Source organism: Halopseudomonas sp. T1L2 (assembly GCF_055397385.1).
Window position 1 is genome coordinate 1529220 of the sequence record NZ_AP040865.1, and the last position, 115343, is coordinate 1644562.

General features: G+C 61.0%; 91 protein-coding genes and 1 tRNA gene (2 of these 92 cut by a window edge). 52 read left to right on the forward strand and 40 right to left on the reverse strand.

Going from position 1 to position 115343, the window contains the following annotated elements:
• Together ACZ5WQ_RS07190 and ACZ5WQ_RS07195 are read left to right on the forward strand one after the other, a co-directional pair.
• Positions 1–586, forward strand: partial view of an ion transporter gene (locus tag ACZ5WQ_RS07190; RefSeq protein WP_464383462.1) — the 3' portion only. The gene continues 242 nt to the left of window position 1, outside the view; the window shows 586 of its 828 coding nt (coding positions 243–828); the start codon falls outside the window, past its left edge; the stop codon is at positions 584–586.
• 124 nt (positions 587–710) lie between these two features.
• On the forward strand, positions 711–1349 hold the full coding sequence (locus ACZ5WQ_RS07195) for a response regulator (protein ID WP_464383463.1): 639 nt from the start codon (positions 711–713) through the stop codon (positions 1347–1349).
• Here ACZ5WQ_RS07195 and ACZ5WQ_RS07200 read toward each other — a convergent pair.
• A complete protein-coding gene (locus ACZ5WQ_RS07200; protein WP_464383464.1) occupies positions 1312–3162 on the reverse strand; it encodes an ATP-binding response regulator in 1851 nt (616 codons plus the stop codon). The genes ACZ5WQ_RS07195 and ACZ5WQ_RS07200 overlap by 38 nt on opposite strands.
• Before the next feature lie 155 nt (positions 3163–3317).
• Between ACZ5WQ_RS07200 and ACZ5WQ_RS07205 the strand changes: the two genes are divergently transcribed.
• Together ACZ5WQ_RS07205 and ACZ5WQ_RS07210 are read left to right on the forward strand one after the other, a co-directional pair.
• The gene (locus ACZ5WQ_RS07205) at positions 3318–3869 is read left to right on the forward strand and encodes a hypothetical protein (protein WP_464383465.1); all 552 of its coding nucleotides are present in this window, start codon (positions 3318–3320) and stop codon (positions 3867–3869) included.
• A 126-nt stretch (positions 3870–3995) separates the two neighbouring features.
• On the forward strand, positions 3996–5030 hold the full coding sequence (locus ACZ5WQ_RS07210; protein WP_088273805.1) for an NADP-dependent oxidoreductase: 1035 nt from the start codon (positions 3996–3998) through the stop codon (positions 5028–5030).
• Positions 5031–5048: 18 nt separating this feature from the next.
• On the opposite strand, the gene glpD is transcribed toward ACZ5WQ_RS07210, so the two are convergent.
• The gene (gene glpD / locus ACZ5WQ_RS07215; RefSeq protein WP_464383466.1) at positions 5049–6599 is read right to left on the reverse strand and encodes a glycerol-3-phosphate dehydrogenase; all 1551 of its coding nucleotides are present in this window, start codon (positions 6597–6599) and stop codon (positions 5049–5051) included.
• Between the two features lie 175 nt (positions 6600–6774).
• Here glpD and ybaK point away from each other — a divergent pair, with 175 nt between their 5' ends.
• A complete protein-coding gene (gene ybaK, locus ACZ5WQ_RS07220) occupies positions 6775–7245 on the forward strand; it encodes a Cys-tRNA(Pro) deacylase (RefSeq protein WP_464383467.1) in 471 nt (156 codons plus the stop codon).
• A 35-nt stretch (positions 7246–7280) separates the two neighbouring features.
• Positions 7281–8762, forward strand: a complete 1482-nt coding sequence (glpK, locus tag ACZ5WQ_RS07225) for a glycerol kinase GlpK (RefSeq protein WP_464383468.1) — start codon at positions 7281–7283, stop codon at positions 8760–8762.
• Positions 8763–8891: 129 nt separating this feature from the next.
• On the opposite strand, the gene efeO is transcribed toward glpK, so the two are convergent.
• The 4 genes from efeO to efeU are packed head-to-tail and all read right to left on the reverse strand — an operon-like array spanning position 8892 to position 13104.
• The gene (gene efeO, locus ACZ5WQ_RS07230; protein ID WP_464383469.1) at positions 8892–9725 is read right to left on the reverse strand and encodes an iron uptake system protein EfeO; all 834 of its coding nucleotides are present in this window, start codon (positions 9723–9725) and stop codon (positions 8892–8894) included.
• A gap of 33 nt (positions 9726–9758) precedes the next feature.
• The gene (efeB, locus tag ACZ5WQ_RS07235) at positions 9759–11075 is read right to left on the reverse strand and encodes an iron uptake transporter deferrochelatase/peroxidase subunit (RefSeq protein ID WP_464383470.1); all 1317 of its coding nucleotides are present in this window, start codon (positions 11073–11075) and stop codon (positions 9759–9761) included.
• A 21-nt stretch (positions 11076–11096) separates the two neighbouring features.
• On the reverse strand, positions 11097–12224 hold the full coding sequence (locus ACZ5WQ_RS07240) for a cupredoxin domain-containing protein (protein WP_464383471.1): 1128 nt from the start codon (positions 12222–12224) through the stop codon (positions 11097–11099).
• Between the two features lie 37 nt (positions 12225–12261).
• Complete coding sequence (gene efeU / locus ACZ5WQ_RS07245; RefSeq protein WP_464383472.1) at positions 12262–13104, reverse strand: iron uptake transporter permease EfeU; 843 nt, start codon at positions 13102–13104, stop codon at positions 12262–12264.
• Between the two features lie 361 nt (positions 13105–13465).
• Here efeU and ACZ5WQ_RS07250 point away from each other — a divergent pair, with 361 nt between their 5' ends.
• Positions 13466–14488, forward strand: a complete 1023-nt coding sequence (locus ACZ5WQ_RS07250) for an IS110 family RNA-guided transposase (protein WP_285676243.1) — start codon at positions 13466–13468, stop codon at positions 14486–14488.
• 307 nt (positions 14489–14795) lie between these two features.
• On the opposite strand, the gene ACZ5WQ_RS07255 is transcribed toward ACZ5WQ_RS07250, so the two are convergent.
• Complete coding sequence (locus tag ACZ5WQ_RS07255) at positions 14796–16004, reverse strand: molybdopterin molybdotransferase MoeA (protein WP_464383473.1); 1209 nt, start codon at positions 16002–16004, stop codon at positions 14796–14798.
• Complete coding sequence (gene moaB, locus ACZ5WQ_RS07260; protein ID WP_228247363.1) at positions 16001–16540, reverse strand: molybdenum cofactor biosynthesis protein B; 540 nt, start codon at positions 16538–16540, stop codon at positions 16001–16003. The genes ACZ5WQ_RS07255 and moaB overlap by 4 nt, the downstream gene beginning before the upstream one ends.
• Before the next feature lie 112 nt (positions 16541–16652).
• Between moaB and mobA the strand changes: the two genes are divergently transcribed.
• Positions 16653–17228 (forward strand): molybdenum cofactor guanylyltransferase MobA, encoded by a 576-nt coding sequence (mobA, locus tag ACZ5WQ_RS07265; RefSeq protein ID WP_285676245.1) that lies wholly within the window; start codon positions 16653–16655, stop codon positions 17226–17228.
• A 76-nt stretch (positions 17229–17304) separates the two neighbouring features.
• A tRNA-Pro gene (locus ACZ5WQ_RS07270) sits at positions 17305–17381 on the forward strand.
• A gap of 127 nt (positions 17382–17508) precedes the next feature.
• Here ACZ5WQ_RS07270 and acnA read toward each other — a convergent pair.
• The gene (gene acnA / locus ACZ5WQ_RS07275) at positions 17509–20238 is read right to left on the reverse strand and encodes an aconitate hydratase AcnA (RefSeq protein WP_464383474.1); all 2730 of its coding nucleotides are present in this window, start codon (positions 20236–20238) and stop codon (positions 17509–17511) included.
• Positions 20239–20480: 242 nt separating this feature from the next.
• Here acnA and ACZ5WQ_RS07280 point away from each other — a divergent pair, with 242 nt between their 5' ends.
• From ACZ5WQ_RS07280 to ACZ5WQ_RS07295, 4 genes are all read left to right on the forward strand, one after another.
• Positions 20481–22040, forward strand: a complete 1560-nt coding sequence (locus tag ACZ5WQ_RS07280) for a methyl-accepting chemotaxis protein (protein WP_285676247.1) — start codon at positions 20481–20483, stop codon at positions 22038–22040.
• 169 nt (positions 22041–22209) lie between these two features.
• On the forward strand, positions 22210–24036 hold the full coding sequence (gene glmS, locus ACZ5WQ_RS07285; RefSeq protein WP_464383475.1) for a glutamine--fructose-6-phosphate transaminase (isomerizing): 1827 nt from the start codon (positions 22210–22212) through the stop codon (positions 24034–24036).
• A 56-nt stretch (positions 24037–24092) separates the two neighbouring features.
• On the forward strand, positions 24093–25118 hold the full coding sequence (gene galE, locus ACZ5WQ_RS07290) for a UDP-glucose 4-epimerase GalE (RefSeq protein WP_228246060.1): 1026 nt from the start codon (positions 24093–24095) through the stop codon (positions 25116–25118).
• A gap of 296 nt (positions 25119–25414) precedes the next feature.
• Positions 25415–27442, forward strand: a complete 2028-nt coding sequence (locus tag ACZ5WQ_RS07295) for a polysaccharide biosynthesis protein (protein ID WP_464383476.1) — start codon at positions 25415–25417, stop codon at positions 27440–27442.
• Between the two features lie 130 nt (positions 27443–27572).
• Here the strand turns inward: ACZ5WQ_RS07295 and grxD are convergent, their stop codons facing one another.
• Positions 27573–27893, reverse strand: a complete 321-nt coding sequence (gene grxD / locus ACZ5WQ_RS07300) for a Grx4 family monothiol glutaredoxin (RefSeq protein WP_088273791.1) — start codon at positions 27891–27893, stop codon at positions 27573–27575.
• A gap of 69 nt (positions 27894–27962) precedes the next feature.
• A complete protein-coding gene (locus ACZ5WQ_RS07305) occupies positions 27963–30056 on the reverse strand; it encodes a molybdopterin oxidoreductase family protein (RefSeq protein ID WP_285676249.1) in 2094 nt (697 codons plus the stop codon).
• A gap of 264 nt (positions 30057–30320) precedes the next feature.
• On the opposite strand from ACZ5WQ_RS07305, the gene argF reads away from it, so the two are divergent.
• Together argF and ACZ5WQ_RS07315 are read left to right on the forward strand one after the other, a co-directional pair.
• Positions 30321–31226, forward strand: coding sequence for an ornithine carbamoyltransferase (gene argF, locus ACZ5WQ_RS07310; protein ID WP_285676250.1), 906 nt, complete (start codon positions 30321–30323; stop codon positions 31224–31226).
• A 6-nt stretch (positions 31227–31232) separates the two neighbouring features.
• Complete coding sequence (locus ACZ5WQ_RS07315; RefSeq protein WP_228246064.1) at positions 31233–32339, forward strand: ABC transporter ATP-binding protein; 1107 nt, start codon at positions 31233–31235, stop codon at positions 32337–32339.
• 96 nt (positions 32340–32435) lie between these two features.
• Here ACZ5WQ_RS07315 and ACZ5WQ_RS07320 read toward each other — a convergent pair whose 3' ends face one another.
• Positions 32436–33683, reverse strand: coding sequence for a serine hydrolase domain-containing protein (locus tag ACZ5WQ_RS07320; RefSeq protein ID WP_464383477.1), 1248 nt, complete (start codon positions 33681–33683; stop codon positions 32436–32438).
• Positions 33684–33846: 163 nt separating this feature from the next.
• On the opposite strand from ACZ5WQ_RS07320, the gene msrB reads away from it, so the two are divergent.
• From msrB to ACZ5WQ_RS07335, 3 genes are all read left to right on the forward strand, one after another.
• A complete protein-coding gene (msrB, locus tag ACZ5WQ_RS07325; RefSeq protein WP_233048156.1) occupies positions 33847–34368 on the forward strand; it encodes a peptide-methionine (R)-S-oxide reductase MsrB in 522 nt (173 codons plus the stop codon).
• On the forward strand, positions 34365–34967 hold the full coding sequence (gene msrA / locus ACZ5WQ_RS07330; RefSeq protein ID WP_464383478.1) for a peptide-methionine (S)-S-oxide reductase MsrA: 603 nt from the start codon (positions 34365–34367) through the stop codon (positions 34965–34967). The genes msrB and msrA overlap by 4 nt, the downstream gene beginning before the upstream one ends.
• A gap of 74 nt (positions 34968–35041) precedes the next feature.
• Positions 35042–35521: an FKBP-type peptidyl-prolyl cis-trans isomerase gene (locus ACZ5WQ_RS07335; protein ID WP_088273785.1), complete on the forward strand. Its 480-nt coding sequence runs from the start codon at positions 35042–35044 to the stop codon at positions 35519–35521.
• Positions 35522–35679: 158 nt separating this feature from the next.
• Here ACZ5WQ_RS07335 and ACZ5WQ_RS07340 read toward each other — a convergent pair whose 3' ends face one another.
• A complete protein-coding gene (locus tag ACZ5WQ_RS07340; protein ID WP_464383479.1) occupies positions 35680–37557 on the reverse strand; it encodes an MFS transporter in 1878 nt (625 codons plus the stop codon).
• A 138-nt stretch (positions 37558–37695) separates the two neighbouring features.
• The gene (locus ACZ5WQ_RS07345; protein ID WP_228246070.1) at positions 37696–39147 is read right to left on the reverse strand and encodes an MFS transporter; all 1452 of its coding nucleotides are present in this window, start codon (positions 39145–39147) and stop codon (positions 37696–37698) included.
• A 362-nt stretch (positions 39148–39509) separates the two neighbouring features.
• On the opposite strand from ACZ5WQ_RS07345, the gene ACZ5WQ_RS07350 reads away from it, so the two are divergent.
• From ACZ5WQ_RS07350 to ACZ5WQ_RS07370, 5 genes are all read left to right on the forward strand, one after another.
• Complete coding sequence (locus tag ACZ5WQ_RS07350; protein WP_228246071.1) at positions 39510–40688, forward strand: YbfB/YjiJ family MFS transporter; 1179 nt, start codon at positions 39510–39512, stop codon at positions 40686–40688.
• A gap of 63 nt (positions 40689–40751) precedes the next feature.
• Positions 40752–41249 carry an anti-virulence regulator CigR family protein gene (locus tag ACZ5WQ_RS07355; protein WP_269687088.1) on the forward strand — a complete coding sequence of 166 codons (498 nt, stop codon included), beginning with the start codon at positions 40752–40754 and terminating at the stop codon, positions 41247–41249.
• 174 nt (positions 41250–41423) lie between these two features.
• Positions 41424–41633 carry a bacterioferritin-associated ferredoxin gene (locus ACZ5WQ_RS07360; RefSeq protein WP_228246073.1) on the forward strand — a complete coding sequence of 70 codons (210 nt, stop codon included), beginning with the start codon at positions 41424–41426 and terminating at the stop codon, positions 41631–41633.
• Positions 41634–41753: 120 nt separating this feature from the next.
• Positions 41754–42221, forward strand: a complete 468-nt coding sequence (bfr, locus tag ACZ5WQ_RS07365) for a bacterioferritin (protein WP_233048160.1) — start codon at positions 41754–41756, stop codon at positions 42219–42221.
• 126 nt (positions 42222–42347) lie between these two features.
• Positions 42348–43403, forward strand: a complete 1056-nt coding sequence (locus ACZ5WQ_RS07370; protein ID WP_233048161.1) for an NAD(P)-dependent alcohol dehydrogenase — start codon at positions 42348–42350, stop codon at positions 43401–43403.
• A gap of 48 nt (positions 43404–43451) precedes the next feature.
• Here ACZ5WQ_RS07370 and pyrF read toward each other — a convergent pair whose 3' ends face one another.
• From pyrF to ACZ5WQ_RS07430, 12 genes are all read right to left on the reverse strand, one after another.
• Positions 43452–44147 carry an orotidine-5'-phosphate decarboxylase gene (gene pyrF / locus ACZ5WQ_RS07375; RefSeq protein WP_228246076.1) on the reverse strand — a complete coding sequence of 232 codons (696 nt, stop codon included), beginning with the start codon at positions 44145–44147 and terminating at the stop codon, positions 43452–43454.
• Between the two features lie 39 nt (positions 44148–44186).
• Complete coding sequence (gene lapB / locus ACZ5WQ_RS07380; protein ID WP_233048162.1) at positions 44187–45356, reverse strand: lipopolysaccharide assembly protein LapB; 1170 nt, start codon at positions 45354–45356, stop codon at positions 44187–44189.
• A 4-nt stretch (positions 45357–45360) separates the two neighbouring features.
• Positions 45361–45642, reverse strand: coding sequence for a LapA family protein (locus ACZ5WQ_RS07385; RefSeq protein WP_269687085.1), 282 nt, complete (start codon positions 45640–45642; stop codon positions 45361–45363).
• Positions 45643–45729: 87 nt separating this feature from the next.
• Positions 45730–46023 carry an integration host factor subunit beta gene (gene ihfB, locus ACZ5WQ_RS07390; RefSeq protein WP_088273773.1) on the reverse strand — a complete coding sequence of 98 codons (294 nt, stop codon included), beginning with the start codon at positions 46021–46023 and terminating at the stop codon, positions 45730–45732.
• A gap of 380 nt (positions 46024–46403) precedes the next feature.
• On the reverse strand, positions 46404–48086 hold the full coding sequence (rpsA, locus tag ACZ5WQ_RS07395; RefSeq protein WP_464383480.1) for a 30S ribosomal protein S1: 1683 nt from the start codon (positions 48084–48086) through the stop codon (positions 46404–46406).
• A 154-nt stretch (positions 48087–48240) separates the two neighbouring features.
• On the reverse strand, positions 48241–48930 hold the full coding sequence (gene cmk, locus ACZ5WQ_RS07400) for a (d)CMP kinase (RefSeq protein WP_088273939.1): 690 nt from the start codon (positions 48928–48930) through the stop codon (positions 48241–48243).
• On the reverse strand, positions 48930–51173 hold the full coding sequence (locus tag ACZ5WQ_RS07405) for a bifunctional prephenate dehydrogenase/3-phosphoshikimate 1-carboxyvinyltransferase (RefSeq protein ID WP_228246078.1): 2244 nt from the start codon (positions 51171–51173) through the stop codon (positions 48930–48932). The genes cmk and ACZ5WQ_RS07405 overlap by 1 nt, the downstream gene beginning before the upstream one ends.
• Positions 51166–52278: a histidinol-phosphate transaminase gene (gene hisC, locus ACZ5WQ_RS07410; RefSeq protein WP_464383481.1), complete on the reverse strand. Its 1113-nt coding sequence runs from the start codon at positions 52276–52278 to the stop codon at positions 51166–51168. Before hisC ends, ACZ5WQ_RS07405 begins: the two co-directional genes overlap by 8 nt.
• Positions 52279–52371: 93 nt before the next feature.
• On the reverse strand, positions 52372–53469 hold the full coding sequence (pheA, locus tag ACZ5WQ_RS07415; protein WP_228246080.1) for a prephenate dehydratase: 1098 nt from the start codon (positions 53467–53469) through the stop codon (positions 52372–52374).
• A 5-nt stretch (positions 53470–53474) separates the two neighbouring features.
• Positions 53475–54560 carry a 3-phosphoserine/phosphohydroxythreonine transaminase gene (gene serC, locus ACZ5WQ_RS07420; RefSeq protein ID WP_228246081.1) on the reverse strand — a complete coding sequence of 362 codons (1086 nt, stop codon included), beginning with the start codon at positions 54558–54560 and terminating at the stop codon, positions 53475–53477.
• A 2-nt stretch (positions 54561–54562) separates the two neighbouring features.
• On the reverse strand, positions 54563–57331 hold the full coding sequence (gene gyrA / locus ACZ5WQ_RS07425) for a DNA gyrase subunit A (protein WP_228246082.1): 2769 nt from the start codon (positions 57329–57331) through the stop codon (positions 54563–54565).
• Between the two features lie 197 nt (positions 57332–57528).
• Positions 57529–58584 (reverse strand): S-methyl-5-thioribose-1-phosphate isomerase, encoded by a 1056-nt coding sequence (locus tag ACZ5WQ_RS07430; RefSeq protein WP_464383482.1) that lies wholly within the window; start codon positions 58582–58584, stop codon positions 57529–57531.
• 115 nt (positions 58585–58699) lie between these two features.
• Between ACZ5WQ_RS07430 and ACZ5WQ_RS07435 the strand changes: the two genes are divergently transcribed.
• From ACZ5WQ_RS07435 to ACZ5WQ_RS07455, 5 genes are all read left to right on the forward strand, one after another.
• A complete protein-coding gene (locus tag ACZ5WQ_RS07435) occupies positions 58700–60040 on the forward strand; it encodes a TRZ/ATZ family hydrolase (protein ID WP_233048166.1) in 1341 nt (446 codons plus the stop codon).
• Positions 60030–60737 carry a bifunctional 2-polyprenyl-6-hydroxyphenol methylase/3-demethylubiquinol 3-O-methyltransferase UbiG gene (gene ubiG / locus ACZ5WQ_RS07440; protein ID WP_464383483.1) on the forward strand — a complete coding sequence of 236 codons (708 nt, stop codon included), beginning with the start codon at positions 60030–60032 and terminating at the stop codon, positions 60735–60737. Before ACZ5WQ_RS07435 ends, ubiG begins: the two co-directional genes overlap by 11 nt.
• Entirely contained in the window at positions 60737–61417 is a 681-nt protein-coding gene (locus ACZ5WQ_RS07445; protein ID WP_228246086.1) for an HAD family hydrolase, read from the forward strand. The genes ubiG and ACZ5WQ_RS07445 overlap by 1 nt, the downstream gene beginning before the upstream one ends.
• A complete protein-coding gene (locus ACZ5WQ_RS07450) occupies positions 61410–62150 on the forward strand; it encodes a YciK family oxidoreductase (protein ID WP_228246087.1) in 741 nt (246 codons plus the stop codon). The genes ACZ5WQ_RS07445 and ACZ5WQ_RS07450 overlap by 8 nt, the downstream gene beginning before the upstream one ends.
• A gap of 185 nt (positions 62151–62335) precedes the next feature.
• The gene (locus tag ACZ5WQ_RS07455) at positions 62336–63259 is read left to right on the forward strand and encodes a GGDEF domain-containing protein (protein ID WP_464383484.1); all 924 of its coding nucleotides are present in this window, start codon (positions 62336–62338) and stop codon (positions 63257–63259) included.
• Positions 63260–63295: 36 nt separating this feature from the next.
• Here the strand turns inward: ACZ5WQ_RS07455 and ACZ5WQ_RS07460 are convergent, their stop codons facing one another.
• From ACZ5WQ_RS07460 to ACZ5WQ_RS07505, 10 genes are all read right to left on the reverse strand, one after another.
• The gene (locus tag ACZ5WQ_RS07460) at positions 63296–64030 is read right to left on the reverse strand and encodes a SapC family protein (protein WP_088273761.1); all 735 of its coding nucleotides are present in this window, start codon (positions 64028–64030) and stop codon (positions 63296–63298) included.
• Positions 64031–64087: 57 nt separating this feature from the next.
• On the reverse strand, positions 64088–65749 hold the full coding sequence (locus tag ACZ5WQ_RS07465; protein WP_269687082.1) for a ShlB/FhaC/HecB family hemolysin secretion/activation protein: 1662 nt from the start codon (positions 65747–65749) through the stop codon (positions 64088–64090).
• Entirely contained in the window at positions 65749–78855 is a 13107-nt protein-coding gene (locus ACZ5WQ_RS07470; RefSeq protein WP_464383485.1) for a hypothetical protein, read from the reverse strand. Before ACZ5WQ_RS07470 ends, ACZ5WQ_RS07465 begins: the two co-directional genes overlap by 1 nt.
• Positions 78856–78937: 82 nt before the next feature.
• Entirely contained in the window at positions 78938–81145 is a 2208-nt protein-coding gene (locus ACZ5WQ_RS07475; RefSeq protein ID WP_464383486.1) for a leukotoxin LktA family filamentous adhesin, read from the reverse strand.
• Between the two features lie 248 nt (positions 81146–81393).
• A complete protein-coding gene (rluB, locus tag ACZ5WQ_RS07480) occupies positions 81394–82296 on the reverse strand; it encodes a 23S rRNA pseudouridine(2605) synthase RluB (protein WP_233048169.1) in 903 nt (300 codons plus the stop codon).
• A gap of 64 nt (positions 82297–82360) precedes the next feature.
• Positions 82361–83191 (reverse strand): SMC-Scp complex subunit ScpB, encoded by an 831-nt coding sequence (scpB, locus tag ACZ5WQ_RS07485; protein ID WP_464383487.1) that lies wholly within the window; start codon positions 83189–83191, stop codon positions 82361–82363.
• Positions 83172–84047 carry a segregation and condensation protein A gene (locus ACZ5WQ_RS07490; protein ID WP_228246093.1) on the reverse strand — a complete coding sequence of 292 codons (876 nt, stop codon included), beginning with the start codon at positions 84045–84047 and terminating at the stop codon, positions 83172–83174. Before ACZ5WQ_RS07490 ends, scpB begins: the two co-directional genes overlap by 20 nt.
• A gap of 3 nt (positions 84048–84050) precedes the next feature.
• Complete coding sequence (locus tag ACZ5WQ_RS07495) at positions 84051–85229, reverse strand: tryptophan--tRNA ligase (protein ID WP_235005723.1); 1179 nt, start codon at positions 85227–85229, stop codon at positions 84051–84053.
• 124 nt (positions 85230–85353) lie between these two features.
• Positions 85354–85998, reverse strand: coding sequence for an L-threonylcarbamoyladenylate synthase (locus ACZ5WQ_RS07500; RefSeq protein ID WP_464383488.1), 645 nt, complete (start codon positions 85996–85998; stop codon positions 85354–85356).
• Between the two features lie 30 nt (positions 85999–86028).
• On the reverse strand, positions 86029–86883 hold the full coding sequence (locus tag ACZ5WQ_RS07505; protein WP_269687078.1) for a PHP domain-containing protein: 855 nt from the start codon (positions 86881–86883) through the stop codon (positions 86029–86031).
• Between the two features lie 168 nt (positions 86884–87051).
• Here ACZ5WQ_RS07505 and ACZ5WQ_RS07510 point away from each other — a divergent pair, with 168 nt between their 5' ends.
• The 5 genes from ACZ5WQ_RS07510 to ACZ5WQ_RS07530 all read left to right on the forward strand — a co-directional run bounded on the left by ACZ5WQ_RS07510 (position 87052) and on the right by ACZ5WQ_RS07530 (position 90267).
• A complete protein-coding gene (locus ACZ5WQ_RS07510; RefSeq protein ID WP_228246095.1) occupies positions 87052–87354 on the forward strand; it encodes a YciI family protein in 303 nt (100 codons plus the stop codon).
• A gap of 15 nt (positions 87355–87369) precedes the next feature.
• Positions 87370–87789 carry an SH3 domain-containing protein gene (locus ACZ5WQ_RS07515; protein ID WP_464383489.1) on the forward strand — a complete coding sequence of 140 codons (420 nt, stop codon included), beginning with the start codon at positions 87370–87372 and terminating at the stop codon, positions 87787–87789.
• Positions 87786–88466, forward strand: coding sequence for a response regulator (locus ACZ5WQ_RS07520; protein WP_464383634.1), 681 nt, complete (start codon positions 87786–87788; stop codon positions 88464–88466). Before ACZ5WQ_RS07515 ends, ACZ5WQ_RS07520 begins: the two co-directional genes overlap by 4 nt.
• 103 nt (positions 88467–88569) lie before the next feature.
• Positions 88570–88917 carry a Spy/CpxP family protein refolding chaperone gene (locus tag ACZ5WQ_RS07525; RefSeq protein ID WP_233048173.1) on the forward strand — a complete coding sequence of 116 codons (348 nt, stop codon included), beginning with the start codon at positions 88570–88572 and terminating at the stop codon, positions 88915–88917.
• A gap of 21 nt (positions 88918–88938) precedes the next feature.
• Positions 88939–90267, forward strand: coding sequence for a HAMP domain-containing sensor histidine kinase (locus tag ACZ5WQ_RS07530; RefSeq protein ID WP_269687077.1), 1329 nt, complete (start codon positions 88939–88941; stop codon positions 90265–90267).
• A gap of 1 nt (position 90268) precedes the next feature.
• Here the strand turns inward: ACZ5WQ_RS07530 and ACZ5WQ_RS07535 are convergent, their stop codons facing one another.
• Both ACZ5WQ_RS07535 and ACZ5WQ_RS07540 read right to left on the reverse strand, forming a co-directional pair.
• On the reverse strand, positions 90269–90835 hold the full coding sequence (locus ACZ5WQ_RS07535) for a nitroreductase family protein (RefSeq protein WP_285676268.1): 567 nt from the start codon (positions 90833–90835) through the stop codon (positions 90269–90271).
• 5 nt (positions 90836–90840) lie between these two features.
• On the reverse strand, positions 90841–91872 hold the full coding sequence (locus ACZ5WQ_RS07540; RefSeq protein WP_233048176.1) for an AraC family transcriptional regulator: 1032 nt from the start codon (positions 91870–91872) through the stop codon (positions 90841–90843).
• Between the two features lie 206 nt (positions 91873–92078).
• Between ACZ5WQ_RS07540 and ACZ5WQ_RS07545 the strand changes: the two genes are divergently transcribed.
• The 3 genes from ACZ5WQ_RS07545 to ACZ5WQ_RS07555 all read left to right on the forward strand — a co-directional run bounded on the left by ACZ5WQ_RS07545 (position 92079) and on the right by ACZ5WQ_RS07555 (position 94646).
• Positions 92079–92405, forward strand: coding sequence for an Mpo1-like protein (locus ACZ5WQ_RS07545; RefSeq protein WP_464383490.1), 327 nt, complete (start codon positions 92079–92081; stop codon positions 92403–92405).
• 103 nt (positions 92406–92508) lie between these two features.
• Complete coding sequence (locus ACZ5WQ_RS07550; RefSeq protein ID WP_088273745.1) at positions 92509–93078, forward strand: HD domain-containing protein; 570 nt, start codon at positions 92509–92511, stop codon at positions 93076–93078.
• Positions 93079–93266: 188 nt separating this feature from the next.
• Complete coding sequence (locus tag ACZ5WQ_RS07555; protein WP_269688697.1) at positions 93267–94646, forward strand: adenylate/guanylate cyclase domain-containing protein; 1380 nt, start codon at positions 93267–93269, stop codon at positions 94644–94646.
• A 6-nt stretch (positions 94647–94652) separates the two neighbouring features.
• Here ACZ5WQ_RS07555 and ACZ5WQ_RS07560 read toward each other — a convergent pair whose 3' ends face one another.
• The gene (locus ACZ5WQ_RS07560; protein WP_269687075.1) at positions 94653–95471 is read right to left on the reverse strand and encodes a UDP-2,3-diacylglucosamine diphosphatase; all 819 of its coding nucleotides are present in this window, start codon (positions 95469–95471) and stop codon (positions 94653–94655) included.
• 160 nt (positions 95472–95631) lie between these two features.
• Between ACZ5WQ_RS07560 and ACZ5WQ_RS07565 the strand changes: the two genes are divergently transcribed.
• Positions 95632–97809 carry a patatin-like phospholipase family protein gene (locus tag ACZ5WQ_RS07565; RefSeq protein ID WP_464383491.1) on the forward strand — a complete coding sequence of 726 codons (2178 nt, stop codon included), beginning with the start codon at positions 95632–95634 and terminating at the stop codon, positions 97807–97809.
• A gap of 12 nt (positions 97810–97821) precedes the next feature.
• On the opposite strand, the gene recQ is transcribed toward ACZ5WQ_RS07565, so the two are convergent.
• The gene (recQ, locus tag ACZ5WQ_RS07570) at positions 97822–99951 is read right to left on the reverse strand and encodes a DNA helicase RecQ (RefSeq protein WP_335598707.1); all 2130 of its coding nucleotides are present in this window, start codon (positions 99949–99951) and stop codon (positions 97822–97824) included.
• 120 nt (positions 99952–100071) lie between these two features.
• Between recQ and ACZ5WQ_RS07575 the strand changes: the two genes are divergently transcribed.
• The 15 genes from ACZ5WQ_RS07575 to ACZ5WQ_RS07645 all read left to right on the forward strand — a co-directional run.
• Positions 100072–100659 (forward strand): UPF0149 family protein, encoded by a 588-nt coding sequence (locus ACZ5WQ_RS07575; RefSeq protein ID WP_228246104.1) that lies wholly within the window; start codon positions 100072–100074, stop codon positions 100657–100659.
• Between the two features lie 107 nt (positions 100660–100766).
• The gene (locus ACZ5WQ_RS07580) at positions 100767–101423 is read left to right on the forward strand and encodes a transglutaminase-like cysteine peptidase (protein WP_418887096.1); all 657 of its coding nucleotides are present in this window, start codon (positions 100767–100769) and stop codon (positions 101421–101423) included.
• Between the two features lie 17 nt (positions 101424–101440).
• Positions 101441–103384 carry a bifunctional diguanylate cyclase/phosphodiesterase gene (locus ACZ5WQ_RS07585; protein ID WP_464383492.1) on the forward strand — a complete coding sequence of 648 codons (1944 nt, stop codon included), beginning with the start codon at positions 101441–101443 and terminating at the stop codon, positions 103382–103384.
• A 288-nt stretch (positions 103385–103672) separates the two neighbouring features.
• Complete coding sequence (locus ACZ5WQ_RS07590; protein ID WP_088273935.1) at positions 103673–104107, forward strand: low molecular weight protein-tyrosine-phosphatase; 435 nt, start codon at positions 103673–103675, stop codon at positions 104105–104107.
• A gap of 46 nt (positions 104108–104153) precedes the next feature.
• Complete coding sequence (locus ACZ5WQ_RS07595; RefSeq protein ID WP_335598709.1) at positions 104154–106379, forward strand: polysaccharide biosynthesis tyrosine autokinase; 2226 nt, start codon at positions 104154–104156, stop codon at positions 106377–106379.
• 71 nt (positions 106380–106450) lie between these two features.
• Positions 106451–106768 (forward strand): hypothetical protein, encoded by a 318-nt coding sequence (locus tag ACZ5WQ_RS07600; RefSeq protein ID WP_335598710.1) that lies wholly within the window; start codon positions 106451–106453, stop codon positions 106766–106768.
• Between the two features lie 116 nt (positions 106769–106884).
• Entirely contained in the window at positions 106885–107157 is a 273-nt protein-coding gene (locus tag ACZ5WQ_RS07605) for a hypothetical protein (protein ID WP_269687070.1), read from the forward strand.
• 93 nt (positions 107158–107250) lie between these two features.
• Positions 107251–108369 carry a polysaccharide biosynthesis/export family protein gene (locus tag ACZ5WQ_RS07610; RefSeq protein ID WP_228246110.1) on the forward strand — a complete coding sequence of 373 codons (1119 nt, stop codon included), beginning with the start codon at positions 107251–107253 and terminating at the stop codon, positions 108367–108369.
• Positions 108370–108380: 11 nt separating this feature from the next.
• Positions 108381–109028 carry a YjbF family lipoprotein gene (locus ACZ5WQ_RS07615; protein ID WP_464383493.1) on the forward strand — a complete coding sequence of 216 codons (648 nt, stop codon included), beginning with the start codon at positions 108381–108383 and terminating at the stop codon, positions 109026–109028.
• Positions 109025–109804 carry a capsule biosynthesis GfcC family protein gene (locus ACZ5WQ_RS07620; protein WP_335598711.1) on the forward strand — a complete coding sequence of 260 codons (780 nt, stop codon included), beginning with the start codon at positions 109025–109027 and terminating at the stop codon, positions 109802–109804. Before ACZ5WQ_RS07615 ends, ACZ5WQ_RS07620 begins: the two co-directional genes overlap by 4 nt.
• Entirely contained in the window at positions 109797–111920 is a 2124-nt protein-coding gene (locus ACZ5WQ_RS07625; RefSeq protein ID WP_335598712.1) for a YjbH domain-containing protein, read from the forward strand. The genes ACZ5WQ_RS07620 and ACZ5WQ_RS07625 overlap by 8 nt, the downstream gene beginning before the upstream one ends.
• 2 nt (positions 111921–111922) lie before the next feature.
• Positions 111923–112303, forward strand: a complete 381-nt coding sequence (locus tag ACZ5WQ_RS07630; protein WP_464383494.1) for a VanZ family protein — start codon at positions 111923–111925, stop codon at positions 112301–112303.
• A gap of 127 nt (positions 112304–112430) precedes the next feature.
• A complete protein-coding gene (locus ACZ5WQ_RS07635; protein ID WP_464383495.1) occupies positions 112431–113060 on the forward strand; it encodes a transposase in 630 nt (209 codons plus the stop codon).
• Positions 113061–113124: 64 nt separating this feature from the next.
• Positions 113125–113904, forward strand: coding sequence for a 3'(2'),5'-bisphosphate nucleotidase CysQ (cysQ, locus tag ACZ5WQ_RS07640; RefSeq protein ID WP_269687065.1), 780 nt, complete (start codon positions 113125–113127; stop codon positions 113902–113904).
• A gap of 118 nt (positions 113905–114022) precedes the next feature.
• On the forward strand, positions 114023–115343 hold the 5' portion of the coding sequence (locus tag ACZ5WQ_RS07645) for an ABC transporter ATP-binding protein (RefSeq protein WP_464383496.1). The gene runs 533 nt beyond the window's last position; only the first 1321 of its 1854 coding nucleotides appear in the window; its start codon is at positions 114023–114025; its stop codon lies off the right edge, out of view.

Sequence of the window (115343 nt, forward strand, 5' to 3'; positions counted from 1 at the left end):
GTTGCGTGACCCGTGGGGTCTGTTCGACACGCTGGTGATTGCCATTGCACTGGTACCGGCAAGCGGCCCGCTGGCCGTTCTGCGCGCCCTTCGGGTACTGCGGGTGCTGCGCCTGATTTCCATCGTCCCCAGCATGAAGATCGTAGTGCAGTCGCTGCTGTCTTCCCTGCCGGGCATGGGCAGCATCGTTGCGCTGCTGGGCCTGATCTTCTATGTCGCGGCCGTGATCGCGACTCAGCTGTTCGGCAGCCACTTTCCAGAGTGGTTCGGCACGCTGGGCGCCAGCCTGTATACCCTGTTCCAGGTGATGACACTGGAGAGCTGGTCGATGGGCATAGTTCGACCGGTGATGGAGGAGTTTCCCTACGCCTGGCTGTATTTTGTGCCATTCATTCTGATCGCTACCTTCATGATGCTGAACCTGTTTATTGCGGTCATTGTGGATGCCATCCAGCATCAGCGGGAAGCCAACAGCAGCGCCGAGCCAGAGGTCGAACACCCCTCGACACAGGCGCTGATGAGCGAACTGCAAGCCCTGCGCAGCGAGCTTCAGGAACTGCGCAAACAGCTGCCACCGCGCGACTGAGATCCCACCCCGATATGATCGGGGTGGTGCTCACTGCGGGCTTTGCATATCATCAGGCGGCAAACAATAACAAACGCCGCGACGCCTGCTTGGTGATCTGCGGCACCTGAGTCGAGGACGTGCCATGAGCAGCCTGCCACCGGACACCCGGTTATTGCTGATTGATGACCATCAGATCTACCTGGATGGCCTGAGCCTAACGCTCGGCTCGCTGTGTGAGGGAGTCAGGCTTGATCACGCCCGCAATGCTGCCGAAGCCCTGCAACTGGTCAGGGAATACCCCTATGACCTGATCCTGCTCGATCTGCAACTGCCGGACAGCAGCGGCCTGTCGCTGATGCAGAAGTTGCGGGCCGCGGACGCCATGGTGCCTATCGCCATCCTCAGCGCCAGCAACAGCCCCAGCGATCTGGAGACTGCCCTGCAGCTGGGCGCGGCCGGCTTCATCAGCAAGACAACCGACGGCAAGACCCTGCTGGACGCTGTAACCCAACTGTTGTACGGCGCCCAGGTGGTGATCGGCGACACCGCACTGAAGATTGACCGCCAGACCAGTGCCCGAGAAGTCGGCATTACGCCACGCCAGCTTGAGATACTGGACCTGCTCGCCGAGGGGCTGCCGAACAAGGTGATATGCCAGCGCCTTTCACTGTCGGAAGATACCGTCAAAACCCACCTCAAGGCGCTGTTCTCCTCACTGGACTGCCACAACCGAACCGAGTGTGTCACTCAGGCTCGCAAGCTCGGCCTGGTGAGTTTCTAGCACCGGAACGGGCATCCGCAGCGGACCGGCCAGCATGCTCCAGCATCTCGTGAACCAGCCGGCGCAGGCGCGCCGGCAGCACCGGCTTGTTGAGCAAATGCAGGTCGGCCAGGCGCGCTGACTCCACCAGATCATCCGACGTATCGGCCGTTACCAGCGCTGCCGGACCGCCAAAGATGCCCCGTTCACGCAGCTGCCGGATCAACTCAAGACCATTCAGCTCGCCTTCGAGTCGATAGTCACTGAGCACCACGTCCACACCTGCTGTACCGAGTTCGGCCAGCGCCTCATCGGCGCTGGAAAACGCCCAGACCACACAGCCCCAGCTCGACAGCAGCGACTGCATCGCCTCCCGGCTGACCCGGTCATTCTCAATCAGTGCCACCTGCCCATGCAGATTGGGCACAACAGCCTGCATGGGCTCCTCGGGCTGAGCCTGCCACTCGCCGACGGGCACCTCGACCCAGAAGCAGGCACCCTCCCCTGGGCGCGAATTCACCCCGGAGGGGTACTGCAGCAGGTGCAATATCTGACGACAGATACTGAGCCCAAGGCCAACGCCCTTGTCGAGCGTTCGAGCCGGGTTGCGCAACTGGGTGAACTCCTCGAAGATCCGCTCCTGGTCGGCCTCCTCCAGGCCGCAGCCGTTATCGATTACCGCGATCCGCAGATGATCCTCATTGCGGCTCACCTCAACGCGTACCACTGTGGCATCGGCATGCAGCAGCGCATTGTTCAGATAGTTGCGCAGCAGCCGCTCAAGCAGCAACGTGTCACTGCGCACCGCGAGATAAGGTGCACAGTGCAACTCGAGTTGAATTCCCCGCCGCAGGGCAACACTGTCAAGACTGGCAATCAGCCGCTGCAGCCAGGGCGCCAGATTGAAGGAGCGTATCTGAGGGCGAACCATACCGACACTCAGCCGCGAGATGTCCAGCAGCGAGTTGAGCATGGCCTGCAGCAACTGGGTCGAGTCGCTCAGGCGCCCGACAGTGCGCTGTGCCTCGCCATTAAGCGGCTGCTCCTGCAAATGCTGAATGAACAGAAGCATGGCATGCAGCGGCTGACGCAGGTCATGGCTGGCGGTCGCCAGAAAGTGCGTTTTGCTCTGACTCTCGCGTTCGGCGCGGCGTCGGGCGGCTTCCAGCAACTGCTCGTTGAGATAGGCGCGACGCTGCATATACTCGTAAAGATAGGTGCCGAGCGAGCCCATGACCGCGAAATTGGACAGGAAAATGCCATCGGAAATCAGCATCCTTGCCGGCGCACTCATCATCATCTCGGCAAACAGATAACTCAGCACGATAGTCCAGGAACCCAGCACGGCATGCCGCATCGGCAGGGCCAGCAGAAACATCCCGGACAGCAGAACCAGATACAGGCCGTCGTGGGTGACCCGAATGGAAACCTCAGCGGCACGGGCCATGGTAATCACCATGGCCACCATGATACCGACACAGATGTACCCCACCGTCGCCATCGCAAAGGCATAGCGAGGAGGCACCCTTCCGGGTCGGTTGGAATACCAGATGGCAAAACAGATCACGCCCAGGCCAACAGCGCGAATACTCAGCGTGTACGTTGCAAGCTCCGGGGGCAGATAGACGTAATCCAGCCACATGAAAAGCAACATGAACACGATGGACGAGGTCGCCACGACCACGACCCGACTCGCCATCTTGGCATGCAGATAATGCTGAAATGCGTCTTCAATCGTCTTGCTGAAGCGCAGCCGCCTCAAGCCCCGCTGCTCGGCCAGAAAGGCCGGCTCATCAATCGGAGCAGAACTGCTCCGGGAGGTCGATTCCTGCATGGTTCAAAGCCCATTGTTGTTATGAATACAGCCGTTATGACGACCCGTTATATGCGACGAGCCGCAGCATTCAAAATAATTTAAAAACAACGTATTACCGGAAAAAACTGCCGCTATGCTTTAAAACATGACGGTAACCTACAGGACGTAAACCGATGTCCGCCATTGCAGCACCGCATACACATGAGCAGCCCGCACAGGGTGCAGCCTTCAACCTCTTTCAACTCGGTGATACGGCCACTCTGCAGCAAAACATCCTGCGGCCAACCCTCGACTACCTCGGCATCAGCTGCCAGCACACCGGCCAGCTGCTGCTGGGCACCCTGCTCTGCACTGCTCGCCTGCCCGAGGCCAAGCGCGTCGAGCTGGCTATCGGCCCCTATGGTATCAGCCCCCGACTGCACACCCGCCTGTGGGACGAGTATCTGGCCCGGCAACCCGATCTGGCCAGCCGCATCAGAGGCCTCGCCAGCCAGCACTGCTTTCTGCGCGACCCGCATGCGGAGCTCGGCTACAACCTGGCTTACGCCACCGCGATAGCATGGCTGGTGTACCAGCATCAGCAGCTGCGACTGCCCGAGCGCTGCGACCCCGCTAGCCTAGCGCGAATCTGGGAGACCTCCTACCCCCATCGGGGTGGGCAGGCGAGCGACTTCCTGCAGGCCTGGCGGCAGGCATTTCGACAGCGTTGCAAAGCGCGAAATTGAGCCATCTATAGCGCACTATCAACCAGGCCGGGGTCAGCTTGACCGCGGCCTGTACACAGGGGCATCGTGCCGGACACGGTCGTCTGCGGACGACACCGGCATCCACCTGGTCAAAGGAAAACAACAATGCCCCAGACAGCAAACGTCAATCGCCAGATCCTTCTTGCCTCCCGCCCAGTCGGCGCACCAACGGCGGCCAACTTCCAGATGGTTGAATCCCCAGTGCCCACGCCTGGCCCGGGGCAGATGCTACTGCGCAACCGCTGGATGTCGCTTGACCCCTACATGCGCGGGCGCATGAGCGACGCCAAGTCCTACGCCGACCCGGTGCCGGTTGGCGGCGTGATGACCTGCGGCACGGTCAGCGAGGTCATCGCCTCGGAACTCGACGGTTATAAGGTCGGCGATCTGGTGATGTGCTTTGCCTCCGGCTGGCAGGACTACACCCTGTCCGACGGCAGCATGGTGTTCCGCCTTGATCCGAACATGGCTGAACCGTCGCTGGCACTCGGCGTGCTGGGCATGCCCGGTTTTACCGGCTATATGGGCCTGACCGACATCGGCCAGCCCAAGCCGGGTGAAACCGTCGTAGTTGGCGCGGCCACCGGCCCGGTCGGCACCGTGGTCGGCCAGGTTGCCAAGCTGATGGGCTGCCGTGCAGTGGGCGTAGCCGGTGGCGCGGAGAAGTGTGACTACGCAGTGAAGGAACTGGGCTTTGACGCCTGCATCGACCACAAGGACCCGGCGCTGGCCGAGAAGCTGGCGGCCGCCTGCCCGGATGGTATCGATGTGTACTTCGAGAACGTTGGAGGCAAGGTGTTTGACGCCGTCATGCCGCTGCTCAACGCCCACGCGCGCATCCCGCTGTGCGGTCTGATTGCCCAGTACAACATGACCTCGCTGCCGGACGGCCCGGACCGCATGCCGCAACTGATGCGCCTGATGCTGAGCCAGCGTATCCGCATGCAGGGTTTCATCATTTTCGACAACTACGGCCATTGCTACCCGGACTTCCTCAAGGCGATGACGCCCTGGGTGGCCGAAGGCAAGGTGCGGGTCAAGGAAGATCGCGTAGACGGTCTGGAGAACGCGCCGGAGGCCTTCATGGGCCTGCTCGAAGGCAAGAATTTCGGCAAGCTGGTGGTCAAGATCGCCGACTGATCAGCCCCTCTGCCCGTCTCAGGACGGGCAGACTTCCCGTTCGGCCGTGTTGAGTTCCTCTAGATAAGCGGCCAGTCGTGCCTGCTGGTCCGCACTGAGGTGCAAGCCCAGTTTGCTGCGCCGCCAGAGCAGCGTTTCGGCATCCCGCGCCCACTCGTGTTCACGCAGGTATTTCACCTCGCGCTCGGTCAACCCGGCCCCAAAGTCCTCGCCCATGTCCGGCGTACAGCGCATGCCACGCAGGAACACCCGGCACAGGGTGCCGTAACTGCGCACGTAACGCGCAATCTGCTCCTCCGCCAGCCAGCGAAACTCGGCACGCAACTGCGCATGCAGGCTGGCCTGCGACTCGAAGTCACCACCAATCAGCGCATGCTCGGCTGTCCAGGCCTGGCCTGCCTCCGGAAACCAGCGGGCCAGCTGATCCATTGCATTCTCGGCCAACCGCCGATAGGTCGTCAGCTTGCCACCAAAAACAGCGAGCAGCGGCGCCTGGCCGATCTCGCCGTCCAATGTCAGGCTGTAGTCGCGACTGACTTCCGAGGGTTTCGCGGTGTCGGTGCTGATCAGCGGCCGGACCCCGGCAAAGCTATGCACCACATCCCCGGCACGCAACTGACGCTTGAAGTGGGCATTGACCACGCTGATCAGGTAGTCGACCTCAGACGCATCCGGCTCGACCACCGATGGATCACCCTGAAAGTCGACGTCGGTGGTGCCGATTAGCGAAAACTGCCCTTCGTAGGGCAGCACAAACACGATGCGCTTGTCTTCGTTCTGCAGGATGTAGGCTTCCTTGCCGCGGTGAATCTGCGGCACTACGATATGGCTGCCCTTGACCAGCCGCACGCCGTGCGGCGAACGCTGGTCAACCACCCGCTCCATGACCCGCGCCGCCCAGGGCCCGGAGGCATTGACCAGCGCCCGTGCGGTCACCCGTTCAAGCTTTCCGTCAGGGCCCAGCAGGTCGATTTCCCAGAGATCGTTACGACGCCTCGCCGACTCGCAGCGGGTATGCAGGCGAATGTCAGCGCCCAGGCTGGCCGCCTGCACCGCATTCAACGCAACCAGGCGCGAATCATCTGCCCAGCAGTCGGAATATTCGAACGCGTGACTGATCACCGGATTGAGAATGCCCTGCCCGTTCAGCTCCAGCGCTTTGGAGCGCGGCAGAGTGATCCCCCGGTGCAGATGGTCGTAGAGAAACAACCCCGCACGCAGCATCCAGCGCGGACGCAAATGGGGTCGGTGCGGCAGCACAAAGCGCAGCGGCCAGATCAGGTGCGGCGCCTTGGCCATCAGCACCTCGCGCTCGCCCAGCGCCTCGCGCACCAAACGAAAATCGAACTGTTCGAGGTAGCGCAGCCCCCCGTGCACCAGCTTGCTGCTGGCCGACGAAGTATGGGCGGCAAGGTCGTGCTGCTCGCACAACAGCACCGAAAGCCCCCTGCCTGCCGCATCCACCGCGATGCCACTGCCATTGATACCACCACCAATGACGACCAGATCCACTAGTTTGGAGGATCTTGTTTGCGCAGCTTGGCGCTCATCCGGATGAGGTGGCAGCATGGGGGCTCCTTTGTTATTCGTTTTTAACCGCACGCAGCAGTGTGCAACGAGGACTGTGTCAGCGACAAGACACCCGCTGTGACGGTGCACTCAGTATGCACCCGCCCCTTGGCCGTTTCCCGCGCGCGGTTTACCCTTGGGAAGCACTGTTTTCTCAAAGTACCGCGGACGCGACATGACTCCTGCCACCAAACTGCTCGACCAGGCCAAGGTTGCCTATCAGTTACATCGCTACACCCACGATCCTCAGGCAGAGTCTTACGGCACCGAAGCCGCCGACAAGCTAGGGCTGGAGCACGGGCGCGTATTCAAGACCCTGCTGGCCGCCACCGAAACCGGCGAACTGCTGGTCGCCGTAGTGCCGGTCTCCGACAAACTGAACCTCAAGGCGCTCGCCACTGCCGCCGGGGCCAAGAAAACCGCGATGGCGGATCCCGCCGCCGCCCAGCGCAGCACCGGCTATCTGGTCGGCGGCATCAGTCCGCTCGGGCAGAAAAAACGCCTGCGCACCTTTATCGACGCCAGCGCTGCCAACTGGCCCAGCATGTACATCAGTGGCGGCCGCCGTGGGCTCGAAATCGAACTTGCGGCAGCCGATTTGCAACAACAGACCAGCGCCCTGCTCTGCGAGCTGTGCCGCGACTGACCACTTCCAGACAAAACCAATAACAGGACACCTCCATGGCCAAGCCGATCCTCGCCATCGACCAGGGCACCACCAGCAGCCGCGCCATTTTGTTCAGCGCAAGCGGCCGCCCAGAGCACGTTGCCCAGCAGGAATTCGCCCAGCACTTTCCGAACGACGGCTGGGTGGAACACGATGGCGAAGAGATCTGGAGTTCAACGCTCGCGGTCTGCCGCGAGGTGCTGGAAAAAGCCGGCATCAGCGCCAGCGAGGTAGCCGGGATCGGCATCACCAACCAGCGCGAAACCACCCTGGTGTGGGACGCCACCAGCGGCGAGCTGCTCTATCGCGCCATTGTCTGGCAGGATCGCCGCACCGCCAGCTACTGTGCCGAACTCAAGGCCGCCGGCCATGAGGCGATGATCAGCGAGCGCACCGGATTGCTGATCGACCCCTACTTCTCCGCAACCAAGCTGCGCTGGATTCTGGACAATGTGCCGGGCGCACGCGCGCGCGCCGAGCGCAATGAGCTGCGTTTCGGCACCGTAGACTGCTTCCTGCTCTGGCGTCTGACCGGCGGCAAGGTCCACCGCACCGACGCCACCAACGCCTCGCGCACCATGCTGTTCAATATCCATACCCAGCAATGGGATGACGACCTGCTGCAATTGCTCGATATTCCGGCCAGCCTGCTGCCCGAGGTGATGGACAGCGCCGCCGACTTTGGCCAGACCGCGCCCGAGGTGCTCGGTGCCAGCATCCCGGTCTGCGGTATCGCCGGCGATCAGCAGGCTGCGCTGATCGGTCAGGCCTGCTTCGAGCCGGGCATGGTCAAGAGCACCTACGGCACCGGCTGCTTTATGGTGATGAACACCGGCAGCACGCCGATCCGCTCGCAGAATCGCCTGCTGACGACAGTCGGTTATCGTCTGAACGGTCAGACCAGTTACGCGCTGGAGGGCAGTATTTTCGTCGCCGGCGCCGCCATCCAGTGGCTACGCGACGGTCTCAAGCTGATCCAGCACGCGGGCGAAACCGAAGCCCTCGCCCGCCAGGCTGGTGAGCACACCGGTGTCTATCTGGTGCCCGCCTTTACCGGCCTGGGCGCGCCCTACTGGGACCCGACCGCACGCGGCGCGATCTTCGGCCTGACTCGCGATACCGGCATCGCCCAGATCGTCGCGGCTGGCCTGCAATCGGTCTGTTTCCAGACCCGCGACCTGCTCGAAGCCATGCAGGCCGATGGCGCACAGAGCACAGCCGCCCTGCGTGTGGACGGCGGCATGGTGATCAACAACTGGGTGGTACAGGAGCTGGCCAATATCCTGGGCGTCACCGTCGACCGCCCGCAGTTCACCGAAACCACGGCGCTCGGTGCGGCCTATCTGGCCGGCCTGCAGCTCGGCATATTCAAAGACCTCGACGATATCGCCAGCCACTGGGCCTGCGAGCGCACCTTCGCGCCCGAGATGGCGGAAACCCAGCGCGATCCCTTGTATGAAGGCTGGCTGGATGCGATTCGGCGGGTGCGGGAGTAATAACGCCGCATACCACGCCCCCCGCAACGATCGGCGCAAGGTACATCCGCTCGGGCACAGCATGCTGTGCCCCTGCGCAAGGATCTGCGTGGCACACACCGTTGGGGCGCGGCACGCCGTGCCCGGGGGTTAGTTCAGCCCCAATAACCCGCGCAGGGTCGACAGCTCTTCCGCCAGTACCGTGACCGGCCCAACCAGCGTACGGCGGTCACGCTCGCTGACCTTGTCGTAGGACTCGAAGCCGCTGCTGGCATCGCCTTCAGTCAGGTAGTAATGCGCCAGGGTGTGTTCGATGGCGGTGAAGTTTTCTTCGATACGCGCAACGAACGCCGGATCTTCCTGCGCTGCCAGCGGCTTGACCAGCTCGAAGATTTTCTTCGAGCCATCCAGGTTGCCATGGAAGTCCCACAGGTCGGTGTGACTGTAGCGATCCTCTTCACCGGAGACCTTGGTCGCGGCGACCTCTTCCATCAACGCGGCAGCGCCACCCACCACTTTCTCCGGCGGGAAGGTCAGGTCCTGCACACTCTGCTCCAGAGTCTCGACATCACTCATCAGGCGCTCGGCATAGTCGCCCAGGCCAGTGGTACTGTGCTCGTGAAACAGGCCATACTCCAGGCGGTGAAAACCGGTGAAGGTCGGGTCCTGCACGCCATGCTCGTAGTCGTCTTCACGGGCGTCGATGCTGGCATCCAGATCGGCAAACAGTTCGGCAATGGGTTCGATGCGCTCGTAGTAAACGTGGGTCGGTGCGTACAGCTGCTGGGCACGCTGCAGGTCGCCGGCCTTGATGGCATCGGTGAACTCACGGGTGTGGCTGCTGAACTGCTCCAGGTTGTCGAGCACATAAAGCTTGTAGTCGGTAATCGGATTGACCAGATCCTGCGGTGCCACAGCGGCCTGTGCCTGCATGGCAACCAGCCCGAAGGCAGCGGCGGTAATGACGGTGCGAAGGTTAGACATTGTCCTGCTCCTGAATAGACGTATTAAGGCCAATCACGAATGGCGCCGGCTGGCAGCCAGCATGCTGCTGCCGAGGTAGTCCCCGGCTTGTGCGCCCGGCAGCGTGAAGAAGTAGCCGCCGCCTACGGGCTTGATGTATTCCTCCAGCGGTTCACCGTCCAGGCGCTTCTGAACGGTAATAAAACCGGCCTCCAGGTCCGCCTGATAGGCGATGAACAGCAAGCCCATATCCAGTTGACCGTTGGCTTCGACGCCGTTGGAGTAGTTGAACGGACGGCGCAGAATCAGGTTGTGCTCGCTGCCATGGGTGCGCGGGTTGGCCAGCCGGATATGCGAGTCCAGCGGCGTCACCTTGCCGTCGGGGTCGTTGTCGTAGCCCGGCAGATCATGCTCGATGCCGCCGTGCATGGGCGCGCCGCTGTCGCGACGACGGCCAAAGATGGCTTCCTGCTCCTGCAGCGGTGTGCGGTCCCAGCGTTCGACAAAGTTGCGGATGATGCGCACGGCCTGATAGCTGCCGTTGCGTGCCCATTCGGGCTCCTGGTTACTGGCATCGACCCACACCACGTTCTGCATCAGGCCGCTGTTGTCTGCCGGCGGGTTGGCGGTGCCATCGCGGAAACCAAGGTAGTTGCGCGCACTCTCGGTCGAGCCATCGGAGCGCGGCGCCATGACCGGCACCGTGCCTTCCTGTTTCCAGCGCAGCATCAGCATGCCGGGGGTGTTCTTGATGATGTCACGCAGGGCGTGAATGGTGGTGCCCTCGGTGTTGGCACAGAACTGCAGGGAAATATCACCGTGGCAGCGATCGGCATCCAGCGCATCGTTGGAGAACGCGACCATGCGCTGCAGGTGACGGGGTTTGACCGCGCCCAGCCCGAAGCGGTCATCAAACAGCGAGGCACCGACCGACAGCGTAATGGTCAGCCCGTCAGGGTCGATGTTGGGGCCGAGGATGCCGGAATCCGCCGGTGGGTAGCGTGGGTCACGCTGCTCATAGGTGCCGCCCTGAGTCAGAAAAGCCATGCGCTCGGTCAGCGTGCGCAGCAAGCGCTCCAGACCTTGGCGATCAGCCACCAGCACATCAAAGCTGGCCAACATGCCAACCGCCGGGCGCGGGGTAACAATGCCCTGCTGCTGGACGCCATAAAACGGGTGGGATTGATGGGTAGCCGAGCTGGATGGCGCATCGGTCACCTCTGCGGCGCGCACCTGCTGGTCGGCCAGCGCGCCGCTGCTCAGTGCAGTAGCAGCGGCACCGATACCCGCTGCGCCCAGGCCCTGCAGAAAGCGCCGGCGGTTCATGCCGGAAAACGGACACCCTGAAGAAAGCTCGTCGTGGTCACTCATGGGTACTGTCAATCCTCACACTCAGTAAGCGGCGGCCAGCAGCGCGTTGACGCTGGCCAGTTGATCAGCCAGCTGCTGGCTGGCCAGCAATAGGGTTTGGGTGTCAGCGGCAGGCACCTGCTCCGCCAGCGACGCATTGGCCGCCTGCAGGGCCTCAGACTCCTGCGGGTGCGACTGCCGGAGAACCGGAAGCAGCAGCGATACGACCTTGTCGATACCTGCCTGCAAGCCCTGCAGATCACTGCGCGCCCTGCTGCTGAGCTGATCGTTGTTCTGCTGCTGGTCATGCCAGGCCTGCAATACCCGGCCGGCGCCATTGACCAGTTGGGAGGCCGGTACACCCTGGGCACTCAAACGTGAGCGCAGCGCGCCAACGTCGGCACTCAGCTGCTTGACGACCGGCAGCAATCCGTCGGTGGTCTGCTGTTCAAACAAGCCATAAGCCAGGCGTTCAAAGCCGCGAAAATCGGCATCCAGCTCGCGCTCGGCGAAGTACTCGGCGCGCGTATTCAGCCGTTGATCCAGATCGCTGAACAGACCTACGGCGAGCGCCATGTGCTGATCGATTGCGCGTGCATCCAGCCAGGCTTGCTGCGCCGCGTCCAGGTTGTTATGAGCAATCTGCTGATGCAGGTTGCCGACCGCGCGCGCCAGCGCCCGCCCTTCCAGCGTCAGGTAGACGCGGTACTCAGCCAACGGACCGATCAGTGCGCGTGCGGACAGATCGGCGGCAACGGTCTGCCCGGCCACCGCCGTCACGGTCAGCGTCCCGCGCGGATTACTGAGCAGGCCACAGGTCATCTGGTATTCACCGGGCAGCAACGTGGCTGTCAGTTGCTGATGCAGGCCGGGAGCGATGTTCTCACGCTCCTCCAGTACCATCACGCCATCGAGAATTTCCCACTCGATCGCACGCTCACTCTCGTTGAATACGGTAAAGCGTTGAGCACCGGCAGGCACGGTAAGCGTGTTCGGTGAACAACCACTGGCGTCAATGGTGATCTGGTGAGTATCAGTCGTGTCGGTTGACGACTTCGAACCCAGCGACAAATAGAAAATACCCAGCGCGCCGAGCATCAGCACGGCAGCACCAGCCATGCCAGCCCGCAACGCAAGCGGCGACGGAGCAGAAGCAAAAGGATCAGACATCAGGACACTCGCAGGCAGTGTTGGACAGGTGTAAAACTCAACCACCAACCCGCGCTGCGGCAGGTCTAGCGAGCTGCGCAGTACCGGGTCGGAAGAAGAAAAACAGGGTGATCAGCAGGAAGCCCAGATAAGCGACGACTTCACTGACACTGGGCGCAGGCTGATAGCCGAAAATACCGGCAAACAGGCTGCCCAGCGGAGTGTCCAGCGGCAGCCATTCGCTCAGATCGAAGACATTGCGCTGGCCATAATTCCACAGGCCCGCCTCGTGCAATGCGCGCACCGCACCCGAGAACAACCCAGCAGCCACCAGCAGAATGAACAGGCCGGTTCCGCGGAAAAAGTGCTTCAGATTCAAGCGCAGGCTGCCACGATAGAACGCCCAGCCGGCCAGTACCGAGCACAGGACGCCAAGCAGCGCGCCCAGCGGTGCTCCGGTGCCCCGCCCCTGCTGGAACACCGCCAGCAGAAAGAACACCGACTCCAGCCCCTCGCGAGCGACCGCCAGAAAGACCATGCCGATCAACGCCCAGGTTTGCCCCTGGCCGGCCTGAAACGCCTGGTCCAGCGCGCCGGTCAGCTCAGTACGCAACCCCTGCGACGCGCGCCGCATCCAGAACACCATCCAGGTCAGCACACCAACGGCAATCAAACCGACAGCCGCTTCAAACATCTCCTGCTGACGCTGGGGAAACTCGGCGCTGACCAACTGCAGGGCCGCGCCACCGAGCAACGCCAATGTGACGGCGAGGAAAATACCGGTCCAGATGACCGGCATCCACGCGGCACGGCCGGTCTGACGGAGGTAGCTGGCAATGATGCCGACAATCAGCGCGGCCTCGAGGCCTTCGCGCAGCATGATCAGGAATGGAACAAGCATGACAATCAGTCGCAATTGAGAATGAATTTGAATACGACCAGATCATACATGTAACAAAATATGTAAAAAACCACTTCAGCGTATCCATATCGGAAACGCTGATTTTCATCTGAAGCATCAAGAAATAGCCCGCTATCAGCCGCAGAGGGCCGCCGAACGGGCAACGGCACGGGCCACGCTGGAGTGTGGTCTTTCAGCGCCGGGAAGTTCGGCTCCCGCTCGATAGGCAGACCTGTGCGCCAACCCATGGCCGAGTGGGAACTCGATGAGATGGTCTCCTCCCTCTCCCTTCTACGGCGTCGATGCGCCAGGGGATAGATGCTATGCATCTACTGGAACCGAACGGAGACAGGAGGAGACCATGAACCAATCTATGACAATTGGCATCGACCTGGCAAAGCACATTTTCTTCGTTGCCGCCCTTGATGGCTCGGGCAAACCAGCCCGGCGCAAGAAGCTTCGTCGCCATGAGGTGCTGCCATTTCTGGCCAATCATCCGGGGGCTGTCGTTGGCATGGAGGCTTGCTCCGGCGCGCACCACTGGGCCAGGGAGATACGCGCGTTAGGTCATAGTGTGCAGCTGTTGCCTGCACAGCATGTCAAAGCCTACCTGCGTGGCCAGAAGAACGATTACAACGACGCGCTTGCCATTGCTGAGGCGGTTCAGCATGGCCGTATTCGTTGCGTTGAGATCAAGACGGTCGATCAGCAGTTGGACCAGAGCCTGCATCGTCTGCGCCAAGCGCTGGTGACTGAACAGACGGGGTTGATCAACCGGACTCGATCCCTACTCGCAGAGCACGGCGTGGATCTGCCTGAAGGTAAGCACCGCTTCAGGCAGGCGGTCCTCGCACAGTTGGAAGATGCGCAGAACGGCTTGCCATGGCGCCTGCGGGAACTGCTGGGCCGGCAGTATCAGCTGTTCATCGCGCTGGAGCAGGAACTCGCTTGGTACGAACGCGAAATCAAAACCAAGGCCGCAGAAAACGAAGCCTGCCAGCGCTTGATGAGCGTGCCGGGCTACGGCCCTATCGTCAGCAGCGCCTTCTATGGCTGGCTAGGGAGTGGCCAGCAGTTCCGTTGCGGTCGTGATGTGGCTGCGGCTCTCGGGCTGGTACCCAAGCAGTACAGCACTGGCGGAAAGACTGTGCTCGGCAGTATCAGCAAGCGCGGGGATAGACACCTCAGGGCGCTACTAGTGCATGGGGCCAGAGCCGTTGCCCGTTACGCCAAAGAGCGTGACGACAGACTAAGTCGCTGGGTCTGCAGCCTGATCGAGCGACGAGGTTACAACAAGGCAGTCGTGGCACTGGCCAACAAACTGGCACGCATCGGCTGGGCAGTAGTGGCTCGAGGGCAACCATACCAAGCCGTTCCGGCCTGAAGCGCAGCAGCCACACACTTGATTTAACCAAGAGGTAAGGCACTCCCCCCAGGTTGCGAAGGCAATCAGCAGATGGTGGTAATACAGGTCAAACCGATGTATCGAAAACCTGAGGAGGGTCATGGCCACACAGGCCGCGAGCTCGATAAGGACGATACGTGGCGACTGCTCATCGAGGCCCGCAGCACTGTGCTGCACATTGAGGCCGGATATACGACAGACAACCTGCTCTTGCCATCAAAGCTGATGCCTTGCAATGAGGGGGGAGACCATATACGGCCTTTCCAGGCAGCATCCTGTCTTTCGATCAGCCGAGCAGGCCCGAGAATGGCAGAAACGCGACCAGATCACCGGGGCTGAAGGTGTGCCCGGCTGGCACCCGTAACAGGCCACTGGCGCGACTGGCGCTGCTGAGCACACCGGAGCTTTGATTGCCCGACAGCATTACGCGGCCGTCTTCGACATGCGCACGCAGGTACTCCTCACGACTGCCAGCGCGACTCCAGGCGAACCCGGCAGGCAAGGTATAGGCAGGTGCGGCCACCTCCGCTGCGCCAAGGCGGGTCAACAGATAGGGACGCACCAGCAGCAAAAACGTGACCAGCGTCGCCGCCGGATTCCCGGGCAGACCGAGCACGGGCACACCTGCGTAGTGACCCAGCGTGAACGGCTTGCCCGGCTTGATCGCCAGCTTCCACAGATCGACCTCACCGGCCTCGCGCAACGCCTGACCGAGACAGTCCGCCTCGCCGACCGACACCCCGCCGGAAGTAATAATCACATCAACCTGCCTGGCCAACTGCTGCAGGCGATCACGGGTCGAGGCAAGGTCATCCGGCAGAATACCGGCGTCGACCACAGTCTGCCCCATGCCCTGCAACAAACCGATCAAGGTAAAGCGGTTGCTGTTGTAGATATGTCCGGGGCTCAGCGGCTGCCCCGGCTCGACCAGCTCGTCACCGGTCGATACCACCGCTACCCGCAGCGGCGTGCGGACCCCGACCTGATCAATCCCTACCGAGGCAATTACCCCCAGATCCTGCGGTCTCAGCCGGATTCCGGCAGCCAGCAACGGCTGACCGGCAACGACGTCCTGCGCTTGGCGTCGGACGTTGTCGCCGGCAGCCACCGGCTCCAGCAGGCGCACTCGGCCATCCGTCAGCAGCTCGGTATTCTCCTGCATCTGCACGGCATTGGCGCCAGCAGGCAAGGGTGCACCGGTAAAGATGCGTGCACAGGTGCCAGGTTGCAGCGCCGCCGGAGCAACCCCGGCGGTGATGCGCTGACTGACCGGCAGGCCATCAGCCATCGCCTGCGCCAGATCAGCCTCGGCCAGCGCGTAACCGTCCATCGCACTGTTGTCCCAGGGCGGTACGTCGATGGCAGAACAGACCGGCTCGGCCAGAACCTGGCCGAGCGCATCGGTCAGCGACAACACCCGCACGGGCTGCTGCTGATGGGCGGCCGCGCTGGCGAGCAGCCGCTGCAGGGCCTCGGCAACCGGCATCAGGCTCATGCGCGGCGACCGTCCTGATCCGGATTGCCCAGATGCTGCACGAAGTTGCACGGGCGGGTACGACTGTCCAGCTGGGTTTCGAGAATCCGCGTCCAGGCCGTGCGGCAGGCATTGGACGAGCCCGGCATGCAGACCACCAGCGTGCGGTTGGCCAGCCCGGCCAGCGCGCGGGACTGCAGCGTGGACGTGCCGATGTCTTCATAGGAGACCTGACGGAACAGCTCACCAAAACCATCGACCTGCTTGTCCAGCAGCGGCGCGATCGCCTCCGGGGTGCTGTCGCGGCCGGTAAAGCCGGTGCCACCGGTGATCAGCACGACCTCGACTGCCGGGTCGGCGATCCAGGCCGACACCAGTGCGCGCATCTGGTAACGGTCGTCGGGCAACAGTTGGCGATCGGCCAGACGATGACCAGCGGCGGTCAGACTGTCCGCCAGCAGCTGGCCAGAGGTATCGGTTTCCAGGGTACGGGTGTCGCTGACGGTCAGCACGGCGATGCCTAGGGCGGCGAAGGGAGTATCGGGTGAGCAGCTCATGGATGGATTCCTTGCGTTCGGGTAATGCCGGACGGCAATCAGCAGGGGCGCTGCTTTCGTCCGCTACAGGCCCGGTGTTATAACACAGACCACACCAGCCAGAGCATTGAACATGTCAGCATCACCCCGTATCAGCGCCCTGCTGCTGGCCGGCGGCCAGGGCCGCCGCGTCGGCGGTGCAGACAAGGGCCTGCTCGCCTACCGCGGCGGCCCTGTCAGCGCCCATCTGAGCGCGCTGTTGCGCAGCGTGGCCGATGAGCTGCTGATCAGTTGCAATCGCAACGCCGACCAATACCGGCAATGGGCCGACCAACTGGTGACCGACAGCAGCACGGACTATCCTGGCCCGCTGGCCGGCATTCTGAGCGGCTTGCGCCAGGCGCGCGGCGAGCAGCTTTTGGTGCTGCCCTGTGATATGCCGTTGATCGACCAACCCTTGCTTGAACGCCTGATTAGCCAAGCCGATCCTGACCGTCCGGTGTTTTTTCGCACTGGTGAGCAGCCCCAGCCGCTGCCCTGCCTGATCCCGCGCGGGCTGCTGCCGGCGCTGGAATACGCCTGGCTGCAAGGGGAGCGCAGCCCGTTGCGCTGGTTGCGAACAATGGACGCGATCTGCCTCGATCTGGCCGCTGACGAACCACGCCTGACCAGCGCCAACACCCCTACCCTGTGGCAGGCGTTGCAGTAACCCTGTGAAAAACAGTCGATTTTTTTTCGTTTGCCTCTTGTGCGATGACAAACTTTAGGTAAAATGCCGCCCACAACGGAGCGTAGCGCAGCCTGGTAGCGCGTCTCGTTCGGGACGAGAAGGTCGCTGGTTCGATTCCAGTCGCTCCGACCAACAGCAAAACCCCTGACTCATTGAGTCAGGGGTTTTTCTTTTTCTGCCATCTGAGGTCTGTTGCCGCTTCGCCTTGCCTGGCCGAAGAAGGGTCTCCGGCAGGCAGATGAACGCAACGGCGACAGCTCTAATCAAGCATCTCACGCAACACATGGTGCAGAATGCCGCCCGCCTTGAAGTAGGCGATCTCATTGACGGTATCGATTCGGCAGAGCATCTCGAAGCTCACACTCTTACCATCATCACCGGTCGCCTCCACCGTCAGCCGCTGCCCCGGCTTGAGCTCATCGCTGATGCCGTTGATCTCGATCTGCTCGTGCCCGGTCAAACCCAGCTCGGCCACGCTCTGACCATCCACAAACTGCAGCGGCAACACCCCCATACCGACCAGGTTGGAACGGTGGATGCGCTCGAAGCTCTCGGCCAGCACGGCCTTCACACCGAGCAGATTGGTGCCCTTGGCCGCCCAATCCCGGCTTGAACCGGTGCCGTACTCCTTGCCGGCCAGCACCACCAGCGGCGTGCCATCCTGCTGATAGCGCATGGCTGCATCATATATCGACATCCGCTCACCGGAAGGCACATGAATGGTCTCACCGCCCTCCTCGCCACCGAGCATCCGATTGCGGATACGGATGTTGGCGAAGGTGCCGCGCATCATCACTTCGTGGTTACCACGCCGCGAGCCGTAGGAGTTGAAGTCGGCCGGTTCGACGCCCAGCGACTGCAGATATTCACCTGCCGGCGAGCTTGCCTTGATATTGCCGGCGGGCGAAATGTGGTCCGTGGTAATCGAATCGCCGAATACCGCCAGCACCCGCGCGCCGGTAACCGGCTGCAGGGGTTCCAGTGGCTCGTCGATGGCATCAAAGTACGGCGGATTTTTCACGTAGGTCGAGGCATCATCCCAGGCATAGGTCTTGCCCTCGCTGACGCTGATCGAGCGCCAGTGATCATCTCCGGTAAACACGTCGGCATAGCGGGTGCGGAACATCTCGTCCTCGACCAGCGCCACGGCCTCGGCGATCTCGGCGTTGGTCGGCCAGATGTCCTTGAGAAATACCGGGCGGTTGTCCTGATCCAGACCAAGCGGCTCTTCGCGCAGGTTGATTCGGGTGTTGCCGGCCAGCGCGTAGGCCACCACCAGCGGCGGCGACGCCAGCCAGTTGGCCTTGACCTGCGGGTGCACTCGCCCTTCGAAGTTACGGTTGCCGGACAGTACCGCCGACACGGCCAGATCGTGTTCGCTGACAACCCGGGCCACCTCGTCGGGCAGCGGCCCGGAGTTGCCGATACAGGTGGTGCAGCCGTAGCCCACCAGATTGAATCCGAGCGTATCAAGACTCTCGGTCAGACCGGCCTTGTTCAGATAGTCGGTCACCACCTTGGAGCCTGGCGCAAGCGATGACTTGACCCAGGGCTTGCGCTGCAGGCCCCGCTCTACAGCCTTTTTGGCCAGCAAACCGGCGGCCATCATCACACTCGGATTGGAAGTATTGGTGCAGGAGGTAATCGCGGCGATCACCACGGCGCCGTGGTCCAGCGGGTATTCCTTGCCATCCAGCTGCACCGTGGCATGGGCATTCGGGCCGCCGACGGCGGTACCGGCACCGCCTTCACTTTCCAGCCGCGCCTGCTCGGTATCCGCCGGTGCGAGCTGCAGCGCCAGCAGTGCATCGAAGGCTTGGGGTACATCCGGCAGGGCCACCCGATCCTGCGGTCGACGCGGACCGGCCAGGCTGGCCTCCACGGTACTCATGTCCAGGTGCAGGCTGTCGGTAAACGCCGGCTCGTCGCCCGCCTCGCGCCACAGTCCCTGCGCCTTGCAATACGCCTCGACCCGCTGCACCACCGCATCAGAACGGCCGCTGAGGCGCAGATACCGCAGAGTTTCCTCATCCACCGGGAAGAAACCGCAGGTCGCACCGTACTCCGGCGCCATGTTGGCAATGGTCGCGCGATCCGCCAGCGGCAGGTCGGCCAGACCATCGCCGTAGAATTCAACAAACTTGCCGACTACGCCCTTGCTGCGCAGCATCTGGGTAACGGTCAGCACCAGATCGGTGGCGGTGATGCCCTCGCGCAGACGGCCGGTCAGTTTGAAACCGATCACTTCCGGGATCAGCATCGAAACCGGCTGCCCGAGCATGGCCGCCTCGGCCTCGATACCGCCGACGCCCCAGCCCAGTACGCCCAGCCCGTTGATCATGGTGGTGTGCGAGTCAGTGCCGACCAGGGTATCAGGCCAGGCCCACTGCTCACCGTCCACCTCGGCGGCCCAAACGGTCTGGGCCAGGTACTCCAGATTGACCTGGTGACAAATGCCGGTGCCCGGCGGCACCACGCGAAAGTTCTGAAAGGCCTTTTGCCCCCAGCGCAGGAATGCGTAACGCTCACCGTTACGCTGCATCTCGATTTCGACGTTGTCATGAAAGGCCGAGTCGCTGGCAAAGCGATCAACCATCACCGAGTGGTCGATGACCAGATCGACCGGCGACAGCGGATTGATCTGCTCCGGATCGCCACCAGCCCGCGCAACCGCATCACGCATGGCGGCCAAATCCACGACCGCCGGCACCCCGGTAAAGTCCTGCATCAACACCCGCGCCGGACGGTACTGAATTTCACGGTCGGATCGACGCTGCTCCAGCCACTGACTTACGGCGCGAATATCATCCAGCGTGACCGTCTCGCCATCCTCATTACGCAGCAGATTCTCCAGCAGCACCTTGAGCGACTTGGGCAGTTGCTCTATGCCGCTCAAGCTGGCGGCCGCGCGCTTCAGCGAGTGGTACTGGTAGTGCTCGCCGGATACATCCAGCGTATCGAGCGTACTCAGGCTATTGGCTTGGGTCATGCGATAAACCTCCTTGCACCGGCACGCTGCCGGCATGGATTGCTATACTCTGCGGCACGGTTCGGCGAGGCCTCTGGCAGAGGCCCGCGACGATGGCACGTGATCTTCCAAAGCTAGCAGACAAAACGCCGCATAACATTTGAAATGCCGCCCTACAGCCATCGCACTCACTGCCGATATACCAGCTTAGACAACAGTCAGTCCGATACTGCTCCCGGACAGACACTCAAGGACATTCGCCGATGCGTAACAATCAACCCGTAACCCAGCGTGAACGAAGCTTTGCGGCGGACCAGCGTCTGATCTCGACCACCAATCTCAAGGGCGTCATCACCTATTGCAACGATGTTTTCGTCGAGATCAGTGGTTTTACCCGCGAGGAGCTGGTCGGCACGTCTCACAACCTCGTGCGCCATCCTGACGTTCCGCCAGCGGTCTTCGCTCATATGTGGGCCGACCTGAAAGCCGGCAAGGCGTGGATGGGGATCGTCAAGAATCGCTGCAAGAACGGCGACCATTACTGGGTCAATGCCTTCGTCACGCCGATCTGGGAAAACGGCCAGATTACCGGCTATGAATCAGTGAGGGTCAAACCCACTGCCGGTCAGATCGAACGAGCCACCGCGCTTTACCAGCGCCTGGCTCGGGGCGGCAATGCAGTTCAGGGCGACTTTGCGGGTATGGCCCTTCAGGTCCTGCCATCGGTCCTGGCCATGGCAGCCAGCGGTGCCGCAGGCACCCTGTTCGGCTGGCCGGGCGTGGCCGTCGCAGCCCTTGCCGGCCTGCCGGCAGGCTATGCGATGAAATCGGCACTGGAACACCGCCTGCAGCGCATCGTCAAAATGGCCGGCAACAGCATCAGCGATCCCCTGCTGGCGCAAATGTATACCCCGTTTCGCGGCGCAATGGGCCAGTTGGAGATGGCGATTCACAGCCAGCAGGCTCGCCTGCAGACCTGTCTAACCCGGGTTGGTGACAGCGCGGCACGCCTCAAGGAACAGGCGCAGGAAGCCAGCGAGATTGCCCGTCGCAGCAGCGAAGGTCTGGCCCAGCAGCGCGCCGAAACCGACCAGGTAGCAACCGCTATCAACCAGATGGCAGCCGCGACTCTACAGGTCTCCGGCAACGTACAAAGTACAGCTGAAGCGACCCGCGATGCGGCCGATCTGGCCGTGCAGGGCAAGCGGCTCGCCAGCAATGCACGAATCGCCATCGAGAACCTCTCTGGCGCAGTTGACTCGGCCAGCACGGTTACCAATAAATTGGCATCCGATGCTCGCGAGATCGGCACCGTGGTGGACGTCATCAAGGGCATCGCCGAGCAAACCAATCTGCTGGCACTGAACGCCGCCATCGAAGCGGCCCGCGCTGGTGAGCAGGGTCGCGGTTTCGCCGTGGTCGCCGACGAGGTTCGAGCCCTGGCCAGCCGTACCGCCGAATCGACCGAGCAGATCCACAGCCTGATTGCCAACCTGCAGCAGGCCGCCCAGAGCACCGTCGACACCATGCAGGCCGGCAACGAGCAGGCCGAGCGGGGTGTCGCTCAGGTCGCTGAAGCCGATGAGGCGCTGGAGGGGATTCGCCAGGCTATCGAGCGCATCAATGAGATGGCCGGTCAAATCGCCAGCGCTGCCGAGGAACAGAGCAGCGTTGCCGAAGAGATCAACCGTAACGTCACCAATATCGCTACCCTGGCAGACAGCACCGAGAAGCAGGCCAGCCGCAGCGCCGAGCTCAGTGGCGAACTGGCCAATACCGCGCAGCGCCAGGTTAATCTGGTCGAACGTTTCAACCGACGCTGACCTGCTATCTTGCCCAGCGCCGGCCGAGTCAAGCTCGGCCGGCCGACCTCACTGCCCCCCCATACCCCTGCTTTCCAACAACCTTATGCTGCCGACACTCCGACGTTACCCACCCGTCTGGCGACGGTGCTAAACTGCCTGCCTTTGCCTGTGAAACAAGGATATATCCATGTGCGGAATCGTCGGTGCCACCGCCCAGCGTGACATCACTCCCATCCTGCTTGAGGGTCTGCGGCGTCTTGAGTACCGCGGCTACGACTCGGCTGGCGTCGCAGTCGTAGACAGTGCCAGCACCATTCAGCGCATACGTGCCGTTGGCAAGGTTGTCGAGCTGGAAAACGCACTGCAGGCCAAGCCGGTAAGCGGCCACCTCGGTATCGCCCACACCCGTTGGGCTACTCACGGCAAACCGGCAGAACACAACGCACACCCTCACCTGTCCAACGGACTGGCCATCGTCCACAACGGCATCATCGAGAACCACGCTCCGCTGCGCAAACGGCTGCAGGATCTGGGCTACAGCTTTACGTCCGAAACCGATACCGAGGTCGTCGCTCACCTGCTGGCGCACCATTTTGCCGAAACCGGTGACATGCTCAGCGCGTTCCGCGGCACCCTGAGCGAGATTCACGGCGCCTACGCACTCGCCGTGATTCACGACTCCGAACCCGGGACTCTTTACTGCTCGCGCATGGGCAGCCCGCTGGTGATCGGAGAAGGCAGCGGCGAACATTATCTTGCCTCCGACCCGTTGGCGCTGCTGCAGGTCACCGATCGCTTCCGCTACCTGGAGGAAGGCGACTACGCTCGCATCACGCTGACCAACTGCGAGATATGGGACCGCGCCGGCAACTCAGCCGATCGGCAGGTAGTTCGCTATGAACACGCAGCCCATAGTCTGGACAAGGGCGAATACCGCCACTTCATGCTCAAGGAAATCTTCGAGCAGCCGCAGGCCATCAGCGACACCCTGGCCGGCACACTGGGCGACGATCACGTACTGACCGCGATCCTCGGCCCGGAGGCGGAAACCCGTCTGGCAGACATCGCCAACATCCATATCGTTGCCTGCGGCACCAGCTACCACGCCGGTCTGGTCGCCCGCTACTGGATCGAAGAACAGGCCGGTATTCCCTGCCAGGTCGAAGTCGCCAGCGAATACCGCTACCGCAGTGTCGTGGTTCCGGCCAATACCCTGCTGATCACGATTTCCCAGTCAGGCGAGACCGCAGACACCCTGGCCGCGCTGCGTTACGCCAAGGATCAGGGCTACCTGGCCACCCTCGCCATCTGCAACGTCGCCGGCAGCTCGCTGGTGCGCGAAGCCGACTGGCGCTTGCTGACCCATGCCGGCCCGGAAATTGGCGTAGCCTCAACCAAGGCCTTTACTACCCAGCTGGTGTCGCTGCTGTGGTTGACCACCGCTCTGGCACAGGTGCGCGGCCAAAACCAGTTCGTCGCCCGTAACGTCGATGCCCTGCGTAAGCTGCCGGCACTGACAGAACAGGTGCTGGCGCTGGAGCCGGCCATCGTTGCGCTGGCCGAACAGTTTGCCAACAAGCACCACGCTCTGTTTCTGGGCCGTGGCCCGCACTACCCCATTGCGATGGAAGGTGCGCTCAAGCTCAAGGAAATTTCCTATATTCACGCCGAGGCCTACGCCGCCGGCGAGCTGAAGCACGGCCCGCTGGCACTGGTGGATGAAGATATGCCGGTAGTCTCCGTTGCGCCGAGCGACAGCCTGCTGGAAAAGCTCAAGTCAAACCTGGAAGAAGTACGTGCCCGCGGTGGCCAACTGATCAACTTTGCCTGCGAAACCATTGAGCAGAGCGCTGACCCGGAAGTCAGCAATATCCGGCTGCCCTGGGTGGAAGACTGCATCTCGCCGATCATCTACACCCTGCCACTGCAGTTGCTGAGTTACCACGTCGCGCTGGTCAAAGGGACCGACGTCGACAAGCCGCGCAATCTGGCCAAATCCGTTACCGTCGAGTAATTGCGGTTGAGACTGCGGCGCATGTCTGAGCACATGTGCCGCTACCGGAGACAAGCATGAAAACCGACACAGACACCATTCTGGTCACCGGCGGCGCCGGCTATATCGGCTCGCATACCTGCCTGCGCCTGCTCGAAAGCGACTACCAGGTCATCGTGCTGGACAACTTCAGCAACAGCTCGCCCGAGGCCCTGAAACGCGTGCAGGCTCTCACCGGCAAGACGCTCGACATCGTCACCGGCGATGTCAACGACAGCGATCTGCTGGACCGCCTGTTCGCAACATCGCAGATTGACGCCGTTATTCACTTTGCGGGCCTCAAGGCGGTGGGCGAATCGGTTGCAGAGCCGCTAACGTACTACCACAACAACGTAAGCGGTGCGGTCACCCTGTTGCAGGCCATGCAGAAAGCCGGGGTGCATGACCTGGTGTTCAGCTCATCGGCCACCGTCTATGGCGACCCGGCCAGCCTGCCAATCACCGAAGATTTCCCGACCAGCGCCACCAATCCCTACGGTCGTTCCAAACTGATGATCGAGGAGATGCTGCGTGATCTCTACCGCAGTGACGCCAGCTGGAATCTGGCACTGCTGCGCTATTTCAACCCCGTCGGGGCACACCCAAGCGGGCAGATCGGCGAAGACCCGGCAGGGATTCCCAATAACCTGCTGCCTTACATCGCCCAGGTTGCCGTCGGCCGCCGCGACCATCTGAGCGTCTTTGGCGGCGACTACGACACCCCCGACGGGACCGGCGTGCGCGACTATATCCACGTCATGGACCTGGCAGAGGGGCACGTCAAGGCACTGCAATGGCTTGCACGCAGGCAGGGTCTGGCCGCCTTCAATCTGGGCACCGGCAACGGATACTCCGTACTCGACATGCTGCATGCCTTCGAGCGAGCCTGCGGCAAGACGCTGGCCTACCAGATTGTCGACCGGCGTCCCGGCGACGTAGGCAGTTGCTATGCCGACCCTGCCCTCGCTGCTCGTGAACTCGGCTGGCACGCCGAGCGCGATGTCAACGCCATGTGTATTGACGCCTGGCGCTGGCAGCAGCAGAACCCCAACGGTTACCGGTGAACTGCCTGGGGCATATCGGGTCACAACAGACTCACGTCGACCAATAGTGTGATGAGTTCAAAGGCATGATGGTGCGCGCCCGGCTATCCTCACCAGGAAGCACTGCATGCAGAGCGCTTGCCGACTCGATTCTTTATCGCACCAATAATATCGGGCTATTTCCGGGTCTGGATAACCGACAGATTGATGTGCCGACAGGCAATGGGCAATGCAGAAAATTGACCTCAAACTGTATCGGATAATAGCTATTTAGCATCACGTATACTCGCACCTGTTTTGTTACGTTGGAGAGCAAGATGCTCAAGGAAAGACTGATTGGATTGAGTTACGCCCAGAAGCGCTCCATCCAGATTGTTGCAGACCTGCTTCTGATCTGGGCTGCCCTGTGGCTGGCACTGTTCCTGCGCCTGGGTGCAGAAACCAACTGGGTATTCCCCACGAGTGAACAACGTCTGCTGTTTGTCCTCGCGCCGGCACTCGCACTGCCTATCTACATTCGCATGGGCATGTACCGCGCAGTTATGCGCTACTTCGGCAGTCAGGCGCTGCTGTGTATCTTCAAGGCGGTAACGCTGTCATTCCTGGCCCTGGTCATGGTGGTACTGGCCGCGCGCGACAGCGGCTGGGATATCCTGTTTCCGCGCTCGGCCATGGTTTCATACTGGTGGCTATCGCTGCTGTTGATCGGCGGCTTGCGCCTTGCTGCCCGTGAGTACTTCATGGGTGACTGGCTTATGGGCGCGGGTCCTCGACCGCAGCAGACCGCTGTCGATCAGGAAGCCGGAGTGCCGGTAGCGATTTTCGGTGCTGGAGCGGCAGGCAATCAGTTGCTGGCGTCGCTGCGTCTGGGGCGAATGTATAAACCCAAGGCCTTCATCGACGACGATCCCAGTCTGGTCGGGCGGGTGATCGGCGGGTTACCGGTGTACTCCTCCGAGCACATCGCAAAATTGATCGCCGAGGCGGATATCAAGGAAGTCCTGCTGGCCATTCCGTCTGCAACACGAGCAACCCGGCAGCAGATCCTGTATCGCCTGGCCGGATTTCAGGTTCACGTGCGCAGTATCCCGGGGATCATGGATATTGCCAGCGGCAAGGTGAAGGTTGACGACCTGCAGGAAGTGGACATTGCCGATCTGCTGGGGCGTGACCCTGTCGAGCCGGTCGAACAACTGATGGACTTCTGCATTCGGGACAAGGTCGTACTGGTAACGGGCGCCGGTGGCTCCATCGGCAGTGAGCTGTGCCGCCAGATCGTCAATGCCGGTCCGACCAAGCTTGTCCTGTTTGAGCACAACGAGTTCGGTCTGTATGCCATTCATACCGAGCTGCAGGGCTGGATCAACGCCCAGCAGCTACAAATAGAGCTGATCCCGATTCTGGGCTCGGTGCGCAACAGTGGCCGCCTGGTCGACGCCATGGCTGCCTGGAAGGTGAACACTGTCTACCATGCCGCCGCCTACAAGCATGTTCCCATGGTCGAGCACAATGTGGCCGAAGGGATCATGAACAACGTGTTCGGCACTCTGAAAGTCGCTCAGGCGGCGATTCGCTGCGGCGTGCAGAACTGCGTACTGATCTCTACCGACAAGGCCGTTCGTCCAACCAATGTGATGGGTGCGACCAAGCGCCTGGCGGAAATGGTATTGCAGGCGCTCAGCGCCGAGTCTGCACCGAATCTGTGGGGCGACGATAGTGGCGTGCCGGTGCTCAATCGCACCCGCTTTACCATGGTGCGTTTTGGTAATGTGCTGGGCTCGTCTGGGTCGGTGATCCCGCTGTTTCGCTCACAGATCAAGCGCGGCGGACCGATTACCGTCACCCATCCCGATATTACCCGCTATTTCATGACCATTCCCGAGGCTGCGCAGCTTGTTGTTCAGGCAGGCTCCATGGGAGAAGGCGGCGACGTGTTTGTGCTGGACATGGGCGAGCCGGTGCGCATTATCGAACTGGCACACAAGATGATCATGCTGTCGGGTCTGACCGTACGGGACGAGGTAGACCCCAACGGCGATATCGCCATTACCTTCACTGGCCTGCGACCCGGGGAAAAGCTCTACGAAGAGCTGCTGATCGGCGACAACCCAGAACCGACCGCGCACCCCAAGATCCATCGGGCAAACGAGGAGTTCATCGACTGGCCAACCCTGCGTGACGTACTGAACCGTATGAGTCAGGCAGTGAAAGCAGATGCCTACGATGATGTCCGGGCCTTGCTGCTGGATACCGTCAACGGTTACCAGCCCAGCAATGGCATTGTCGATCTGATCCACGAACAGCGGCAACATTCACTCGGAGCTCTGAGCCAGCCCCAGCGGTAATCCCTGCGGAGCAGGCGTGCCGGTTTCACGCCCCTCCCCACCCCACTGCCACTGACTTGATCAGGCAGGAAAAACAAAAACGCCCGAGGCTTGAAGCGCTCGGGCGTTTTACTGCAGTAGTGGAAGAGCTTCAGGCTGCCGGTTGGGCAGCCTTGATCATTTCCTGCAGCTCACCGGATTCGTGCAGTTCCAGAATAATGTCACTGCCACCAACCAGTTCACCGTTGATCCACAACTGCGGGAACGTAGGCCAGTTAGCGTAAGCCGGCAGGTTGGCGCGAATTTCCGGGTTCTGCAGGATATCCACATAGGCAAACTTCTCGCCACAGGCCATCAGCGCTTGCACGGCACGGGCAGAGAAGCCGCACTGCGGAGCATTCGGCGCGCCTTTCATGTAGATCAGCACCGGGTTATTGGCGATCTGTTCTTTGATGGTATCGATGATATCCATGGTATTCCTCGTGACGTAAAGGGCGTTCGAACGCGTTGCTGACCGGGCATTCTACAGCAAAGCGCCCGCTTATGCTGCCACCACCTCAACCCGCAGACCGTTCAGCGCGGCGTTGCCGGTGACCGGGTCAAGGAAGCGCTCATCGGTCAGGTCGTTGACGCTGACACCGGCATGCTGCTCGGCAACATCCATCTGAATGCCGGGCCGGTTGTGCCCCCAACCGTGGGGCAGACTGACTACGCCCGGTGCCATTTCATCGCTGGCGCATACCGCCACCTGCACCTCACCCACCCGCGAGCGCACGGTTACCTGCTGCCCATCCTGCAGATTGCGCGCGGTCAGGTCGTCCGGATGCATCAGCAACTGATCACGCGGCTTGCCCTTCACCAGACGCTGATAGTTATGCATCCAGGAGTTATTGCTGCGCACATGGCGACGACCGATCAGGCGCAGCTCACCAGCGGCGGGTGCCAGTTCTGCAAGCTCGGCGGCAACCCGCTGCAGATCCTGCAGCATGGCAGGCTGAGCCAGTTCAATGCGCCGGCTCTCGGTCTGAATTCGACGCAACAGGTTGGGCTGCAGCGGGCCAAGATCGATACCGTGCGGGTTTTCCTTGAGTACATCCAGCGACAGGCGGTCGCCATAGGGGCCGGCCCGCACCGCCATATCGACCAGTTCATGGGGTGGCTGCGTCGGCCGCGCCGGCTGCCCGGTGGCAGCGGCAAAGGCCTTGCCTAGTCCGACAAATATCTCCCAATCGTGCAACGCGCCCTCGGGCTTACTCAACACAGGCTGGTTATAGCGGGTGACGTTGCGCACAGCGAAGTTGTTGAACGTGATGTCGTAGTGATCGTGTTCCAGCGATGCGGTGGGCGGCAGAATCACGTCGGCGTGACGGGTGGTCTCGTTGATATAGAGGTCCACACTGACCATGAACTCCAGACTCTCCAGCGCTGCATCAAGCTGACGACCGTTGGGCGTGGACAGCACAGGGTTACCCGCCGAGGTGACCAACGCGCGTATCTGCCCCTCGCCCGGGGTGAGAATTTCCTCAGCCAGCGCAGCAACCGGCAGCTCGCCGTTAAACTCCGGAAGCCCGGAGACCCGCGAGCGCCACTTGTCAAAATGGCCGGGGCGCCGGGCCGATGCCACCTCGAACGCAGGCTCTGGAAACAGCGAACCGCCGGGCACATCCACGTTGCCGGTGACCAGATTGATGACCTGAATCAGCCACTGGCAGAGGGTGCCGTAACGCTGTACCGACACGCCCATGCGGCCATAGCAGACCGCGCGCTCGGCGCCAGCAAAGTCTCGTGCCAACTGGCGGATCTGTTCGGCTGGAATGCCGCACGCCGGAGCCATCCGCTCAGCGGTGAACTCGGTAACCGCAGCGCGCACCTCTGCCAGCCCGGCAGTGCTGTCCAGCACCGGGCTCTGGCGGGTCAACTGCTCGCTGAACAGGGTGTTGAGCAAGCCAAGCAGCAATGCAACGTCGGTACCCGGCTGAATGAACAGGTGCTCACTGGCAATGGCAGCGGTTTCGCTACGCCGCGGATCGACCACTACCAGCTTGCCGCCCCGCCCCTGCAGCGCCTTGATGCGCTTGGTCACGTCCGGCACGGTCATGATGCTGCCATTGGAGGCCAGCGGATTCGCGCCGAGCATCAGGAAGTAATCGGTGTGGTCAATATCAGGGATCGGGATCATCAGCATGTGGCCATAGAGCCAGAGCGACACCAGATGGTGCGGCAGTTGATCAACCGAGGTGGCCGAGTAGCGCTGACGGGTGTGCAGTTGCCCCAGGAAGTAGTTGCCATGGGTCATGGAGCCGTAGTTATGCACATTCGGGTTGCCCATGTAGACGCCCACGGCGTTATTGCCATGCTTTTGCTGGATCTCCGCCAGACGCTCTGTCACCAGTGCAAACGCCTCGTCCCAGCTGATCTCTTCCCAGCGCTCGTCAACCCGCTTCACCGGCCGGCGCAGGCGCTGCGGATCATCCTGGATATCCTGCAGGGCAATCGCCTTGGGGCAGATGTGGCCGCGGCTGAAGGGGTCTTGCGGGTCGCCCTTGATTGAGAGAATGCGGTCACCTTCGGTCTCAATCGCCAGGCCACAGATGGCCTCGCACAGGTGGCAGGCGCGGTAGTGGGTCACAGACATGTCATTCACCAGGCAGGTATTATTATGATCAGCCATTCTATGGGCTGTTGCGGTTGGCTCGCCACCGCGCCGCGCGCGGCAGAATACGGGTCTATTCAGCCACTGAATCTGCCGGCCAGACCGCTTTATTTGCCTTTGCCCGGAATTTCCCTATAAGATCCCCGCTTCTCTTTATTTGCTGTGGCTGATACCAGGCCGTCAGGTCGTGGTACGGGTCACTGTTTCCGGTCGCCGGGCGGCCGAGGTAACTCAGGTAGTACACATATGACTACACGGCACTTTCTATCGCTGATGGACTGCTCCGAAGCAGAACTCATTGGCCTGATCAAGCGCGGCATCGAACTCAAGTCACTGCATCGCCAGGGCGTGGTGTACGAGCCGCTGAAAAACCGCGTACTGGGGATGATCTTCGAAAAGGCCTCGACCCGTACCCGCGTCTCCTTTGAAGCCGGCATGATTCATCTGGGTGGCCAGGCCATCTTCCTGTCCCCGCGTGACACCCAACTGGGCCGCGGCGAGCCGATCGAAGACAGCGCCCGTGTACTGTCCAGCATGTGCGATGCGATCATGATCCGCACCTTCGCCCACAGCACGCTGGAAACCTTTGCCCAGTACTCCAAGGTGCCGATCATCAATGGCCTGAGCGACGACCTGCACCCCTGCCAGCTGCTGGCCGACATGCAGACCTATCTGGAGCACCGCGGTCCGATCAAGGGCAAGACCGTGGCCTGGATTGGCGATGGAAACAACATGTGCAATACCTTTATCCAGGCTGCCATCCAGTTTGATTTCCAGCTTCGCGTCGCCTGCCCGGAAGGCTACGAGCCCTCGGCGCAGTTCCTTGAACAGGCCGGTGACCGTGTCACCGTAATGCGCGATCCGATGGAAGCCGTTGCCGGCGCCCATCTGGTCAATACCGACGTCTGGGCGTCCATGGGCCAGGAAGACGAAGCACAAGCACGCCTGAAGCAGTTCGCGCCCTATCAGGTCACGCCTGCGATGCTCGATGCGGCCGACGAGTCCGTACTGTTTATGCACTGCCTTCCGGCCCACCGCGGCGAGGAAGTCAGCGACGAACTGATGGACGATCCGCGCAGCGTTGTCTGGGATCAGGCCGAAAACCGCCTGCACGCTCAAAAGGCGCTGGTCGAATTTTTGCTGGTTGAGTGAGGCAGCATGTCCAGCCCGGTACTAGAGCTGAACAACCTCAAATGCGGCTATGGCCGGCAGTTGATCGTCAACGACCTGAGTATTCGCCTGCGAGAAGGTGACATAGGCTGTCTGCTGGGGCCGTCCGGCTGTGGCAAAACCACGACTCTGCGCGCCATCGCCGGGTTTGAACCCATCAGCGGCGGCGAAATCCTGCTCGATGGCAAGGCCCTTAGCACCCCAACCCTGCGAGTTGCCCCCGAGCAGCGGCAAATTGGCATGGTGTTTCAGGACTATGCACTGTTCCCGCATCTGACCGTCGCCGAAAATGTCGGCTTCGGCATTCACAAGAGTCCGGATCGCAAACGCATCGTCGAAGAGCTTCTGGCTCTGGTCAAGCTGGACAAGCTAGGCTCACGCTATCCGCATGAGCTGTCCGGCGGTCAACAGCAGCGCGTTGCGCTGGCTCGGGCCATGGCTCCCAACCCGCGTCTGCTGTTGCTGGATGAACCCTTCTCCAATCTCGATGGTGAACTGCGCCGCCGACTCTCGGCTGAAGTGCGCGACATTCTCAAGTCCCGCGGTATCAGTGCCATGCTGGTGACCCATGATCAGGCCGAGGCCTTTGCCGTGTGCGATCACGTCGGCGTGCTGAAAGACGGCCAACTGCAGCAATGGGACACCCCGTACAACCTCTACCACGAACCGGCGACGCCCTTTGTTGCCAGCTTCATCGGTCAGGGTTACTTCATTCGTGGGCAACTGCTCTCCAGCGACACGGTACAGACCGAGCTGGGAGTCATTCACGGCAACCGGGCTTACCAGCTGCCGGTAGGCGGTGCGGTCGATGTCCTGTTACGGCCGGATGACCTGGTGGGAGATGCTCACAGCGAGCTGCGGGCGCGAATTATTGATCGCACCTTCCAGGGCGCAACCATCCTCTACCGTATGCAACTGCAGACCGGCACCCAGCTGGAAGCCCTGTTTCCCAGCCACGCCGACCATCAGCCCGGCGACGAGGTCGGGCTTCGGGTCGCGGCGGAGCACCTGGTCGTGTTTCCAGCCCAAGGCAGCGTCAATCTGCACGCCCAGCTGCCACTGGAGCAGGTACTGGATACCGGTCGCTCTGCCTGAGCCCGCAGTGCGTGGAGAACGCTGCACGTTTCTCCACACTACACAGTTCGGTGCGCAGGGCAGAGAACGCCGCAGGCTTCTCCGCGCGCCACCGCGTCAGGGCTGCGCCGGGCCGTACAGCGCCCTGCTCGCCTTGCCGTGAATCATCCGCGACAGACGATAGTCGGTATTCTGCATCATGCCGATGATGATGGCGTCGTTGCTTGGGTCAATCCAGCACCAGGCCCCTTGAATCCCCCACCACCAGAACGTGCCTTCGGGCAAGTAGCCCGCAGCGGTCGAGTCGTTGACCACCGCCACGTTCAGGCCAAACTGGTTACCGGGAAAGAACGGGCCAATATTGTCCACGCCCTCCGGCAGCTGGTTCTGACGCATCAACTCGACCGTTTCCGGCTTGAGAATCCGCACCCCGTCCAGCTCGCCGCCAGCCAGCAACATGCGCGCGAACCGCAGGTAGTCATCCATTGACGAGATCAGCCCGCCGCCACCATTGAGAAACCGCGGCTTGCTGAGGAACGGTGTATTGGGCAACGGCGCCAGCGAACCGTCTTCCTGTGGCTTGTAGGACAGCGCCAGTCGCTCGGCCTTGCCTGCCGGCGCATAAAAATCGGTATCGACCATCTTCAGCGGATCGAACAGGCGCTCCTGCAGGTAGACATCAAACGATTTGCCCGACAGCACCTCGACCAGATAGGCCTGAATATCAACCGAGATGCTGTAATTCCATACGGTGCCCGGCTGATAGAGCAGCGGAATGTGCTGCAGCTTGGCCATCATGTCGGCGAAGGTGGAATCGGGGTTCTGAATATCCGCCTTGACATACAGCTGATCGACCTGGGTATTGCCGAAGCGACCATAGGTAAAGCCGCCGGTGTGGGTCATCAGCTCACGAATGGTCACCGGATGCGCTGCCGGCTCCGTCTCGGGCATACCGTCCGGGCCATCGGCGATGGCAACCTGAAGATTTTGCAGCTCGGGAATGTATTTACCGACCGGCTCATCCAGCTCGAAACGCCCCTCGTCGTAGAGCGTCAGCAGCGCAGTGCCCGTCACCAGCTTGGTCAGCGAGAAAATCTTGTAGAGGCTGTCGGGCGTCAGCGGCTTGCCCTGCTCGCGGTCGGCAAACCCGTATTGGCCACGCTGTACCACCTCACCGTGTTGGTAGACCAGCGTTGCAATGCCCGCGATTCGCCCCTGCTGGACTTCCTCGGCCATCGCCGCACCAAAGGCATCCAGACGCTGCTGGGAGAACGCCTCGGGCGCGCTGTCAGCCCAACTGCCAGAGACGAGGCCGCCGGCGAGCAACATCCCGCCCAACAGGGTACGTATCCGTAATCCGATCATTGTTGTTCTACTCTGTTATGGGATTGGAATGGCTAATTTACCTACCATGGGACACACCGCCAAGCTGTCTCAGCCACAATCATTCCGAATGATCATTCAGACTCGATGTAACAAATGCCCCTGCAAGGCGTCTGATAATTGAACTCACAGCACAGGAACGACCATGAAACGCCGCACCCTGCTTTCCGGCCTGATGGCCGCACCGGCCTTGCCCCTGTTGACCGCCAACGCCCAGGCTGCCGATGCCTTCCATGAATCGACAGTACAAGCTCTGGATCTCAGCCCGGATTACTGGCGTGACAAGGTCTCGGAAGCCGCCTGGAAAGTGCTCTTCGAGGAAGATACCGAACGCCCCGGCAGCAGCCCGCTGGACAAGCTGTACGACAACGGCACCTATGTGTGCGCCGCCTGCCACCTGCCGCTGTTCTCATCCGAGCACAAGTTTGACAGCGGTACCGGCTGGCCCAGCTTTACCCAGCCGATAGCTGGCCACATGGGCACCAAACAGGATTACGCGCTGATCTGGCCGCGCACCGAGTACCACTGCGCTCGCTGTGGCGGGCATCAGGGGCACGTATTCAATGATGGTCCGCCGCCGCGCGGTGAGCGCTGGTGCAACAACGGCGTGGCCCTTAAGTTCATTGCCGCCGGCGAGCCACTGCCGGCCCTGCGAGGTGACGCATGATCCGCTCAATACTGCTTGGTCTGCTGTTGATTGCGCCGGCCAGTTTTGCCAATGAGGCGATTACCGAAGGGCCTGCCGGTAAGGAAATGGCGGTGTTTGCCGGAGGCTGTTTCTGGTGCACCGAGTCGGATTTCGACAAGATGCCCGGCGTCGTCGAAACCATTTCGGGCTACACCGGCGGAGAAGCCAGCACCGCTGATTACCAGCAAGTGTCTGCTGGTGGCACCGGCCATATCGAATCGGTGGCCGTGTTCTTCGACCCGAGCAAGACCAGCTACGCCACACTGGTGGAAGCCTTCTGGAAGACCATCGACCCGATCACACCCAATGCCCAGTTCTGTGATCATGGCAGCCAGTACAGCAGTGCGCTCTACTACGCCAACGACAAACAAAAGGCCCTACTGGAGGCTTCGCGCGAGGCCTTGGCGCGTTCTGGCCGATTCGAGCAGCCGATCGCCACGCTGATTCTGCCGCGTCAGCCGTTTTACCCGGCCGAGGAGTACCACCAGGACTACTACCAGAAAAATCCGCTGCGCTATAACTTCTACCGCACCACCTGCGGCCGTGATGCACGCCTGGAGGAACTCTGGGGCAACTGAAGCGCGGATGGAAATATTCTGCTCGAGTCTGGATAATGACCGCCTTTGATCACTCAACCCAAGCGAATTGAACCATGCAGATTGCCGAGAAAACCGTTGTCCAGTTTCACTACGACCTGTCCGATGCCGATGGCCCGATCGAATCCTCTCGCGAGCATGAGCCGGTGCTGTATCTGCATGGTCAGACAGGTCTGATTGATGGTCTGGTGGAAGCCATGGAGGGTCGCAGCGCAGGCGAATCCTTCAGCGTCACCATCCCTCCGGAGAAGGCCTATGGCCAACCGCGCGAAGACGCCCTGCAGAAAGTGCAGGCCAAGTACCTGCAAGGCGCCAAAAAGTGGAAGCCGGGCATGATCGCCGTGCTGCAGACCGAGCAGGGCCCGCGTCAGGTTGTGGTAGTCAAGCCCGGGCTGTCCCAGATTCTGGTTGATACCAACCACCCGCTGGCCGGCCGTGAGCTGACCTTCAACGTCGAGATCCTGGACGTGCGCGCAGCTACCGAAGAAGAGCTGGCCCACGGCCACGCCCATGGCGTCGGTGGCCACAACCACTGATCACCGGCGCGCCTATCTGCTGCTGTAGGGACGCGACATGTCGCGTCCGTCGCCCAGCGTCATGGTGAGTTGCCAACCAAGTGCGGCAGTCAAGCCGGACGCAGCATGCTGCGTCCCTGCGCAGGATTGTGGTCCAGTGTTGTTGCGTACCACCGAGCTCAGCGCCGAGCCCCGCGCAACGCCAATACCTGCTGATGCAGGCGCTCGGGCAATGCATCTTCGGGAGCAACAGGCTCGCCCGCAACCAGCCCGACCCGCGACCAGAAGCGGCGGAAGAAGCCCTTTCTCGGGTCACGACTGAAGAAGCTGCCCCACAACCCCTGCAATGCCATCGGGATGACCGGTACCGGGTCGCTTTCCAGAATCCGCGTGATGCCGGCACGAAACACATCCATCTCGCCATCGGCGGTCAGCTTGCCCTCCGGGAAGATACACACCACCTCCCCCGCCCGCAGATACTCGGAAATACGCTTGAAGGCAGCCTCGTACACTGCCTCATCTTCCTGACGACCGGCAATCGGGACCGTACCGGCGGTGCGGAAAACAAAGTTGAGCACCGGCAGCTGGTAAATCTTGTAATACATGACAAAACGCACTGGACGACGCACCGCACCGCCAATCAGCAGCGCATCAACGAAGGACACATGATTGCAGACCAGCACACAGGGTCCCTCATCCGGGATGGCCTCCAGGTTGCGGTGTTCGACTCGGTACATCGAGTGCCCCAGCAGCCAGATAAGAAACCGCATGCTGAACTCGGGCACGACCTTGAAGATGTAGCCGTTGACCAGCAGGTTAAGCAGCGAAATGGTCAGGAACAGGGTCGGGATCGACAGCTCCAGCACACTGAGCATGACGATCGCGAGAATCGCCGAGCACACCATCAGCAAGGCATTGAGGATGTTATTGGCGGCAATGACGCGCGCGCGCTCATCCTCATGGCTGCGTGACTGAATCAGTGCATACAGCGGCACGATGTAAAAGCCGCCAAACACGCCCAACCCGAGAATACTGCCCATCACACCCCAGGCGCCCGGCTGCTTGAGCAATTCTATCCAGTCATAGGGCGAAGTCCCGACGGCAATGCTGCCTGAAAGACTCCAGATCAGCAGGCCAAACACGCTCAACCCAAGGGAGCCGAAGGGTACCAGGCCAATCTCGACCTTATGCCCGGACAACCGCTCGCACAGCACCGAGCCCAGCGCTATACCTACCGAAAAGACGGTCAGAATCAGCGTCACCACGCTTTCATCCCCGTGCAGGTAATCCTTGGCAAAACCGGGGATCTGGGTCAGATAGGTTGCGCCGAGGAACCAGAACCAGGAGTTGCCGAGAATCGAGCGCGACACCGACGGCACCTGCTCTTTCAGGCCCAATCGCAGAATCACCCAAGACTGGCGGAAAATATTCCAGTCGATGGCCAGGTTCGGCAGGCCGGCGCTAGCCGCAGGAATTCGGCACGCCGCCAGATACCCACCGATGGCGACCAGCACCACCGAGCCACCCACCAGCGCAGCCCAGCCGCCCGAGGCCATGAGAATGCCTGCGCAGAGTGTGCCACCCAGAATCGCCAGAAAGGTGCCCATCTCGACCAGCGCATTGCCGCCGACCAGTTCGTCCTCTGCCAGCGCCTGCGGCAGAATCGAGTATTTGACCGGGCCAAACAGCGCCGACTGCGTGCCCATCGCAAACAGCACCACCAGCAACAGCGGCAGGCTGCCAAGCCAGAGCCCAAGCGCTCCCAGCAACATGATGCCAACCTCGCCCAGCTTGATGCGGCGGATCAGCATATCCTTGTCGAACTTCTCGCCGAACTGTCCACCCAGCGCCGAAAACAGAAAGAAAGGCAGAATAAAAAGCAATGCGCTGAGGTTGATCAGCAGATCGCGGTCGGCGTTGAAACTCAGCTTAAACAGGATCGCCAGAATCAGCGCCTGCTTGAAGAGATTGTCATTAAAGGCGCCAAGCAGCTGGCTGAGGAAAAAAGGGAGAAACCGTTTGCTGCCCAGCAAACGAAACTGCGAGTGTTCCGACATGATCCTGCGCGTCCTTCAGGTCAGATGTGCGACTCGGGTGGCATACCAGCACCACCCGCTTCCTGTTCAGGACGCCAGCATACCCAATGTCGGCACACCCGCGCGCGGAATGTGCCGACAAAATCGCCAATAGACGGCTCAGCGAGAGACAGCCGTCACGCTCAGCCGTGCCTCACGGCGTACAACCCAGCCGTGAATGCGCTCCTGCCGCGCGGCTGTCAGCGGATAGCGCCAGGCGATGAAGAACGCCGTCATGTAAAGCAGAACCGGTCCGAGGATGTACAGTACGCGCAGCGATAACAACTGATGGGCACTGTGCTCAACAGCCTTGGCGTCAAAGCCCACCAGCGACAGCAGACCAAGCGATAAACCCAGGCCCAAGGCCATCGCCGCTTTCTGCGCCATGCCGCTGATGGCGAAAAACAGACCGGTACGATGCTCCCGGCTACGAGCGGTATCCAGGTCGACAATATCGGCCAGCATCGACAGCGGCAGGAACTGGAACGCGGCAAAGCAGAAGCCCTTGATCGCAAACAGCACGGCAAAGGGCAACAGCTGCCCAGCCCCAAGGAAAAACATGCCGAGGATACTGGTGCTGGAGATGGCCAGCGCTGCACAGAACGCGCGATGCTTGCCGATGCGTTTGCCCACATGCAGCCAGAACGGAATGCCGACAATGCCAATGCCAAAGTACAGCAGATACATCAGACCGATCTGGCCCTGAATCTGAATGACGTGCTGCATGAAAAACACCGACAGCGCATTGCGGAACGCTTCGCCGGTAACCACAACCAGCAGCATCAGAATCATTCGCTTGAACGGGCCGTTGTTCTTCATTACCCGCAGGCCCTTCTTCCAATCGGTCCGCTGCGCCGACTGTGGGGGCGCTTCCTTGACCGCACCCACGACCCAGAACACGGTTAACGGCAGCAGAATCAGCAGCATCCAGGCCATGACGGCGAGAATCGGACCGTAGCCGATACCCAGCTCACCATCCTTACCGAACAGCAATACCGCTGTCTCCATCAGCCAGCCGTCAGTCTGGCCCGCCTGATAGCGCGCCCCCAGTGCCTGCACCAGCGCCGGCGCGAGCGCCGCCAGAAACAGCCCGATCAGCACGAACCCCTCACGGGAGGCCACCACCCGACTGCGCTGGTGATACTGATTGGACAGCTCCGCGCCCCAGGCGCCATACGGCAGGGTCACCATGGTCCAGCCCAGGTACATCAGCACCGTCCAGAGCAACAGATGACCAATGCCTGCTCCGTCCGGAGGCATGAATATCATCACCGTTCCCGCCAGCATCAACGGCACCCCCATCACCAGCCAGGGCTTGCGCCGGCCAAAGCGGGTACGCCAGCGATCACTCAGCGTACCGATCAGCGGATCGGTCACCACATCAGACAGGCGAGCGATGACCAGCACCAGCGCCATCAGCGCCATGTTCAGACCCACTTCCTGGGCGTAGAACGGGGGAAGGTAGACCACCAGGGGGTAGCCGATAATGGCCAGCGGCATGCCGATGGACCCGTGGAGCAGAATCGTTGAGCGTTTCAGAACGCCATTTGCATCGGTGTTCGACTGGGACATGCCACTCTCCAGAGAATCGTGCGAGCATCGCCCGCTTTCTTATATTTGTCTTCTCACCCACACCGACATGGGGAGTGCCGGTGTACGTTTGTATACTCTATATCGCAGAGTGTGTCTGTCGCACCCCTTGCCAGCACGGCGGCCCAACCCAACTTCATGCAATTTGTTTCAGCCGCTGCTATGCTGCGGCCGCGTCGTAAAGCGCAAAACCCAGAACACATGCGGCCTGCAGCAGCAAGAACCCCACTTCAGCCTCATCATCAGTAAAGCGTATACCGGCTATTCGCAGTGTTGATGGCGCAGCCAGCTTCTGCTGAAGAGCCAGATGCCACCCCCAACAAACATGAATCGGGAGCTGTCCGATGCCGACTCGCGCACCATCCATCCTCCAGGCAGTGGCCGCCGCTGCAATACTGCTGCTGGTGGTACATGGCCTCGGCCGATTTATCTTCACCCCCTTGCTCCCACTGCTTGTGGGAGACGGACAGTTCACTACCAGCCAGGGGGCATCGCTGGCTACCTGGAACTACATTGGCTACCTGATTGGTGCGCTGATCGCCATTCGCTGGCACCAGCCGGCGCAGATTGCCCGCACGGTGCCTGCGGCTTTGGCTTTGCACTGCCTTACCCTGCTTGGTCTGGCACTGACCGACCGAACAACCGGCATCTCTGTGCTGCGGCTCGGCAACGGCGTGAGCAACGGTTTGATTTTTGTCATGGTCCCCGCACTGGTCATGGAGTGGTTGGCGGCGCGCCAGCGCATCAACCTCAGCGGCCTGATATACCTTGGGGTCGGTGCAGGGCTGCTGGTTTCCGGCGTACTCGCCAACCCGCCCGGGTTCGCTCAGACCGCGGCAGCACGCTGGTGGCCTGCAGCCCTGCTCAGTCTTCCGCTGGCACTCTGGGGCGGCTGGATCATCGTGCGTCTGCGGGTTGGCGCCCAGCCAGCACCATCTGTTGCGCCAACGGCCAGCGGCCGTTCCCCGCTACTGGACAAGCAAACGCGTCCGCTGTTCTTCGCCTATGCCGGTGCCGGTCTGGGCTACATTTTGCCGATGACCTTTCTGCCGATGATCGCCAGCATTCAGCTTGGCGAGGCTCATCCAATGGTGCACCAGAGCTGGTTGATCGTCGCCTGCACGACCTTGCCCGCAGCCTGGCTGTGGAATCATCTGGGACAGCGCCTTGGTGACCAGCCAGCCCTGATGATCAATTACGCAACACAGCTTGCCAGCGTCGTTTTTGCCTTGCTGCTGCCGGGCGTATGGGGTATCGCACTTTGCTCACTGCTCATGGGCAGCAGCTTTCTCGGCGCAGTGCTGCTGACCCAGCGGCTGGGCCGCAGCCTGCAACCGCATCAGGGCCCCAGACTGTCAGCCGCCCTGATTGCGCTCTACAGTGTTACTCAGTTGATCGGCCCGTGGCTGGCCCACGAGTGGCTGGGTCGCGGCGGCGTGCTGCCGGAAACCCTATGGCTTGGCGCCGGCGCCCTGCTCTGGAGTCTGATCTGGACAGCGAAAACACCTCAGCCAGACAAATAGCCGGGAACCGCCACGCCAGTTTGGCGCTCCAAAGCTCATGACAACTGACTTGAGGAAAGGTCTATGCACCCGAAGATAACCCCGATGCTGATTGCCGGCCTGCTCGCCGCGGTCATCGCAACTCCCTCCCAGGCCAGGCAGGAGGAGCGCGGCAACGGCAACAATGGTCACTCTCCGCACCAGAGCCAGTTCCGCGATGATCGCGACCGAGATCGGGATCGACACCATGACCGTGATCATTATGAAGACCGGGACCGGGACCGGGACCGGGACCGTTACAGTCGGCCCTACGACCGTGTTGAAGAGGACGTCATTCGTCGCATCTTCCGGGATAACCGCGATCTGGTGACACGCGGCAGCAATCTGCCACCGGGCATTCGCAAGAACCTGGCACGCGGCAAACCCCTGCCTCCGGGCATAGCGAGGCAACTGGACCCGCGCTTGGCCGATAGACTGCCCCACTATGACGGATATGAGTGGCGACAGATCGACCGCGATGTCGTTCTAGCAGATGTAACCACCGGCGTTATTGAATCGATCATCTACGACGTTCTCGACTGACCTGCCCTGCAGGCGGGCATCACGGCCCGCCATGTCGCTACCTCTCCGACACAGTCACCCTGATATCCAGCACGCTCAATCAGCCAGATAGATGGATGCTATTTCTTTTGACAATCATTCTCATTCAAATTAGCATGCACTTATTGTCAGCCATGGCTGTTCAGGAGTGATTGCATGTACGTATGTCTCTGCAAGGGTGTAACCGACAACCAGATCAAGGACGCCATCGCTGGCGGGGCCTGCTCGATGCGCGACCTGCGCAATGATCTTGATGTGGGTACGCAGTGCGGCAAATGCGCCCGTGACTGCAAATCGCTGCTGAATGAAACACTTACCGCGCAAGCTTCCGCCGGCATGGCCACAGGTCAATTCATTGCCGCCTGATGGCGACTCTCATTATCGCCTGATAATCATTTTTAACGCCTTTCTTTTCAAGCACTTAGATTTGACAACCTGCTAGCGCCAGCCCACACTGCAGGACTGAATAGTCCAGAGGGCAGCGCTATGAAAGGCGACAAAAAAGTCATCCAGCACCTGAACACCGTCCTCGGTTTTGAACTGATTGCCATCAACCAGTACTTTCTGCACGCCCGCATGCTGCAGGACTGGGGCCTGGAAAAGCTCGGTGACAAGGAATACCACGAGTCGATTCACGTCATGAAGCACGCGGATCGGCTGATCAAGCGTATCCTTTTCCTGGAAGGCCTCCCCAACCTGCAAGACCTTGGCAAGCTGAAGATCGGCGAAAACACCAAGGAAATCCTCGACTGTGATCTGAAACTGCAGATGCAGGCTCTGCCGGCACTGAAAGAAGCGATTGCGTTCTGCGAGACCGCGGGCGACTACGGCAGCCGTGAAGTCTGTGAAGACATTCTCGAAGCAGAAGAAGAGCACGTCGACTGGCTGGAAACCCAACTGAGCCTGATCGAAGCTGTTGGCCTGGAAAATTATCAGCAGTCCCAGATCGGCTGAGTAAAGCCCTCCCCCTGCAGCACCGTCGAGAGGTGCTGCTTGCCTTGAATTGATCCCGGTCAAACTCTCACGCTCGAGATCAACTATGCTCATATCTCCACCTCACTGCCTGGTCAAGGAGGAGATATGAGCACCATGCGCGCAGCCGTGTTTGTTGAACCCGGCAAAATCGAACTCCAGCAACGCCCCATTCCTGACATCGGGCCTACCGACGCCCTGCTCCGCGTTACCACCACGACGATCTGCGGTACCGATGTCCATATTCTCAAGGGTGAGTATCCGGTGCGACCGGGCCTGATCGTTGGTCACGAACCCGTCGGCATCATCGAAAAGCTGGGCAGCGCCGTCACCGGTTACGAGATCGGGCAGCGCGTCATTGCCGGCGCCATCACCCCCTGTGGGCAATGCCATCCGTGCCTTGACGGGCATTCCAGCCAATGTGGCGGGCAAGCCATGGGTGGCTGGCAACTGGGTAACAGTATTGACGGCTGCCAGGCCGAGTATGTGCGCATCCCCAACGCCCAGGCCAACCTCACCCCCGTACCCGACGGACTGAGCGACGAACAGGTGCTGATGTGCCCGGACATCATGAGTACCGGCTTTGGCGGAGCGGAGAGTGGTCATATCCGCATTGGCGATACAGTGGCGATATTTGCCCAGGGACCAATCGGCCTATGCGCAACCGCTGGCGCAAAACTGATGGGCGCAACCCGCATCATCGTCGTAGATGGTGTGCCCGAGCGGCTCGCGGTCGCCCGCCAGCTCGGCGCCGATATCACCATCAACTTTCGGGAGCAGGATCCGGTGCAGCGCATTCAGGAGATTACTGGCGGCGCAGGCGTGGACGTTGCCATTGAAGCACTGGGCACCCAGCAGACCTTCGAATCCTGTCTGCGCTCGCTGAAACCCGGTGGCACCCTTTCCAGCCTGGGAGTCTACTCGGGGAAACTGTCCATGCCGCTCGATGCATTTGCCGCCGGCCTGGGAGATCACAAGATCATTACCACGCTCTGCCCCGGGGGCAAGGAGCGCATGCGCCGCTTGATGGCGGTGGTCGCCTCCGGCCGAGTAGACCTGACGCCCATGGTCACCCATCGTTTTGCACTGGATGACATCGTCGAGGCCTATGACCTCTTCAGCCACCAACGGGACGGCGTACTTAAAGTCGCAATAACGCCCTGAAACGACAAAGGCCGGAATAACCCGGCCTTTGTTGTCCGCCCCCGCCACTCAGAGCGTGGCCAGAATCGCCTCAAGTGCGGCACCCGGCTCATCGGCACGGGTAATCGGTCTCCCGATGACCAGATAGCTGCTGCCATTTTCCAGCGCCTGGGCGGGCGTCACAATGCGCTTCTGATCGTCAGCTGCACTATCAGCCGGGCGGATGCCCGGCGTTACCAGCAGGAAGTCCTCACCCAGTGCACCGCGCAGCGCGCGCGCCTCACGTGCTGAACAGACCACACCGTCGAGACCACAGTCCTGGGTCAGGCGCGCCAGACGCTGTACCTGGACCATCGGCTCAATATCGACTCCGACTTCCTGCAGGTCTTCCTGCTCCAGGCTGGTCAGAATGGTCACCGCTGTCAGCAATGGGCGCTGGCCACCGCGGCGCTCCAGAATATCGCGGCAGGCTTCCATCATCCTTCGACCGCCGCTGGCATGAACATTGACCATCCAAACCCCCAGCTCGGCGGCAGCGCGAACGGCGCTGGCGGTCGTGTTGGGGATATCATGAAACTTGAGATCCAGAAAAACCTCAAACCCCAGACGCTGCAGCGACTCGACAACTGCCGGACCGGCACTGGTGAATAGCTCCTTACCCACCTTCACGCGACATTTTCCCGGGTCCAGCGCCTTAGCCATCTCCAGGGCTGCATTCGCCTCAGGAAAATCAAGGGCAACGATAATAGGGCTGGTAGTCGGCATAACATATTTCCTGTTGGTAATAACATTTTTCGGCAGACATCAGGTCAGCTCATGACCTTTCAGCGGCTTGACCGTAGACCATTGCTGGCAGCCTGGACATTGCCAGTGCAACTTGATACCGGAAAAACCGCAGTGCTCACAGCGGTATTGCGGCCGAGCGCGCTGAAGCGTTTCCAGCAACCGACGAGAGGCTGACACACCGGTCTCGGAGTCACACTCATCCCCCAGTCTCAATAATCCCAGCACACCGCCCAGCGAGGGCCGTCGCTCAAGGTGTTGAAGCAGGAATCGCTCTGCCGCTTCCCGGCCCTCAGCTCGTCGCATGTGCTGCGCACGGGCCAAGAGTATTCTGACCGGCGGCGAGTCCGCCTGGCCGAGCGCCTGATCCAGATAGTCAGCCAAATTCAGCGCGCCATTATCCGCACAGCGCTCCGCCAACGCCAGCACCTCGGGCACAAAGTCGGGAGAATCGGCGGCGACTCGACGCAGCAACCCGGGTAGCGCCTTGAGATTACCCAAACGCTCCTCCAGCTCTGCCAGAAGGATAAGCGCCCGAACGCATCCGGCATCTACCTTTAAGGCGGCCTGCAACCAGCTACGGGCTTGCTCGAATTCTCTGGAGGCCAGGGCCACAACCGCCATCTCGCAGTGATATTGCGCCAGCGTCACGGCAAACCGCGGCTGCTCACGCAGCAATCTGCGCCCGATAGCAATAGCCTGCCGCCATTCATGCTGCTGCTCGTAGACCGTAACCAGATCACCCAACGCCTCGGCGCGCAAGGACGATCTGGAATCGGCCAATGCCTCAAGCAGGCGTTCAGCACGCTGGTGCATGCCAACGGCCAGATAATCCCTTGCCAGCTCAAGCTGGACACGGTCCGCCTGCAGAGCGGTGAGATTTGGCCGCGCCAGCAGATTCTGATGCACCTTGATCGCCCGCTCCACATCACCACGCTGGCAAAACAGCTTGCCAATAGCGATATGTGTCTCGACAGTTTCCGGATTGACCTCCAGGGCGCGAATAAAGGTCTCAATCGCCTCGTCCGGCTGCTCATTCAGGAGGTAATTCAGGCCGATAAAGTACTGCCGATCGACAGCACTCCCGTGAGGCTTGAGCATAAAGCCCACCTTGATCGCCTCCCTGCGGCCCAGAAACCAGCCTATGGCAAGGGCCAGCACAAACAGGCCCAGGAACATCAGTTCCTGCATGGGATCAGCCTTTGACAGCTTGAGTGCGCAGCTTGTCTATTTCCTTGCGGTAGCGATTGAGCTCATTGCTTTGCACCATCAGCTTCAAACGCAGACGCGTGGTGATCAGCCAGCCAACGAAAATGCCCAGCACACTGCCGAGGATGAACGAAAGAACAACATAGAGGGAGAGAGGAAGAGCAGGAGACTGCATTTCGAGAAACTGCAGCGAAATGCTTTGCTGGTTTTCCAGCATGAAATCCATGGTTGCCAGTGCGACCAGCAGGAAAACCAGGATCAGCAACACGCGCTTTAACCACAGCATGTGAGACGACTCCGCATCCGTTGAGTGTTTGCGAAGTATAACCCAGGGTGTCGGCGGCGAGGTATGGGATCAGGCGTTTTCGAGCGACTCGTTAACCCGGTCACGTAACTCCTTGCCTGGCTTGAAGTGAGGAACGAACTTGCCGTCCAACTCGACAGAGTCTCCGGTTTTCGGGTTACGACCGACCCGAGGCGCTCGGTAATGCAGCGAGAAGCTGCCAAACCCGCGAATCTCGATACGCTCCCCGGTAGCCAGTGCCTGGGACATATGCTCCAGCATGGTTTTTATTGCCAACTCGACATCCTTCGCCGACAGCTGCCCCTGCTGCTCGACAATGCGCTCGATCAACTCCGACTTGGTCATGGTTTTCCCTTTCTTATCAAGCGAGTAGACTCGTTTTACAAGGTTGTACCATGCTTGACTAGGTTTGAACAGCCTGTTAAGCGAAGCGCTTGCGCGCATCGCAGCTGCAAGCTGCAAGCTGCAAGCTGCAAGCTGCAAGCTGCAAGCTGCAAGCTGCAAGCTGCAAGCTGCAAGCTGCAAGCGTAATCAGGATGCGTTGCCTTACCGGGCTATCAAGTCTTTTCTATAAGCCTTCTCACGTATTCATAATCCTCAGAGAATCCGCGCAACTGGCAAGCTAGGGTTTTACTTGAAGCTTGCGGCTTGAGGCTTGTAGCTGCTCTAACGGGCGGGCACAAAAAAGGGCGACCGAAGTCGCCCTTTTTTACAGCTGGAAAGGCTTAGTTGCCCTTGCCTTCCATCTGCTGCTTGATCAGATCACCAATGGTGGTCGGACCAGCGGCCAGCATTTCCTGCTTACGCAGATCCTGCATGGCTTCTTTCTCGTCTTCAACGTCCTTCGCCTTGATGGACAGGCTGATAACGCGGCTCTTGCGGTCGACACCAATGATCTTGGCTTCGACTTCATCGCCAACGTTCAGAACGTTGCGAGCGTCTTCGATACGGTCACGGCTGATTTCGGAGGCTTTCAGAGTGCCTTCGATGTCGTCGCCCAGAGCGATTACTGCACCCTTGGCATCAACTTCCTTGACGGTACCGGTGATGATGCTGCCCTTCTCGTTCAGGGAAACGAAGTTGGAGAACGGATCGTCTTCCAGCTGCTTGACGCCCAGGGAGATACGCTCACGCTCCGGATCAACAGACAGGATGACAGTCTCGATCTCGTCGCCTTTCTTGAAGCGACGTACCGCTTCTTCGCCAGCTTCGTTCCAGGAGATGTCGGACAGGTGAACCAGACCGTCGATGCCGCCATCCAGACCGATGAAGATACCGAAGTCGGTGATGGACTTGATGGAACCGGAGATCTTGTCGCCCTTGTTGAACTTGCTGGAGAACTCTTCCCACGGGTTCATCTTGCACTGCTTGATGCCCAGGGAGATACGACGACGGTCTTCGTCGATGTCCAGAACCATAACTTCCACTTCGTCGCCAACGTTGACAACCTTGGACGGGTGGATGTTCTTGTTGGTCCAGTCCATTTCGGAAACGTGAACCAGGCCTTCAACGCCTTCTTCCAGCTCGGCAAAGCAGCCGTAGTCGGTCAGGTTGGTGACCTTGGCGGTAACGCGAGTGCCTTCCGGATAACGACCGGTGATAGCAACCCACGGATCTTCGCCCAGTTGCTTCAGACCCAGAGAAACGCGGTTGCGCTCGCGGTCGAACTTCAGGACCTTGACGTCGATCTCGTCGCCAACGTTGACGATCTCGGACGGATGCTTGATACGCTTCCACGCCATGTCGGTAATGTGCAGCAGGCCATCGACGCCGCCCAGGTCGACGAACGCACCGTAATCGGTGAGGTTCTTGACGATACCCTTGACGACTTGACCTTCCTGCAGGGTTTCCAGCAGGGCTTCGCGCTCGGCGGAGTTCTCGGCTTCCAGGACAGCACGACGGGAAACGACAACGTTGTTGCGCTTCTGGTCCAGCTTGATGACCTTGAATTCCAGTTCCTTGTTTTCCAGGTGGGTGGTATCACGTACGGGACGTACGTCAACCAGCGAGCCCGGCAGGAACGCACGGATGGTGTTGACGTCGACGGTAAAGCCACCTTTGACCTTGCCGTTGATGACGCCCTTGACGACTTCTTCTGCAGCGAAAGCAGCTTCGAGGACCTTCCACGATTCGGCGCGCTTGGCCTTCTCGCGGGACAGCTTGGTTTCACCGAAACCGTCTTCAACGGCATCCAGTGCAACGTGCACCTCATCACCCACAGCGATGGTCAGTTCGCCCTGCTCGTCCAGGAACTGATCACGCGGGATGACACCCTCTGATTTCAGACCGGCGTGAACGGTGACCCAGTCGGAGTCAATGTCCACAACGATACCAGTGATGATGGAGCCCGGCTCCATATCAAGGGTTTTTAGGCTTTCTTCAAAAAGTTCGGCAAAGCTTTCGCTCATTTGGAATCCTGTAAATTAAGTATTTGGGATGCTACCGCATAGCCGCTCAAGAGCGCGCTGTGCAGCCACTGTCCCGCCACGCCACCAGCTTGCGTGGGTTGATTATCTCAATGCGCCTTCCGGTGTCGCTGGTTGCCCGGAAAGTACCAACTGATCAGCCCAGCAAATTGCGCTCAAGCGCCATTGCGTGGACTGTTTCAAGTACTTCTTCGATGCCCATCTGCGTGGAGTCGATCTGAATGGCATCGTCCGCTGGCTTGAGCGGAGCGACGCTGCGATTCATATCGCGCTCGTCACGGGCGACGATCTCATCTAGAAGACTCGCCAGATTAGCAGTTTCGCCCTTTTCGAGCAACTGCCGATGACGACGGGACGCGCGCTCCTGGGCGCTGGCTGTCAGATACACTTTTAGCTGGGCGTCGGCGAAGACCACCGTTCCCATATCACGACCGTCCGCGACCAGACCGGGTGCCTCACGAAACGCACGCTGACGCTGCAGCAGGGCGTCGCGCACGGCCGGCAGCGCCGCAACCTGAGAGGCGCCAGCGCCGACCGCTTCGGTGCGAATAGCCCGGCTGACGTCCTCACCTTCCAGAATAATCTGCTGCTCGCGCCCGTCCTCGGCAGCAACAAACTGCACGTCCAGGTGCGCAGCCAAGGCCTCAAGCGCGGCTTCGTTGGTCAGGTCAACCCCGTGATTGCGGGCGGCAAATGCCAGCAAACGATACAGCGCCCCCGAGTCGAGCAGATTCCAGCCCAGTCGGCGGGCCAGCAGACCGGCAATGGTTCCCTTGCCTGAGCCGCCGGGGCCGTCGATGGTAATGACGGGGGCCTGTTGATCAATCACGCGCTTTCCTCCAGTTGGACTTTCATGCCGACCGACTGCGCCAGTTCGACAAAGCCCGGGAACGACGTTGCCACGTTGGCGCAGTCCTTGATGTAAATGTCACCGGTGGCGCGCAGCGCGGCTACCGAGAACGACATCGCAATACGATGGTCTCCGTGGCTTTCAACGCTGCCACCGCCAATCGGGCCGCCGTCGATGATAATGCCATCCGGAGTCGGCTCGGCCTTGACGCCCAGCGCCTGCAGACCATCAGCCATGACCTGGATCCGGTCCGACTCCTTGACCCGCAGCTCTTCGGCGTCACGCAGGATAGTGCGCCCTTCGGCGCAGGCTGCAGCAACAAACAACACCGGGAACTCGTCGATTGCCAGCGGCACCTGATCCACCGGGATATCGATGCCTTTTAGCGGAGCGTAACGCACGCGAATATCGGCAACCGGCTCACCACCTACTTCGCGCTCGTTCAGCAACTCCAGGTTGCCGCCCATTTCGCGCAGGATGTTGATGATGCCGATGCGAGTCGGGTTGATGCCGACGTGCTCGAGCGTCAGATCCGCGCCCTCGCAGATGCTGGCGGCCACCATGAAGAACGCCGCAGAAGAAATATCTGCCGGCACGTCGATACGACAGGCAGTCAGCTTGTGACCTGACTCGATGGTGACGGTATCGCCATCGACTTTGACCGGATAACCGAAGCCCTTGAGCATGCGCTCGGTATGATCACGGGTCGGCGCCGGCTCGGTCACGGACGTGGCACCGGAAGCATACAGGCCGGCCAGCAGAATGCAGGACTTGACCTGCGCACTGGCCATCGGCATCTGATAGTCCATACCCATCATGCGACTGCCACCCTTGATGCGCAGCGGCGGACGACCTTCATCACCGGTTTCGATCTGCGCACCCATCTCGCGCAGGGGCTTGGCCACCCGCCCCATCGGGCGCTTGGACAACGACGCATCGCCGGTCAGCACGGTGTCGAACTCCTGCCCCGCCAGCAGGCCGGAAAGCAGGCGCATGGAAGTACCGGAGTTACCCAGATACAGCGAGCCCGGCGGCGCCTTCAGGCCGTGCAGACCCACACCATTGATCGTGACTCGACCATGATGCGGACCTTCGATAACCACACCCATATCGCGAAATGCCTGCAGTGTTGCCAGGCTGTCCTCACCCTCGAGAAAACCCTCAACCTCGGTCACACCTTCGGCCAGGGAGCCGAGCATGATGGAGCGGTGGGAAATGGATTTATCGCCCGGCACGCGAATGCGGCCGCTCACCTGCCCGCCAGGGCGCGCGATGAAATTGAATTCTTTGCTTTGCATAGGTTCCATGTAAGCCCTGCGGGCCAGAATAGTGCTGAAATGCTCTCGTGCCGACTTGGCTCGGGTAAACACACCGAGCAGCGTGTTGGCATCGCGGGTTTCCACCGCCTCACGCAGCCGACCCAGATCCTGAGTAAAGGCGTCCAGGCTGCGAAGTACCGCATCCCGGTTGGCCAGAAACACATCGCGCCACATCACCGGATCACTCGCGGCAATGCGGGTAAAGTCCCGGAAACCACCTGCCGCGTATCGGAAAATCTCAAGATTCTCGTTACGCGACGCCAGCGTATCGACCAGCGAAAAGGCCAGCAGATGCGGCAGATGACTGGTGGCCGCCAGGACTTCGTCATGGTCGGCCAGTGACATCTGCTCCACATCGGCACCCAGCGCCTGCCAGCAACGCTGCACCAGCTCGATAGCACTATCGGCCGTCTGCTCCAAAGGCGTCAAAATGACCTTATGATGACGAAACAGATCGGCGCGGGACGCTTCCACACCGCTCTTTTCAGAACCGGCGATCGGATGTCCCGGCACGAAGTTGGCTGGCACCTGTCCAAAAACCTCTTCTACCGCCAGCGCAACCGCACCCTTGGTACTTCCCACATCGGTCATTACCGCCTGACCGAGATCCATCGCAGCCAACTGGGCCAGCACCGCGCGCATGCCCAGCACTGGCACGGCCAGCATGATCAGATCGGCACCCCGGACGGCTTCCGCCAGATCTGCAGTCGTACTGTCAACCACACCAAGGGGAACAGCCTGACGACGGGCAACCGGGTCCAGATCACAACCAATGACTTCCCGGCAAAGGCCGCTCTCGCGCATACCCTTGGCAAAAGAGCCGCCAATCAGCCCCAGACCGATAACAGCCAGGCGCCCGATTATCGGCGTGCCCTGTGACAGCGTGGTTACGTTAGACACGCGCCAGCACCTGCTTCAGGGCATCGAGAAAACGCTGGTTTTCGGCCGGCAAGCCTATGGTCACGCGCAGGTAATTCGGCATGCCGTAGTTGGCCACCGGCCGCACGATCACACCCTCACGCAGCAGCCCCTGGAACACCGGCGCAGCCTCGCGCCCCAGATCAATAGCCAGGAAGTTGCCACGGGACGGAATCCAGCTCAGCCCAAGCGCGGCACATCCTTCTTCCAGCTGCTGCATGCCAATACGGTTGATGCGGCGACTTTCGATCAGGTACGCCTCGTCCTCCAGGGCAGCCAGCGCAGCGGCCAGCGCGAGGCTGTTGACATTGAACGGCTGACGCACCCGATTCAGTGCATCGGCAATTGCCGGGTGGGACAGGCCGTAGCCCACACGCAGCGCTGCCAGACCGTAGGCCTTGGAGAATGTGCGCGACACCAGCAGGTTGCTGTAGCGCCCGAGATAGTCGACACCGTTGGGAACATCGTCGGTTTCAACGTATTCGGTATAGGCCTCGTCCAGCACGACTATCACGTTCTCGGGTACGCGATCCAGAAACGCTTCCAGCGCATCGCGCTCAATCCAGGTACCGGTCGGATTGTTCGGGTTGGCGATAAAGACCACGCGGGTAGACGGCGTGATGGCCGCCGCCATGGCGTCCAGATCATGCCCCCAGTCCTTGGCCGGCACCGATACTGCCCTGGCACCCACCGCCTGGGTCACAATCGGATACACCGCAAAGGCATGATCACTGAACACCACTTCATGTTCAGGCCCCACGAAGGCACGCGCAACCAGCTCAAGAATATCGTTGGAACCGTTGCCCAAAGTGATACCGGCCGTATTCACCCCCGACTTCGCCGCCAACGCCTGCTTCAATGCAAAGCCGTTACCGTCCGGATAACGAGTCAGCTCCGGCAACGCAGCGGCAATGGCCTCCCGCACCGCCGGGCTGGGACCCAGCGGGTTCTCGTTACTCGCCAGCTTGACGATATCCTGAGGGCGCAGCGCAAACTCGCGCGCCAATTCCTCGACCGGCTTACCCGGCACATAGGGGGACAGCTTCTGTACGCCTGGACGCGCCAGGCTGAGAAAATCGCAACTCATAGAACACAAGCCTCAAGCTACAAGCAGCAAGCTTCAAGTCACACCAGGCCGCAGTTGCTTGCAGCTTGCGGCTTGCAGCTTGTCGCTGATGATTTAGAGCACCGCCTTCGGATACGACCCCAGCACCTTGAGTGCTACCGAGTCGTCGTTGATCTTCTCCAGCACATCCTTGATCAACGGATCGTGCTGATGACCGAAGAAATCGATAAAGAACACATAGGTCCACTTGCCGCTGCGCGACGGGCGGGTTTCGATGCGACTGAGATCAATACCGTTGGAGTGGAACGGCTCCAGCAGATGATGCAGAGCACCCGGCTTGTTGCGCATGGAGACGATGATCGATGTCTTGTCGTCGCCGGTCGGCGGAACCTGCTGGTTACCGATGATCAGAAAGCGCGTGGAGTTGTCCGGGCGATCTTCGATCTTCTCGGCCAGACGGGTCAGACCGTAGAGGTCGGCCGCCATATCGCCGGCGATCGCCGCCGAGTTCCACTCGCCCTTGACCCGCCGCGCCGCATCGGCGTTGCTGGCAACCGCAACGCGCTCGACATTCGGATAGTGGGCATCGAGCCATTTGCGACACTGGGCCAGCGACTGGGCGTGGGAGTAGACGCGGGAAATCTTGTCGGTCTTGGTGTTCTCACCCACCAGCAGATGGTGGTGTATACGCAGCTCCACTTCACCGCAGATCACCAGATCGTGCTCAAGGAAGCTGTCCAGCGTGTGATTGATCGCGCCTTCGGTGGAGTTCTCTACCGGCACCACACCGAAATGCACCGCGCCTGCAGCAACTTCACGGAAGATCTCGTCGATTGCCGCCATCGGCACACTGACCACCGAGTGACCAAAATGCTTGAGCGCAGCCGCCTGGGTAAAGGTGCCTTCCGGGCCGAGGTAGGCCACACGCAGCGGCTCTTCAAGCGCCAGACAGGCCGACATGATCTCACGGAACAGACGGGCCATTTCTTCGTTATCGAGCGGCCCCTTGTTCAGCTCCATGATGTGCTTGAGCACCCAGGCTTCACGTTCGGGGCGATAGAACACCGGCTTGACACCAGGTTCCAGCGCCTTCTGCTTGACCTGAGCGACCGTCTGCGCACAGGTTGCGCGCTCACTGATCAGGTCAAGAATCTTTTCATCAATGGTGTCGATGCGCTTGCGCAGCGCCTTCAACTGATCTTCATCAGACATGAGTATCAACCGTGCTGCTGTTCGAACTCGGCCATATAGGCCACCAGAGCGTCAACCGCCGCTTGCGGCACCGCGTTGTAGATGGAGGCACGCATGCCGCCCACCGAACGGTGACCCTTCAGGTTCAGCAGGCCGCGCTCTTCAGCGCCAGCCAGGAAGGGTTTGTCCAGGCGATCATCGGCCAGACGGAACGGGATGTTCATCCAGGAGCGATCGGCCACGTTGATCGGGTTGGTGTACAGCTCGCTGGCATCAATCGCCGAGTACAGGGCTTTCTGCTTGGCATCGTTGACGCGCTTGACCGCCTCCAGACCGCCCTGCTCCTTCAGCCACTGGAAGATCAGGCCAGACAGGTACCAGGCAAAGGTCGGAGGCGTGTTGTACATCGAATCGTTCTTGGCGGCGACGGCATAGTCCAGCATGGTCGGACAGCTGGCACGCGCCCGACCCAGCAGGTCTTCACGCACGATCACGACGACCAGACCGCTCGGGCCGATATTTTTTTGCGCACCGGCATAGATCATGCCGAATTGCGATACATCAACCGGGCGCGACAGGATGGTCGAGGACATATCCGCCACCAGCGGCACCTCGCCGGTCTGCGGCACCCAGTTGAACTCGAGCCCGCCGATGGTTTCGTTCGGGCAGTAATGCACGTAAGCCGCATCAGCGGACAGCTGCCATTCGTTCTGACCGGGAATCGCGAAGTAATCGTATGACTTGGCGCTGCCGGCGACATTGACGTTACCGAACCGCGACGCTTCCTCGATGGCCTTGCGCGACCAGATACCGGTATCGATATAGTCCGCACTGCCCCCCTCGGGCATCAGGTTCAACGGGACCTGGGCAAACTGCTGACTGGCGCCGCCCTGCAGGAACAGCACCTTGTAGTTGTCAGGAATGGACATCAGGTCGCGCAGGTCCTGTTCGGCCTGCTGGGCTACCGAGACGAACTCGTCGCTGCGGTGGCTCATTTCCATGATCGACAGGCCCTTGCCCTGCCAGTCAAGCAGCTCGGCCTGAGCCCGCTGCAGCACCGCTTCCGGCAACGCGGCCGGCCCTGCACAGAAATTGAACAGACGCTTACTCACGATTACTCCTGATCATCCACGGGTTGCTGCTCATCACCTGCCGGGAGCTGGGCCTCGCCGTCGGCGGCCGCCTCACCTTCCAGCTCAACATCTTCTTCGTCTTCGTCAGACGGTTCCTGCACGCGCTCCAGACCGACAAGCTTCTCTTCCGGTGCCAGGCGGATCAGCATCACGCCCTGGGTATTGCGCGACAGGCTGGATACCTCGCTGACCCGGGTCCGCACCAGCGTACCCTGATCGGAAATCAGCATGATTTCCTCACCGTCAACTACCTGTACGGCACCAACCAGCGGGCCATTGCGCTCGTTGGACACCATGGCGATGACGCCCTGACCACCACGGCCGCGTCGGGGGAACTCTTCCAGAACCGTACGCTTGCCATAGCCGCGCTCGGAAGCGGTCAGAATCTGTGCTTCGCGCTCCGGAATCAGCATCGAGATCAGGCGTTGACCGGTCGGCAGGCGCATACCACGCACACCGCGGGCAGTACGCCCCATGGTGCGCACGTGGCGCTCCTTGAAGCGAATGACCTTGCCGCCGTCGGAGAACAGCATGATGTCGCGCGAACCATCGGTGATGGCTGCAGCGATCAGGGTGTCGCCTTCTTCCAGACGCAGCGCGATAAGGCCGTTGCTGCGCGGACGGCTGAACTGCACCAGCGGTGTTTTCTTCACGGTACCGCGCGCGGTTGCCATAAAGATGTAGGCGCCGGTAGGCTCATCGCTGTCGTCATCGTCGCCATCTTCAGCATCAGCGTCATCGGACTCGACCTCAACAGCCTCGCCTTCGATCACACTGTTTTCATCATCCAGCTCTTCGCCTTCCTCGGCACTCTGTTGCTGCAACGCTTCCAGATCAATCTGCAGCATCGCGGTAATCCACTCGCCCTCTTCCAGCGGCAGCAAATTCACCAGCGGACGGCCGCGCGCGGTGCGCGAAGCCTCAGGAATTTCGTAGGTTTTCAGCCAGTAAACCTTACCGCGGCTGGAGAACAGCAGCAGCGTGGCATGACTGTTGGCAACCAGCAGGTGCTCGACGTAGTCTTCATCTTTCACACCGGTCGCCGCCTTACCGCGACCACCACGGCGCTGAGCCTGGTAATCGGTCAGCGGCTGGCTCTTGGCATAGCCACCGTGGGAAATGGTCACCACGCGCTCTTCTTCGGTAATCAGATCAGCGATGGTCAGATCCATGCGCGACGCAACGATCTCGGTACGACGCTCGTCGCCGAAGGCTTCCTTGACCTGTTCCAGCTCTTCAACGATGACTTCCATCAGACGTTCATGGCTGTTGAGAATGCGCAGCAGCTCACCAATCTGTTCCAGAATCTGCTGATACTCGGTGAGCAGTTTTTCGTGTTCCAGACCGGTCAGGCGATGCAGGCGCATGTCGAGAATCGCCTGGGCCTGTTCGGCAGACAGGTAGTACTGACCATCGCGCAGGCCGAATTCCTCACCGAGCCCGTCAGGGCGGCAGGATTCGGCACCCGCACGTTCGACCATTTCGATCACCGTGCCCGGCGCCCAGGCAGTCGCCAGCAGGCGCTCCTTGGCTTCGGCCGGGGTCGGCGACTGCTTGATCAGCTCGATCACCGGATCAATGTTGGACAGCGCAACCGCCTGACCTTCGAGGATGTGACCGCGCTCACGGGCCTTGCGCAGCTCATACACGGTACGGCGGGTAACCACCTCGCGGCGGTGGCGCACGAACGCCTCCAGCAGCTCCTTGAGGTTCAGGATCTTCGGCTGGCCATCGAGCAGGCCGACCACGTTGATGCCGAAAACACTCTGCATCTGGGTCTGGGCATAAAGGTTGTTGAGTATCACCTCGGGCACTTCGCCCCGGCGCAACTCGATTACCACGCGGATACCGTCCTTGTCAGACTCATCGCGCAGCTCGGTAATACCCTCAAGCTTCTTCTCTTTTACCAGTTCGGCGATCTTCTCGATCAGACGCGCCTTGTTGAGCTGGTAGGGCAATTCGGAAATCACGATCTGCTGGCGACCGCCAACCTTGTCGATATCTTCGATATGGCAGCGAGCACGGACGTAAATGCGACCGCGCCCGGTACGGTAGGCCTCAACGATGCCCGCACGACCATTGATGATACCGGCGGTCGGGAAGTCAGGCCCCGGAATGAACTCCATCAGCTCGTCGATGCTGATATCGGGATTGCTGATCACCGCCAGACAGCCGTTGATCACTTCGGTCAGGTTGTGCGGCGGGATATTGGTCGCCATACCGACGGCGATACCACTGGAACCGTTGACCAGCAGGTGCGGAATCTTGGTCGGCAGGACGTCTGGAATCTGCTCCTTGCCGTCGTAGTTGGGTACCCAGTCGACGGTTTCCTTGTCCAGATCGGCCAACAGTTCATGGGTCAGCTTGGCCATCCGCACTTCGGTGTAACGCATTGCTGCCGCGTTATCGCCATCGATGGAACCGAAGTTGCCCTGACCGTCGACCAGCGGATAGCGCATGGAAAAGTCCTGCGCCATACGCACGATAGTGTCGTATACGGCAGAGTCACCGTGCGGGTGGTACTTACCGATCACGTCACCAACAACACGGGCCGACTTCAGGTACGGCTTGTTCCAGTCGTTGCCCAGTTCGCTCATCGCGTACAGCACGCGACGGTGCACCGGCTTGAGGCCATCGCGCACGTCCGGCAGTGCCCGTCCGACAATTACGCTCATCGCATAATCCAGATAGGACTGCTTCAGTTCGTCTTCGATATTGACTGGAAGGATCTCTTTGGCCAGTTCACCCATGAAACGGCATTCCTTTTATTGTCGGCAACCCATTGATGCCAAAAGCATTAGTCACATGCGCAAGGAGGACGAACACGCCGACCAACCCGCACCGCAGGCCGAGGCCCGCAGCGGGACGCGTCCCGCCCGATCAAAGCGGCAGAGGATACCACAGACAACCCGCAGGCGGGAGCATGAAGCACACCTGCGCCAGCGTCTCAGTGCAGCTGACGCACACTCATCAGATTGGCAATTTTGCCCTCGTCCGGTTGCTCGATAATGCCCTTTTCAGTGACGATCGCGTCTATCAACTCGACCGGCGTCACATCCAGCGCCATCTCCTCGCCGCCGAACCCACCGGGCGCAGCTCCTCCCAACTGATCCGGCCTCAGATCATCAGCATCAGGCAAACTCGAATCAATGGTGGCTGTGGATGCCACCACCATAAAACGCAGACCGTGGTGCATTGCCAGAATGGCCAGCGCGTAGCTGCCCAGTGGACCGATCACGTCGCCATTGGCCGCAATTTTCTCCGCACCAACCACCACCCAGGTAACCCCGTCATATTTCATCAGCCGCCCGGCTTCGACGTCGGCATGCAAGGAGGCAGATACCCCGTCACGCACAAGCTCGAAGACACCCGCCTCCGCGTGCGGCATGGTTGAACGGGCCTCGTTGACCAGCACCTCGCCCACCAGCCCTGCCGCACTTGCAGAGCGCACTACCCCATAGGTGGTGCCACCACCGCCACCGGACAGGTCGCCACCATAGCCATGCAGCATGATCCGATGAACAGATGCCTTGTGGCGCCGCAACAGCTGCACCCCGAGCCGCGCCATGACCTGATTGGCCTCACGATCGGCGGCCTGAATAGCCTGGGCTGCCTGCAGCAACCGCAGCGCCATGTCATCCCCCGACCTGGAACTGACAACCGTTTGGCGCATGATGCCCAGCGCCCACTGCAATGCCGCTGCCATCGGCTGTATCGCCGCCAGTTCATCCATCAGCGGCTGCAATACTTCCATCCAGGCAACCGGAGGAACCGGCCTGCGCGCAGCCAGCGCCAGCGCATAGGCTGCAGCGATCCCCAGCGCAACCCCTCCGCAGACGGCGCCATCACGCATCAGAACCAGCACCTCGGCCGGCGCCGAGCAGGTAGCAACTGCCGGCTGACCATCAAGCGTGCGCAAATCCAGCACCCGGAGCTTTCCCTCGGGCAACCAGACCAGGCCCTGCAACGGATGGTCTACAGCTACGGTCTCTACATGCAACATGAGCGAATCCCCTATTCCGATGCGGCGGCCTGTCAGCAACCGCCGCCACTTTCACGCTGCATTTGCGCACCACCAGCAGGTATACTTGCCGACCATGATGCAAGGTGAACTGAACATGACCACGCTGCCCCGCGAGCTCGATCTGCTGATCGTGCCACGCTGGATCGTGCCCGTTGTCCCGCACGGCCAGGTCCTTGAAAATCATGCCCTGGCAGTCCATCAGGGGCGCATCGTCGGCATTGTGCCGGTGGCCTCCGCCAACGCGTTGAATCCGCGCGAGCGACGCGACCTGCCAGACCATGTCCTGATTCCGGGCCTGATCAACGCCCATGGCCACGCAGCCATGACGCTGTTCCGTGGCCTGGCCGACGATCTGCCGCTGATGACATGGCTGACAGACCATATATGGCCCGCAGAAGGCCGCTGGGTCAACGCCGATTTTGTCCGTCTGGGCACTGACCTTGCGATTGCCGAGATGCTGCGCGGCGGCACAACCTGTTTTTCCGACATGTATTTCTTCCCGGACGTAGCCGCGGCCGCCGCAATGGATGCGGGTATCCGGGCCCAACTGTGCTTTCCGGTCATAGATAATCCGATCCCGGGTGCACGCAATGCTGAAGAGGCCATTGCCAAGGGATTGCGCCTGCGCGATGACACCCGTCACAACGGCCTGATCAGCGTCGCGTTCGGCCCACACGCACCCTATACCGTCGGCGATGAGAACCTGACCCGCATCCGCACCCTGGCGGACGAACTGGACATGCCGATTCACATGCATCTCCACGAGACTGCCGGCGAGGTAGCCGACGCGGTAGCGCAGACCGGCCTGCGCCCGTTGCGTCGCCTGCAACAGCTGGGTCTGCTAAGCCCGCGTCTGCAGGCCGTGCATGTCACCGAGATCAACGACGAAGACCTCGACCTGCTGGTCGAGCACGGTGTCCAGCTGATCCACTGCCCCGAATCAAACCTGAAGCTGGCCAGTGGCATGATGCCGGTTCAGCGCCTGCTGGACGCCGGCCTGAATGTGGCGCTCGGCACCGACGGCGCCGCCAGCAACAATGATCTCGACATGCTTGGCGAAATGCGCACCGCTGCCATGCTGGCAAAGATCGTCGCCGGCGCCCCGACCGCGCTGGACGCCCACAGCGCCCTGCACATGGCCACGCTCGCCGGCGCACGTGCACTTGGACTGGACGAGGAAACCGGCTCCATCGAGGTCGGCAAGGCCGCCGACCTGACCGCTGTCAACCTGTCCGGTCTGGCCCAGCAGCCGCTCTATCATCCCGTGTCCCAACTGCTTTATACCTGCAGCGCCAGTCAGGTCAGTGATGTCTGGGTTGCCGGGCGCTGCAAGCTGCGTGACGGACAACTGACCGAAATCGATCCACAACCCATTCTGCAGCAGGCTCGCAGCCTGGCTGAACTCATCGCCAAAGGGGATACCCATGAGTCTTAACGTCGATCGCGCCGAAATCGCCAAGTTTGAAGCGTTGGCCAGCCGCTGGTGGGACCGCAACAGCGAGTTCAAACCACTGCACGAAATCAACCCGTTGCGTACCAACTGGATCGATGAGCGCGTTGGTCTGGCGGGCAAGAAGGTACTGGATGTAGGTTGCGGTGGCGGCATTCTGGCCGAAGCCATGGCCCAGCGCGGCGCCCAGGTCACCGGCATCGACATGGGCGAAGCGCCGCTGGCCGTGGCCCGCCTGCATCAGCTCGAATCCGGCGTCAGCGTCGAATATGAACAAAGCACCGCTGAAGAGTTCGCCGAGCAACACGCCGGCACCTTTGACGTAGTGACCTGTCTGGAGATGCTGGAGCACGTACCCGACCCGGGCTCGGTCATTCGCGCCTGCACCCGCCTGCTCAAACCCGGCGGCCAGGTGTTCTTCTCGACCATCAACCGCAACCCCAAGTCATTCCTGTTCGCCATCGTCGGCGCAGAATACGTCCTGCGCATGCTGCCGCGCGGCACTCACGAGTTCGCCAAGTTCATTCGTCCGGCCGAGCTGGGCGGCTGGATTCGTGACGCCGGGCTGGACATTCAGGACATCACCGGCCTGACCTACAACCCGCTGACCCGCACCTACAAACTCGGCAGCGACGTCGACGTGAACTACATGGTCTACTGCCAGCTGGGAGCCGACGCCTGATGCTCAGCGGCGTTCTGTTTGATCTGGACGGCACCCTGCTGGACACCGTTGACGACTTCATGGCCGTCATCGACGCCATGCTGGACGACCACCAGCGTCCACGCGTGGCACCGGCGCTGATCCGCGCACAGGTATCCGACGGCTCCATCGGCATGCTGTCGGCCGCCTTTGCCACGCGCCCGGGCGAGCCCGGCTTTGATGTCCTGCGGGAGGAATTTCTCAGTCGCTACGAGCAGGCCTTGAGCGTGCACACCCGACCGTTCCCCGGCATCCTGCCGCTGCTCGACTGGCTGGAAGCCGAGGGCCTGCCCTGGGGCGTTGTGACCAACAAGCTGAGTCGCTTCAGCATACCGCTGATGGAACAGATTGGTCTGGCCGAGCGCTGCGCCAGCCTGGTCTGCCCGGATCAGGTCAGTCGAGGCAAGCCGCACCCGGAACCGGTGCTCAAGGCCTGCGCCGAGCTAGGCGCCGATCCGCAACGCTGCGTCTTCATAGGCGACCACCTGCGCGATATTCAGGCGGGCCAGGCCGCCGGACTGACAACCATAGCCGCACTCTACGGCTATCTGCCGCCAGACGAAGACCCTGCAAGCTGGCAGGCTACCCACAGTGTTCAAACCGCCAGCGATCTGCAGCCCTGGCTGCGCGGCCGGCACAACCCGGAGACAATGCATGTTTGACTATACCGCCCCCGCCGACCTGCTGGCCGGACGCGTGATTCTGATTACCGGCGCCGGCGATGGCATCGGCCGCGCCTGCGCGCTGAGTTGTGCCGCCCATGGCGCGACAGTTGTGCTGGTGGGCCGTACCCAGAGCAAACTGGAAGAGGTATACGACGCCATCGAGGCAGCCGGTCATCCGCAACCGGCGCTGTGCCCGCTGAATCTGGAAACAGCAACGGAAAAGGACTACGAAGACCTGGCCGACCAGCTGTTCGATACCTTCGGCAAACTCGATGGCCTGGTACACAACGCCGCCGAACTCGGGCCGCGCACCCTGCTGGACAACGTCAAGGCGGATGCCTGGATGCGGGTAATGCAGGTCAACGTCAATGCCCCCTTCCTGCTGACCAAGGCCATGATGCCGCTGCTGCGTGCGTCCAGTGATGCGTCGATCGTCCTGCTGTCCTCCAGCGTCGGTCGCAAAGGTCGCGCTTACTGGGGCCCCTACGCGATCAGCAAGTTCGCAGTGGAAGGCATGATGCAGGTTCTGGCAGACGAACAGGACGGCACCAGCAACATCCGGGTCAATAGCCTGAACCCGGGGGCCACCCGCACCCGCATGCGGGCCAAGGCATACCCGAACGAGCCGGTAGAAACCAATCCGGCGCCGGATGCCATCATGCCCGCATTTCTCTATTTGCTCGGCCCCGATAGCCAGGATTGCAATGGTCAGGCGATCAACGCCCAGTAAGACGGGATATTGACGATCCCTTGCCGCGCCACCATCGCCGCCCCGGTCGAGGGCGGCATTTTTTTGCCGCAAGCAGCCATAGCCCAGAACAAACAAAGCCTAAGGCATTGATTATAAAGAACTTTAAATAATGGCACATTGATTGCTTTACCCACCTTGTCAGTAGACTAGCGGATAAAGCAATCATGCCAGTTCAGGGAAATACCATCGACTTCGACTCGGCGCGCGTAAAGCTCGGTCAAACCTGCTCGCAGCGACGTCGCAACGGCAAGCCCAATGTCACCCTGCAGGACACCCGACGCGAGTTGACCCAAACACTGCAAACCAGCCTTGAGCTTGAGCGCGTGCTGGGCATGTTTTACGACGCCTTGCGCGAGCTGCTGTATATCGATGGGCTGGAGTATCGCCATACCGGCGCAGCCAGCCCGATTCTGCATGGGCACTACGGAATCCACCGCTGCAGCTATCGCATGTCGCACGCCGGAGATTACCTGGGAGAACTGCAATTGAGTCGTCAGACGCGGTTCGACGAGGCTGAGCTCGTCAGCATTGAGGGACTGCTGGCCACCCTGCTGTTCCCCCTGCGCAACGCACTTCTCTACCGAGAAGCTCTGACCTGCGCGCTGAACGATGCGCTCACCGGTGCAGGCAACCGGCTCGCGCTCAACCAGAACCTGGAACGCGACATTCGCAGCAGCAAACGCAGCGGGCAGCCGCTCTCACTGCTGGTACTGGATGTTGACCACTTCAAAAGCGTCAATGACAACTATGGCCACGCATACGGAGATGAGGCGCTAAAGGCCGTAGTCGACTGCGTCACGGCGACATTGCGAAACGTAGACGGGCTTTATCGATTGGGCGGCGAGGAATTCGTGGTCCTGCTGAACAACACTGACGCCGACGCCTGCAACCTGGTAGCCGAGCGCATCCGACAATCGATTGAACAGCTGCAGTTCCAGATTGACGGCCAGCCACTGCCAATGACGGCCAGCCTTGGCCATGCCACGCTGCGCCCCACCGACGACGCACGCAGCCTGCTGGATCACGCAGACCAGCGCATGTATGCGGCAAAGCGCAATGGCCGTAACCGGGTTGTCGGGGAGGAGTAGGAAGCAGCGGGGCGACGAGCGCCGCCCCGTCCAGACTCAGTGAGTCTGTGCCGGCTTGTTCGCCAGATAGTCTTCAAACAGCAGATTGGCATTGCCCAGCGACATCAGGTGGGCGTAAACCCAGCCGAGGAACCCGGCCTTGTTCAATGCCAGGACTTGCTCGTCAGCCAGTGCCAGGAAGCGCTCTTCATCAACGGCGTGGAAGTCCTTCAGGACAAAACTCTCGCCACTGACATGGGTCAGCTTCAACGTACGCGGTACCAGCAGATCCATTTCTCGCAGCATTGCAACAAACTGGCGGGTGCGCTGCATTTCGGCGGTGAAGTTCTGCAGGAACTGGATCATCTCGTCCAGATAGGGGCTGTTCTCGCCGGACTCGGCAAACAGCTCACGGCCTTCCTCTTCGTTCCAGCCGGCATAGGCCTCATCAAAGCAGACCGTAAACTCATCGTTGTCCGATTGAGCAAGCACAAAAGGATAGCGACGAATGAACGCGGGCACGTATGTGTTGCTGCGCCACTGCCCGGAATCGCCAACGAAACTGTTCAATCCCTGTTTTAGGCCCATCAACGCAATCGGACTGAGCCCATCACCTTCACCGATAAACACAATGGGATAACTGCGTGCAGCCTGGAAAAATTCCAGACCAGCCAGCGGCACAATGTGCGTGCCTGCGGCAAACTCGCAACCCTTATCGGTTTTCAGCTTGAGCGCCTTGTGCTGATCACGATTGAGCGCCTTGATTTCCTTGTAAAGCAACAACGTTGACATCCTTCTACTCCCTGTCCGGACTTGGGTCCGGTTATTTCGTTTTTTCCAAGCCCGAGCCTATCGGAAAACCAGTTGCAGCAATACCTGTCCGCTGTCCTGGTCGGGCACTACGTCCTTGAATGCGCCTGCAACCACCAGGCTTGCAGACACCCGATCATGCCACCAGCGGCTGTTGATACCGGCGCCGCCGCTGATCAGGTCCACATCTTCATCGCCCAGCTCCATAGCCCTGCCGTAGTCCATGAATACAAAGGGCTGCCAGCGTTCGCTCAGATGCCAGTATCCTTCAACGCTGGCGTTAACTCCCCATGGGGCCGTAATGATGCCGGGTTCATAGCCGCGCTGGGCACTGATCCCGCCAAACTGTTTGTGCAGCGCCGAAGGCAACTCGTCCTGACGGGTTGCATATTGCCAGCCCGCTTTGCCCACCAGTTCGTACGCCTCACCCAACTGACGCGACGAGTACAGGTCGCCGGTCAGAATGGTAAAGTTGCCGCTCTCTCCGGTCAGGGCGTTATCCGGCGAGGCCTGACGCAGGCGCTGTTCGTAGCGGGTATACCAGGGTGCGGCACGGTACTCGAACTGGCCCTTGAGAAAGACCTCCTGAATGTCCACTTCACTGAGCGTCACACCCTCCAGCGTCGTTTCAGAGGTTTGAAAGGTGTAACCCACGCCGCCCAGCAGCAACCAGCGGTCAGACAGCCACCACGGCTGATCAAAGCCCAGGCCATAGTTGCTGGAGTCCCCTTCGATATTGAGATCAGCCAGCGGGCCTCGCTTGATCTCCATGCTGTTGGCCCCCGCTTCAACCCAGGCAAAGCCGTTGCTGCGGGTAACCGGACGGGTATAGCGCAGATTCAGATACTGGCTACCGCGGGTACCAACCAGCACTGCGCTGATGTTGTCCGCCACGCCGGTCGGCGAGAACCAGTTGAACGTGCCACCCAACTGCTCGTAGCCCGTTCCCTCACTTCCGTAGTTGTTGGCAAACAACGACCAGTCGAAGCGTTTCGGCTCGAAACGCTCCAGATCCACCCGCGTTGTGCCGAAGCGCTCGCCTGGAGCCAACCCTGCAGAAAGCTGCGGACCCTGGCTGGTCGCATTGAAACGGCGAATCGCCTCGATCAGCATCGGACTGTCCAGCGTCTCCCCTTCGGTCAGACCAATTCGGTCGCGATAAAAAGACTCATCAACCTGTTGCCGCTCGCCACTGAATACCACGCTGTCCAGCTTTGCCTCAACCAGCACAACACGCAGCTGACCGTCCTCCAGGGACTGCGGCGGGATAATCGCCCGGGCCGTCAGCTGACCACCGTCGGTATATAGCTGGTTGACCTGCCGAATCATGTCATTGAGGTCAGCAAAGGTAATCTCGCGTCCCACATACTGTCCGGCGATATCCTTCAATTGCGTCTGGGTGAGAAAGACCGACGGGTTGAAGCTGATGCCACTCAGTACAAAAGGCGGGCTGTCGCTCGGGAGTGCATCACCCTGCTCCGGCTGCGCGCCCTGCAAAGCCGGTATCTCGATTCGGCGCGCACGCTCTTCAATCTGCTGCTGACGCTGCTGGGCATCAATTTGCTCGCGTTGCAGACTAGGGTTGACCTGCCCGGCGCTCACGCCACCGGGCAATACTACCTGAGCGTGGGCAACGCAAGGCAGCAAGGCCATTGCCGCCAGCGTCCATACTCGCTTGGTGCTCCATGCATGCGCTGCCATCAGATTTTCCACCGCTGTTCATCATCCTCGTTGTTGGTTGCACCCTGTGGCCACTGCAAATTCAGCGGGCCCATCATTTCAGGGACCTGCACCTGCTCCTGTGGTACCTCTCCTAGACCCGCAGCGCGATTCATCAATTGGCCAAGGCGAAGGTGCATCATGTCCGGCGACAACATTGCCTGGGCATAACGCGCAGCGGTAATGCCCTGGTAGTCGACGCCACCGTCCTGATGCCCTTCGGCAAAGTTCGGCACTCGCACCAGATGAGTCGCATCGCGGTGCAGCACATAGGCGTTGGTATAGGTCGATACATCGCTTTGATACAACCAGAAAGCCTTATCAAGCTCATACAGCTGCACATTGGCGTCCGCGCGATATGCCGGCGACAGGTTATCCGCGATCAGCAGCGCCTGAGGCGTGCTCAACCGGAAGAAGTCGGCATTGCGAATATCGTCGAAGTCGGCGATGGCAGCAGTCGTTTCAAAGTCGGTGTAGACCATGTCCAGCAGCGAGGTTGTAACCGCACTGCCCTGCAGCCGCAGGACAAAACGATCACCGGCCGCGCCGTCGTTGTTCAGGCCGGTCACCAGCAACTGCAGTGCACCACTGCCGGTTTGCTGCGCACCCAGCTCAACGTCCTGCGCATGCAGATCGGCAGCGACACCCAGTTGCGCATCGGCAACCCGAATAGCCGAGCCGGCCCACAGACTCATGGTCGGTGTTACCACCTGCCGCAACTCGATAACCGCCGGCGTGGCAGTGCCATCGCGCCAACCCGCATTGGCGGTCAGGCCGCCTTCTGCCACGACCACGTCACCCGTAGTATCAAGCAAGCTATCAAGCAGCACCTGGCCACCGGCCAGCAGGCGCTGGAAGCTGATGTCTTCATCGGCGCTCCAGTCCTGGTCGCCGCCGCTGGTGCTCTCACCAACCGCTATCGCGCCCAGTGCCAGCAGGTTGATGTCCTGCTCGGCAATCAGGTTATCGAACGACAGGTGGTGACCGTCAGCGTCAATCTGCCCCAACGCTGTGCTCACCGTCCTGGCGCGGATGTCACCAGATGCGGTCAGGTGAATATTGCCGCTCAGCGACTCACCCTGGTAGGGCACGCCGGTAGAGATAATGTCGTTGCCGACGGTAATGTCGCCGTTTGCCGCATCCAGCAGAATATTGCCTCCGGCCACGACGCTGTCGTTAATGTTGATGTACTCGCCGGAGGTGATGCTCACATGCCGGCCGGCCGTCACATTGGCCAGATCAACAGAGCCGCCGACCACAAAGGTCAGATCACGGCCCGCTTCTGCCGACCCACCCAGACTCATATCCTGTCCGATACCGACAGTCAGGTCGCGGCCAGCCTTCAACGAGTAGGTGCCACCGTAGCGAACCGTCGGCATCAGCAGGTTGCCGTTGGCCAGGATGGCCACATCTCGGGCAGCCTCGACCATCAGGCCGGTGATGTTGCCGTCGCCCTGCCCCGCATCACCGGTTGCCTGCAGGAACACATCGGTGCCGAGACTCTGGGCTCGACCAAAGAACAGGTTGCGACCGATCATCCGGACTTCACCTTCGGCCTCGGCATTGCCGCCAAAAACGTCACCGTCGGTTTGTACCAGCAGGTCTGCTCCCGAGTAGAGATGGGCAGGAACCAGCACATCGAGGGCCTCGGCGTCGGCCAGTTCGCCGAAGCGGATGGTTCCGAGCGAGCCAGCTTCGGTAGTCAGCGTCAGGTTGCCACCACTGCGACCGGTCCCGATGGTCAGGTCGCCGAAGGTGTGCGCATCAAGCGTCGAATAGGCCTCAACATCCCCCAGCAGAGCGGAACCGGCCTGCAGGTCAACCCATTGCGTCCGGCTTGTCAGCTGCTCGGCGGCAAACAGCGCGCTGGCTGCCAGCGACAGGGTGCCGGTAATGCTGTCGACACTGCCCAGATCGGCGCTGCCAACGTCGAACACCACGTTGTTCTCAACGATGGCCTCGGTGCCTTGCCAGTCACCAGCGCCGTTCACAGTCAGATCGCCGCCGATAATCAGGCTGCCATACTGCAGCGCAGTACCGGCAGCACCACGATGCTGCAGCAGTGCGTTGCCATCGACCTCGGCGCGGGTCAGACCCAGTTCACCATCAACCAGCAATTCGAGGTTACCCGCCGTATACAGCGAGCCGATGTCCACAGCACCGCTGGCATCAACGACCATGTCGTCGTTACGCGCCCAGATTTCGGTCGCAGTCAGACTGCCACCGGTGAAGTCGAATGACTGATAGGCATCCAGCGTACCGGCCGACAGCAGCCCGCCATTGTTGCCCAGCACCACGTGACCGTCCTGCGCCAGCAGGCTGCCGATCGACAGGTCGTTACGGTGTTGCAGATAGATATCGCCACTCAACGCCTCTACCGACGTCAGCTGCGGCAAGTCGACCAGCAAGGCAGTGGTCTCGCTACCGATGCCAAGCCCCGCCTCGATCTCGGCGATGCCTGCGTGCGAACCAGTGAGGTTGACCTGGCCGTCGCCGTTGCCGCGTACGAAGCCACCAGCCTTGAGCAGGAACTGGGTGGCGGCGGTACCGGTATTTTCCAGCAGCCCCAGATGCATGTCGCCGACAGTGGTCAGCGCCAGCGTGCCGCCGGCACTGAAACGGCTGTCGTCAGCCATGTCCAGGCTGCTCGCCAGCAGGGTCAGATTGCCATCTGCCTGCGCACTGCCGGTCAGGATCGCATCAGACAGCGTATTGATCAGCAGATTGCCGCCCGCCTGGGCCTGCGCGACGGTGATGTCACCCTGGGCATCAAGCTGCATGTTGGCACCTGACTGCACATCACGCACCTGCAGATCAACAGCGCTGCTCAGGCTCAGATCACCCTCGGCAGCCAGCTCGCCAACCGACAGGGCTTTGCCGCTGCTCAGGTCAGCATCGCCGCCGGCATAGCCAGACAGCTCACCCGCACTGGCAGACTGCAACTCGATCTGCAGCGCGCCGTCGACGCCCCAAATGTCGTCCCTGGCAACCAGGTGGATGTTGCGGCCACTGACGCTCACCTGATCGAGCACACCGATCAGACTGCCGTCGATGGCGTCCAGATGAATGTCGCCTACAGCAAACACCTGGCCAATCTCGAAGTCGCCATTGGCCCAGCGCAGCGCCACATCCTGACCTGAGGATGCCGCAAGCAGGCGCCCGCCGACATTCAGGGTCAGCATGGTGTCTACACTCTCGCCTGTGCCCAGACTGCCGGTGCCCGCTTGCAGGGTCAGATCCTGACCAACCTGGAACTGGCCAAAGCCACTGCCCTCTGCGGCCAGAATGCTGCCGGCTGCGGCCAGCCGCGCATTCTCTCCGGCACTGACCGAGCCAATCTTCAGGTCACCCGCCGACTGCAGATACAGCGATCCGGTCACGTCGGCATCAAAACGCTCGGATGCCTCTACATAGAAAGGTGCAGTTCGGCTAACCGACAGACTGACCACTTCACCGGCATCATTGCGGTTGAACACCACATCACCCGGTGCATTGGCCAGCGCCAGCGCGGCAGCCTGCTCGGCACTGAGTGCACCGGACTTGAGGTCTGCCAGATCAATCAGCAACGCATCAGCCAGCTGACCAACATCACCGGCAACCTGCACAGTGACATGACGCCCGGTCAGGTTAGGCTCGGCAGAACCCACAGAGGTGCCCGAAGACGGACGCAGCGCCGCCAGCTCGATCGCGTACAGCAGTTCATTCTCGGTCCAGATCGCGTCACTGGTAAGCGACTCGATCTGCGCTGCCGATGCCGTGTAGGCAAACAGCGCGTCATAACTCTGGAATGCGCTCTGCGACCGCCAGTCGCCCGCAACATTATTGCTGAAGAAGGATTCCAGCTCGGCAAAGCGTTCGCTGGCAAACTGTTGCACCTGCGCATCAGTCAACCCGGAGACACCCAGCTTCAACTCAGCCAATGGCCGCATGAACGCCAGATTGCCGGCATCAAGCACAAACTCCGAGCCGCTGACGCTGCCCAGCGCCTTTAGCTGCCAATATTCACGGTAGCTTGCATCCACCAGATCCTGGAACGGCTTGACCGAGGTGGCGTAAATATTATCTTCGGCGCCATAGGCTTCGGTCAGTCGCAGTTTCTCCCAAACCGCCTTGCGCTGGGTTTCATCCAGCGTGTCGGAGGCGAGGCGACGACCTGCATCGTACAGAGAGCCCTGCTCAACCCGCAGCCAGACGTCGCCGGTTTCCGAGCGGATACTGCCGACCCAGCTGTCGCCTTCGGTTTCGTGCAGGTAGATACCGCGATTGGCAGTAGCGTTAAGTACCCCGTGCTCAACACCGCCATTGAGGGTTGAAACCTCTTTGGCATGAACACGCAGAGCCTTGCCGCTCTCGCCAATGCCGCCCGACAGGCTGGTCAGTGTAATGTTGCGGCCGCGAACGTGCGGGGTAGCAGCAGCGGTTTGCTGGCTGCCAAGCAGGTCACCGGAAGCCGAAATAACCACATCGCCACTGCCGTTACCGGCATCAACACGCTTGATAATGGCATCAGAACCCAAGTTCAGGTTCACACCAGCCGAGCCGGCCTGAACGGTCAGGGTACCGCCCGGCGCCAAACTCGCGGAGAAGCGATTGCCCGCGTTACCGATCTCGCCACCGGCGTTAAGGGCCAGATGCCCGGTATAGACGCTGCCGTCAGGCATATCGATGATATCGCCACCAGCCGTCAGCGTAGTCGAGCCGCCCGGGTTATTCAGACGACCGCCCACATACAGGTCGTTGAGTGTGGTCGCTTCAATCAGCCCTGTCGCGTTTCCGATAAAGGCAATCTGGAACGGATTATCGGCCTTGACCGAATGGCGAATAGTGATCGATGCGTCGAGCGGGAAACGATAGTTCCACTGCGAGTAGTACTCACCGGCGCGATCACCGCTGGTGTACTGACCACTGGCCTTGAAGCCCCAGTGGCAATTGGAACCCAGGCCGCCCTCGCAACCATGGTAGTTGACGCCGAAACTCAGGGAGTTGCTCAGCCAACCGCTGATATTCTGCTCATACACGCCTTGCGACGAGTTCCCGTAAACCACGTTTCCGGTGCTGACATTCCAGGGATCATTCGGTTGCCCTGACGGGTAGACCCACGCCCAGTCGCTGACATAGTAACTGTCGCCGTCGTAGCTGTATGTTCGATGGAGTGATGCCTGCTGGCTCCACTCATAGCGCAGATTCGTACTCGGTGTATACGTTGCACTGCTGGCGGAGGAGCTGCTCACCAGGTAGGCGTTGGAGATGGAGGTGCCGCCATTGCGGTTATCGAAAACCGACAGGCCGCTGCCCTGGGTGTGCACATACCAGGACGTGGCGTACTGGCCGGAGACCGGTGCCTTGAACGTATCGACGATTTGCACGATACCCACCGATCCCGCGCCGGTATCAATGGCACCCAGCTGCAGTTGCGCCTGCGACAGGTTGTTGATGCTGACCTGACCGTAACCGTTGTTGACCTCGATCCGCCCCAGTGGGTTGGTACTGATGATGCCACCTTTGAGGTAGACGTAACCACCGCCCGAGGCGTTGACGTCATCGACCAGAATGCGTTGATTGACAAAGTCGTACTTGGCACGAATCAACGCGCTGCCACTGTTGGCAGACAGATATTCCAACGGGATGTCGACCGCAGAAACACAGGTGTTGCTGGCGCAGTAATGGCTGGCAAGCCAATTGTCGAGGCTGGCACTGACGGTCAGGGTGCGGCTGGTTGCCTGACCACTCGAAATGGTGCCGTTAATGTCGATATAGCGGGCCTGAATACCAACCTGACCGCCGACTATTCGTTTGCTGGCAGCGCTGCCGCTCAGATCAGCCGACGCATAGCTGGCGGTGCTGCTGTGAAGATTGCGCTGGCGCAGAATCGGCATCCAGGACGCAGCGTTATCGATGCCACGGAACTGCCACGCCAGCCCGGTGTAGGACTTCCCGGTGCTCTCCGAGCAGTTACTGCCGCTGCTTACCGACGCAGGCAGACACCCTCCAAACAGAACATCACTGCGACCGGACTGTCCACTGCTGGGCGCTCCCTGCAGGAGCAGCCCCGCATTGTTGTTCGACAGTCCACTGCTGCCGTAAACATAGTTGGCAATCAGTTCGATGGCGACAGTGGTGGAACCGGTCACGCCGGCGAAGCTCTTCCACTCCGAAAGCGGGTTTGAGCCGACAGACCAGTAGCCGTTCGGCTGGAAGACCGACATCGAGCCTTCCGGTACCTCAACCAGCACCTGCTGGCCGAAGGTAGCGCCGAACTGTCCGAGCGAGCCCTTGGCATTGGAGATATGAACCAAACCACCCAGGTTGTAGATATCGCCGGTCAGGAAAATGGCCGGGCCATAGCTGACGTTGCCCGAGTAACCGCTGTAACTGTTGTCAATGCGCACCTGGGCTCGCCGATCAGCGTTGACCTCATTGATGGTGCCACTGGTGAAGCGCGAGCGATCGGCTCCCCCGGTGAACAGCACATGGCCGCCCGGCTCATCCGGAATCAGCACGTCACCTACCAGCAGATACTTGCTGCTGCGGTTGGTCACCTGGATCTTGGGACCGCCGTTGGCCGTCAGGGTACCGGCGCCCGATAGCCGGTCGGCATTGACGGTGATATTACCGCCTGCCGCCAGCATGGAACCCAGCTCCACCGAACCGGTGGCCGAACTGGAAATGGTACTGCGCAGGATCTGCTTGGTAACCGGGTCAATACCCGAGTAACTGTCAAGGAAATCAGTCGGAACAAAGCTGCTGGTGCTGAGAACCAGAACCGGCAAACCGGCACTCTGGGTCACATTACCGTTGGGCGCGATATCGATGATCAGCTCGTTATAACGGCCGGCCAGGAAGTTACCATCAAGATGGGCGAAGCTGTCGCGCACGACATTGGTTCTGCTGTCACGGTTGGTAACCGGGATAAAACCGAGCTGATAACCTCGCGCCTCGCCATCGGCGAGCGCGGCGTTAAGCCCGTTGTAACCGCCTGCGGTGATGTTGCGCGCGGCAAGAACCGAAGCACCCTGCTCAACGGAAACGCCGGCAACGTTAGTGATCAGACTCTCGGCGCGCGCATCAGGCACCGCAATAATACCGCGCACGACACTGTGCGCTACGGTATCGGCATTGATGCGTGTCTGCCACAGCCCCTCGGGATCACGGCCTGCCGACAGATCGATATTGCCCAGCGCAGACAGCGTCGCGCCCTCGCCTACGGACACGGATTGCTGGCTGGCAATATCGGCCTTGGCATTCGCGACACCGACACCTGCTGCTCCCCAGGTGCTGACCAGGGATTCGATAGCTGACGACGATAGGGTGTAGGTACCCAGACCGATCTGACCATAGGCCGTGAGGGTTGCCCCATCACCCACGTTGACCGCATTGGTAAAGCTGGCATCGTGAACGTTGTCCGCACCGCCGCCGGCAATCGCACCACCGGTGCTGAGCGTGACACTTTCGTTTACCTCATGGCGAGTAAAGGCACGGGCAATCAGCTTGCCGTCATAATCGCCACCGGCCAGTCCGGCAACCAGAATTACCCGTTCGCCGATATCCACCAGCGAATCAGCCGTCACATCAGACCGATTGGTGACCGCCTGGCCGCTGATCACGCCGCCACCGGCACCGCTGGCAGCAGAACCAAGATGACGCGTGTAGATGTTGGAGTTGGCGCTGAGCAATGCGTCCTGCCCAAGGTACAGTTCGGCATCATTACCGATCCTGGCTCGGGTAGTGACTGTCACCTCATTATCGGAGCTGGCACCACTGCCGCCCACTACCGCGGCGTTGACCGAGTTGGCATGGGTCCCGTAAAGGGCATTGAACTTGGCGGTAAGCGCCAGGCTATCGGCAGCAATGTCAACGGCTTTGCCGATCTCGGCATACACGTTCCCGGTAGTGCGGGTCCGGGCGATGGTGGCATTGCCCGCGACGAGACCGCCGCTACCCGCGATGCTCTTGGCCTGATTGATGTCCTCGCCGTCGGCAGAGACGACCAGATCAGTCAGCAGCGACGCGCCCTGACGATCATTGGCGCGATCACCCAGCTTCGCCTCGGTGGTGGTTGTCGAGCGCGCCTCGGCAACAGATGCCCCAACCGCCAACCCACCGACCGCAATCCCGGTGGCTTCGGCGTACTGTTGGGTTTCGCTACGGGCATCGATTTCAACCCGACCGGAGGGCAGTTTGAGGTCAGTTCCTGTGGTAGCGCTGACGGTAGAGCTGTTAACCGCCTCGGCAACTGAACCATTGGCAGAGAAATACAGGCCGCCACTGCCGGCAACCGAACGCGCCCGGACCGCTGCCTCGTCGGGATCAACCTCGTTACCGCTGCGCTGGTTATCCAGTTTGGCAGCGACCTTGAGACCGCCGGTGCCCTTGATATCAACGGCATTACCCAGCTTGGCCGTGACCCGAGTGCTGCCTTGCGCCCGGGCGTAGGAGGCACCCACGCCGGCACCTGCAGACACACTTGCGCCGATGGCACTGACATCAATCTGCGGCGCTGCGGATGCCTGCACTGTCACGCCGCCGGCCTTGCCGTCCAGCATGGCACCATCACCCACTTCGGTGGCAACCCGGGTACTGTCGATACCCAGCGCCGCGACGGCGGTACCTGCGGCAAACAGACCACCCGCCGCACCAACCGTATCTACGCTGAGCAAACCGGCACCATTGGCCGACAGACTGATGCCGTTGGCCGTCAGACTGCTGCCTGCCGTCACGTTGACACCCACAGTGCTGTCGCGCAGACCGGTACCGATAACCAGACCAGCTGCCACGGCGCCCAGAGCGGCACCATCGGCCTTCACCGAGAGTCCCAGGGTATCTTCTGCAGTCGCGCTGAGAGCATTGCCGTATTGCTGGTCACCACCCAGATTGACGCCGATGGTGTTGTTCATATCGGCAACCGATACCGCCGCACCAATACCGGCAGCAAATCCCGCAGCGCCGGTGTAACTCTCGACCTTCACCGCCGGTTCGCCGTTAAGGGCCTTGCTCTTGGCCGTGGCCGACAGCGAAGCGGCACGTACGGTCGCATCGACCTCGGCATTCACTCGGGCATTGGACAGGGTGTAGGCCACCGCAGCGCCCACTGCCGCACTGCCTGACAGCTGAGCGGAGCCGGTGAGATTGCGCGTTGCAATCGAGTCGAGCGCGCTGACCGTGACGGCCCCCTGGCTATCAACACGCCCACCCTTGATACGGGCGAGCGTCTCGTGGGCGTAGGTGGTGCCCGCCTTGAGGCGATCCGAACTGGAGCCAACCTGCCCGCTTTGGTTGAGCAGATTGGTCTCGTCTGTGTTACTGCGACGCTCGATAACGTACTCACCGGTTGCGCTATCGTAGACCACAGTGTCATAGCCGGTTTCGGCGGTTTCCCGACTGGTGAAACCGTCAACCATGGACAGTGTGCCGTTACCGCCACTGTTCAATTCATCCAGCGGATCGGTACCCTCGACCGAGGTCGCGCCGGAACCCAGCATCAGCAGACCGACACTGCCACCCAGCGCAGCACTGCCACCCACACCACCGGTGACGGTGTAAAGCTGCACATCCACATCGCGCGCAGCGGCAACCTTCACCTCTCCGGTGGTATACACCTGCGAGTCGAGCAGCATCGCGCGGGTCGCATTGTTGGCGACCAGCACGTTGGCACTGGCGCCAAGGGATACATTGCCGATCGCGGCAGAACCCGCATTGCTCAGCGCAATCAACTTGTCGTAGGCGTCTACCGTCAGACTGCCGGCCCGGTTCGCAGACGTACCCAGATCCAGCTTGCCGGCTCCGGCTTCGGTGACGTTCTCAACGATAAACACGTTCACCGAGCCCGCCATGGCAGCGCCACCACCACTGACGCTAACACTGTTGCCAAGCAGACGGGTCACGCTGTCGGCCTCGACACTGATTGCGCCGGGGCTGGTGATCTTGGTGCGGGCCTCGCTACTGCCCTGCTGGGCACCCAGCCAGGCACGCACGGTACTGCGGTTGTAACCTACCGCCACACCGGCACCGGCGCCAACCGCGCCACCACTGGCGGTATCGGCACTGGGCGCCAGGCTGTTGATCGCATCTGCACTCACATTGAGGCTGCCAACGGTCAGGTCACTGCCGCCATCGACCAGCGCCTCGGTGTTGCCTTCAAGCACCAGCACAGCGGCACTGCCGGCTACACCAACAATCGCACCGGATGCACTGACAACAATATTGCTGGCCGAGTTGGTAGCACTGGCATCAACGTCCATCGCACCACGGCTGGTGACTTTGGCGCCACGCACCCGTGCGGTAACGTCGCGACTGATCACGCCGGTATCTGCGGTCACAGCGACCGCTGCAGCGCCAAGCGAAAGCGCCGCGTTGAGCACACCGCCGAAGCTGTAGCTATGGCTGGCGGCACCCACGCTGACCTGCTGATCCGCTGCAGCGCCCGCATTGGACTGGTTGATCTGCGCATCATCAATCGCCGCCAGTGTGGAGCCACCCAGTACCTGGGTATTGCTCACACCACCAACCGAGGCGCTGGCCAATGGGACCAGAGATACGGCAGCACTGACGCTGGTCTGACCGGTCTGCTGCAGCGATGTGGCTCTTACCGCCACCCCTTTGACCAGCTCTGAGCCGGTCTGCAGATTGAGCACAGGATTGAACTGTTCGGCATCAGCCCAGGCATCGGTATCCGGCGCATTGGCTACTTCGCCGTTATCAACCGACACGCCGGCACCCAGTGCCAGCGCGGTTACCTCGGTTGTGGCACCGCGAATCGCTGCTTCGGTTTCGCTCTGCAGCACATTCACTGTTACCAGACCGGAGACAGCCGCGTTGCCGCTGCCGGCGACAACACCGGCATAGGAATTGACGGTGTCATTGTTGAACGCCGTCACTGCGACGTTGTTGCGGGCCAGAATGGCCGCACCACCATCGATGAGCGCGCGCGCGCGGGTATCCAGAATGCTGGTTGAGATACCCCCATTGACCGCCGCGGTACCGGAGAAGCCGCCAGAGACCGAGATGGTATTGATCTCGGCATCCGACTCAGCCTGCACCGCCAGGTCATTCAGCGTGAATCCGCCGTCCGTATGGCGGCCGGAGACACGGGCTTCGATATCGTTGTTGATGCGGTTCACCGCCGTCGCGACGCCGACGGCGACACTGCCGGCGGCTGCTATGCCACCCGACAGCGAATTGATGCTGGAGGCATCACGCGCCCTGACCAGCATCCGGTCCGCGTCACCGCCACTGTTGAGCACCCGCGCATAGGTACGCGCATCGATATTGTTGCTGGTATTGGAGAAAACGGCAGCGGCAGTGCCCGCACCGGCACCGCTGAGCGCCAGGGTATCGATGTTGGCTTGGGTGAGCGCCTCGACACGGGCATCGGCGCCGCTTGCCAGATCCACAGAGCTGTCGCCGATCCAGGCCTGACGCACCTGAGTAACCGTACTGACAGCGACCGCTCCGGCACCGGCACCGCTGCCGGCGCCCTGCACGTTGCCGGCGAGGGTTTTGATATCGACCTCGCCGCGAGTTACCTCGACCGTCAGTTCACTGGCACCGTCGATATCGCTGTTTTCAATGCTGGCAGACTCTTCGCCAGCCACCACGTTGACCGCGATGGAGGCGCCGACTGCGGCAGTGCCGGCACCGCCGCCACCCAACGCGGCGGAGCGTATCAGCGCATCGCCGCCACTGCTCAGATTCAGGGTTCCGGTCAGTGCGATGGCCGACTCGTCAATCTTCGCCACTCGTTTGGCAAGGATGATGTTATTGACGTTCGCGGCCCCTACCGCAGCGGTGCCGGCGCCATTGACAACCGCACCAAGGCCCCAGATGGTGCGGTCCCCTTCCGCTGCAGACAGCGACAGGTTACCCACGTTGTCGAGCTGGCTATCGAGAATCTCTGCCCGCTCCTCGCCATCCAGAATATTGGTGGTGGTCGCGCCGTTAACGGCTACCGTACCGGCACCGCCACCGGCAACAGCGATCGAATAGATCGCCTGCTGCACACCGCTCTTGAGGCTGACATCGGCAAAGCCATCAATCAGGCTGCCGCCTCCGATCACTGCGCGGCGATCAGCGGCAATGCGGTTGACCGACGCAGCAAGACCCACCGCAGCGGTACCGCCTCCGGTAATCGAACCGGCCAGCGAAGCGATGGTCAAGCCCTGACCTGCACTGGCATCCAGTGACAATGTCTGGTTGCTGCCGGCAGCGTTAACGGTGCTGCCGAAAATGCTGACTTCGTCCTTGCCGTTAATGTTGTTGGCCGCGAAGGAGCCACCCACGCCCGCGGTCCCACCACCGGCGGCATCGATACCGATGCTCCAGATTTCGCCATCCAGGGCCGATGTCATAGCAGCATTGCCGCTGAGATTGACAGTGCTGTTGCTCAGTTTTGCTTCACGTTCGGCGTCAATCAGGTTGACCGCCACACCGGCGCCAACGCCGGCAGATCCCCCGCCGGCCGCCAGGTTGAACGCCAGCGACCAGATGCTGGCACCGAGATTAGGCTGACTGGCGGAAATGGTCAGGTTTCGTGCATTCAGCAGCGCCGAGCTCAGCTCTGCGGTAGTCGTGTCGGCGATGCGGTTGTAGGTCATGGCGGCACCGACTCCGGAGCCGCTGGCGGAGACCGAGCCGGACAGTGCTGCAGTAATGATTCGACTCTGCTGCGCAGCACTGAGTGTGGCGTCACCGGTCAATTCATAGGTGCCACCGACGATATTCGCTGTCGCGCTTTGCTGCATGTCGTTGATGCTGAATGCCGCACCTACGGCAGCCGTGTTGCTGCTGCCGGCAATACTGCCGGCCAGCGAGTAGAAGCCGCCGGTTTTCAGCGCCTGAACCGTCAGATCGTCGGCGTTCAGGGTGCGACCGGTCATATCCAGCTCGGCGGATACGGAGCCGCGGCCGATCAAGGCCGTAGCAGAGCCGGCAACAGCAATATCTGTGGCCCCCGCGGCGCCAATGGTGCCGGCGAGAACATCGGTTTCATTGCGTGCGACAACCGCCAGATCACCGGTCAGGTCAATATCGGTGTTGGCGACATTGGCACTGTAATCACTGCCGTTGTACACCACGCCAATGGCGCCACCCACAGCGGCCTTGCCACCGGTGCCGGCAACGCTGCCGGCAATCGCCAGTACCGCCTCACCCGCGATATCACCGCTGTCGAACAGGTTACGCGTAGTGGTAGTCGGTAACCGGTTTGGCTACCTGCTCATTGGCCTTTTCCTTGAGCTTGTCCAGATAACCCGGCTCGGAGGCACCGGCAGAGACGGTGACCGAGGTAATCTGCTTGTAGACCACATTGGCTGCATTGACATTCAGATTACGCGCGCCGTCCAGGTCGGCACTGAACTCGGCGTAGGTATCGCTATTGAAGAGCGATACACCAACTGCGGGGCCGCCGGTTGCACCCTCACCACTGGCCTTGAAGCTGACACTGGTCTCCAGCTCCTGCTCGGTCAGCGCGAGTACGTTGACATCCCGGTCCACCGTCAGGTTGGCGCCATCGGCGACCACCGCGCGGGTGTTGATATTGCTCATCGCCATGCCGAACCCAAGACCCATGGTCTTGAGTGCACTGCCTTCGCCATCAACGCTGTTTTCTGCAGCAGCGGTGACCGACAGGCTGTTGTCACTGTGCGCGACTACCGACAAGTCCCGCCCAACATCGAGCGTAGCGCCCGAGTTCACCACGACCTCGGTCAGGCCGGAAATCTGGCCGTAGGCAGCATCGAAGCCGAAGGGAATTTTCTTGCCGAGTACCGGAATGCTCCAGGTGGAGCTGTCTACCGCGCGCTGGGTGGTTGCCCAGGCGGTCAGATCGTTACTGGCGTTGATATTGGCTGTGGCGCCAATATCAACGACAGCGTCGGCCTTGGCGATGTAGGCCGACAGGTTCGGCACCAGCAGGGTCAGTTCGGAAAAGTTGGTCGGTGTTTCCAGAAAGGCGTTGGTGTCTGCCGTTCCGGCGTAGGCCTTGATAGGATCGGCCAGAGTATCGAGCACATTGGCCCAGGTTTCTGCCTCGCTCCAGCCATTGTCGGAAGCCAGCTGGGCGATGTCGTCCTTGAGGTCGTACTTGCTGAGCAGCATGCCGAGAATGTCGCGAGAAACCTCGGCCCGCGCGTCAGCGGTGATGGTGACATTACGTCCGGTGATAGTGCCGTCAACATCAATCCGCGCACCGGCTTCGGCGTACCCGGCCATTTGCCTGTTCAGCCCGTAGGCATCCAGGGTAACGTCGCCGGCGTTGTCACCGGTAGCGTGTCCGGCGTCCAGCACAGCGTTCTCACCGACGATGATTTCGGCTTTGCCCAGATTGGCGGATAACCAGGGATTGGCCTGATACTGAATGCCGGTTTTCAGGTCATCAAGGGTCTGAGCTTCGGCGTCTTCGTCACAGAAGGTACAGCTGATATCACTGAGCGCATTGAGCGCAATATCGCCCGAGCGACCCGCACCGGTGGCGCGGGTAACCACCTGAGCATTGTCGGCGAGCGTAATTGACGGCGCCTCCAGGGTGACATTACCGCTGTCCTGCCCATTCTCGCCTCGCGTACTGATCAACGCATCGCCATTCAGTTCCAGCGACTTGCGAGCTGCGATCTGAACCTGCGCCCCCGAGTCATCGGCCATCAGCGCAGCAAGCTCGCCGGAGATCTCGACATTGTCAGTCGCGGTGATAACGATTCCGCCATCAGCACGGGCAACCGCGTCGCCAATCGCCAGGCCCTCGGTATTTACCGTGCTGTTGAACACAGTCCGGGCAACGTCGGTGCCGGCCTGCAGGTTGGCAGTGGCCTCAACCAGTACCGAAGCACCGTGGAGGTTGATGGAACCGTTGGTATTGACCATGCCACGAATGACGATTGCATTACTGCCATCACTGGCCAGCTCGGCACTGGGCAGCTCGCCGGCAGCCAGCCTGGCGACGTAGTCATCGGCCTGACTGTCGGTCACAGCACCATCAACTGCCGCAATCCGGTGCAGCTCGTCCATGGTCGCGGTATTGGGCGTGGTGACGGTCAGGCTGCCGACGTTGACCACACCGGAGGCGCCAACAACAAAGCCGTGCGGGTCGGCAAAGATGATATTGCCGCCAACCTTGCCACCCTTGAGGCCGTTCAGGGTACCGTTGATGACCGCGCGCGAGTCGTGGACGAGGTTGACGAGATTGCTCGCGCCACCGGGCACGTGCAGATTGACCGTATTGCCGGCGTCGACAGTGAAGTTACCGAAGGAGTTGAAGCCGGTTTGACCACGCACCGTTGCGGTGGTGATGTCGGTATTGGCGCCGTTGACCGCAATCGTGGTGGCGGTCTGCCCTCCACTACCGGTGTGCAGCGTGATGTCGTTGGCCAGACTCCAGCCGGGCATCATGCCCGAAGCCAACATCAAAACTGTTAACGGATGACGGTTGAATACAGAAACCTGAGTCGAACGCCCACCCGATTTCTTCGCTTTCCCTGCGCTGGCCATGCCAACCTCACTGTCGACAATAAATTTTTGACAGCGCACTGTAGCAAAACGCTAAGCAATCAACAACGGTGCAAAGGGCGAACCGATGACGCCGAAACCCGGAGATGACGCGGCGTGACAGTAATCTGTCACGCCTGCTTACAAATACCTCAGCGCGAGCGCGTCGGCTTGCGCCCACCACGCGGCTGACGAGCCTGATGCATGGACGGCTTGCGGGCCAGACGCTGCAGTTTTTCCTTGTCGCTGGTTTTCATCGCCGGCAGGGCAATCGGCTCCAGCCCCACTTCCATGCTGAGAGCATCCAGCTCGTTCTGTTTCAGCTCGCGCCAGCGACCGACCGGAAGCTCTGCCCCGAGGAAGACCGGCCCGAAACGCACCCGTTTCAGACGATTGACGCGCACGCCCTGCGACTCCCACAGACGGCGGACTTCGCGGTTGCGGCCTTCCATCAGGCAGACGTGAAACCAGCGGTTGATACCTTCGCCGCCGGAGGACACGATGTCGGTAAACTTGGCCGGACCGTCTTCGAGCATGACACCTTCCTTCAGACGCTCGATCATCTCGTCATCCACCTCGCCCATGACCCGCACCGCGTACTCGCGATCCATTTGCCAGGACGGGTGCATCAGCCGGTTTGCCAGCTCACCGTCAGTGGTGAACAGCAGCAGACCGCTGGTGTTGATATCGAGACGGCCGACATTGATCCAGCGGCCGTGCTTGAGGCGCGGCAGACGATCAAAGACCGTGGGGCGACCCTCCGGGTCATCGCGCGTACAGACCTCACCCTCGGGCTTGTTGTAGAGCATCACGCGGCGCACAACCTCGGTGCTCAGGTCACGCCGCAGCGGGCGATCATCGACACTGATCTGATCCATGTTGTCAACACGGCAGCCCAGCTCGGCGCGCTGACCATTTACGCTGACGCGACCGGCTGCGATCCAGCCTTCCACTTCGCGGCGCGAGCCCAGCCCCATGCGGGCCAGCACTTTCTGCAGCTTTTCGCCTGCGGCGGGGGCCGCCGGGCTATCGTTTACTTCAAATTCGTCGGTCATTGGAGCACCTCCCGGTGTAGATAAAAGCCGAGCAGGATAACACCGACGCCCTGCGCCAGCTATATCAGTTCACAGGCTCTTCGTCGGAATCATCTGGTCGATCGTGCTCATCGGCGACCGGCACGTCCGCTACCGGCACGTCCGCTACCGGCACGTCCGCTACCGGCATGTCATCAAAATCACTCTTGAGATTAGCTTCCATCGCATTGAGCTCATCAAGCAGATTACGGAAACCGCTCTGCCCCTCTTTTGAATCCAGTGGCTTGAGCGGCCCAACCGGGAGCCAGGGTTCATCCACTGCCCCATCAACAGACACTGGCTGTTCACTCTCTCCAGACAACGCCAGCTCAGGCTCAAGGTCCAGCTCATCCATTTCACGCACCGCAGCGAGCGGCGGCAGCTCGTTCAGGCTGCGTAAATTGAAATAGTCGAGAAACTGGCGAGTAGTCGCGTACATCGCAGGGCGGCCCGGTACATCTCGGTGCCCGACGATACGCACCCATTCGCGATCCAGCAGGGTTTTGACGATCTGGGTGCTGACCGCCACGCCGCGGATGTCTTCAATCTCGCCGCGGGTGATGGGTTGGCGGTAGGCAATCAGCGACAGGGTCTCCAGCAGAGCGCGGGAATAACGCTGCGGGCGCTCCTCCCAGAGCCGCGCCACCCAGGGGCCGTAAGCCTCGCGCACCTGCAGGCGCCAGCCGCTGGCAACCTCGCGCAGCTCGATCGCCCGCCCCTCGTAACTGGCAGCAATTTTTTCCAGCGCCTTGCGAACGTCGTCAAAACCCGGCATCCGGTCTTCATCAAAGAGTTCGCGCAGACGGTCGATCGACAACGCGCGACCGGCAGCCAGCAGGGCGGCTTCAATGATGTGTTCAATCGGCGGCTGACTCATCCTCTCCCCTCGCCTTGACATGAATGGGTGCAAACGGCTCGTTCTGCACCAGATCAACCAGTTGCTCCTTGACCAGCTCCAGCACCGCCATAAAGGTAACAACCACGCCGAGCTTGCCTTCGCTGGCGGTGAACAGGCTGACAAAGGGCACGAATTGCCCTGACTTGAGCCGGTCAAGCACCTCGGCCATGCGCTCGCGGGTCGACAGCGCCTCGCGGGTAACCTGATGGCTTTCAAACATTTCTGCCCGGCGCAATACCTCGGACAGCGACAGCAGCAGCTCCTGCATGCTGACCTCCGGATGGGCACGCCGGCTGGGTAGCTCACCTACCTCCACCCGCACAGCCCAGGTTTCCCTGCCCATGCGCGGCAGTGCATCCATATCCTCGGCGGCTTTCTTGAAGCGCTCGTACTCCTGCAGCCGGCGGATCAGTTCGGCACGCGGGTCGCCTTCATCATCCTCCATTTCTTCGGGGCGCGGCAGCAACAGGCGGGATTTGATCTCGGCGAGCATCGCCGCCATCACCAGATACTCTGCCGCCAGCTCCAGCCGCACCGCCTTCATCAACTCGACGTAGGACATGTACTGACGTGTTATTTCAGCAACCGGGATGTCGAGAATATCGATGTTCTGCTTGCGAATCAGATAGAGCAACAGATCGAGCGGGCCTTCAAAGGCTTCGAGAAAAACCTCAAGGGCTTCAGGGGGGATATACAGATCCTGCGGGACCTCGGTGTAGGCCTCGCCGTAGACGACAGCCAGGGGCAGCTCCTGCTGCCGCCCGACACCCCGGGAGCGATCCACCGGGGCATCGGAGTCGGGGCTGACCTCAGCGTCCTGCGTTGGGTCAGCCATCGGTTACTGGCGGTACTGCAGGCCCATGGCCTGACGCACTTCGATCAAGGTGTCCCGCGCGGCGTCACGGGCGCGCTCGGTGCCCTCGTTGAGGATCATGCGCACCGCGTCCGGGTTGGCTTCATACTCCGCCGCGCGCTGCTGCATCGGCTCAAGCTCAGCGCTGATCGCGTCGATGATCGGCTTCTTGCAATCGATACAACCGATACCGGCGCTGCGGCAGCCTTCCTGCACCCAGTCGTGGGTGGCCTTGTCGGTATACACCTGATGCAACTGGTAGACCGGACACTTGGCCGGATCACCCGGGTCGTTGCGGCGCACGCGGGCCGGATCGGTCGGCATGCGGCGCACCTTCTCGGATACCTCATCGGTGGTGTCGCGCAGGGTGATGGTGTTGCCGTAGGACTTGGACATTTTCTGACCGTCCAGACCCGGCATTTTCGAGTCAGGCGTCAGCAGTGCCTGCGGCTCAGGCAGGATGACCTTGCCGCCGCCTTCCAGATAACCGAACAGGCGTTCCTGATCACCCAGAGTGATGTTCTGCTGCTCTTTCAATAACGCACGAGCCGTTTCCAGCGCCTCGGCATCGCCCTGCTCCTGGTAGGCCTTGCGCAACGAGGAATACAGCTTGGCGGCCTTTTTGCCCATTTTCTTGACGGCTGCTTCGGCCTTTTCTTCGAAGCCGACTTCCTTGCCGTACAGATGGTTGAAGCGACGCGCCACTTCACGGGTAATCTCAACGTGCGCGACCTGGTCAGCACCAACCGGTACCTGGCCGGCGCGGTAAATCAGAATATCGGCACTCTGCAGCAGCGGGTAACCCAGAAAGCCGTAGGTTGCCAGATCGCGATCCTTGAGCTTTTCCTGCTGATCCTTGTAGGTCGGTACGCGCTCCAGCCAACTGACCGGCGTCACCATCGACAGGAGCAGATGCAGCTCTGCGTGCTCGGGCACCTGTGACTGGATAAACAGGGTTGACGAGGTACCGCTGACACCGGCTGCCAGCCAGTCGATCAGCATGTCCCAGACGTTCTGCTCGATGCTCTGCGGATCTTCGTAGTGCGTGGTCAGCGCGTGCCAGTCGGCAGCGAAGAAGAAGCACTCATACTCATGTTGCAGCTTCACCCAGTTTTTCAGCACACCGTGATAGTGGCCCAGATGCAAACGCCCGGTGGGACGCATGCCTGACAAAACCCGGCGCTGCGAATCGACAGAACTCAAGGGGAACTCCTGAAAAGACGTATTGAGATGGTTAACCAGCGGCGATTATACCGATAAAGCGCCAAGCGTCAGCGCCCGACAGCAATCAGTCAAGGTTTTCATCGCGACTCAGACCGAACGGCTCCGGATCACCGCGCCCCTCGCGCAGCAACTCCGCCTCACCGTCAAGCAGGCTGATCACAGTCGTTGGCTCGACTGTACAGGCTCCGCCATCGATGATCAGATCAACCAGTTTGCCCAGCCGATCCCGAATCTGCTCCGGATCGGTCAGCGGCAACGGATCGTCCGGCAGGATCAGCGTTACGCTCAGCAAAGGCTCGCCCAGCGCCTCGAGCAGATCCAGCGTGATCTGGTGATCCGGCACCCGCAGGCCGATAGTGCGGCGTTTGGGATGCAGCAACAGACGCGGCACTTCAGTGGTGGCATTCAGAATGAAGGTGTAGGGCCCGGGAGTCGCCGCCTTGAGAAGGCGGAACGTAGTGTTGTCTACCTTGGCGTAGACACCCAGCTCGGACAAGTCCCGACAGACCAGCGTGAAGTTGTGCTTGTCATCAAGCTGACGCAGGCGCCGAATTCGCTCCAGCGCGGCTTTGTTGCCCAGCTGGCAGCCCAGCGCATAGGCCGAGTCGGTCGGGTAGGCAATCACGCCACCCTGCCGAACGATGTCAGCCGCCTGACGAATCAGGCGGACTTGCGGATTATTCGGGTGGATCTGAAAAAATTGACTCATGAGCCGTCTCTGAAATGGTTTACCCGCAGTTTAGCCGCAGAACACACGATCCTCCCAGACCGGATCGCAATCGGCTGGCAGAGCAGTCATGTTACCCAGGCTGGTCCAGGGCGAATCCGGACTGTGGAAATCGCTGCCACAACTGGCCAGAAAACCGAATTCGACACTCAGCTTACCCAGATAGGCCACCTGGTCGACCGGTTGCTTGCCGTTCACCACTTCAATGCCCCGGCCTCCGGCAGTGGCAAATTCACGCAGCAACGCTCTCAGCTTGCTGCGGGTCAGCCCGTAATGCCAGGGGTGCGCAATAACCGCTACCCCGCCGGCAGCCCTAATCTGGCTCACGACCTCGGCGACGGTCGGCCAATGCTGGCGAATGTCGCCGAGCTTGCCGGCACCGAGCCACTTGCGAAATGCCTCACCGTGGTCGCGAACATGCCCGGCCTGCACCATCCATTCGGCAAAGTGCGGGCGCCCCGGCGGCTGAGACGCATCGCCGCCCGCGGCCTGCTGAACCGCCACCGCGCCATCGAACGCACCAGGCATACGCTTGCCCGCAAGCCGCTCGCTGATCTGATGAGCGCGGCTCCAGCGCCCCTCGCGCACCGCTGCGAGCGCATCGACCATTGCAGGTGCATCGAGGTCAAATCCATAACCCAGAATATGCAATGTGTGGCCAAACCACTGGGCGGACATCTCCACCCCACTGACCCATCGGACACCCAGCGCGCGGGCGGTCGCTGCGGCCTCTGCCTGGCCATCGATACAGTCGTGATCGGTCAGTGCGACCAGATCAACGCCGGCGGCGTGGACGCGCTGCATCAACGCCTCGGGGCTGAGACTGCCGTCAGAGGCGGTGCTGTGCATGTGCAAGTCGACAATCACGAAAACTCTCCTGGCGGGCCGCTTGACGCCACGGCGGGACTTTCGCCTATTATGCCGGCTATACGCTCAGGCAGGTAAGTCCGCCCGTGAATCAACGCAGCCTGCGAAAGAGTCCGCCGGCTCGCCACCCTGCATTTGTCCGCCCGAATCACACAGCAAGGATTCCGCATGTTCTACGCCATCATGGCTACCGACACCCCCGACAGTCTCTCCGCCCGTCTGGCCGCCCGCCCGGATCATCTGGCCCGCCTGCAGACACTGCAGGAGCAAGGCCGCCTGCTGCTGGCAGGGCCGTTGCCGGCAGTCGACAGCGAAGATCCGGGCAGCGCCGGCTTTACCGGCAGCCTGGTGGTCGCCGAGTTCCCGTCACTGGATGATGCACAGCACTGGGCCGACAACGATCCCTATGTTGCAGCCGGCGTCTACCAGCAGGTCACCGTCAAACCCTTCAAGCGTGTATTTCCGGCCTGATCAAGGATGCTGCCCATGTTACGACCATTCACCCTTGCGCTAATGTTGTGCGGCCTGGTCAACGCCGCGACAGCACAAACTGCCGATACCGTGCCCGAGACAGTCGCACCCGAGACAGCGCCGAGCGCAACGGCGAACAGCCAACAGGACATCGGCACGCTCCAGGCCGAACTGGCCAGTGTGGAAGCTGAACGTCAGCGCCTCGCCGACCAGCTCGCCGCCGGTGGCGAATCGGAAGAGATCAGCCAGCTGCAGGAAGCAAATCAGCAACTGCGCGCGGATAATCTGGCAGCGCGCATGGAGGCCCAGAGCCGCCTGGTCGCGCAACAGCAGCGCTGGTTCCTGGTCGGCGGACTGACGGTTGCCGGCAGCCTGCTGCTGGGCTTCCTGCTGGCCAAGCTGGGCCGCCAGAAACGCCGCGAATGGCTGAACTGACCCCTATCCTGATCATCGACGACGATCAGGAACTTTGCGACCTGCTGGCCGACTGGCTTGCCACCGACGGCTTTGCCCTGAGCGCCTGCCACGACGGCCCAAGCGGCCTCCAGGCTGCGCGCTCCGATCACTTTGCCGTCATCATCCTGGACGTCATGCTGCCCGGCATGAACGGACTGGAAATCCTCCGCGAACTGCGCCAGAGCTGCAGGACTCCCCTGCTGATGCTCAGTGCGCGCGGCGAACCGGTGGACCGCATTCTCGGCCTCGAACTGGGCGCTGACGACTATCTGGCCAAACCCTGCGACCCGCGCGAACTGGTCGCCAGACTGCGGGCGCTGCTGCGCCGAAGCAAGCCGGCACAAGACAGCGCCGGCGAGGTGTTGACCCATGCCGGCCTGCGCCTGGACAGCGGCAGCCTGATGGCCTGGCTGGACGACGAGCCGTTGCAACTGACGCAAAGCGAAGCACTGATTCTGCGTGCGCTGATGACCCGGCCCGCGCAGGTAGTGGACCGCCAGACACTATCGCGCGAGGCCCTCGGCAAGCCACTGGGCGCCTACGACCGCAGCCTCGACATGCACATCAGCAATCTGCGCCGCAAGCTGGGCCCGTACCCGGACGGTCGCCCGCGCATCCAGTCGATCCGCGGACGCGGCTATCTGCTTGGCAGCTGATTTACACAGTCTTTACCCAATACAGGCCGCCGCTGACAAAAGGATCACTAGACTCTGCAGGCAATGAGCGGATTTCCCGGTCAGATATCCACGGAGAACGACCATGAAAAACACCCTGCTTGCTACTACCCTGCTGCTGACTGTCAGCCTGTCTGCCGGCCTGATGGCCGCACCTGCAGAGCCTCGGGACGGTTCAATGCACCAGCGCGGTTTCGAGCGCATGGCTGAAGAGCTGTCGCTGACTGACGAACAAAAAGCCCAGCTGAGCCAGATTCGTGAAGAAGAGCGCGCCAGGTTCCAGACCTTGCGCGAGGAAAGCAAGGCGCGCTTTGATGCCGTCCTGACCGCCGAGCAACGGCAAAAGATGGAACAACTGCATGAACAGCGCCGCGAGCAGATGCAGGAACGCCGCGAAGGCCGCCTGTCGCGCGGCGAACCCTGTAACCGCTGAACCTGACCAAGAGAACGCTGCATGCGCCTGTTCTGGAAAGTATTTGCCGTACTCTGGCTGGCAACCCTGCTGGTCGGCGGCTCAGGCTTTCTGGTCAGTCGCGCCCTGCAGCAGGACTGGTTGCTGCTGCAACTGAATCCCGAGCTGCGCGACTTTGCAGCGCAGCTTGCAACCGTCTACGAGCAGAGCGGCCCAAGCGCCGCTCAGCAGTGGCTCGAACGGCAACGCAGCGAACATCGCCTGCGCGCTCGACTGTTTGACGCCGCCGGCGACAGCCTGCTGCCTGGCACCCTGTCGCGCCGGCCGCGGCTACAGGCCGAGTCACACGTACCTCCGGGACCACCAGAACAGCCCCCCGGACCAGGACGCCTGTTTCAGCTGGCCTGGACTACCGACCAGGCCAGCTACATCATCGCCCTTCATGTACCCGCCCCAACCCTGTGGCGAAGTCAACGCACCCCGCTTACGCTGCTGCTCAATATTGGTCTGGCGGTCGTTGTGCTGGCCCTGCTGAGTCTGCTGCTGAGCCGCTATTTGACGCGCCCGCTGGGTGATCTGGGCGCTGCTGCCCAGTCGCTGGCCAAAGGCGAGTTCAATGCACAGCGTCTGCAAAAAACCACGGCTCGTCGCGACGAGCTTGGCGAATTGGCCCGCCGTTTCGAAAGCATGGCCGAGCAGGTCCAGACACTGCTGGACAGCCAGCAGCAACTGCTGCGTGATGTATCCCATGAACTGCGCTCGCCGCTGGCGCGGCTTCGCGTCGGACTGGCGCTCGGCAGCCAGCAGAACCTGCCAGCCGATGACCCGCTCTGGCAGCGTCTGGATCGCGAATGCGACCGCCTGGACCAACTGATTGACGGCATTCTGACCCTCAGCCGGCTGGATACCCGGCGCGAGCCGGCCAGCGCATTTGCCCTGGACCCGCTGATTGCCGAGATTGTTGAGGATGCGCGCTTTGGCGCATCCGATCTTGCCATTGCCCTGAGCGGTGAAACCGGTTTAACGCTCCACGGCTGGCCGGACCAGTTGGCAGCCGCCATCGATAACCTGCTTCGCAATGCTGTGCGCTTCAGCCCGGAGAACGGCGAGATTCAGATCAGCCTGCGCCGCAGCGCAGGGCAGGCACTGATTCGGATTGATGATCAGGGTCCGGGGGTTGCCGATGAATGGCTGGACAAACTTGGTGACTCCTTCTTCAGGGTGCCGGGCCAGAGTCAGGACAGTGGCTACGGTCTGGGGCTGACGATTGCCCGGCGGGCCATCGCGCGACACGGCGGCCGTCTGTGCTTTTCACACAATCCGGCAGGCGGACTGCGGGTCGACATCAGCCTGCCGACCGTTCAGCACTGAGTCAATCTTGTGCCGGCCAGCGAGTGAAGAACCGATCAACGTCCAGGGCCGGCACCGCCTTGCGTTCTCCGGCAGGATGGCCGACGTAGAGAAAGGCCAGAATGTGCTCGTTTTCCTCTAGCGCCAGCCCGCGACGCACCACCGGGTGATAGGCCAGCGCTCCGGTACGCCAAACCGCCCCCAGCCCCATCGCATGTGCTGCCAGCAGCATGTTGCCGACGGCAACACCGCAGGCCAGATCCTGCTCGATCACCGGCACCTTGGCGTGTTCCTGATGGCGGCTGATGGCCACGATCATCAGCGGCGCCCGCAACGGCAACCCCTGATAGCGCGCCAGCGTATCCGCCGACAGGTCCGGCGTATCGGCCAGCGCGGCCCGGCCAAACAGCTCACCCAGAGCGTCAAGACCGCTACCTTCGATGACCAGAAAACGCCAGGGACGAAGATAGGCATGATCAGGCGCCCGCAGGGCAGCCAGAAACATCGCCTGTTGCTGCTCGGCAGTCGGGGCCGGGCCAACCAGGCGCGGCACGGAAACCCGCTCATGCAGCAGGGTCAAGGCATCCACGGGTATCATTCCTCCTCGGACTGGTCCTGCAGTACCTGTTCACGATACTGGCCCGGCGGCAGGCCGAACCAACGCTTGAAGGCACGAAAGAAATTGCTCGGATCGGCAAAGCCCAGCATGCAGGCGATCTCGAACAGTGTGAGTTGGGGTTGACCCAGATACTGCAGCGCCAGTTCCCGGCGGGTGCGCTCAAGCAGTTGCTGGAAGCTGACACCCTCTTCCTGCAGGCGACGCTGCAGGGTCCGCGTGCTCATGTTCATGGCACTGGCAACCGTCTGCCGCTTGGGCTCGCCCTGGGGCAACAGGCGGCAGAGTACCTGACGGGTCTGGTGAGTGACAGGGTCGGATTCAAAGCGGGCCAGAAAATCGCCGGCAAAGCGATCGTGCAACTTGGCCAGGCTGTCATTGGCGGTAGCCAGAGGCGCTTCCATCAACTGACGGGACATAAGCAGCGAATAGCTCGGCGCATCGAACTCCAGCGGGCAATCGAAAAGTGCGCGATAGGGCGTGGTGTCCTGTGGCTCGGGTCGGGCGAAGGTGGCTTTGAGCGGCACAATGGGTTCCGCGGTCATCCAGCGGCAGAACGCCAACGCGTAAGCCATGGCTGCCTCCACGCTCTGCCGCGCTGCGGGCAACCGATCGCCGTGGATGGCAAATTGCAGCCGGCAGGTATCAGGTTCGATCTGCATTACCATATCGGCCGACTCGCCGATCAGCCGCTGATAGCGCACCACCCGGCCAAAGCCTTCTCGCAGCGTGCGACTGGACATCAGCGAGTAACCGACCACACTGAAATGACCTGGCCGCACTACCCTTGCCATGTTCAGGCCGATAGCCGGATTGCCACTGCGCTCGACCGCCAGCTGCCAGACCCGGGTCATGCTGTCCTGGCTGATCCGCGCATCCGGGTCGGTCAGCACCTCGGCATCCAGCCCCAGCTCGCGGAATATTGCAGCAATGTCCAGCCCGTCGACGGCCAGAGCGTGGCCGATGGCAGAAACCCAACCTGCTGATGTGGTCCGTATTGCGCGATCCATGATTTCTCGCCGCTGTGAGCGGATTCAGACGTTCGTTTTTGGTATCCGGCGGACGATCATAGACTAAAAGTGCAGGCGAATAAAAAACCTGCGCAGCTCGACTTGGCCGCGATAGCCATACCCGTCTATTACTGCATTGTCTAACCTGATGTCACGCGCCTCAGCGGCCGAGTTCAACCGTTTCTGCCACCTACAGGACCGCTATCATGCCAGCATCCAGCACACCCGAACCGACTCGCTTTAGCACCTTTGCCGAGTTTTACCCCTACTACCTGAGCGAGCACCAGAACGACACCTGTCGCCGCCTGCACTACGCCGGTAGCAGTCTGGTAATCCTCCTGCTGCTTTACAGCCTGCTCAGCGGCAATCTCTGGTGGCTGCTGGCCCTGCCGATCGCCGGCTACGGGTTTGCCTGGGTTGGCCACTTCTTTTTTGAACACAACAAGCCGGCGACCTTTACCCATCCCTTTTACAGTTTTCTGGGAGACTGGGTCATGCTGCGCGATGCGCTGACCGGCCGAATCCGCTTCTGAGCGGTGAATCGCCTGAATGTCAGCACAGCGACAGTCACCTCCAGCTATCGCCTCTATGATGCCTGCAGCCTGACCCAAAACAGATAACAAGAGGAGATCCATCATGGGTGAGCAACACGCCACGTTCCGTGCCATGCAGGAAGGAACCGCAGAAGACTGGAGCATCATCTCCGAGCACTTCCGTCCGTTCGCCAAGAATCTGCCCGACCGCATCCTCGCCCACCTGCGCCTGCTGGACGGTGACTACGGCGGATTTCCGATCGATCGCCTGGAACATTCGATCCAGACCGCGACGCGCGCCCACCGTGACGGTCGGGATGAGGAATATGTCATCTGCGCGCTGCTGCACGATATCGGTGACACCCTGGGCAGCTACAACCACCCGGACATTGCCGCCGCCATCCTCAAGCCGTTTGTGAGCCCGGAGAACCTCTGGATGGTTGAAAAGCACGGCGTCTTCCAGGGCTACTATTTCTTCCACCACCTCGGCATGGATCGGCATCTGCGCGACCAGTTCAAGGATCATCCGCAGTATCAGTACACCGCCGAGTTCTGCGCCAAGTACGACGCACCGGCCTTTGATCCGGATTATGAAAGCGAGCCGCTGGAATTCTTCGAACCCATGCTGCGCCGCGTGTTCGCCAAACCGCGCAACAGTATCTACAAGGTCTAGGCGAGCAGCGTGGACGGCGCACGCACCGGGCATTGCGCTACGCCCGGTTACGCGCGGCATTAATCCACACCTCGCCAGCAACTCGCAGCCTGTCCGCGCGGCATTGTCCGCCGTGCGGATTACGGCCTATCATGCCCAGTCACAGACACCCGCTCGGTGCTCTTGCCCGGCCACGGATTCGACTGAACATGATCACCGACACCCACAAACCGCTCGCCAAACCGCCCCTTGAAGGTTATTACTCGCGCACCATTGCCTACCTGTGCGTCGCCTTGACCTTCAGCGCCGTGCTGGTCGAACGCGGCCATCAGCTGGCCTATCTGATCAGCATTCTCTATGCGCTTGCCTATCCGCAACTGGCTCACCTGATCAGCCGTAAGGTCCCGCCCCAACACTCAACCACCAAGCGCCTTACCCTGCTTGCCCTCGATGCCGTTCATACCGGCGCGTTCATGGCGGTGCTCGGATTCACCGTGGTACCCAGCCTGATGTTCTTTCTGCTGGTAGGCTTCTCCTGCCTGATTGCCGGTGGCTCACCCTACCTGATCGCCGGCAGTCTGCTGACTATCGCCGGCGCCCTGCTGGGCGCGGCAGCCTTTCAGCCACAACTGGTCTTCGCCAGCTCGAATCTGGTGACCCTGGTCAGCCTTATCAGCGGAGGCTTCTTCCTGTTGATCGTCGCGGCATTCGTGCATCGCCAGGGCCGCCACCTGGAACAGGCCCAGCAGCAGCTGCAACGCGAGCAGGAGAAGACGTCACGGCTGGCCGCCAACCTCTCCAAATACCTGTCGCCGCAGGTCTGGGAATCCATTTTCTCGGGTAAACGCAGCGCTCGACTGGAAACACGACGCAAGAAGCTGACCGTATTCTTTTCGGACATTCGCGGCTTCACCGAGCTGGCCGAGGAGCTGGAAGCCGAAGCCCTGACCGACCTGCTGAACAACTACCTGGACGAGATGTCGCGTATCGCCCTGCAATACGGTGGCACCATCGACAAGTTCGTCGGTGATTGCGTCATGGTCTTCTTCGGCGACCCGTCAACACGTGGCGCCAAGCAGGACGCAGAGGCTGCGGTCTCCATGGCCATTGCCATGCGCAAGCATATGAAGGTGCTGCGCCAGCAGTGGCGCAGCCGCGGCATCACCAAGCCGCTGGAAATCCGCATGGGGCTGAGCACCGGTTACTGCACCGTCGGTAACTTCGGCACCGCGACCCGCATGGATTACACCATCATCGGCCGCGAGGTGAATCTGGCCAGCCGCCTGGAGGGCGCAGCCGACGCCGGCGAGATTCTGATCTCGCACGAGACCTACTCCCTGGTGAAGGAACTGATCATGTGCCGCGACAAGGGCCAGATCAGCGTGAAAGGCTTCTCACGACCGGTGCAGATTTACGAAGTGGTCGGGCTGCGCCGCGAACTGGGCGCCGCGCCGACCTATGTGGAGCACGAGCTGACCGGTTTTTCGATGTATCTGGATACCACTCACGTTCGCAACTATGACAAGGAACAGATCATCAAGGCACTGGAGCAGGCCGCCCGCAAGTTACGCGACAAGGTCATTGTCTAGACGGCGTCAGGCCGCCCGCTCCTCAAGCGCGTCGCTCACCGGCTGCAGCATTTGCGCTTGAGCATCATGCCAGCGATAGAGCTCGATATGGCCATCCTGGTGTTCGATCAGCGCCGTACAGGACTCGACCCAGTCACCGCAGTTGAGATAATCGATACCGCTGACCCTGCTGATCTCGGCATGGTGGATATGCCCGCACACCACGCCATCCAGACCGCGCTTATTGCATTCGTGCGCCAGCGCCTCCTCAAACTCGCTGATGAAGTTAACCGCTTTCTTCACCCGGTGTTTGAGATAGCCTGACAATGACCAGTAGCCCAGGCCGAAGCGCGAACGCCAGTGATTGAGCCAGCGGTTCAGAACCAGACTGAACTCATAGGCGTGATCGCCGAGAAAGGCCAGCCAGCGGTGGCAGCGGGTAATGACATCGAACTGGTCGCCGTGGATTACCAGCAGCCGGCGGCCGTCGTCGCACTGATGTACCACCTCGTCAACCAGTTCGATATTGCCCAGCACCAGCGTGGAGTAGCGCCGCAGAAACTCGTCGTGATTGCCGGTGACATAGGTTACCCGGGTGCCGCGCTTGCTCATGGTGAGGATACGCCGCAATACGTTGGTATGCGCCTGGGGCCAGTAGATACCCTTGCGCAGCCGCCAACCGTCGATGATATCGCCCACCAGATACAGCTGATCGCACTCGACAGACTTGAGGAAGGTCGCCAACTTGTCGGCCTGGCATCCGCGCGTGCCCAAATGGAGATCCGATATCCACAGCGTCCTGACCCGCTGTTTTTGCGCCTCTGGCAACAACACCGCTGTATTCATGCGCCTGCCTCCTCGGGAAGTTGTCTTCACGCTACCGTCCGGCGGTGACCGGACTGTGTCATCCGGATGACCGCAATATGACAACACCACAGCACCGCAGGAATTCGCCGCTTCGTATACAATGGCGGCCTCCAGCCGTTGCCTTATCCGGACCCACACCATGTTCAAACGCCTGCTGCCGCTACTGTTGCTGATCCTTTCGGGCTGGACCGCGGCCGAACCCTTGCGTACCGGTCTGGTGCTGTCCGGCGGCGGTGCCCGTGGCCTGGCCCACATCGGCGTACTGAAGCAACTGGAAGAACTCAACATCCCGATCCACGCCATTGCCGGCACCAGCATGGGCGCGGTCATCGGCGGCCTTTATGCCTCAGGCTACAGTGCCGAAGAACTGGAGAAGCTCGCACTCGAACTGGACTGGCAGGATGCGCTGAGTGACTCCCCCCAGCGCGAAGACATACCCTACCGTCGCAAACAGGACGACCGCGACTTCCTGGTCAAGCAACGGCTCACCTTCAACAACGGCGTTCTCAGCCTGCCGCTTGGCCTGCTGCAGGGCCAGAACATGGGAGTGGTGCTGGAAAGCCTGCTGGTCCACACCAATGAAATCGACAACTTCGACAGGTTGCCTATCCCGTTTCGTGCCGTGGCGACCGACATTGCCACAGGTGAAGCCGTGGTATTCGACCACGGGCACTTGCCGCTGGCCATCCGAGCCAGCCTGGCACTGCCCGGATTCTTCGCCCCGGTCGAAGTGGATGGCCGCCTGCTGGTGGACGGTGTACTGAGCAAGAACGTGCCCATCGACGTCGCGCGCGCCATGGGCGTGGATAGGGTCATCGTGGTTGACATCGGCACTCCGCTGAAGTCTGCCAGCGAGCTGACCTCGGTGCTCGACATCATGGACCAGACAACAACCCTGCTGACCCGCACCAACACCGAGAAGCAGCTTGCCACCCTGACCGATCGTGACCTGCTGCTGCAACCGGCGCTTGGCAACATGGGGTTCAGCAGCTTCGCCGACGCACAGCAGGCCATTGATGCCGGCGCCCGCAGCCTCGCCGAGGCCAATGGCGTGCTGGCATTCGTCGCCCCGGACGGTGCCGAAAGCGGCGGCAACCTGGCCAGCAGCAGGCCTCAGCGCCAGGCCATCATTCATGCCATCGAAGTGGACAACAGCGGCAAGGTGGCCGACGAGGTGGTGCTCGGCATGATCCGCCAGCCAATCGGCGAGCCTCTGAATCTGGCCCGCCTGCAAACCGACATGGGCACCATCTACGGCACCGACTATTTCAGCCGAGTCACCTACGAAATCGTCCACGACCAGGGCCGCAACACCCTGCTGGTACATACGGCTGGCCGCCGCACCGGCACCGATTATCTGCGTCTGGGCCTGAATCTGGTAGACGACTTTGAAGGCGACAGTCAGTACAACGTTGGCGCCAGCTTTCGCGTCAACGGTCTCAACCCGCTCGGCGCGGAATGGCTGACCCGGCTGCAGGTCGGGTCGGAACAGGAGCTCTATACCGAGTTCTACCAGCCGCTTGACTATGGCTCACGCTATTTTGTGGCGCCCTTTATCGATGCCGAAGCGCGCAACATCGACGTTATCGACGACGACGATCCGATCGTTGGCTACCGTCAGAAACGCTATGGTGCCGGCCTGAATCTGGGCCGCCAGATCGCTAACAGCGGTGAAGTGCGTTTCGGCCTGTCGCGCTACCGCGGCAACTCGCGAGTACGCATCGGCGACCCCGACCTGCCCTCCATCGACTTCAACGAAGCCTTCTACTCGCTGGAGATCGACCGCGACACGCTGGACGATGTGAACTTCCCGCATTCGGGGGAAGAGGCGCGCCTGAGCTGGCGCCAGTCCGAGCCGGATCTGGGGGCCGACGCGCGTTACCAGCAGATCGAGTTCAGGGTCAACAAAGCCTTCGGCTTCGGCCCCAACAGCCTGCAACTGGGCGGTTTTATCGGTCGTACCGACAGCGACGTGGATGTGGCGCAAAGCAGCTTCAGTCTGGGCGGCCCCGGCTGGTTTTCCGGTTTCCGCCAGGACGGCCTGGCCGGTCAGAACTACCAGCTCGGCCGGCTGGTCTATTATCGGCGCCTGGCACCCAGCTACTTCAACACGCTCAGCCTGCCTTTCTACCTGGGCGCCAGCCTGGAGTACGGCCGCGTATACAACCGCGACGATGCCGGGTTCGATACCGGTTACTTCGGTGCCGGCAGCCTGCTGATGGGCATGGATACGCTGGTTGGCCCGCTGTTCTTCGGGCTGGGCGTCAACGAAGAGGGCCACGAGGCCCTGTATATGAAGCTGGGCCAGACGTTCTGAACCGGCAGCCCCCTAGCCGCTGATTTCCAGCACCAGTGCGGCACGGATGCAGTGCAACACCCCTTCGTCAACCGGCTCGTCCAGCTCACGCGCCAGGGTTCTTACGCCGGGCAGATCCTCGCCGTCGAAATTGAGAAAGGCATCCTGCAACCGCTCAAGCTGAGCGGGTCCGATGTCGATGGCCTGCTCCAGGGTCAGGTTGCCGGTGGTAATCGCCTGCGCCAGCTGACCGTAGACCTTGCGAAGCGGTTGCCCCAGCTGCATGGCTGCCTGTTCCGGGCTCATTCCGGCGCGCACCATGGCAATCGCCTCATGGGCATCACGGGTCTCCTGAGCCTGTGCCGCCGCTCCATCACCGGCCAGAACCTGAAGAAAATCAGCGCCATAGCGCTCAAGCTTGTGCGAACCGACGCCACTGACCAGTGCCATATCCTGCAGGGTAGTCGGCCGCTGACGCAGCATATCGACCAGCGTATTGTCGGTGAAGATGACGTAGGGCGGCACACCGTGAGCGTCCGCCAGCTGTTTGCGCAGGGTGCGCAACGACTCCCAGAGGGCGCGATCAGCCTCGGCAATCACCGGCTTGTTGCTGCCCCGGCTGCCCCAGGCTGCCGGCTTGCTGACATCACGGCGCAACTGCAGGCTCTGCTCGCCACGCAGCAGCGGACGACAGCGTTCGCTCAGGCGCAGGCTGCCATAGCCATCGAGATCCACCTCGACCAGAGCCAGGGCGATCAACTGGCGGAACACCGAGCGCCATTCATTCTCACCCAGTGACTTGCCAATCCCGTAGGTAGAAAGGTGCTGATGACCGGCGCTGCGAATCTTCTCGTTATCGCGACCGAGCAGAATGTCGATCAGGTGACCCACGCCATAACGCTGACCGCTTCTATAGATCGTCGACAGCGCCATCCGCGCCGCCTCACTGCCGTCCCAGGTCGAAACCGGCTCCTGGCAGTTGTCACAGTTACCGCAGGGTTGCTCCAGGGTTTCACCGAAGTAGCCCAGCAGCGTCTGCCGGCGACAGGTAGTCAGTTCGCAGAGGGCCAGCATGGCGTCAAGCTTGTGCCGCTCAATGCGTTTATGGCGCTCGTCACCTTCCGAGCCGGCCATGATCTGATTGAGCATCAGCACATCCTGCAGGCCGTAGGCCATCCAGGCGTCGGCAGCCAGACCATCACGGCCGGCACGACCGGTTTCCTGGTAGTAGGCCTCGACACTCTTGGGCAGATCCAGATGAGCGACAAAGCGCACATTGGACTTGTCGATACCCATACCGAAGGCGATGGTCGCGACCATTACCAGCCCCTCCTCATTTAGGAAGCGGCGCTGATGCGTGGAGCGCAACTCCTGCGGCAAGCCCGCATGATAGGGCAAGGCAGGCCAGCCCTGCTCGCACAGCCAGGCGGCGGTTTCTTCTACCTTCTTGCGCGACAGGCAATAGACAATGCCGGCGTCCCCCTTGTGCTCGCGCAGAAAACCGAGCAACTGCTGACGGGGCTTATCCTTGGGCACGATGCGATAAAAAATATTGGGGCGATCAAAGCCGGAAACAAAGCAGGCAGCCTGCTCAAGTTTCAGCCTCTGGACCATCTCTTCGCGGGTACGTTCATCCGCCGTGGCGGTCAGCGCCATGCGCGGCACGCCGGGGAACAGCTCTGCCAACTGACCCAGCTGCAGATACTCGGGGCGAAAATCGTGCCCCCACTGGGAAACACAGTGCGCCTCGTCAATCGCAAACAGGGCAATCGGCAAAGACTGCAGAAAATTCAGAGTACGGGGTTTGAGCAGACGCTCCGGGGCCAGATAGAGAAACTGCAGCTCACCGGCGCGCATCTGCCGGGCCACCTCGCGCTGGGCGTCTTCGCTCAACGTGGAATTGAGCGCCGCCGCCGTCAACCCCAGCTCGTTCAGCGTCGCGACCTGATCGTCCATCAACGCGATCAGCGGCGAAACCACCACTGTCAGCCCCTCACGCAGCAGCCCGGGCACCTGATAGCACAGTGACTTGCCACCACCGGTCGGCATCAAGACCAGCGCATCGCCGCCACAGGCCACCTGATCAATGATATCCGCTTGCTGACCACGGAATTCGCCGTAGCCAAACACGTTCCTGAGTTGCTGCAGTGCTTGCTCGCGCATGGGTCTCCTCACCAGATCCGATTCCGTTGATGGGCAGAATCAGCGGCCGCAGAGTATAACGTCTTTGGCAATTGCCCGGGGCATGCGTAAAATGACCGAACAAACAATGAGAGGTGTCCCATGTCCTTCAATGACCAACTCCAGCGCCTGCAAGCTTTTCTGGACGCCGATGACCTGCACGACGAAGCGCTGGACTACATGGCCGCCTGTGGCTACCTGAGCGCACTGGCCATCAGCCCGGAGCCGGTTGCCGACGAGGAGCTGCTGGCCGAGCTGTTCGCCGAAACCCCGCCCTACGAGAGCCCCGCGCAGCAGGACGAGATCATCGGCACCCTGCTGGAGCTCAAGGCCCGCATCGCTCGCGAGCTGGCCAGCGACGAGGATCTCGAACTGCCCTGTGAGCTGACCCTGGGTGACGAGCCCGATTACTCGGACCTGCGCAGCTGGTGCATCGGCTTTATGGAGGGGGTTTTCCTGCGTGAGGAGGCCTGGTTCAGCAATGACGAAGAGCTGGTCAGCGAGTTGCTGTTGCCGGTCATGGTCGGCTCCGGCCTGTTTGCCGATCAACCCGAGTTCGCCGAGATCGAGCAGGACGAAGACATGGTCGAGGATATGGTCGAGCACATTCCGCAGGTACTCACCCAGCTTTTCCTGCTGTTCCACGCCCCGGAAGAAAAGCCTCGTCCAGCCCTGTTGAAACGTTCCTGAGCCACACGGGTGCGCGCAGCAGACATGACGAACTGCGCGCGCTTGCCTACACTGGGTGGCATTACCTCGGCTAACGCTGCCGGAATGCCACTGCAGTGAAACGACCCATCCGCCTCCGCTTCTTTCTCCCTGCCAGTCTGCTGCTGGTCGCCCTGTCTGCGATCGGCTGGGACTACGAACAGATTTTCGCGCGCATCACCACCCTCTATCGTCCGGACATGCAAGCCCAGTGGCGCCTGCAGGAATGGCGCAGCATGCTCGACAACAGCCAGGCGCTCGAGCAAGCGCAGAAGCTCGAAACCATCAACACCTTCTTCAATCAGCGCCTGCGCTTCAGCGACGACATCGACATCTGGGGCCAGGTGGACTACTGGGCATCACCGGCCGAATCCATGGTCAAGGGTGCGGCAGACTGCGAAGACTACTCCATCGCCAAATACTTCAGCCTGCGCCGGGCCGGCATATCCAACGATCAGCTACGCCTGACCTACGTCAAGGCGCTGGAGCTGAATCAGGCTCATATGGTGCTGACCTACTACGCCACCCCCGATAGCGAACCGCTGGTATTGGACAACCTGATCGATAGCATATTGCCCGCATCGCAGCGCAGCGACCTGTTGCCGGTTTACAGTTTCAATGCGGAAGGGCTATGGCTGGCCGGCCGCGGCAACACCCAGACCGGCTCGGCAAAACAACTGTCGCGCTGGCAGGATCTGTTGAAAAAAATGCAGAACGAGGGCTTCGATGCCCCCGGCTTACCCTGAGTCAAGAGGACCCAACCATGTCACTGGTCAAACAGCTTATTCTGGCGATTTGTCTGTTCCTGCTGGTCGCCTTCAGCGGGAGCTTCATCGTCAGTCTGGAAAGCTCCCGCAACCAGCTGCAGACCCAGCTGCGCTCCCATGCTCAGGACGCTGCTACCGCGCTTGGCCTGTCCCTGACACCCCACGTCAGAGATCCGGCCATGATCGAGCTGATGGTCAGCTCGATCTTTGACAGTGGCTACTTCGCCCGCATTCGCGTTTATGCGGTCAGCAACGGCGAGGTTCTGGTTGAACGCACACGCAGCCTTGACGAGACCAAGGCGCCTGGCTGGTTCGTCAACCTGGTCAATCTGCAGGAGCAGGCCGGTGACGCTATCGTCATGGACGGCTGGCAACAGTCCGCACGCGTCGAGGTTGTCAGCCATCCGCAGTTCGCCCTGAACAAACTCTGGGACAGCGCCCTGGGTACCCTGGCCTGGCTGGTGGCCTGCGGGTTGTTCAGCGCCCTTCTCGGCGCTCTGTTGCTTAAGCGTCAGCTGACGCCGCTGATGTCCATGGCCGACCAGGCCGAAGCAATCACCCGGCGCGAGTATCGGACGCTGCCACGGATCCCCCGGACGCCCGAGCTCAAGCACGTGGTCGTCGCCATGAACCAAATGGTCGGCAAGCTAAAGACCCTGTTTGAGGAAGAGGCCGCCCGGACCGAGCATTACCGCCGTCAGGCTTACCATGACGCTCTGACAGATCTGCCGAACAGACTGGCCTTTGATCATGCACTGGCCGCAGCACTCACCTCGACGGAAAATCCCGACGGCATGCTGCTCGGCTTGCGGGTATCCGACCTCAACCGGATCAACCAGCAACTCGGCGCAGCTAGCACAGACGCGCTGCTCAAAAGCATCGGCGGCCAGCTGCAGGCCCTGCAGAACGCCCACCCCAGCTGGCTTTGCTGCCGCTCACGCGGTGGCGAATTTCTCACTCTGGCGCCAGGCGGCGACCTTGCCGACATTCGCAAGCTGGCCGAACAACTGGCAAACCAGGTTGCCTCGCTGGAGACGTTGACGTCGCTCGGCGAAGCACAACCAATTGAACTCGGCATTACCGGCTACCGGGTTGGCGATGACAGCAAGCAAGTACTGCGGCGACTTGATCAGGCCATGACCGAGTCGAGCCTGAACGGCGCAACCATCCAGCCCGGCTATGAGCCAGCAAACGAGAGCAGTCAGTCACCGGGCAGCAGCCACGACTGGCGCGAGCTGCTCGAAGCCGCGCTGAAGGACTTCAGCTTCACCTTGCACTTCCAGCCGGTACTGCACGGCCACGATCTCAAGCAACTGCTGCATCAGAAGGCTCTGGTTCGCCTGCGGGGCACTGATGGCAAACTCATGATGGCCGGCCAGTTTCTGCCATGGATAGAGCGCCTGGGGCTATCGCCCGCCTTCGATCGCTGCATGGTCGGGCTGGCCCTGTCCCACCTTCAGCGCCACCCGGGCCCGCTGGCACTCAGCATTACCAATGACACGCTGCACAATGCAGAGCATCGCAAGCAGATCCGCCAATTGCTGGAGCAGCATCGAACCGAGGCCGCCCATCTGACGCTGGAAGTTGACGCGCGCTACCTGCAAGGGTGTGACGACCTGGCCAGCCTGGCTCAGGAGCTGCGTCCGCTGTCCGTGCAAGTGGGTCTTCAGCACTTTGGCCGCCAGCTCAGTCTGATCGGCGAACTGGCCCTTATTGGCCTGAGCTACCTGAAGATCGAAAGCAGCTTCATCCGCGACCTGGATACCGAGAGCGACAAGCATCTGTATCTGGAGGCACTGGTGCGCACCGCGCAACGGATCGACCTGCTGCTGATCGCGGAGCAGGTACAGAGCCAGAGCGAGGTTTCTGCACTGAAACAACTGGGCATTGAGGCCATGCAAGGCCGGGCGCTGGCCGAGCCGGGAGAGTGGCGCGACTGATTCTTCCGGTCGACGAATCTGCGCCTGACCCTGCAGCTTGTTAAGCCGCGTCAAAGGGATAAAAGGCAACAGTCTGACGCGAATACGCTGGAACAATGCGTTGAATAGGCCTTATCGCCCAACCGGAGGCACATTGCACATCAAATTGCTGACGCCAGATTTGCAACATCCATGGGTTCTCATCCGTGCAGAGCCTGTTATCATGCCCGGCCCAAGGGATGAATTGACGACGCCAGACAGCCTGTGACTGCGATGGCGTACCTGGCAAAGGCAAAGGCCTGCGAACCTATGATCAAGAAGATTCTGGTTGTCTGTGTCGGCAACATCTGCCGCAGCCCTACGGCTGAGGCGCTGCTGCAGCAAAAGCTCGCCGGCAAAGGCATCACCGTCAGTTCTGCCGGGCTGGGAGCACTCGTGGACAAACCGGTAGATGCCTCAGCCGCACAGGTGATGGCCGCCGCCGGCCTCACGCTGCCAGAGCACAGGGCCCGTCAAGTCACCCCCGAGATGCTGCACGCGGCGGATCTGATCCTGGCCATGGAACAGCGTCACCTGCAAAAACTCCACAGCCTGGCACCCGAGACCCGCGGCAAGGCGCTGCTGATCGGCAAATGGCTGGACAATGCTGAAGTACCAGACCCCTATCGTCAGCAACTGCCCGCGTTCGAGCACGTTTTCAAGGTACTCGACAAGGCAACGACTGCCTGGTTGCGCTATCTTTAATCGCCCTACACCCTTTGCCCTACTCTGTCACGGAACCTGATTGTTGATGCAGAACAGCACCCCCGCCGCCGCACAAAACAACCAAGACGAAATCGACTTGCTGGCCCTGCTGGGCGCTCTGATCGATCACAAGCTGACCATCATCATCTGCACACTGGTGTTTGCGTTCGTCGGTATTGCCTACGTGCTGCTGGCAACGCCCATCTACCGGGCCGATGCGGTAATCCAGATTGAAGAGAAATCCAGCGGGCTCGGTGGTCTGCTTGGCGATGCCGGTGCAGCCGACATGTTCGCCAGTACCAGCGCCGCTGCGACCGAAATCGAACTGCTGAAGTCACGCAAGGTGATTGGTCAGACCGTCGAAAATCTCAAGCTGGATGTGGTAGCCGAACCCAAGCTGTACCCCGTGATCGGCTCGTATTTCTACCGTCGCTACAGCCCGACGGAACAACAGCCGGTTGCTGACGCGCTGCTCGGCATGGACAGCTACGCCTGGGGCGGGGAAAAGCTGGATATCTTTCAGCTTGAGGTGCCCGCAGCCTGGGAAGGCAAGCAGCTTATCCTGCGGGCGGGGGCTGAGGGACAGTTCGCGCTGCTCAATGGTGAAGATGAGCTGCTGCTCGAGGGGCAAGTCGGTACCCGCATAGAAGAACAGGGCTTTCGTGTCCAGATCGCCAAGCTGATTGCCAACCCCGGAACCGAGTTTCTGGTCACCAAGCGCAACAGTCTGAGCACCACCCTCGCCTATCAGCGTGACATCGGCGTCAGTGAAAAGGGTCGCGACTCCGGTATTCTTCTGCTGAACCTGGAAAGTCCGCGCCCGGCCGATGCAGCCCGGATTCTTGATGAAGTCAGCCGCCTGTATGTGCTGCAAAACGTCCAGCGAAAATCCGCAGAGGCCCAGCAAAGCCTCGACTTCCTGAAGGAACAGCTGCCCACCGTCCGACGCCAGCTCGAAGCAGCCGAGCAGGCGCTGAATGCCTATCAGGCCAAAGCCGGATCGGTCGACATCACCCTCGAGACCCAGGCGGTTCTGGATCAGGTGGTCGAGCTGGACACCTCCATCTCGGAGCTGCAGCTCAAGCGCTCGGAAATGGAGCGCCGCTTCACTCGCCAGCACCCCAGCTATCAGGCGCTGATGGAACAGCTCAATCAGTTGAACAGCCGCCGTAATGCGCTGGTTGACCGTGTCGGCGATCTGCCTGCTACCCAGCAAGAGCTGCTGCGCCTGTCGCGGGATGTGAAGGTCAGTACCGAAATCTATACCGCGATGCTCAACACCTCGCAGGAGCTGGATGTGGTGCGCGCAGGCACGGTTGGTAACGTCCGGATCATTGACGATGCGGTGGTCGATACCAGCCAGCCGGTCAAGCCGAAGAAAGCGCTGATCGTCGTTCTGGCAACCCTGTTGGGTGGCATGCTGGGCGTTGCCATTGCCCTGCTGCGCCACGCACTGAATCGCGGCATCGAAAACCCTGAGCTGCTGGAGCAGATAGGCCTGCCTGTTTACGCGTCCGTCCCGTTCAGCAAGGATCAGCAGCAGATCGAGCGCAATGCCAAAGGCAAGACCATCACCCAGAACTCGCAACTGCTGGCAGCTACCAACCCGGCAGACCTCTCCATTGAGGCCCTGCGCAGCCTGCGCACCAGCCTGCATTTCGCCATGATGGAAGCACGCAACAATATTCTGATGATCTCGGGCCCCAGCCCCAGTGTCGGCAAGTCGTTCATCTCCACCAACCTGGCTGCCATTGTCGCCCAGGCCGGTCAGAAGGTAGTACTGATCGACGGTGACATGCGCAAGGGCTACGCCCACAAGCTGATGAGCCTGCCGGCGGAGCCCGGGCTGTCGAACCTGCTGGTCAATACCCACACCTTGGCCGACGCCTTGCAGAAGAGTGAAGTACCCAACCTGCACTTCATTCCGCGCGGCCAGATTCCGCCGAATCCGTCCGAACTGCTGATGCATGTGAACTTCGAATCACTGCTGAAGCAATTGAGTGGCATGTATGACCTCGTGATCGTCGACACGCCACCGATTCTGGCTGTGACCGACGCTGCTCTGGTTGGCCGCCTGGCCGGCACCAGCCTGATTGTTTCGCGCTTTGGCCTCAACCCGGTGAAGGAAGTGGAGCAAACCCTGCAACGCTTCCGCAACAATGGTGTCGAGATCAAAGGGGCGATTTTCAACGCAGTCGAGAAGAAAGCCTCGGCCTATGGCTACGGCAATTACGGCTATTACCAGTACGAGTACAAGTCGGACAAAAAGTAACGCAGTACTGTACGCGCCGGCATCGTGACGTATACTCGATGCCAGCGAAAGCAACCTATTCGGGAACAAACATGAAGCACAAGATCATTTCAGGAGTCACTCTCAGCCTGCTGCTTGGTGCCGGCGCCGCACAGGCACAATCGCTCTGGTACAAGCCCTGGAGCTGGTTTCAGCCGCAACCGCCCAAGATTCAGGACCTGCCGCGCCCTCCTGCTTCCATGCCGCCGACCAATATCGCCGAACAGCCCGAGCCTCAAGGCGGATTTTCCAATCTTGGCGGCTGGACCCTGGGTGTGACGGCAGCCATTGGCGCTGGTGCAGCACTGGGTTCTTCCGGCGGCGGTTCCGACAGCACCAGTGGTACCACCGGTTCTACCGGTACCAACTGACAACCGGGTTGGGCGCACGCCTGCCCAACCACAGTAGCACACGGCCTGCACTTCCCTTGCCAAGGTCATTGCGTATAATCAGGTGGGCACGCGCTCACGGACTCAAGGAGATACCCATGAAAACGCAACTGGTTTCAGTTATTGCTGCGGGCCTGCTGATTGCTTCCAGCGTCACATATGCCCAATCAGAGGATGATACTACCCAACAGGTCAACGATCCGACCGTGACCCAGAACGGCGACACCCTGCCTGACGCCCAAGGGGGCCTGGGTGGAATGGGTGGTGCAGCTCTCGGTGTTGGCCTGGCTGCCGGTGCTGCAGCTGCAGCCGGTTCTTCTGGCGGCAGCTCCGATGGCGCAGGCGGAACCGGCACCACCGGCTCCAACTGAACATCGGCTTTTGAAGCAATCGAAGCCATCTGACCCTTAACATCAGATGGCTTTTTGTTCTGTACCGACAACAACGCGAATAAGATCAAACCTATGAACCGCTTTCCTCTCGCCGCACTGAGCCTCTCAGCCCTGTTTCTGCAAGCCTGCATGTTCTCTCCCGGCATGCACATGGATACCGACAGGCTGCTGGCCGAAGACTCCGCCGAGGAAAGTTTGGTCGAAATGGTCCAGATCACGCCCAAGGTGCTGACCCAGGAACAGGCCGTACAGCCCAACCGTCAGGTACCGGCAGCCCTGCTGGATTACACCCCGGACAACTATCGTCTCGGCCCGAACGACGGCCTGTTCATCACCGTTTGGGATCACCCCGAACTGACAGTTCCGGGCGGCCAGCAACAGGCCACCGAGGCCAACGCCCGCGTCGTGAGGGACGACGGCACCCTGTTCTACCCGTTCATCGGTAGCGTCCAGGTTGCCGGCATGACTCAGGAAGAGCTGCGCAAGGTCATTACCCAACGGCTCGCCCGGTACATCGAACAGCCCCAGGTCGACATCAACATCATTGGCTATAACAGCCAGAAGGTAACGCTTAGCGGCGCCTTCATGCAGCCCGGCTTCCGCGCCATTACCTCGCAGCCGCTGACGCTGCTGCAGGCTATCGGTGAGGCCGGTATCGACAGCGAGCGCGCCGACCTGTCTCGCCTGAATCTGATCCGCGACGGCCAGGTCTTTACACTGGACTACGACTACCTGACCAGCCATCCCAGTGACATCGGCAACATCTATCTCAAAGCCGGTGACAAGTTGCATCTGGGGCTCAACGATGCACGCAAGGTCTTTGTGATGGGTGAAGTAGCACGGCCGACCGCGCTGTCCTACAGCACCAGCCGCATGACCCTCAGCGAGGTTCTGGCAACTGTCGGCGGCCCCTCCCCCGCAACGTCCAGCGGCCGCGAGGTCTACGTTATCCGTGGTGTCGAAAACCTGGAAACCGAGAAAGCGACCATCTTCCAGCTGAACGCCCAATCGCCATCCGCCTTTATTCTGGCCGACCAGTTCGAAATGCGGCCCCAGGACGTGGTATTCGTTGGCGCCGCCGGCATCACACGCTGGAATCGCTTCGTCAGCCAGCTGTTCCCGAGCGCCAATATCATCGGTACCGCCGTTCGGGTGGGTAGCGACTACGACGATCTGCGTAACGACAACTGACAGGTCTGACAGTGACGATCTCACTACGGACCGGTGCGGTGCTGTGCGGGCTGTTAATGCTGACAGCCTGCAACTCGTTGACGTCAGACACCATCAGCTCCTTTCGACTGCTGTTTGACGAAGACCGTAATCGCATACCGGCGGAGCGGGTAAACGATCCCCGCGCAGACACCCTGCTGGTGTCCACCGCCAGTGCTCAGGGACTGTTTATTGCGCCGCCCGGTAGCCACGGCCAGATTCAGTGGCGAGGTGTGACCGAACAGCTTGAGACCGATAACGGCCGCATTACCCAGCTGGTTGGCATGGACGTCGAAGTTCTGGTTCCGCTCGCAGCCAACGATCCATTCCGCAGTGACCTGATTGGCGTAGCCGACGGTACCCGCATCAGCCGGCTGGTAGATCTGCCGCTGACCTATCAAACCGGCCTGCACCAGGAAGCGGTCTACTATCGCGGCCCCCTTGAGGCAATCGGTCAGCAATCGTTGCAACGTATCGACGAACATATCCGAATGGAGCAGATTGGTTTCCAGACAACCAATTACTACTGGCTCGACCCGGAGACCGGCCGCGTGCGCCGCAGCATCCAGAATCCGGCACCCGGCCTGCCAACGTTTGACTTGCTGTTTACCCACCAACCGGCTCGGGGCAAGCAACCTTGAAACGGCTGACACTTCCGCTGCTTGCGCTGATCCCTGCGCTGTACGTCGCACCGCTGATGGCCAGCAACCTGATGGTTGAGGGGCAGGTTCAGACTCCCGGAGAGTACGCCTGGCGGGACGGATTACGCCTGCTGGATCTGACAACGTCAGCCGGCGTCAGCGTTAACAGCTGGCCATTGGGTGCCGCATTGCTGCGTGAGAGCGCGGAGCCGGACCAACGCAAACTCAAGGCGGGCGTTCTGTTCGACCTGGGCACCGCCCGGGTCAAGGCCGCGACCATCGGCGACAATTCCCTCACGGATCTGCTTTCCGATCTGCAGGAGCAGGTACAGCGAATGCCGATAACCGGCAGAATCCAGGCCGAGATGAATCCGCTGAAGCAGCGCCTGGCTCGCTACAATCCGCTGCTTGAGCCTGGCGATCATCTGGTCTACCCGGCAAATCCCGGCACGATCAAGGTTACCGGAGCGGTCACTGCGACCTGCACTCTGGACTTTGTATCGGGCTTGCGTCCCCAACGATATATCGATCAGTGCCCACGTCACTGGGTAGCAAACCCCGACGAGATCTATTTGATACAACCGGACGGGGCTGTTACCCGTCTGGGTGTTGCATCATGGAACAGCGAAGATGCCTGGCTCGCAGAGGGCGGCATGATCTATGTCCCCTTGCGCGCGGCGCTGTTCAGTGACAGCGGAAATACCTTCAATAACGAGATGGCAGCCTTGCTTGCAACCCAGTACACCGGCGTAGAGGCTTCCGCAGACCATGAGTAACCTGCTTCGTCGACTGGCCACCGTATCCACGCTACCGTTGCTGGCCGCCGGAGCCAGCTGCGCACTGGCCAGTGAGAACCCGCGCTACCGCACTACCCAGCACGACTTTGGCGGTGTCGGTCTGCTGCAAACGCCCACTGCACGCATGGCACCAGCAGGCGAGTTCAGCTTCAATGCCAACCGCACCTCGCCCTACTCACGCTACAGCATTTCGGTGCAACCGCTACCGTGGCTGGAAAGTACCATCCGCTATATCGCGATCAGCAACATTAATTATGGCGACGAGGGTTTCAGCGACCAGAGCCTGAAAGACAAGGCAATCGATGCCAAGTTTCGACTCTGGCAAGAGAGTCGCTGGCTGCCGCAGGTTGCTCTGGGTTTTCGCGACATCGGCGGTACCGGCCTGTTCTCGAGTGAATTCATCGTCGCCAACAAACGCTTCTACGACCTGGATTTCAGTCTTGGCATAGCCTGGGGCTACATCGGGAACCGCGGTGACTTCGGCAATCCCCTGTCGCTGATCAGCGACAGTTTTGATGATCGTGCCCGCAACGACGACCCCGGCGGCACGTTGAATACCAGCAGCTATTTCAGTGGTCGCCCCGCATTGTTCGGCGGTATCGAGTACCAGACGCCGTGGGACAACGTGCGGTTGAAACTGGAGGTTGAGGGTAACGATTACCAGTCGGAACCGTTCCGTAACAACCAGGCGCAGGACCACCCGGTCAACCTGGGGGTGCTCTACAGCCTGGGCAGCAACGTTGACCTGACGGCAGCCTGGGAGCGCGGCAATACGGCCATGTTCGGCATTACCCTGCGCTCCAACGTCAAGTCCGTACAACGCCCACCCAAGTTGCTGGACCCGGCTCCCGAACCCCGCCGCCCGCTTCCCGCAGGCGTCAATGGCGCGGATATCGACTGGGCCAATATCAGCCAGAGGCTGGAAGATAACGCCGGGATCGCGGTTGAGAGCATCGCCGTCAACGGTGATGAGGTAGTCATTACCGGCCAACAGACTACCTATCCCAGCGATGCGGAGGGTATGAGTCGAGCCGCCCGGGTGCTGGATAACAGTCTGGGAGAAGGCAGCTACGACTGGTACACGCTGGTACACAAGCCCTACGGCATGGCGCTGAACCAGACCAGCGTGAATGCGCAGACACTGCGTGAATACGAACGTTTCGAAACAGACCGTCGTGCTTTGCGTTATGGCATGGAGAACGCGGTTCCGTCGGTACGCCAGGGTGGCGAGGTGTACAACGGTGAGCTTGATCGAGCCAACGCAGGCCTGGCACTCGGCTACCGGCAGAACGTGGGCGGCCCGGACAGTTTCATCCTCTACCAGTTCCTGCTGCGCGCCAACGGTCAGTTCTACTTCGACCGCAACAAATGGCTTGATGGCACAGTGGGCATCAACCTGCTGAACAACTATGACAAGTTCGAATACGACGGTCCAAGCAACCTGCCGCGTGTTCGTACGGACCTGCGCCAGTACCTGACGAGCTCCGACGTTCAGCTGAACCGTCTGCAATATACGCAGACCGAGCAGATCAATCGGGACTGGTTCGGCATGGCGTATGCCGGTTTGCTGGAAGACATGTACGGCGGCATTGGCGCTGAGGTGCTCTATCGGCCGCATGGTGTCGATTGGGCGGTTGGCGTAGACGTCAACTGGGTCAAGCAGCGTGGCTACAGACAGGACTTCAGCTTCCGTGATTATTCGACGCTGACAGGCCATGTCACCGGCTACCTGCGCACCGGTTTCCATGACGTGCTGATCAAAGGCAGCGTAGGTCGTTATCTGGCCGGGGACATTGGCGGTACCATTGATCTGTCCAGACGCTTCCGCAACGGCTTCGAGTTTGGTGGCTGGGCAACCTTTACCGACGTATCCAAGGAAGAGTTTGGCGAAGGCAGCTTCGACAAGGGTGTTTACCTCAGGGTGCCTTTCGACGCCTTTTTCCTGAGTTCGACCAAATCCGTGGGTACGCTCAGCTGGAACCCGCTGACCCGAGATGGTGGCGCCAAGCTTTGGCGTAACTATGAACTCTACCGTCTGACTCAAGACCGGGATCTGGACCGTTTCGACAATAGCTTTCAGAATCTGACACGCTGACCATGAAGCTGCTCATCGAGCGCCTGATGGTGCGCTACAGCCTGTGGTTCAAACTGACATTCTTTGCACTGCTCGCATTGGGCCTGTACCTGGGCATGCGCCCAACACCGCCCCCCACAGCCTATGCCTGGCAGGCCTCCGGTTATCACGCCGGAGGCATTTTTGCCCTGACCCTGCTCAGCTTTGCAGCCTTTCCACGCTGGCGCTGGTGGTTCCGCGCCGGCTTTATGAGCCTGGTCGGACTGGCTGTTGAACTGGTCCAGTCACTGCACCCCACCCGCTCCCCCGACTGGGGAGACATTCTGGCAAACAGCACCGGACTGGTGGCCGGGCTACTGCTGATCGCAGCCTGGCTGATGTTGACCCGGCAGGTTCGATCTTAGCCACCTCACCCATTCGAGCCATGCTCGAGCCAAAAACACTATTTGCATCACATCTTCTGAATTCATCGTCAGGACTTCCAGCTTCCCGCTGCTAAGGTTCCCATTGGAACAACGACAAGGAAGATCAATGTCCCGCGACTACTTCAGCCCCCGATTCGATCGCACCCATCTCTGGCAAGGCTGGCAGCGCCCCAGCGCTCAGCCCGAACGTCAGATCCCCTATGATGTTCAACTGATTACCCTGAAACTGGCCGATGCCATTCCGCAAAGCAGCCAGCGCATCATCAGTCACGCCATCAGGGACTACCCGCAGGCCCAGCGGGCACTGCAGCGACGTCAGCAACTGGAAGAAGTACTGCAGCAAGGCAAGGGTTGCTGCCTGCTGCAGCACCCGTTGATGGCTGCCGAGCTGACCGACGCGCTGGAGCTGCACAACCGCAAGCGCTACAAGCTGATCGCCTGGTGCATCATGCCCAACCACGCCCACATCCTGCTTGAACCCACCTACTCAATGCCGCGCATCGTCCAGGCCTGGAAAACAGCTACGACTCGCTGGATGCTGATGCACAAGGAAGAGCTGCAACTGCCAACACCCGGACGCATGCTGTGGATGCGCGACTACTGGGATCGCTACATTCCGAACGCACGGGAAATACCGCCCGCCATCCGCCAGGTCCACAACAGTCCGGTCGCAGCCGGACTGTGCACTCAGCCTGCCGAGTGGCGCTGGTCGAGTCTGTCCGCCAAGATGAACTGAACAACCCTGTTGCGCGAAACCTGATGGTATCCTTCAGGCCCGCTCAACCGTTTCAGGAACCGCCATGCAGGCCAGTGACCAACAGCAGCTCGTAGATGCACTCATCCCGCTCAGTCGTGCGGCCGGCAGGCTGATCATGGATATCTACCACAGCGATTTTGCCGTGCGGGGCAAGGCGGATGCCTCTCCGGTCACAGAAGCCGACGAAAAGGCCGAAGCCATTATTCTTGAGGGGTTGGCCGCCCTGCCATTGTCCTTTCCGGTGGTGGCAGAAGAAGCCTGTGCAGCCGGCAACATCCCTGATGTCGACGACTGCTTCTGGCTGGTCGACCCGCTGGACGGTACCCGTGAGTTCGTCAACCGCAACGGCGAATTTACCGTCAACATTGCCCTGATTGAGCACGGACGTCCGATACTGGGGGTGGTTCTGGCTCCGGCCCTGGATCAGTTGTACACCGGCTCACTGGCCGGGGGGGCGTTTTACCAGGACAGTAGCGGGCGACACGCGATTCGGGTGCGCCAGCCTGCCGCTGATGGCATGGACGTTCTGGCCAGCCGCTCTCACGGCGATGCAGACGCACTCCAGCGGCTGCTGGCCGGCCGCCCGGTTCGTAACCTGATCAACGCAGGCTCGTCACTGAAACTGTGCCTGATCGCTGCGGGCAAGGCAGACCTGTATCCGAGACAGGGACGCACCATGGAGTGGGATATTGCAGCGGGTCATGCCGTACTCGCGGCCGCTGGCGGCCAGATCCAGACGTTCGATGGCGCACCGCTGCTCTATGGCAAACCCGGTTTCGAGAACCCGCATTTTGTTGCCAGCGGTGGCCTGCCGTTCTTCTGAGAACGATCCGATATCGATTTGCGCCAAGAGACACACAAGGCAGTGCCGGCTTGAGCCTCGCCCCGGCGGCGCTCATAATGCTCGGCCCGCCCTATAGCTCACCTCGCAGGCCCGATGCATGTTCCGCTGGTTCGAAAAACGTCTTGACCCCTTTCCCACCGAAGAGCTGAGCGAACCACCGCGCCGGCTGCTGCCATTTTGCCTGCACTTCACCCGTGGAGCCTGGCCTTACATCATTCTCGCCTCGCTGCTGATGGCCTGCATTGCCATTGCCGAGGTCTGGCTGTTCGGCTTTCTGGGCAGCATTGTTGACTGGCTTTCAGTCCAGAACCGCGACACCTTCCTGCAAACAGAAGGCTGGAAGCTGGCGGGCATGGCCTTTATGGTGCTGGTCGCACTGCCGGCGTTGATCTTCGTCAACAGCCTGATGACGCACCAGACGCTGATGGGCAACTATCCAATGCGCATCCGCTGGCTGGTCCACCGCTACCTGCTCCGGCAGTCGATGGCGTTCTACCAGGACGAGTTTGCCGGCCGCATCGCAACCAAGCTGATGCAGACCGCATTGGCCGTGCGCGAATGCGTGATCAAGCTGATCGACGTGCTGAACTACATCTGCGTCTACTTTATCGGCACCCTGCTGCTGGTTGGCAACGCCGACTGGCGTCTGATGCTGCCTCTGCTGGGATGGCTGGTAGGGTATGTATTACTGATGCGGCACTATATCCCGATTCTCGGCCGCGTCGCCGAAGCCCAGGCCGATGCGCGCTCGGTGATGACCGGCCGAATTGTTGACAGCTACACCAATATCCAGACGGTCAAGCTGTTCTCCCATGCCCGCCGCGAATCCGCCTATGCCCGCGAAGGCATGGACGGCTTCATGACCACCGTTTACACCCAGATGCGGCTGGTCACCACCCTCTATACCCTGCTCTACCTGCTCAATGCCCTGTTGCTGCTGGGCGTCGCCGGGCTGGCGCTGTGGCTCTGGGTGCAAGGCAGTATCAGCGTCGGCGCCGTGGCCGTCGCCGTTGGCCTAGTGCTGCGCCTGTGGGGTATGTCGCAGTGGATCATGTGGGAACTGTCGGCGCTGTTTGAAAACATCGGTACCGTGCAGGATGGCATCAGTTCAATCTCACGCCCGCAGCTTGTCGAGGACGTGCCACAGGCGCCGGCGCTGCGGGTAACGCAGGGCGATATCTGTTTCGAGTCCGTGGAGTTTCACTATGGCAAGGGCGGCGGCGTGATGGATCACCTCAACCTGCATATCCGTCCTGGCGAGAAGATCGGCCTGGTTGGCCGCTCCGGCGCCGGCAAATCGACCCTGGTCAACCTGCTGCTGCGCTTCTATGACGTTGAAAGCGGGCGCATTCTGATTGATGGCCAGAATATTGCCGAGGTCAGGCAGGACAGTCTGCGTGAGCAGATCGGCATGGTCA

Bases quoted from the DNA above. Each gene is read 5' to 3' on its own strand.
- ACZ5WQ_RS07195 (WP_464383463.1), top strand. From the start codon at position 711: ATGAGCAGCCTGCCACCGGACACCCGGTTATTGCTGATTGATGACCAT.
- ACZ5WQ_RS07200 (WP_464383464.1), bottom strand. From the start codon at position 3,162: ATGCAGGAATCGACCTCCCGGAGCAGTTCTGCTCCGATTGATGAGCCG.
- ACZ5WQ_RS07205 (WP_464383465.1), top strand. From the start codon at position 3,318: ATGTCCGCCATTGCAGCACCGCATACACATGAGCAGCCCGCACAGGGT.
- ACZ5WQ_RS07210 (WP_088273805.1), top strand. From the start codon at position 3,996: ATGCCCCAGACAGCAAACGTCAATCGCCAGATCCTTCTTGCCTCCCGC.
- glpD (WP_464383466.1), bottom strand. From the start codon at position 6,599: ATGCTGCCACCTCATCCGGATGAGCGCCAAGCTGCGCAAACAAGATCC.
- ybaK (WP_464383467.1), top strand. From the start codon at position 6,775: ATGACTCCTGCCACCAAACTGCTCGACCAGGCCAAGGTTGCCTATCAG.
- glpK (WP_464383468.1), top strand. From the start codon at position 7,281: ATGGCCAAGCCGATCCTCGCCATCGACCAGGGCACCACCAGCAGCCGC.
- efeO (WP_464383469.1), bottom strand. From the start codon at position 9,725: ATGTCTAACCTTCGCACCGTCATTACCGCCGCTGCCTTCGGGCTGGTT.
- efeB (WP_464383470.1), bottom strand. From the start codon at position 11,075: ATGAGTGACCACGACGAGCTTTCTTCAGGGTGTCCGTTTTCCGGCATG.
- ACZ5WQ_RS07240 (WP_464383471.1), bottom strand. From the start codon at position 12,224: ATGTCTGATCCTTTTGCTTCTGCTCCGTCGCCGCTTGCGTTGCGGGCT.
- efeU (WP_464383472.1), bottom strand. From the start codon at position 13,104: ATGCTTGTTCCATTCCTGATCATGCTGCGCGAAGGCCTCGAGGCCGCG.
- ACZ5WQ_RS07250 (WP_285676243.1), top strand. From the start codon at position 13,466: ATGAACCAATCTATGACAATTGGCATCGACCTGGCAAAGCACATTTTC.
- ACZ5WQ_RS07255 (WP_464383473.1), bottom strand. From the start codon at position 16,004: ATGAGCCTGATGCCGGTTGCCGAGGCCCTGCAGCGGCTGCTCGCCAGC.
- moaB (WP_228247363.1), bottom strand. From the start codon at position 16,540: ATGAGCTGCTCACCCGATACTCCCTTCGCCGCCCTAGGCATCGCCGTG.
- mobA (WP_285676245.1), top strand. From the start codon at position 16,653: ATGTCAGCATCACCCCGTATCAGCGCCCTGCTGCTGGCCGGCGGCCAG.
- acnA (WP_464383474.1), bottom strand. From the start codon at position 20,238: ATGACCCAAGCCAATAGCCTGAGTACGCTCGATACGCTGGATGTATCC.
- ACZ5WQ_RS07280 (WP_285676247.1), top strand. From the start codon at position 20,481: ATGCGTAACAATCAACCCGTAACCCAGCGTGAACGAAGCTTTGCGGCG.
- glmS (WP_464383475.1), top strand. From the start codon at position 22,210: ATGTGCGGAATCGTCGGTGCCACCGCCCAGCGTGACATCACTCCCATC.
- galE (WP_228246060.1), top strand. From the start codon at position 24,093: ATGAAAACCGACACAGACACCATTCTGGTCACCGGCGGCGCCGGCTAT.
- ACZ5WQ_RS07295 (WP_464383476.1), top strand. From the start codon at position 25,415: ATGCTCAAGGAAAGACTGATTGGATTGAGTTACGCCCAGAAGCGCTCC.
- grxD (WP_088273791.1), bottom strand. From the start codon at position 27,893: ATGGATATCATCGATACCATCAAAGAACAGATCGCCAATAACCCGGTG.
- ACZ5WQ_RS07305 (WP_285676249.1), bottom strand. From the start codon at position 30,056: ATGTCTGTGACCCACTACCGCGCCTGCCACCTGTGCGAGGCCATCTGT.
- argF (WP_285676250.1), top strand. From the start codon at position 30,321: ATGACTACACGGCACTTTCTATCGCTGATGGACTGCTCCGAAGCAGAA.
- ACZ5WQ_RS07315 (WP_228246064.1), top strand. From the start codon at position 31,233: ATGTCCAGCCCGGTACTAGAGCTGAACAACCTCAAATGCGGCTATGGC.
- ACZ5WQ_RS07320 (WP_464383477.1), bottom strand. From the start codon at position 33,683: ATGATCGGATTACGGATACGTACCCTGTTGGGCGGGATGTTGCTCGCC.
- msrB (WP_233048156.1), top strand. From the start codon at position 33,847: ATGAAACGCCGCACCCTGCTTTCCGGCCTGATGGCCGCACCGGCCTTG.
- msrA (WP_464383478.1), top strand. From the start codon at position 34,365: ATGATCCGCTCAATACTGCTTGGTCTGCTGTTGATTGCGCCGGCCAGT.
- ACZ5WQ_RS07335 (WP_088273785.1), top strand. From the start codon at position 35,042: ATGCAGATTGCCGAGAAAACCGTTGTCCAGTTTCACTACGACCTGTCC.
- ACZ5WQ_RS07340 (WP_464383479.1), bottom strand. From the start codon at position 37,557: ATGTCGGAACACTCGCAGTTTCGTTTGCTGGGCAGCAAACGGTTTCTC.
- ACZ5WQ_RS07345 (WP_228246070.1), bottom strand. From the start codon at position 39,147: ATGTCCCAGTCGAACACCGATGCAAATGGCGTTCTGAAACGCTCAACG.
- ACZ5WQ_RS07350 (WP_228246071.1), top strand. From the start codon at position 39,510: ATGCCGACTCGCGCACCATCCATCCTCCAGGCAGTGGCCGCCGCTGCA.
- ACZ5WQ_RS07355 (WP_269687088.1), top strand. From the start codon at position 40,752: ATGCACCCGAAGATAACCCCGATGCTGATTGCCGGCCTGCTCGCCGCG.
- ACZ5WQ_RS07360 (WP_228246073.1), top strand. From the start codon at position 41,424: ATGTACGTATGTCTCTGCAAGGGTGTAACCGACAACCAGATCAAGGAC.
- bfr (WP_233048160.1), top strand. From the start codon at position 41,754: ATGAAAGGCGACAAAAAAGTCATCCAGCACCTGAACACCGTCCTCGGT.
- ACZ5WQ_RS07370 (WP_233048161.1), top strand. From the start codon at position 42,348: ATGAGCACCATGCGCGCAGCCGTGTTTGTTGAACCCGGCAAAATCGAA.
- pyrF (WP_228246076.1), bottom strand. From the start codon at position 44,147: ATGCCGACTACCAGCCCTATTATCGTTGCCCTTGATTTTCCTGAGGCG.
- lapB (WP_233048162.1), bottom strand. From the start codon at position 45,356: ATGCAGGAACTGATGTTCCTGGGCCTGTTTGTGCTGGCCCTTGCCATA.
- ihfB (WP_088273773.1), bottom strand. From the start codon at position 46,023: ATGACCAAGTCGGAGTTGATCGAGCGCATTGTCGAGCAGCAGGGGCAG.
- rpsA (WP_464383480.1), bottom strand. From the start codon at position 48,086: ATGAGCGAAAGCTTTGCCGAACTTTTTGAAGAAAGCCTAAAAACCCTT.
- hisC (WP_464383481.1), bottom strand. From the start codon at position 52,278: ATGAGTTGCGATTTTCTCAGCCTGGCGCGTCCAGGCGTACAGAAGCTG.
- pheA (WP_228246080.1), bottom strand. From the start codon at position 53,469: ATGTCTGATGAAGATCAGTTGAAGGCGCTGCGCAAGCGCATCGACACC.
- gyrA (WP_228246082.1), bottom strand. From the start codon at position 57,331: ATGGGTGAACTGGCCAAAGAGATCCTTCCAGTCAATATCGAAGACGAA.
- ACZ5WQ_RS07430 (WP_464383482.1), bottom strand. From the start codon at position 58,584: ATGTTGCATGTAGAGACCGTAGCTGTAGACCATCCGTTGCAGGGCCTG.
- ACZ5WQ_RS07435 (WP_233048166.1), top strand. From the start codon at position 58,700: ATGACCACGCTGCCCCGCGAGCTCGATCTGCTGATCGTGCCACGCTGG.
- ubiG (WP_464383483.1), top strand. From the start codon at position 60,030: ATGAGTCTTAACGTCGATCGCGCCGAAATCGCCAAGTTTGAAGCGTTG.
- ACZ5WQ_RS07445 (WP_228246086.1), top strand. From the start codon at position 60,737: ATGCTCAGCGGCGTTCTGTTTGATCTGGACGGCACCCTGCTGGACACC.
- ACZ5WQ_RS07450 (WP_228246087.1), top strand. From the start codon at position 61,410: ATGTTTGACTATACCGCCCCCGCCGACCTGCTGGCCGGACGCGTGATT.
- ACZ5WQ_RS07455 (WP_464383484.1), top strand. From the start codon at position 62,336: ATGCCAGTTCAGGGAAATACCATCGACTTCGACTCGGCGCGCGTAAAG.
- ACZ5WQ_RS07460 (WP_088273761.1), bottom strand. From the start codon at position 64,030: ATGTCAACGTTGTTGCTTTACAAGGAAATCAAGGCGCTCAATCGTGAT.
- ACZ5WQ_RS07465 (WP_269687082.1), bottom strand. From the start codon at position 65,749: ATGGCAGCGCATGCATGGAGCACCAAGCGAGTATGGACGCTGGCGGCA.
- ACZ5WQ_RS07475 (WP_464383486.1), bottom strand. From the start codon at position 81,145: ATGATGCCCGGCTGGAGTCTGGCCAACGACATCACGCTGCACACCGGT.
- rluB (WP_233048169.1), bottom strand. From the start codon at position 82,296: ATGACCGACGAATTTGAAGTAAACGATAGCCCGGCGGCCCCCGCCGCA.
- scpB (WP_464383487.1), bottom strand. From the start codon at position 83,191: ATGAGTCAGCCGCCGATTGAACACATCATTGAAGCCGCCCTGCTGGCT.
- ACZ5WQ_RS07490 (WP_228246093.1), bottom strand. From the start codon at position 84,047: ATGGCTGACCCAACGCAGGACGCTGAGGTCAGCCCCGACTCCGATGCC.
- ACZ5WQ_RS07495 (WP_235005723.1), bottom strand. From the start codon at position 85,229: ATGCGTCCCACCGGGCGTTTGCATCTGGGCCACTATCACGGTGTGCTG.
- ACZ5WQ_RS07500 (WP_464383488.1), bottom strand. From the start codon at position 85,998: ATGAGTCAATTTTTTCAGATCCACCCGAATAATCCGCAAGTCCGCCTG.
- ACZ5WQ_RS07510 (WP_228246095.1), top strand. From the start codon at position 87,052: ATGTTCTACGCCATCATGGCTACCGACACCCCCGACAGTCTCTCCGCC.
- ACZ5WQ_RS07515 (WP_464383489.1), top strand. From the start codon at position 87,370: ATGTTACGACCATTCACCCTTGCGCTAATGTTGTGCGGCCTGGTCAAC.
- ACZ5WQ_RS07525 (WP_233048173.1), top strand. From the start codon at position 88,570: ATGAAAAACACCCTGCTTGCTACTACCCTGCTGCTGACTGTCAGCCTG.
- ACZ5WQ_RS07530 (WP_269687077.1), top strand. From the start codon at position 88,939: ATGCGCCTGTTCTGGAAAGTATTTGCCGTACTCTGGCTGGCAACCCTG.
- ACZ5WQ_RS07540 (WP_233048176.1), bottom strand. From the start codon at position 91,872: ATGGATCGCGCAATACGGACCACATCAGCAGGTTGGGTTTCTGCCATC.
- ACZ5WQ_RS07545 (WP_464383490.1), top strand. From the start codon at position 92,079: ATGCCAGCATCCAGCACACCCGAACCGACTCGCTTTAGCACCTTTGCC.
- ACZ5WQ_RS07550 (WP_088273745.1), top strand. From the start codon at position 92,509: ATGGGTGAGCAACACGCCACGTTCCGTGCCATGCAGGAAGGAACCGCA.
- ACZ5WQ_RS07555 (WP_269688697.1), top strand. From the start codon at position 93,267: ATGATCACCGACACCCACAAACCGCTCGCCAAACCGCCCCTTGAAGGT.
- ACZ5WQ_RS07560 (WP_269687075.1), bottom strand. From the start codon at position 95,471: ATGAATACAGCGGTGTTGTTGCCAGAGGCGCAAAAACAGCGGGTCAGG.
- ACZ5WQ_RS07565 (WP_464383491.1), top strand. From the start codon at position 95,632: ATGTTCAAACGCCTGCTGCCGCTACTGTTGCTGATCCTTTCGGGCTGG.
- recQ (WP_335598707.1), bottom strand. From the start codon at position 99,951: ATGCGCGAGCAAGCACTGCAGCAACTCAGGAACGTGTTTGGCTACGGC.
- ACZ5WQ_RS07575 (WP_228246104.1), top strand. From the start codon at position 100,072: ATGTCCTTCAATGACCAACTCCAGCGCCTGCAAGCTTTTCTGGACGCC.
- ACZ5WQ_RS07585 (WP_464383492.1), top strand. From the start codon at position 101,441: ATGTCACTGGTCAAACAGCTTATTCTGGCGATTTGTCTGTTCCTGCTG.
- ACZ5WQ_RS07590 (WP_088273935.1), top strand. From the start codon at position 103,673: ATGATCAAGAAGATTCTGGTTGTCTGTGTCGGCAACATCTGCCGCAGC.
- ACZ5WQ_RS07595 (WP_335598709.1), top strand. From the start codon at position 104,154: ATGCAGAACAGCACCCCCGCCGCCGCACAAAACAACCAAGACGAAATC.
- ACZ5WQ_RS07600 (WP_335598710.1), top strand. From the start codon at position 106,451: ATGAAGCACAAGATCATTTCAGGAGTCACTCTCAGCCTGCTGCTTGGT.
- ACZ5WQ_RS07605 (WP_269687070.1), top strand. From the start codon at position 106,885: ATGAAAACGCAACTGGTTTCAGTTATTGCTGCGGGCCTGCTGATTGCT.
- ACZ5WQ_RS07610 (WP_228246110.1), top strand. From the start codon at position 107,251: ATGAACCGCTTTCCTCTCGCCGCACTGAGCCTCTCAGCCCTGTTTCTG.
- ACZ5WQ_RS07625 (WP_335598712.1), top strand. From the start codon at position 109,797: ATGAGTAACCTGCTTCGTCGACTGGCCACCGTATCCACGCTACCGTTG.
- ACZ5WQ_RS07630 (WP_464383494.1), top strand. From the start codon at position 111,923: ATGAAGCTGCTCATCGAGCGCCTGATGGTGCGCTACAGCCTGTGGTTC.
- ACZ5WQ_RS07635 (WP_464383495.1), top strand. From the start codon at position 112,431: ATGTCCCGCGACTACTTCAGCCCCCGATTCGATCGCACCCATCTCTGG.
- cysQ (WP_269687065.1), top strand. From the start codon at position 113,125: ATGCAGGCCAGTGACCAACAGCAGCTCGTAGATGCACTCATCCCGCTC.